Source organism: Amycolatopsis anabasis, assembly GCF_009765355.1.
GTDB lineage: Bacteria > Actinomycetota > Actinomycetes > Mycobacteriales > Pseudonocardiaceae > Amycolatopsis > Amycolatopsis anabasis.
Genome location: NZ_VTHK01000020.1, coordinates 1 through 111,930, shown reverse-complemented (window position 1 = coordinate 111,930; position 111,930 = coordinate 1). Strand labels below are relative to the sequence as shown.

General features: G+C 69.0%; 113 protein-coding genes and 1 pseudogene. 71 read left to right on the top strand and 43 right to left on the bottom strand.

Going from position 1 to position 111,930, the window contains the following annotated elements:
- Positions 1 to 129 precede the first annotated feature (129 nt).
- From FXO23_RS25685 to FXO23_RS25645, 9 genes are read left to right on the top strand one after another with little or no spacing between them, the layout of a single operon-like run.
- On the top strand, positions 130 to 1,989 hold the full coding sequence (locus tag FXO23_RS25685; RefSeq protein ID WP_158887986.1) for a hypothetical protein: 1,860 nt from the start codon (positions 130 to 132) through the stop codon (positions 1,987 to 1,989).
- A gap of 12 nt (positions 1,990 to 2,001) precedes the next feature.
- Positions 2,002 to 2,427: a phage tail protein gene (locus FXO23_RS25680; RefSeq protein WP_158887985.1), complete on the top strand. Its 426-nt coding sequence runs from the start codon at positions 2,002 to 2,004 to the stop codon at positions 2,425 to 2,427.
- Positions 2,428 to 2,459: 32 nt separating this feature from the next.
- Positions 2,460 to 3,167, top strand: coding sequence for a CIS tube protein (locus tag FXO23_RS25675; protein WP_158887984.1), 708 nt, complete (start codon positions 2,460 to 2,462; stop codon positions 3,165 to 3,167).
- A gap of 3 nt (positions 3,168 to 3,170) precedes the next feature.
- Positions 3,171 to 4,928 carry a VgrG-related protein gene (locus FXO23_RS25670; protein WP_158887983.1) on the top strand — a complete coding sequence of 586 codons (1,758 nt, stop codon included), beginning with the start codon at positions 3,171 to 3,173 and terminating at the stop codon, positions 4,926 to 4,928.
- Between the two features lie 12 nt (positions 4,929 to 4,940).
- Entirely contained in the window at positions 4,941 to 5,291 is a 351-nt protein-coding gene (locus FXO23_RS25665; RefSeq protein ID WP_158887982.1) for a PAAR domain-containing protein, read from the top strand.
- Positions 5,291 to 5,707, top strand: coding sequence for a GPW/gp25 family protein (locus tag FXO23_RS25660; protein ID WP_158887981.1), 417 nt, complete (start codon positions 5,291 to 5,293; stop codon positions 5,705 to 5,707). Before FXO23_RS25665 ends, FXO23_RS25660 begins: the two co-directional genes overlap by 1 nt.
- A complete protein-coding gene (locus FXO23_RS25655) occupies positions 5,704 to 7,653 on the top strand; it encodes a putative baseplate assembly protein (protein ID WP_158887980.1) in 1,950 nt (649 codons plus the stop codon). Before FXO23_RS25660 ends, FXO23_RS25655 begins: the two co-directional genes overlap by 4 nt.
- Positions 7,653 to 8,174 (top strand): phage tail protein, encoded by a 522-nt coding sequence (locus FXO23_RS25650; RefSeq protein WP_218952148.1) that lies wholly within the window; start codon positions 7,653 to 7,655, stop codon positions 8,172 to 8,174. Before FXO23_RS25655 ends, FXO23_RS25650 begins: the two co-directional genes overlap by 1 nt.
- Positions 8,175 to 8,176: 2 nt before the next feature.
- A complete protein-coding gene (locus FXO23_RS25645) occupies positions 8,177 to 9,130 on the top strand; it encodes an NADase-type glycan-binding domain-containing protein (protein ID WP_158887979.1) in 954 nt (317 codons plus the stop codon).
- Between the two features lie 8 nt (positions 9,131 to 9,138).
- Here the strand turns inward: FXO23_RS25645 and FXO23_RS25640 are convergent, their stop codons facing one another.
- The 3 genes from FXO23_RS25640 to FXO23_RS25630 form a co-directional block, all read right to left on the bottom strand.
- Complete coding sequence (locus FXO23_RS25640; RefSeq protein ID WP_158887978.1) at positions 9,139 to 9,936, bottom strand: DUF2306 domain-containing protein; 798 nt, start codon at positions 9,934 to 9,936, stop codon at positions 9,139 to 9,141.
- An 85-nt stretch (positions 9,937 to 10,021) separates the two neighbouring features.
- On the bottom strand, positions 10,022 to 10,687 hold the full coding sequence (locus tag FXO23_RS25635; protein WP_158887977.1) for a hypothetical protein: 666 nt from the start codon (positions 10,685 to 10,687) through the stop codon (positions 10,022 to 10,024).
- A 464-nt stretch (positions 10,688 to 11,151) separates the two neighbouring features.
- Complete coding sequence (locus FXO23_RS25630; protein WP_158887976.1) at positions 11,152 to 11,535, bottom strand: hypothetical protein; 384 nt, start codon at positions 11,533 to 11,535, stop codon at positions 11,152 to 11,154.
- A gap of 255 nt (positions 11,536 to 11,790) precedes the next feature.
- Between FXO23_RS25630 and FXO23_RS51710 the strand changes: the two genes are divergently transcribed.
- Positions 11,791 to 11,916 (top strand): TetR-like C-terminal domain-containing protein, encoded by a 126-nt coding sequence (locus tag FXO23_RS51710; protein ID WP_425484906.1) that lies wholly within the window; start codon positions 11,791 to 11,793, stop codon positions 11,914 to 11,916.
- 41 nt (positions 11,917 to 11,957) lie between these two features.
- Here the strand turns inward: FXO23_RS51710 and FXO23_RS25620 are convergent, their stop codons facing one another.
- Together FXO23_RS25620 and FXO23_RS25615 are read right to left on the bottom strand one after the other, a co-directional pair.
- Positions 11,958 to 12,701: a response regulator transcription factor gene (locus FXO23_RS25620; RefSeq protein ID WP_246257793.1), complete on the bottom strand. Its 744-nt coding sequence runs from the start codon at positions 12,699 to 12,701 to the stop codon at positions 11,958 to 11,960.
- 153 nt (positions 12,702 to 12,854) lie between these two features.
- Entirely contained in the window at positions 12,855 to 14,225 is a 1,371-nt protein-coding gene (locus FXO23_RS25615) for a DUF1254 domain-containing protein (RefSeq protein WP_218952147.1), read from the bottom strand.
- Between the two features lie 47 nt (positions 14,226 to 14,272).
- Between FXO23_RS25615 and FXO23_RS25610 the strand changes: the two genes are divergently transcribed.
- Positions 14,273 to 15,226 (top strand): alcohol dehydrogenase catalytic domain-containing protein, encoded by a 954-nt coding sequence (locus FXO23_RS25610; RefSeq protein ID WP_158887973.1) that lies wholly within the window; start codon positions 14,273 to 14,275, stop codon positions 15,224 to 15,226.
- Positions 15,227 to 15,349: 123 nt separating this feature from the next.
- Positions 15,350 to 16,879 (top strand): MFS transporter, encoded by a 1,530-nt coding sequence (locus FXO23_RS25605; RefSeq protein ID WP_158887972.1) that lies wholly within the window; start codon positions 15,350 to 15,352, stop codon positions 16,877 to 16,879.
- An 81-nt stretch (positions 16,880 to 16,960) separates the two neighbouring features.
- Here the strand turns inward: FXO23_RS25605 and rph are convergent, their stop codons facing one another.
- The 6 genes from rph to FXO23_RS25575 all read right to left on the bottom strand — a co-directional run bounded on the left by rph (position 16,961) and on the right by FXO23_RS25575 (position 26,145).
- On the bottom strand, positions 16,961 to 19,561 hold the full coding sequence (gene rph / locus FXO23_RS25600; RefSeq protein ID WP_158887971.1) for a rifamycin-inactivating phosphotransferase: 2,601 nt from the start codon (positions 19,559 to 19,561) through the stop codon (positions 16,961 to 16,963).
- A 177-nt stretch (positions 19,562 to 19,738) separates the two neighbouring features.
- Positions 19,739 to 20,221, bottom strand: a complete 483-nt coding sequence (locus tag FXO23_RS25595; protein ID WP_158887970.1) for an ankyrin repeat domain-containing protein — start codon at positions 20,219 to 20,221, stop codon at positions 19,739 to 19,741.
- The gene (locus FXO23_RS25590; protein WP_158887969.1) at positions 20,221 to 23,289 is read right to left on the bottom strand and encodes an eCIS core domain-containing protein; all 3,069 of its coding nucleotides are present in this window, start codon (positions 23,287 to 23,289) and stop codon (positions 20,221 to 20,223) included. Before FXO23_RS25590 ends, FXO23_RS25595 begins: the two co-directional genes overlap by 1 nt.
- A gap of 91 nt (positions 23,290 to 23,380) precedes the next feature.
- Positions 23,381 to 24,571: an acyl-CoA dehydrogenase family protein gene (locus tag FXO23_RS25585; protein ID WP_158887968.1), complete on the bottom strand. Its 1,191-nt coding sequence runs from the start codon at positions 24,569 to 24,571 to the stop codon at positions 23,381 to 23,383.
- 84 nt (positions 24,572 to 24,655) lie between these two features.
- The gene (locus FXO23_RS25580; RefSeq protein WP_158887967.1) at positions 24,656 to 25,420 is read right to left on the bottom strand and encodes an SDR family NAD(P)-dependent oxidoreductase; all 765 of its coding nucleotides are present in this window, start codon (positions 25,418 to 25,420) and stop codon (positions 24,656 to 24,658) included.
- Between the two features lie 35 nt (positions 25,421 to 25,455).
- Positions 25,456 to 26,145, bottom strand: coding sequence for an O-methyltransferase (locus FXO23_RS25575; protein WP_158887966.1), 690 nt, complete (start codon positions 26,143 to 26,145; stop codon positions 25,456 to 25,458).
- A gap of 149 nt (positions 26,146 to 26,294) precedes the next feature.
- On the opposite strand from FXO23_RS25575, the gene FXO23_RS25570 reads away from it, so the two are divergent.
- The gene (locus FXO23_RS25570) at positions 26,295 to 27,140 is read left to right on the top strand and encodes a helix-turn-helix domain-containing protein (protein ID WP_158887965.1); all 846 of its coding nucleotides are present in this window, start codon (positions 26,295 to 26,297) and stop codon (positions 27,138 to 27,140) included.
- Here FXO23_RS25570 and FXO23_RS25565 read toward each other — a convergent pair.
- A complete protein-coding gene (locus FXO23_RS25565; protein WP_158887964.1) occupies positions 27,093 to 27,944 on the bottom strand; it encodes a LysR family transcriptional regulator in 852 nt (283 codons plus the stop codon). The two genes, FXO23_RS25570 and FXO23_RS25565, sit on opposite strands and share 48 nt — an antisense overlap.
- A 70-nt stretch (positions 27,945 to 28,014) precedes the next feature.
- Between FXO23_RS25565 and FXO23_RS25560 the strand changes: the two genes are divergently transcribed.
- From FXO23_RS25560 to FXO23_RS25535, 6 genes are all read left to right on the top strand, one after another.
- Positions 28,015 to 28,332: a hypothetical protein gene (locus FXO23_RS25560; RefSeq protein ID WP_158887963.1), complete on the top strand. Its 318-nt coding sequence runs from the start codon at positions 28,015 to 28,017 to the stop codon at positions 28,330 to 28,332.
- Positions 28,329 to 29,075 (top strand): SDR family NAD(P)-dependent oxidoreductase, encoded by a 747-nt coding sequence (locus tag FXO23_RS25555; RefSeq protein WP_158887962.1) that lies wholly within the window; start codon positions 28,329 to 28,331, stop codon positions 29,073 to 29,075. The genes FXO23_RS25560 and FXO23_RS25555 overlap by 4 nt, the downstream gene beginning before the upstream one ends.
- Positions 29,072 to 30,067, top strand: coding sequence for an amidohydrolase family protein (locus tag FXO23_RS25550; RefSeq protein WP_158887961.1), 996 nt, complete (start codon positions 29,072 to 29,074; stop codon positions 30,065 to 30,067). Before FXO23_RS25555 ends, FXO23_RS25550 begins: the two co-directional genes overlap by 4 nt.
- 62 nt (positions 30,068 to 30,129) lie before the next feature.
- Positions 30,130 to 31,050: an aminoglycoside phosphotransferase/kinase family protein gene (locus FXO23_RS25545; protein WP_158887960.1), complete on the top strand. Its 921-nt coding sequence runs from the start codon at positions 30,130 to 30,132 to the stop codon at positions 31,048 to 31,050.
- Between the two features lie 135 nt (positions 31,051 to 31,185).
- Positions 31,186 to 31,917, top strand: a complete 732-nt coding sequence (locus tag FXO23_RS25540) for an alpha/beta hydrolase (protein ID WP_158887959.1) — start codon at positions 31,186 to 31,188, stop codon at positions 31,915 to 31,917.
- Positions 31,918 to 31,921: 4 nt separating this feature from the next.
- Positions 31,922 to 32,608 carry a class I SAM-dependent methyltransferase gene (locus FXO23_RS25535; protein ID WP_218952146.1) on the top strand — a complete coding sequence of 229 codons (687 nt, stop codon included), beginning with the start codon at positions 31,922 to 31,924 and terminating at the stop codon, positions 32,606 to 32,608.
- Positions 32,609 to 32,648: 40 nt separating this feature from the next.
- Here the strand turns inward: FXO23_RS25535 and FXO23_RS25530 are convergent, their stop codons facing one another.
- The gene (locus FXO23_RS25530) at positions 32,649 to 33,569 is read right to left on the bottom strand and encodes a class I SAM-dependent methyltransferase (protein WP_158887958.1); all 921 of its coding nucleotides are present in this window, start codon (positions 33,567 to 33,569) and stop codon (positions 32,649 to 32,651) included.
- A 628-nt stretch (positions 33,570 to 34,197) separates the two neighbouring features.
- On the opposite strand from FXO23_RS25530, the gene FXO23_RS25525 reads away from it, so the two are divergent.
- Both FXO23_RS25525 and FXO23_RS25520 read left to right on the top strand, forming a co-directional pair.
- The gene (locus tag FXO23_RS25525) at positions 34,198 to 35,316 is read left to right on the top strand and encodes a serine hydrolase domain-containing protein (protein ID WP_246257791.1); all 1,119 of its coding nucleotides are present in this window, start codon (positions 34,198 to 34,200) and stop codon (positions 35,314 to 35,316) included.
- Positions 35,317 to 35,507: 191 nt separating this feature from the next.
- A complete protein-coding gene (locus tag FXO23_RS25520; RefSeq protein ID WP_158887956.1) occupies positions 35,508 to 36,692 on the top strand; it encodes a lipase family protein in 1,185 nt (394 codons plus the stop codon).
- Positions 36,693 to 36,874: 182 nt separating this feature from the next.
- On the opposite strand, the gene FXO23_RS25515 is transcribed toward FXO23_RS25520, so the two are convergent.
- The 5 genes from FXO23_RS25515 to FXO23_RS25495 form a co-directional block, all read right to left on the bottom strand.
- Entirely contained in the window at positions 36,875 to 38,191 is a 1,317-nt protein-coding gene (locus tag FXO23_RS25515) for a UDP-glucose dehydrogenase family protein (protein WP_158887955.1), read from the bottom strand.
- Positions 38,192 to 38,217: 26 nt separating this feature from the next.
- Positions 38,218 to 39,417 carry a hypothetical protein gene (locus FXO23_RS25510; protein WP_246257789.1) on the bottom strand — a complete coding sequence of 400 codons (1,200 nt, stop codon included), beginning with the start codon at positions 39,415 to 39,417 and terminating at the stop codon, positions 38,218 to 38,220.
- Complete coding sequence (locus FXO23_RS25505; RefSeq protein ID WP_158887954.1) at positions 39,414 to 40,475, bottom strand: Gfo/Idh/MocA family oxidoreductase; 1,062 nt, start codon at positions 40,473 to 40,475, stop codon at positions 39,414 to 39,416. The genes FXO23_RS25510 and FXO23_RS25505 overlap by 4 nt, the downstream gene beginning before the upstream one ends.
- Positions 40,472 to 41,860 (bottom strand): FAD-dependent oxidoreductase, encoded by a 1,389-nt coding sequence (locus FXO23_RS25500; protein WP_158888026.1) that lies wholly within the window; start codon positions 41,858 to 41,860, stop codon positions 40,472 to 40,474. Before FXO23_RS25500 ends, FXO23_RS25505 begins: the two co-directional genes overlap by 4 nt.
- A gap of 284 nt (positions 41,861 to 42,144) precedes the next feature.
- Entirely contained in the window at positions 42,145 to 42,774 is a 630-nt protein-coding gene (locus tag FXO23_RS25495) for a winged helix-turn-helix transcriptional regulator (RefSeq protein ID WP_246257787.1), read from the bottom strand.
- Positions 42,775 to 42,844: 70 nt separating this feature from the next.
- Here FXO23_RS25495 and FXO23_RS25490 point away from each other — a divergent pair, with 70 nt between their 5' ends.
- Positions 42,845 to 43,765, top strand: coding sequence for an alpha/beta fold hydrolase (locus FXO23_RS25490; protein ID WP_158887953.1), 921 nt, complete (start codon positions 42,845 to 42,847; stop codon positions 43,763 to 43,765).
- Positions 43,766 to 43,840: 75 nt separating this feature from the next.
- Here the strand turns inward: FXO23_RS25490 and FXO23_RS25485 are convergent, their stop codons facing one another.
- The 3 genes from FXO23_RS25485 to FXO23_RS25475 are packed head-to-tail and all read right to left on the bottom strand — an operon-like array spanning position 43,841 to position 46,362.
- Positions 43,841 to 44,737, bottom strand: a complete 897-nt coding sequence (locus tag FXO23_RS25485) for an alpha/beta hydrolase fold domain-containing protein (protein WP_218952144.1) — start codon at positions 44,735 to 44,737, stop codon at positions 43,841 to 43,843.
- Positions 44,738 to 44,748: 11 nt separating this feature from the next.
- Positions 44,749 to 45,858 (bottom strand): aldo/keto reductase, encoded by a 1,110-nt coding sequence (locus FXO23_RS25480; protein WP_158887952.1) that lies wholly within the window; start codon positions 45,856 to 45,858, stop codon positions 44,749 to 44,751.
- A 27-nt stretch (positions 45,859 to 45,885) separates the two neighbouring features.
- On the bottom strand, positions 45,886 to 46,362 hold the full coding sequence (locus FXO23_RS25475; RefSeq protein ID WP_246257785.1) for a DUF6130 family protein: 477 nt from the start codon (positions 46,360 to 46,362) through the stop codon (positions 45,886 to 45,888).
- Positions 46,363 to 46,456: 94 nt separating this feature from the next.
- On the opposite strand from FXO23_RS25475, the gene FXO23_RS25470 reads away from it, so the two are divergent.
- From FXO23_RS25470 to FXO23_RS25395, 16 genes are all read left to right on the top strand, one after another.
- Positions 46,457 to 49,174, top strand: coding sequence for an ATP-binding protein (locus tag FXO23_RS25470; RefSeq protein ID WP_158887951.1), 2,718 nt, complete (start codon positions 46,457 to 46,459; stop codon positions 49,172 to 49,174).
- Positions 49,175 to 49,237: 63 nt separating this feature from the next.
- The gene (locus FXO23_RS25465) at positions 49,238 to 50,254 is read left to right on the top strand and encodes an alpha/beta fold hydrolase (protein ID WP_158887950.1); all 1,017 of its coding nucleotides are present in this window, start codon (positions 49,238 to 49,240) and stop codon (positions 50,252 to 50,254) included.
- A 161-nt stretch (positions 50,255 to 50,415) separates the two neighbouring features.
- The gene (locus tag FXO23_RS25460) at positions 50,416 to 50,718 is read left to right on the top strand and encodes a DUF1905 domain-containing protein (RefSeq protein ID WP_158887949.1); all 303 of its coding nucleotides are present in this window, start codon (positions 50,416 to 50,418) and stop codon (positions 50,716 to 50,718) included.
- 721 nt (positions 50,719 to 51,439) lie between these two features.
- The gene (locus FXO23_RS25455) at positions 51,440 to 52,528 is read left to right on the top strand and encodes a KamA family radical SAM protein (protein WP_343034507.1); all 1,089 of its coding nucleotides are present in this window, start codon (positions 51,440 to 51,442) and stop codon (positions 52,526 to 52,528) included.
- Between the two features lie 44 nt (positions 52,529 to 52,572).
- Entirely contained in the window at positions 52,573 to 53,775 is a 1,203-nt protein-coding gene (locus FXO23_RS25450; RefSeq protein WP_218952143.1) for a hypothetical protein, read from the top strand.
- On the top strand, positions 53,772 to 53,954 hold the full coding sequence (locus FXO23_RS25445; RefSeq protein WP_158887947.1) for a lysine biosynthesis protein LysW: 183 nt from the start codon (positions 53,772 to 53,774) through the stop codon (positions 53,952 to 53,954). Before FXO23_RS25450 ends, FXO23_RS25445 begins: the two co-directional genes overlap by 4 nt.
- The gene (lysA, locus tag FXO23_RS25440) at positions 53,951 to 55,273 is read left to right on the top strand and encodes a diaminopimelate decarboxylase (protein ID WP_158887946.1); all 1,323 of its coding nucleotides are present in this window, start codon (positions 53,951 to 53,953) and stop codon (positions 55,271 to 55,273) included. The genes FXO23_RS25445 and lysA overlap by 4 nt, the downstream gene beginning before the upstream one ends.
- Entirely contained in the window at positions 55,270 to 56,142 is an 873-nt protein-coding gene (locus FXO23_RS25435; RefSeq protein WP_158887945.1) for an ATP-grasp domain-containing protein, read from the top strand. The genes lysA and FXO23_RS25435 overlap by 4 nt, the downstream gene beginning before the upstream one ends.
- 1 nt (position 56,143) lies before the next feature.
- Entirely contained in the window at positions 56,144 to 57,235 is a 1,092-nt protein-coding gene (gene argC / locus FXO23_RS25430; RefSeq protein WP_158887944.1) for an N-acetyl-gamma-glutamyl-phosphate reductase, read from the top strand.
- A 22-nt stretch (positions 57,236 to 57,257) separates the two neighbouring features.
- Complete coding sequence (locus tag FXO23_RS25425; RefSeq protein WP_158887943.1) at positions 57,258 to 58,052, top strand: amino acid kinase family protein; 795 nt, start codon at positions 57,258 to 57,260, stop codon at positions 58,050 to 58,052.
- Positions 58,049 to 59,206 carry a pyridoxal phosphate-dependent aminotransferase gene (locus FXO23_RS25420; RefSeq protein WP_158887942.1) on the top strand — a complete coding sequence of 386 codons (1,158 nt, stop codon included), beginning with the start codon at positions 58,049 to 58,051 and terminating at the stop codon, positions 59,204 to 59,206. The genes FXO23_RS25425 and FXO23_RS25420 overlap by 4 nt, the downstream gene beginning before the upstream one ends.
- A 3-nt stretch (positions 59,207 to 59,209) precedes the next feature.
- Positions 59,210 to 60,475: an ATP-grasp domain-containing protein gene (locus tag FXO23_RS25415; protein WP_158887941.1), complete on the top strand. Its 1,266-nt coding sequence runs from the start codon at positions 59,210 to 59,212 to the stop codon at positions 60,473 to 60,475.
- Complete coding sequence (locus FXO23_RS25410) at positions 60,472 to 61,563, top strand: aminotransferase class I/II-fold pyridoxal phosphate-dependent enzyme (RefSeq protein ID WP_158887940.1); 1,092 nt, start codon at positions 60,472 to 60,474, stop codon at positions 61,561 to 61,563. The genes FXO23_RS25415 and FXO23_RS25410 overlap by 4 nt, the downstream gene beginning before the upstream one ends.
- Positions 61,560 to 62,330, top strand: coding sequence for a diaminopimelate epimerase (dapF, locus tag FXO23_RS25405; RefSeq protein ID WP_158887939.1), 771 nt, complete (start codon positions 61,560 to 61,562; stop codon positions 62,328 to 62,330). Before FXO23_RS25410 ends, dapF begins: the two co-directional genes overlap by 4 nt.
- Positions 62,327 to 62,926, top strand: coding sequence for a type 1 glutamine amidotransferase (locus FXO23_RS25400; protein ID WP_158887938.1), 600 nt, complete (start codon positions 62,327 to 62,329; stop codon positions 62,924 to 62,926). Before dapF ends, FXO23_RS25400 begins: the two co-directional genes overlap by 4 nt.
- Positions 62,923 to 63,774: an EamA family transporter gene (locus FXO23_RS25395; RefSeq protein ID WP_158887937.1), complete on the top strand. Its 852-nt coding sequence runs from the start codon at positions 62,923 to 62,925 to the stop codon at positions 63,772 to 63,774. The genes FXO23_RS25400 and FXO23_RS25395 overlap by 4 nt, the downstream gene beginning before the upstream one ends.
- Here the strand turns inward: FXO23_RS25395 and FXO23_RS25390 are convergent.
- Complete coding sequence (locus FXO23_RS25390) at positions 63,742 to 64,746, bottom strand: ArsR/SmtB family transcription factor (RefSeq protein WP_158887936.1); 1,005 nt, start codon at positions 64,744 to 64,746, stop codon at positions 63,742 to 63,744. The two genes, FXO23_RS25395 and FXO23_RS25390, sit on opposite strands and share 33 nt — an antisense overlap.
- Positions 64,747 to 65,070: 324 nt before the next feature.
- Here FXO23_RS25390 and FXO23_RS25385 point away from each other — a divergent pair, with 324 nt between their 5' ends.
- From FXO23_RS25385 to FXO23_RS25370, 4 genes are read left to right on the top strand one after another with little or no spacing between them, the layout of a single operon-like run.
- A complete protein-coding gene (locus FXO23_RS25385; RefSeq protein WP_158887935.1) occupies positions 65,071 to 66,315 on the top strand; it encodes an aminotransferase class I/II-fold pyridoxal phosphate-dependent enzyme in 1,245 nt (414 codons plus the stop codon).
- Positions 66,316 to 66,323: 8 nt separating this feature from the next.
- Entirely contained in the window at positions 66,324 to 67,568 is a 1,245-nt protein-coding gene (locus tag FXO23_RS25380; protein ID WP_158887934.1) for an MFS transporter, read from the top strand.
- The gene (locus tag FXO23_RS25375) at positions 67,565 to 68,866 is read left to right on the top strand and encodes a phenylacetate--CoA ligase family protein (protein WP_158887933.1); all 1,302 of its coding nucleotides are present in this window, start codon (positions 67,565 to 67,567) and stop codon (positions 68,864 to 68,866) included. Before FXO23_RS25380 ends, FXO23_RS25375 begins: the two co-directional genes overlap by 4 nt.
- Positions 68,867 to 68,882: 16 nt before the next feature.
- Entirely contained in the window at positions 68,883 to 71,993 is a 3,111-nt protein-coding gene (locus FXO23_RS25370; protein ID WP_158887932.1) for an amidohydrolase family protein, read from the top strand.
- Between the two features lie 171 nt (positions 71,994 to 72,164).
- Here FXO23_RS25370 and FXO23_RS25365 read toward each other — a convergent pair whose 3' ends face one another.
- A complete protein-coding gene (locus FXO23_RS25365; protein WP_158887931.1) occupies positions 72,165 to 73,136 on the bottom strand; it encodes a zinc-binding dehydrogenase in 972 nt (323 codons plus the stop codon).
- Positions 73,137 to 73,186: 50 nt separating this feature from the next.
- On the opposite strand from FXO23_RS25365, the gene FXO23_RS25360 reads away from it, so the two are divergent.
- Positions 73,187 to 73,822, top strand: a complete 636-nt coding sequence (locus FXO23_RS25360; RefSeq protein WP_158887930.1) for a TetR/AcrR family transcriptional regulator — start codon at positions 73,187 to 73,189, stop codon at positions 73,820 to 73,822.
- Here FXO23_RS25360 and FXO23_RS25355 read toward each other — a convergent pair.
- A complete protein-coding gene (locus FXO23_RS25355; RefSeq protein WP_158887929.1) occupies positions 73,810 to 74,118 on the bottom strand; it encodes a hypothetical protein in 309 nt (102 codons plus the stop codon). The two genes, FXO23_RS25360 and FXO23_RS25355, sit on opposite strands and share 13 nt — an antisense overlap.
- Before the next feature lie 143 nt (positions 74,119 to 74,261).
- Here FXO23_RS25355 and FXO23_RS25350 point away from each other — a divergent pair, with 143 nt between their 5' ends.
- The 3 genes and pseudogenes from FXO23_RS25350 (at position 74,262) to FXO23_RS25340 (ending at position 75,871) form a co-directional block, all read left to right on the top strand.
- Positions 74,262 to 75,065 (top strand): SDR family oxidoreductase, encoded by an 804-nt coding sequence (locus FXO23_RS25350; RefSeq protein WP_158887928.1) that lies wholly within the window; start codon positions 74,262 to 74,264, stop codon positions 75,063 to 75,065.
- A gap of 115 nt (positions 75,066 to 75,180) precedes the next feature.
- Positions 75,181 to 75,477, top strand: a pseudogene (locus tag FXO23_RS25345) (helix-turn-helix domain-containing protein); the annotation flags it as partial.
- 151 nt (positions 75,478 to 75,628) lie between these two features.
- Positions 75,629 to 75,871: an SDR family NAD(P)-dependent oxidoreductase gene (locus FXO23_RS25340; protein WP_218952156.1), complete on the top strand. Its 243-nt coding sequence runs from the start codon at positions 75,629 to 75,631 to the stop codon at positions 75,869 to 75,871.
- Positions 75,872 to 76,060: 189 nt separating this feature from the next.
- On the opposite strand, the gene FXO23_RS25335 is transcribed toward FXO23_RS25340, so the two are convergent.
- Together FXO23_RS25335 and FXO23_RS25330 are read right to left on the bottom strand one after the other, a co-directional pair.
- Positions 76,061 to 77,035, bottom strand: a complete 975-nt coding sequence (locus FXO23_RS25335; protein ID WP_179956872.1) for a helix-turn-helix transcriptional regulator — start codon at positions 77,033 to 77,035, stop codon at positions 76,061 to 76,063.
- Between the two features lie 28 nt (positions 77,036 to 77,063).
- The gene (locus FXO23_RS25330; RefSeq protein WP_158887927.1) at positions 77,064 to 77,579 is read right to left on the bottom strand and encodes a hypothetical protein; all 516 of its coding nucleotides are present in this window, start codon (positions 77,577 to 77,579) and stop codon (positions 77,064 to 77,066) included.
- A 325-nt stretch (positions 77,580 to 77,904) separates the two neighbouring features.
- On the opposite strand from FXO23_RS25330, the gene FXO23_RS25325 reads away from it, so the two are divergent.
- From FXO23_RS25325 to FXO23_RS51705, 4 genes are read left to right on the top strand one after another with little or no spacing between them, the layout of a single operon-like run.
- Positions 77,905 to 79,029: an FAD-dependent monooxygenase gene (locus tag FXO23_RS25325; RefSeq protein ID WP_158887926.1), complete on the top strand. Its 1,125-nt coding sequence runs from the start codon at positions 77,905 to 77,907 to the stop codon at positions 79,027 to 79,029.
- A 14-nt stretch (positions 79,030 to 79,043) separates the two neighbouring features.
- Positions 79,044 to 79,844 (top strand): alpha/beta hydrolase family protein, encoded by an 801-nt coding sequence (locus FXO23_RS25320; RefSeq protein WP_158887925.1) that lies wholly within the window; start codon positions 79,044 to 79,046, stop codon positions 79,842 to 79,844.
- 33 nt (positions 79,845 to 79,877) lie between these two features.
- Positions 79,878 to 80,186 (top strand): hypothetical protein, encoded by a 309-nt coding sequence (locus FXO23_RS25315; protein WP_158887924.1) that lies wholly within the window; start codon positions 79,878 to 79,880, stop codon positions 80,184 to 80,186.
- A gap of 1 nt (position 80,187) precedes the next feature.
- Positions 80,188 to 80,922: a VOC family protein gene (locus FXO23_RS51705; RefSeq protein ID WP_246257783.1), complete on the top strand. Its 735-nt coding sequence runs from the start codon at positions 80,188 to 80,190 to the stop codon at positions 80,920 to 80,922.
- On the opposite strand, the gene FXO23_RS25300 is transcribed toward FXO23_RS51705, so the two are convergent.
- On the bottom strand, positions 80,874 to 81,293 hold the full coding sequence (locus FXO23_RS25300; protein ID WP_158888019.1) for a MarR family winged helix-turn-helix transcriptional regulator: 420 nt from the start codon (positions 81,291 to 81,293) through the stop codon (positions 80,874 to 80,876). The two genes, FXO23_RS51705 and FXO23_RS25300, sit on opposite strands and share 49 nt — an antisense overlap.
- 122 nt (positions 81,294 to 81,415) lie before the next feature.
- Between FXO23_RS25300 and FXO23_RS25295 the strand changes: the two genes are divergently transcribed.
- Positions 81,416 to 81,808, top strand: coding sequence for a tautomerase family protein (locus FXO23_RS25295; RefSeq protein ID WP_158887923.1), 393 nt, complete (start codon positions 81,416 to 81,418; stop codon positions 81,806 to 81,808).
- Between the two features lie 232 nt (positions 81,809 to 82,040).
- On the opposite strand, the gene FXO23_RS25290 is transcribed toward FXO23_RS25295, so the two are convergent.
- Positions 82,041 to 82,634 carry a TetR/AcrR family transcriptional regulator gene (locus FXO23_RS25290; RefSeq protein ID WP_158887922.1) on the bottom strand — a complete coding sequence of 198 codons (594 nt, stop codon included), beginning with the start codon at positions 82,632 to 82,634 and terminating at the stop codon, positions 82,041 to 82,043.
- Between the two features lie 88 nt (positions 82,635 to 82,722).
- On the opposite strand from FXO23_RS25290, the gene FXO23_RS25285 reads away from it, so the two are divergent.
- From FXO23_RS25285 to FXO23_RS25255, 7 genes are all read left to right on the top strand, one after another.
- Positions 82,723 to 83,919, top strand: a complete 1,197-nt coding sequence (locus FXO23_RS25285) for a cytochrome P450 (protein WP_246257782.1) — start codon at positions 82,723 to 82,725, stop codon at positions 83,917 to 83,919.
- Positions 83,920 to 84,376: 457 nt separating this feature from the next.
- Positions 84,377 to 85,558, top strand: a complete 1,182-nt coding sequence (locus tag FXO23_RS25280; protein WP_158887920.1) for a helix-turn-helix domain-containing protein — start codon at positions 84,377 to 84,379, stop codon at positions 85,556 to 85,558.
- Positions 85,559 to 85,621: 63 nt separating this feature from the next.
- Positions 85,622 to 85,933, top strand: a complete 312-nt coding sequence (locus FXO23_RS25275; RefSeq protein ID WP_158887919.1) for a hypothetical protein — start codon at positions 85,622 to 85,624, stop codon at positions 85,931 to 85,933.
- Positions 85,930 to 86,271, top strand: coding sequence for a hypothetical protein (locus FXO23_RS25270; RefSeq protein ID WP_179956871.1), 342 nt, complete (start codon positions 85,930 to 85,932; stop codon positions 86,269 to 86,271). Before FXO23_RS25275 ends, FXO23_RS25270 begins: the two co-directional genes overlap by 4 nt.
- On the top strand, positions 86,259 to 86,672 hold the full coding sequence (locus FXO23_RS25265) for a hypothetical protein (RefSeq protein ID WP_158887918.1): 414 nt from the start codon (positions 86,259 to 86,261) through the stop codon (positions 86,670 to 86,672). Before FXO23_RS25270 ends, FXO23_RS25265 begins: the two co-directional genes overlap by 13 nt.
- A gap of 306 nt (positions 86,673 to 86,978) precedes the next feature.
- A complete protein-coding gene (locus FXO23_RS25260) occupies positions 86,979 to 88,136 on the top strand; it encodes a methyltransferase domain-containing protein (protein WP_246257780.1) in 1,158 nt (385 codons plus the stop codon).
- 2 nt (positions 88,137 to 88,138) lie between these two features.
- The gene (locus FXO23_RS25255; RefSeq protein ID WP_158887917.1) at positions 88,139 to 88,438 is read left to right on the top strand and encodes a hypothetical protein; all 300 of its coding nucleotides are present in this window, start codon (positions 88,139 to 88,141) and stop codon (positions 88,436 to 88,438) included.
- Positions 88,439 to 88,875: 437 nt separating this feature from the next.
- Here FXO23_RS25255 and FXO23_RS25245 read toward each other — a convergent pair whose 3' ends face one another.
- The 5 genes from FXO23_RS25245 to FXO23_RS51700 form a co-directional block, all read right to left on the bottom strand.
- On the bottom strand, positions 88,876 to 89,235 hold the full coding sequence (locus FXO23_RS25245; RefSeq protein ID WP_158887915.1) for a terminase: 360 nt from the start codon (positions 89,233 to 89,235) through the stop codon (positions 88,876 to 88,878).
- 210 nt (positions 89,236 to 89,445) lie between these two features.
- On the bottom strand, positions 89,446 to 90,255 hold the full coding sequence (locus FXO23_RS25240) for a hypothetical protein (protein ID WP_158887914.1): 810 nt from the start codon (positions 90,253 to 90,255) through the stop codon (positions 89,446 to 89,448).
- A gap of 27 nt (positions 90,256 to 90,282) precedes the next feature.
- Positions 90,283 to 90,540: a hypothetical protein gene (locus FXO23_RS25235; RefSeq protein ID WP_158887913.1), complete on the bottom strand. Its 258-nt coding sequence runs from the start codon at positions 90,538 to 90,540 to the stop codon at positions 90,283 to 90,285.
- Positions 90,537 to 91,328, bottom strand: coding sequence for a hypothetical protein (locus tag FXO23_RS25230; protein ID WP_158887912.1), 792 nt, complete (start codon positions 91,326 to 91,328; stop codon positions 90,537 to 90,539). The genes FXO23_RS25235 and FXO23_RS25230 overlap by 4 nt, the downstream gene beginning before the upstream one ends.
- A 112-nt stretch (positions 91,329 to 91,440) precedes the next feature.
- Positions 91,441 to 91,689 carry a helix-turn-helix domain-containing protein gene (locus tag FXO23_RS51700; protein WP_158887911.1) on the bottom strand — a complete coding sequence of 83 codons (249 nt, stop codon included), beginning with the start codon at positions 91,687 to 91,689 and terminating at the stop codon, positions 91,441 to 91,443.
- A gap of 85 nt (positions 91,690 to 91,774) precedes the next feature.
- On the opposite strand from FXO23_RS51700, the gene FXO23_RS25220 reads away from it, so the two are divergent.
- The 4 genes from FXO23_RS25220 (at position 91,775) to FXO23_RS25205 (ending at position 95,182) form a co-directional block, all read left to right on the top strand.
- Positions 91,775 to 92,314: a helix-turn-helix domain-containing protein gene (locus FXO23_RS25220; RefSeq protein WP_281356593.1), complete on the top strand. Its 540-nt coding sequence runs from the start codon at positions 91,775 to 91,777 to the stop codon at positions 92,312 to 92,314.
- Complete coding sequence (locus FXO23_RS25215; RefSeq protein WP_158887909.1) at positions 92,304 to 93,518, top strand: tyrosine-type recombinase/integrase; 1,215 nt, start codon at positions 92,304 to 92,306, stop codon at positions 93,516 to 93,518. Before FXO23_RS25220 ends, FXO23_RS25215 begins: the two co-directional genes overlap by 11 nt.
- A 34-nt stretch (positions 93,519 to 93,552) precedes the next feature.
- Positions 93,553 to 94,395, top strand: a complete 843-nt coding sequence (locus tag FXO23_RS25210; RefSeq protein WP_158887908.1) for an alpha/beta fold hydrolase — start codon at positions 93,553 to 93,555, stop codon at positions 94,393 to 94,395.
- Between the two features lie 223 nt (positions 94,396 to 94,618).
- Positions 94,619 to 95,182 carry a DUF1772 domain-containing protein gene (locus tag FXO23_RS25205; protein WP_218952142.1) on the top strand — a complete coding sequence of 188 codons (564 nt, stop codon included), beginning with the start codon at positions 94,619 to 94,621 and terminating at the stop codon, positions 95,180 to 95,182.
- A 323-nt stretch (positions 95,183 to 95,505) separates the two neighbouring features.
- Here the strand turns inward: FXO23_RS25205 and FXO23_RS25200 are convergent, their stop codons facing one another.
- On the bottom strand, positions 95,506 to 97,122 hold the full coding sequence (locus FXO23_RS25200; RefSeq protein ID WP_158887907.1) for an MFS transporter: 1,617 nt from the start codon (positions 97,120 to 97,122) through the stop codon (positions 95,506 to 95,508).
- A 688-nt stretch (positions 97,123 to 97,810) separates the two neighbouring features.
- Entirely contained in the window at positions 97,811 to 97,987 is a 177-nt protein-coding gene (locus FXO23_RS25195; RefSeq protein WP_158887906.1) for a CopG family transcriptional regulator, read from the bottom strand.
- Between the two features lie 48 nt (positions 97,988 to 98,035).
- Here FXO23_RS25195 and FXO23_RS25190 point away from each other — a divergent pair, with 48 nt between their 5' ends.
- The 4 genes from FXO23_RS25190 to FXO23_RS25175 all read left to right on the top strand — a co-directional run bounded on the left by FXO23_RS25190 (position 98,036) and on the right by FXO23_RS25175 (position 101,306).
- The gene (locus FXO23_RS25190) at positions 98,036 to 98,200 is read left to right on the top strand and encodes a hypothetical protein (protein ID WP_158887905.1); all 165 of its coding nucleotides are present in this window, start codon (positions 98,036 to 98,038) and stop codon (positions 98,198 to 98,200) included.
- A gap of 681 nt (positions 98,201 to 98,881) precedes the next feature.
- Positions 98,882 to 99,460 (top strand): hypothetical protein, encoded by a 579-nt coding sequence (locus tag FXO23_RS25185; protein ID WP_158887904.1) that lies wholly within the window; start codon positions 98,882 to 98,884, stop codon positions 99,458 to 99,460.
- Positions 99,461 to 99,686: 226 nt separating this feature from the next.
- Positions 99,687 to 100,520, top strand: a complete 834-nt coding sequence (locus tag FXO23_RS25180) for a transposase family protein (RefSeq protein ID WP_218952141.1) — start codon at positions 99,687 to 99,689, stop codon at positions 100,518 to 100,520.
- A gap of 237 nt (positions 100,521 to 100,757) precedes the next feature.
- Positions 100,758 to 101,306: a GNAT family N-acetyltransferase gene (locus FXO23_RS25175; protein ID WP_158887903.1), complete on the top strand. Its 549-nt coding sequence runs from the start codon at positions 100,758 to 100,760 to the stop codon at positions 101,304 to 101,306.
- A gap of 467 nt (positions 101,307 to 101,773) precedes the next feature.
- Here FXO23_RS25175 and FXO23_RS25170 read toward each other — a convergent pair whose 3' ends face one another.
- From FXO23_RS25170 to FXO23_RS25155, 4 genes are all read right to left on the bottom strand, one after another.
- Positions 101,774 to 102,010 carry a hypothetical protein gene (locus FXO23_RS25170; RefSeq protein ID WP_158887902.1) on the bottom strand — a complete coding sequence of 79 codons (237 nt, stop codon included), beginning with the start codon at positions 102,008 to 102,010 and terminating at the stop codon, positions 101,774 to 101,776.
- A gap of 23 nt (positions 102,011 to 102,033) precedes the next feature.
- Positions 102,034 to 102,804 carry an SDR family oxidoreductase gene (locus FXO23_RS25165; RefSeq protein WP_158887901.1) on the bottom strand — a complete coding sequence of 257 codons (771 nt, stop codon included), beginning with the start codon at positions 102,802 to 102,804 and terminating at the stop codon, positions 102,034 to 102,036.
- On the bottom strand, positions 102,801 to 103,415 hold the full coding sequence (locus tag FXO23_RS25160; protein ID WP_158887900.1) for a VC0807 family protein: 615 nt from the start codon (positions 103,413 to 103,415) through the stop codon (positions 102,801 to 102,803). The genes FXO23_RS25165 and FXO23_RS25160 overlap by 4 nt, the downstream gene beginning before the upstream one ends.
- Positions 103,416 to 103,567: 152 nt before the next feature.
- On the bottom strand, positions 103,568 to 104,122 hold the full coding sequence (locus tag FXO23_RS25155; RefSeq protein ID WP_158887899.1) for a TetR/AcrR family transcriptional regulator: 555 nt from the start codon (positions 104,120 to 104,122) through the stop codon (positions 103,568 to 103,570).
- Positions 104,123 to 104,671: 549 nt separating this feature from the next.
- On the opposite strand from FXO23_RS25155, the gene FXO23_RS25150 reads away from it, so the two are divergent.
- The gene (locus tag FXO23_RS25150; protein WP_158887898.1) at positions 104,672 to 105,178 is read left to right on the top strand and encodes a hypothetical protein; all 507 of its coding nucleotides are present in this window, start codon (positions 104,672 to 104,674) and stop codon (positions 105,176 to 105,178) included.
- On the opposite strand, the gene FXO23_RS25145 is transcribed toward FXO23_RS25150, so the two are convergent.
- The gene (locus FXO23_RS25145; protein ID WP_158888014.1) at positions 105,100 to 106,164 is read right to left on the bottom strand and encodes an aldo/keto reductase; all 1,065 of its coding nucleotides are present in this window, start codon (positions 106,162 to 106,164) and stop codon (positions 105,100 to 105,102) included. The two genes, FXO23_RS25150 and FXO23_RS25145, sit on opposite strands and share 79 nt — an antisense overlap.
- Positions 106,165 to 106,281: 117 nt before the next feature.
- On the opposite strand from FXO23_RS25145, the gene FXO23_RS25140 reads away from it, so the two are divergent.
- Positions 106,282 to 107,115: a helix-turn-helix transcriptional regulator gene (locus FXO23_RS25140; protein ID WP_158887897.1), complete on the top strand. Its 834-nt coding sequence runs from the start codon at positions 106,282 to 106,284 to the stop codon at positions 107,113 to 107,115.
- An 11-nt stretch (positions 107,116 to 107,126) separates the two neighbouring features.
- Here FXO23_RS25140 and FXO23_RS25135 read toward each other — a convergent pair whose 3' ends face one another.
- On the bottom strand, positions 107,127 to 107,336 hold the full coding sequence (locus FXO23_RS25135) for a hypothetical protein (RefSeq protein WP_158887896.1): 210 nt from the start codon (positions 107,334 to 107,336) through the stop codon (positions 107,127 to 107,129).
- A gap of 814 nt (positions 107,337 to 108,150) precedes the next feature.
- Entirely contained in the window at positions 108,151 to 108,663 is a 513-nt protein-coding gene (locus FXO23_RS25125; RefSeq protein ID WP_179956870.1) for a hypothetical protein, read from the bottom strand.
- A gap of 187 nt (positions 108,664 to 108,850) precedes the next feature.
- Here FXO23_RS25125 and FXO23_RS25120 point away from each other — a divergent pair, with 187 nt between their 5' ends.
- From FXO23_RS25120 to FXO23_RS25110, 3 genes are all read left to right on the top strand, one after another.
- Positions 108,851 to 109,210: a hypothetical protein gene (locus tag FXO23_RS25120; protein WP_158887894.1), complete on the top strand. Its 360-nt coding sequence runs from the start codon at positions 108,851 to 108,853 to the stop codon at positions 109,208 to 109,210.
- A 236-nt stretch (positions 109,211 to 109,446) separates the two neighbouring features.
- Positions 109,447 to 109,818, top strand: coding sequence for a nuclear transport factor 2 family protein (locus FXO23_RS25115; protein WP_158887893.1), 372 nt, complete (start codon positions 109,447 to 109,449; stop codon positions 109,816 to 109,818).
- Positions 109,819 to 109,876: 58 nt separating this feature from the next.
- Positions 109,877 to 110,764: a proline iminopeptidase-family hydrolase gene (locus FXO23_RS25110; RefSeq protein WP_158887892.1), complete on the top strand. Its 888-nt coding sequence runs from the start codon at positions 109,877 to 109,879 to the stop codon at positions 110,762 to 110,764.
- Positions 110,765 to 111,171: 407 nt separating this feature from the next.
- On the opposite strand, the gene FXO23_RS25105 is transcribed toward FXO23_RS25110, so the two are convergent.
- The coding region (locus tag FXO23_RS25105) for a PrpF domain-containing protein (protein ID WP_158887891.1) at positions 111,172 to 111,930 on the bottom strand (759 nt) is incomplete at its 5' end.

Sequence of the window (111,930 nt, the reverse complement as noted above, 5' to 3'; positions counted from 1 at the left end):
TCAGGCACGCGAACTGCACACTCAGGCACGCGAACTGCACACTCAGGCACGCGAACTGCACACTCAGGCACGCGAGTTGCACGTTCGGGTGCCGCGAAGCCCACCTTCGCGGCACCGGATGGCGCGCCGGTGACCGGCGAGAGCGCCGCGGAACCCGGCGGCGCCGCGGTCCGGCCCGCTCCGCCCGCGCGCCTGCTCACCGTGGCGAGGATCGCGATGCCGGTCCGCCGGGTCGCCGCGGTTCCGGTGCTCGGGGAAAAGCCCCGGGTTCCCGCGGAACCGAAGGTCGCCGTCCAGCGGAGCCACGCGGAAACCCTCCCGCTCCCGGCTCCGGAGCCTCGCAAGTCCGGACTGGGCGAGCCGATGGCGGAACTGCCGGTGACCGCACACCGGATCACCACGGACCAGCCGGACCGCGAGCAGTCCACTTCGGACGCCAAGCCGCCCGTGCGCGCTCGCCCGGCGCGGCGGACAACCGGACTGGGCGAGCCGCTGCCCACGCTGCCGCCGACCGCGAAAACCCTGGACGCGAGATCGGTTTTCCCGGTGCCTGGCACTCAGCCCATTCAGCGAATCTCCCAGCCCGGCAGCGCCGGAGCGGAACTACCGGTGGTTTCCCCACGAGGCGAGGAGGAATCGGCTTCCACCGAACCGGTTGGTGCGGGCTCGGCCACTTCCGATGCCGTGGACACGGAGCTTCCGGCACCTGCCGCGCGAGGGGAGAGTCACCGACCGCCTTCGACCGCACCGGATGCTGCACTGGTGCGCGGTTCCACCGAAGGTTCCGGTACGGCCCCGCTGGTTTCCGAAGGCCAGCCGATCCAGCGGATCGCGAAGAGCGAGGTCACGCACCAGGCGGTTTCCGATGTCGCGAAACCCGAGCTTCCGGTGGCGTCGCCGCGAGTGGGGGTTCCTTCCTGGTCGGCGGCCGCTTCGGAACCGGCGCCGGTAGGCGGTTCCGAAGCGGCGCCTCTGGTTTCCGAATCCGGGGTGATCCAGCGGATCGCCGAGCCGAGTAGCACGGGCACGCCGGTTTCCGATGTCGCGAAACCCGAGCTGCCGGTGGCACCAGTGCGGGATCGCCCCTCGTCGACGGCCACTTCGGAGCCAACGCCGGTAGACACTTCCGCACCGCTGGTTTCCGCGGCCGAGCCGATCCAGCGGATCGCGGAGTCCGAGGTCACGCGCCAGGCGGTTTCCGATGTCGCGAAGCCGGAGTTGCCGGTGGCGTCGCCGCGGGTGGAGATGGCGAACGCGACGAAGGAGTTCCCGCCGGAACCAGCGGACTCGAACCCGATACGGCGGCTGGCCCGGCCGGGCAACGCGCGTGACCTGCCGGTGACAGCCGCCCAGACGCCGCAAGCCGGACCCGCGGTCGTCCGGGGCCTGCTCGCCGACCGGCCGCTGGTCCGCTCGGTCGCCGAAATCCCGGACGCTCCGGCCGTACCCGAGGACAAGGTGGTCCCCGTCCGGTGGGCGCGCACCGTCACCCCGCAGACCCCGGCGGCGATCCAGCGCGCCGCCGGGGCGCGACCCCGACCAGCCGTGCGACCGGCACCCGGTCCGGCAAGCGCGCCGAACTGGCCGTCCCGGCACGGCTCGGTGCTGTCCGAAGCCCCGGTGCAACGGGTACCGGCGGGCCCGGCACCGGCCGTGGTCGCGCCCGTCCGTCCACCCGCGGGCCCCGGTGCCGCGCCCGTGGTTCCGGCGCGCTGGGTGCCCGAACTGCCCATCGCGGCACCGGCACCGCCCGCGGTCACCCCGGTCCAGCGCGACGCCGAGCCGCAAACCAGTGTCACACCGGGAACCCCGGTCACGATCAGCCGTCGCTCCGTACCCGACCCGCCACCGGAACCGGACGAGGAGCCCGAGCACACCAGCATCGACGAACTGGCCCGGCGGCTCGCCGAACCGGTGAGCAGATTGCTCCGCGCGGAACTGAGATTCGGCCGGGAACGCGCGGGCAGGCTGCACAACCGGCGGCGATGAGGAGGACGAGAAATGGCCGGTGAGGTTTTCGCCAGCACGGTTTTCTTCCGGCTGACCATCGGCGGGGACGATCTTGGTTCGTTCAACAGCTGTTCCGGGCTCGGCGCCGAGGTGGAAATGGAACAGTTCCAAGAGGGCGGCAACAACGGTTTCGTCTGGCAGCTGCCGAGCCGGATCCGGTGGTCCAACATCACGCTGACCCGGCCGGTGACCGCGGATACCGCGAAGGTGACCCGCTGGATCAACTCGATCGTGCGGCGGGTGGAGCGCAAGGACGGCGAGATCGTCGCGCTGCGCCCGGACCTCACCCCGATCGCGCGCTGGCAGGTGCTCGGGATCGTGCCGGTCCGCTGGCAGGGGCCGGACTTCGACCCGAGCCGTTCGGAGGCCGCGGTGGAGCGCCTGGAAATCGCGCACCACGGCCTGCAGCCCGGCTGACCCACCCAAGACGCCACAAGAGGAGGACGACCATGCCCGCACCGGCCGGCGCGAACCTGGTCCGCGCGGCGTTGCTGATCATGCAACCGCCGGCGAAGGTCGGCGCGGGACCGGGAGGCACCATCGCGCGCGTCCCGTTCCAGTTCAACCCGAACCAGCTCACCCTGACCAAACGCACCGAATGGCGCCGGAAACCGTCCCGGATGGCCGATCAGTCCTCGGTTCCCGAATTCGTCGGCAGCGCACCCCGCAGCCTGTCGGTGGAAATCTTCCTCGACGCCACCGGCAAGCACGACAACTCGGTGGAGAAAGGTGTGCAGACGATCCTGCTCGCGTGCGTGCCCACCACGCAGAGCCTCGGCAAGAAGCGACCGGCCAGCCCCTGGGTGCGCTTCGAATGGGGGAAGTCCAGGACGGTGTCCTTCAACGGGATCGTCAAGAGCGTCTCGGTGACCTACTCGCTGTTCGATGTGGACGGTACGCCGCTGCGCGCCCGCTGCTCGCTCACCCTGGACGAGGCGGGCGGCGCCACTCCCGGGCAGAACCCCACCTCGGGCGCGCTCGAGGCCCGCCGCGGTCACCGGGTGGTGGCCGGGGACACGCTCGCGCAACTGGCCTGGCGGGAGTACGGCGACGCGACCGCGTGGCGGCGCATCGCGGAAGCCAACGACCTGGACGACCCGATGCGGTTGCGGCCGGGGACCGAGTTGCTGATCCCGGCCGCGGACACGGCGGGCTGAGCCGTGTCCCAGCGCGCATTCGCCCTCGACCCCATCATCAAGGCGCCCGGCCAGCTGCCGCCCGCCTGGGCGGAACAGCTCGTCCAGTGCACTGTGGACGATTCGGTGAATCTCCCCGCGGTCGCCGTGCTGGCTTTCCGGGACCCCGATCACGACCTGCTCACCGACACCGGGATCACGATCGGCACCCCGCTGGAGGTTTCGGTCACCACCGTCAAGGACAACTCGCAGCTCCCGCTGTTCTCCGGCGAGATCATCGGGCTGGAGACCGAATACGACGAGACCGGCACGTTCACCGTGTTGCGTGCGGCCGATCGGGCGCACCGGCTGATGCGGCGCCGCCGGGTGCTCGCGTTCCGGAACATGACCGCGGCCGACATCGTGCGCCGGGTCGCGGCGAAGGCCGGGCTCACCGTCGGCAAGGTGCGCGCACCGGGCGCCACCTACCAGCAGATCAGCCAGGCCAATGTGACCGACTGGGAGTTCCTCCAGGCGCTCGCCGCCGAACACGGTGCCGTGGTCCGGGTCGACGACCAGGGCAGGCTGGACTTCACCGAACCGGACCCGGCCTCGAAGGCGCCGTCACCGCGGTCCTCGGCCAGGCTGAATCCCCTGGTGCTGCAATACGGCGAGAACCTGCTTTCATTGCGGGCGGTGCTCAGTACCGCCGAGCAGGTCGACTCCGTGACGGTCCGCGGCTGGGATGTCACCACCAAGCGGCCGGTGGTGGCGCGGGCCAGGGCGGCCACCTCGAAGACCGTGCTGGCCGGTATGTCCTCGGGGCAGTCCAGCCACCGGTTCGGCGGCGCCGGGGAGTTGCTGGTCACCGATGGCGCGTACCGCACGCAGGCCGAAGTGGACACCGCGGCCAAGGCGCAGGCCACCGCCGCGTCCGCCGGATTCGGTGAGGTGGAGGCGGTCTGCGAGGGCAACCCGCACCTGCGCGCCGGGGTGCCGGTCGCGCTGGCCAATGTCGGCCCGAGTTTTTCCGGGCGCTACACGGCCAGCGCCAGCCACCACGTCTTCGAGCCGGGCAACGGTTACCGCACCACGGTCACGGTCAGCGGCGGCGAGGACCGTTCGGTGGCCGGGCTCGCCGCTCCGGCCGCGCCGGAACCGCCCCGGATTCCCGGCCTGGCGATCGGCGTGGTCACCGATGTCAAGGAGACCCCGGCGCGCGGGCGGGGCTGGGTGAAGCTGCGTTTTCCCTGGCTTTCCGACGACTACGTCACCGACTGGGTGCGCACCGTGCAACTCGGCGGGGCCCGTGGCGGGGGAGTGTTCAGCCCGGACGTCAACGACGAGGTCCTGGTCGGTTTCGAACAGGGCCTGCTGGACAAACCGTACGTGCTCGGCGGGCTCTACAACGGCGTGGACCTCCCGTCGCCGCACGACGTCCCGCTGGTGGATCCGACCAGCGGCCGGGTCAACCGCCGGTCGTTCGCCACCCGCAGCGGCGACCGGGTGGAGCTGCTCGATGCCAGGGGCGGCCCGCGCGGCGTCCGGTTGCGCAGCGGCGACGGCAAGCTGGAGGTCAACCTGGACCGGCAGGGCACCAGCGTGATCGTGCACAGCGACGGCACGGTCCAGATCGAGGCGGCCAGGAACGTCCAGATCACCGGCCGGGGCGTGGTCGTCGACGCGGGCGCGGGTGACCTCGCGTTGCGCGGCCGCACGGTCTCGGTCTCGGGCCGGGCGGGCGTGAGCATCGACGGCGGCACGAGCGCGTCCGTGCGGGCCGCGATCGTGCGGATCAACTAGGGAGGGTGAGACATGCCAGCCGCGGCCAGGATCGGGGACCGCACCACGCACCTGCCGACCGTGCCCGCCGGGGTGCCCGGCGCGTCGGTCGCCGGCAACGCGATCCCGCCGACCGGTGCCCTCACCGCACCCGGTATGCCCACCGTCCTCATCGAGGGGCAGCCCGCCGCGGTGATCGGCACCGTCAACGCGTGCGGCATGCATCCGCAGCTGGGACCTGGGAACGTCACGATCCCCCGGCCGGGACCGGCGTCCGGGCTGGTCCTCATCGGCGGCAGACCCGCCGCGAAACAGGGCGATCAGACCACCTGCGGGGCCGTCATCAGCACCGGCGCCAGGGCCGTGTTCATCGGGGGATTGTGATGAGTGACCGGTTCATCGGGCGCGGCTGGGCGTTCCCGTTGCGAGTGGACACCACCGGCGGCATCGCGACCGTGGCGGGCGACCAGGAGATCGAGGAGTCGATCCGGCTGATCCTCGGCACCGCACCCGGCGAGCGGCCGATGCGCCCGGAGTTCGGCTGCGGGGTGCACGAGCACGTGTTCGCGCCGAGCGACGGGGCGACCGCGGGGCGGATCGCCTACGAGGTGCGGATCGCGCTGGAACGCTGGGAGCCGCGGATCGAGGTCGACGAGGTCGCGGTCGCCTACGACGCGGTGGACAGCGGAATTCTGTACATCGACATCCGTTACCGGATACGGGAAACGAACAACCCACGCAACCTCGTCTTCCCGTTCTACGTCATTCCCGCCCACGACGAGCCGAGCGAGATTTCATGACCCTGCCTGCCCCCAATCTGGACGACCGGCGTTTCCAGCAGCTGGTCGACGAGGCGAAACGCTATGTGCAACAGCGTTGTCCGGAGTGGACGGACCACAACGTGTCCGATCCCGGGGTCACCCTGATCGAAACCTTCGCGCACATGGTCGACCAGCTGATCTACCGGCTCAACCGGGTACCCGAACGCAACTACCTGGCGTTCCTCGACCTGCTCGGGGTGCGGTTGTTCCCGCCGACCGCCGCGCGCGCCGAGGTCACGTTCTGGCTGTCCGCGCCCCAGCCGGAGCCGGTGGTGCTGCGGGCCGGCACGGAGGTGACCACGATGCGCAGCGAGACCGAGGACGCGGTTTCCTTCGCCACCGCGGACGAGCTGGTCGTGGTGCCGTGTTCGCTGGACAAGCTGGTGACCAGCGCGGCCTCCGGCGTCCCCGTCGACCGCACCGACGAGCTGCTGTCCGGTCAGGACGTGGGCTGTTTCGCGACGCCGCCCGCGGTGGGGGACACCATGCTGCTCGGGTTGTCCGCCGCGGTGCCGCGCTGCGCGGTGGTGATCCGGCTGGACAGCGAGGTCGAGGGCGTCGGCGTGGATCCCCGCCAGCCGCCGCTGGTCTGGGAAGCCTGGGACGGCGGCGGCTGGGCACCGTGCGAGGTGGATTCGGACAGCACAGGCGGGTTGAACCGGCCGGGGGATGTCGTGCTGCACGTACCCGCCGGGCACACCGCCTCGGTGATCGCGGGGGTGCGGGCGGGGTGGCTGCGCTGCCGGGTCCTGGAGCCGGTCGCCGGGCAGCCCTTCTACTCGGAGTCGCCGACGGTCAGCGCGGCCGAGGTGTTCACCATCGGTGGCACGATCACCGCCGAACACGCGGAAACCGTGCTCGACGAGGTCATCGGTGAATCGGAAGGCGTTGCCGGGCAACGCTTCTCGGTGAGCCGGCGGCCGGTGCTCACCGATGGCGCGCCGGTGGTGGTGGAGGTTTCCGACGGGACCGGCTGGCAGGAGTGGTGCACTGTGGAGCACTTCGGCGAGTCTTCCGGCGCCGACCGGCACGTGGTGCTGAACGCGACCGGCGGCGAGTTCGCCTTCGGGCCCGCGGTCCGCGAGCCGGACGGCGGCATCCGCCATTACGGCGCGGTACCGCCGAAGGGCGCGGTGATCAGGGTGCGCCGCTATCGGACCGGCGGCGGCCGGGCGGGCAACGTCGCGCGCCGGGCGATCTCGGTGCTGCGCAGTTCGGTGCCCTATGTCGCTCGGGTGGAGAACCGGGAGGCGGCGAGCGGCGGGGTGGACGGTGAGACGGTCGAAGCGGCCAAGTTGCGTGGCCCGCTGGCGTTGCGCACCCAGGAACGCGCGGTCACCGTGGACGATTTCGAGTTGATCGCGCGCGGCGCCGCACCGGCGGCGGCCCGGATCCGGTGTGTGCCCGCGGCCGAGGCCGATTCCGGTGAGTCGGCGGTGCGGGTGCTCGTCGTGCCGGGTGCGACCGCCGACACCGGCGACCAACTGCGGCTGGAGCAACTGATCCCGCCGCGGGACATGCTTGCCGCGATCGCGGGAACCCTCGATGAGCGCAGGCTGGTCGGCACCAGGGTGGTCGTCGAGCCGCCGTACTACCAGGGCGTGACCGTGGTGGCGCGGCTGCGCGCGTCCGGCTCGCCCGAACGGGCCCGGCGCGCGGCCCTGGACGCGTTGTACCGGTATCTCAATCCGTTGCGGGGCGGGCCGGACGGCCGGGGCTGGCCGTTCGGGCGGCCGGTGCAGTTCGGCGAGGTGCACGCCGTGCTCGCCGGCGCGGCCGGGGTGTCGATGGTGGAGGAGCTGCGGATGTTCCCCGCCGACCCGATCACCGGCCGGCGCGGCGAACCGGTGAACGTGCTGGAAATCTCCCGCACTTCGCTGATCTTCTCCTACCAGCACCAGGTCACCGTCGCGGAGAGCGCCTGATGCGCGCGGCGGTGACCGGCCTGCCGAGCCGGTATCCGATCGGGGACCAACTGCCCGGGATGTACGCGGACGATGCGGTCGCCCAGCGCTTCACCGCCGGGCTGGACGAGGTCCTGTCGCCGGTGCTTTCCGTGCTGGACAACCTGCCCGCGTATTTCGACCCGGCGCTGGCCCCGGCGGATTTCCTGCCGCTGCTCGGGTTCTGGGTGGCGGCCGACCGGCCGTCCGGGCGGGAATCGGTGGCCCGTGCGGTGGAGCGGCACCGGCGGCGGGGGACCAGGCGCGGGCTGGCCGAGCGGCTGCGCGCGGAGTTCGGCGGCGAGGTCGAAATCGCCGATCCGGGCGGGGTGACCTGGTCGGGCACCCCCGGCTCGGCGCTGCCCGCGCCCGGCGCGCCGGTGCTGACCGTGCGGCTGCGGGTGCCCGAACCGGCGGCCGTCCGGCGGGGCGAAGTGGAGCGCGTGGTGGCCGATTCCTGCCCGGCGCATCTCGCGTTCACGGTGGAGATCGGGGTGCTGTGACCATGGCTGGAAACGTCGGCGAGCAGGTGCGGCGGTGCGAGGTGTGCGGCGCGCCGGTCACCGAGGGTGAATCGTTCTGCGGGAACTGCGGGGCCTACCTGGACTGGGGCAAACCGGAAACACCGGCCGAACCCGCTCCGGCTCCCGTCGAGCCCGCGCCGGTCAGCGGTGGCGAACAGCCGGGTGCCGTGCAGCCGAGCAAACCGGTCAGCAAGCGCCCCACCGTCCGCTCGGCGATCGATGCCCAGGCGCCGGCCGGTCCGGACGACCGCCCGTGCCCGAACTGCGGTACGCCGAACGCACCCGGCCGCCGGTTCTGCCGGCGCTGCGGCGCGGTCCTGAACGAGACCAAGGTCGAGGCCCCACGGGTGCCGTGGTGGCGACGGCTCCGCCTGCCCCGGTTCCGGCGGCGGATCCGGTTCCCGGTTTTCCTGCTGGTGCTGGCGATCCTGGCGCTGGTGGTGGGCGCGCTGGTCCGCTATGGACCGGACATCGTCACCGCGGTGAAGGACAAGACCAGCAAGCCCGCCGCGCTCACCCCGGCGATCACCGCCTCCAGCGCGGCCGACGGGCACCCGGCGGGGCTGGCCGTGGACGGGTTCACCAACCGGTTCTGGGCGCCCGCGGCGCCCGCGCCCGCGCAAGGGGAACACCTGGACGCGAAGTTCGACCGCCCATGCCGGTTGCTCGATATCGTGGTGAACAGCGGAGCCTCCACCGAACGCGAAGTCTTCAACGCGCAGGCCCGGCCCGCGGAGCTGGAACTCACCGCGATCACCGAGGGCGGGGGACAGCAGACCAGCGCGGTGCGGCTGGCCGACCAGCCGGGGCCGCAGCACACCGCGCTGGCGATCTCCGACGTGACCGAGCTACGGCTCACCGTGCGAGCGGTCTACGGCACCGGTCCGGGAAGACTGGTCGCCCTCGGCGAGGTCGAATTCTTCGGACGCTGCTAGGCTGTGTTTCATAATGCGCGCGTCCGGATTTGCGTAGCCAGGCCGTGACTCGCGCAGGTCTGCGGCCTGCCTCCGCAAATCCGGGGCCTTCGGCCGAGGCGCGCGCCGGGTCGTCTTGAGCGGGAACACGCGGCTTTTGAAACACGTCCTAGTCCTGAGTGCCGCGGGCTGGTTGTGCGGTGGATGATGAAGTATTCCGCGACGAGCACGTTGCCCAGCAGGGACGCCCAGGCGCTCGCGGTGTAGACGTCCTTGTACGGCAGCGATGGGATGACATTCATCAGCTGCACACCGAGCAGCAGGTAGAGCCGCAGGGTCACCGCGGCGAAGGTGAGCGCGTAGTTGCGGATCATCCAGATCCGGTGCAGCCGCACCGCACCGCGCCGGATGGTCCGGTATGCCTGAGCGGCCGAATACAACCAGGCCACCACCAGCATGGCGAACGCGACCTGCAGCGCGAAACCGCTCGGGGTGACCACGGTGGAGTATGTCGCCGCCGCGGCGGCGACCACGACCGAGACCAGGTACACCCGGCCCAGCATCCGGTGCGCCCGGGGGAACCGCGCCCGCAACCGCGGCACGAACTGCCACGGCCCGATGAGCAACGCCAGCCCGGCGGGCACCGCGTGCACCGCCAGGCTGACGTAGTAGCCCGGGATGCTCATGTCGATCGGCACCGTCGAACTTCCGCTCACGTACGGGGTCACGAAGTACGCCGTGATGCCGATCGCCGGCACGACCAGGAGGCTCCACAGGAACCACCACCAACGGCGGCGGACAGCCCGTGACCTGACTGCGGTGGACATGCGAAGAAACTCCAATACGTGAACGAGAACGCAGGTGTTCGGGATCGGCCACGACGAAACTTCGTGCTGTGCTCGGAAAGTCGGGTCAGTTGATGGTCACCTTGGTGTCGTCGAGGTAGTAGTGCTTGAAGTCTTCACCGGTGGTCGACGACAGCTTCATGGCTTGGGAGACACAGATGTGACCGCTGGGGTTCGGGGTGACCGTGGCCCGGTAGCGGTAGTTGTACCAGCCCGGGCCTTCCGCGTGCCCGGTCGATCCGAGCTCGGTGAAGCCTTCCCAGCCGCCGCCTCCGCGGTTCCATCGTGGATCGCTGACGCAGTCGGCTCCGCCGCGTGCCAGTACCGCGAACAGGCCGCCGGTACCGCCTTCGTAGTCCTCGCTCCACAGCCAGAGCGACAGGTCGAGCCGCACCGGATTGGTGGTGCCGACATCGAACTGGCGGTCGACATAAGCCAGCCCGCAGTCGTGCGGGCTTCTCACCTTGAAGTCGAGGCTGTGCGTGCCGGTGCGGGCCTTGGCGGCGGAACGCACAATAGCCGAGTCGTGCGGACCGTCGCAGTCCGGCGCCCCGGAGGTCTCGTCGGTTTTGGGGACCCACCCCTCGAAACCGCTTTCGTAGCTGAAATCGTATGTTTTGGTTGTTGTTCCAGCGGTCGCGGGTGTCGGCGTCAGCGCGACGGTCATGGCGCCGAGGGCGATCAGTGAGCAGGTGCGTCCGAGCACCTTTCTGACAGTGGTTTTCCGGTTCACGTGCGGTTCTCCTTTAATCAATGCCGGCGTTCCGTAGCGTGCCACCGGCATGTGCAGAATCAATCAGCACGACCGATGTTTGCCCTGAAGACCTTCGTTTGCGGTCCCATCGAACATCCTTGCCGCGTAATTCGAAGGATGCGATGCGGTATGGGCGGATCTGACCCAGTGCCCGAAAAGCTCCCGGTGCGACGAATAGGAAACAGCGGCCCGCTCAATCGATCTGGGGGGTATCGGAAACGGGCCGCTGCCTGTGCATGACATCCAGCGTGTTGCGCTGCCGGGCATCGCGCACAAGCGGAACCTATCCGCGGCCGCGATCAACCCGCCAGTCTCGACTGGTCACCATCACCCAGTTGGAAGATCCACTGTGCCCTTAAGGATAATTTCGGCGGGCCGATCGTGCATTTCTCCGGATTTGGCGCCTGCTTGTCGGGTCAGAAGATGGCGCTTCGGGCCACCGATCAGCGGTGTCGGCTTGATCGTTCGCGGGTCGCTGCTCGGGAGCTTCTGCGCAGGACGTGATGTGCGATGGCGACGGCGACACCTGTGGCGGCGAACAGCGCGGTGACCAGCGGGCTCAGGTACTTCGACAGGCTTGGCGCACTGCTCGGCCCGAGCAGCCACAGCGCCAGCGGGACGGCGTAGACCGCGGTGAGAGCGCCGGCCCACCAGCGCAGTGCGCCCAACCGAGGGGTGCGCAGGCTGCCGATCAGCACCACGGCGATCGGGATACCGGAAATCAGGGCGAACTGGCCGACAACGAGGACCGGAACAGCCCAGGCCGCGATGAGAACGGGCAGCGAAGGGCGGGTGGCGGTGCGGTCGGATTGCAGGATGGTGGTCATCGTCTTCTCCTCATTCCTGGATCGACTTGGCGATTATTGTTAGTACTTGTCGTTAGAGTTATAGCTTATAACGTATGACTCTAAGGGGCAATGGTAAAAGTGATGTGTGATGGCGGGCCGAGGCGGGCAGAGTCCGCGGGAGCGTTACCGGGTCCAGGTGCGTGCGGAGATCAAGCAGCACGCGTGGGAGCAGATCATCGCGGCGGGCTGCCCGCGTCATCCGCGAATGGGTGAGCGAGCACCCGGCGGTCGTTCATCAGGCTCTTCTGGACCCGGCTGCACGGCACTCTGTCGCTCGAACTCGCCGGACACTTCACCGGAATGGAATTCGACCGCACCCTGCGGCTCGGCGACGAACTCCACACCCTGCTCTCGCGGTGACCAGGCCGCCCCGGCTGGCGGGGTAACCGTCGGAATTCCCTTCAGATCGCTCCGGTGCGGAGCGCGAATGCGACCGCGTGGGTGCGGTTGTTGAGTTCGTAGCGGGTCATCACGCGGTGCAGGACCTGTTTCACCGTGCTCTCCGAATACGCCAGCATGGCCGCGATCTCTTCGGTGCCGTGGCCGTCGGCCAGTAGTCGCAGGATTTCACGTTCGCGTGTGGACAGACCGGACAGGGCAAGGCCCTGGGGTTCCAGCACGTCCCGCTGCACCCGTTCGAGCTGGGTAAGCAGGCTGCCCTGCAGCCTGGGTGGCAGGGCAGCCGCGCCTTGGCTGACCGCGAGAATCGTCCGGACCAGTTTCTCGCCCTCGAGCGTGCGTCGCGGCAGTAACGCGGCCATTCCGCACTCGATCGCCGTCATCAGAACCTCGGTCCGGAAATGATCAGTGACGACCACGCACCGCGGCGGGGACTCCAGACGTGACCCGTCACGCGCCTCGCGCAGGAACTTGAAAACCCGCTCGCCGATGGAATCCGCCACCACCACGATGATCTCGGCGGCCGCGAAGCCGGCCTCGTCGAGCACGTTCAGCCGCGGGTCCGCGCCGAGGATGCTGGTCGCGCCGAGCCTGGCCACCAGATCCGGCGCGTACACGGCGACCGCCACGGCCGCCGCTCCCACGGTGCTTTCCCGCCGGTGGCCGCGAGCCGTGATCGAAGTCCCGGCGAGAAGCCCTTCGGGAAACCCGGGATGCGAGCCGAGGTGCCCGGACGCGGCGGCCAAGTCGGCACCTTGTCGCTGACAGGTGCTGGACATGGCGTTCCTCCCGGCGTCACGACCGCTTGGTGACTACTCCTTGCTTTGGCTAGAAGCTATAACCTCCGCGCGGCGAGTGTCAAACTGCACCCTCGTCCTGATGATCGACGGCCTCGCGCACTAGGTCGTCGTGTCGAGTGTGGGCGGGCGCCAGGTTCCGTTGGCGGCCTCGGGTTTGGGTGCGTAGAGCCGCAGGGTGAGGGAGAACTTGCCGGTCGCGGGTATGGGTAGCCAGTTGCCGCGGGGGACCGCGGGGCCGGGGTCGGCGTGCTGGACGACGATGTCGGTGGATCCGTCGGGGTTGGTGCGGATCGGGGGCTGGTGGCCGACGGCGTAGATGTCGGCGGGATTGGCGATGAGGAAGCTGTCGGCGTCATAGGCGGTGAGGGACCAGAACGCGTCCACCGGAGGGAGTCCCCCGGCGGGGAAGTGCAGCCGGAACCGGCGGGGCGTGCCGTTGGTGTCGGCGACCGCGTCGAGGCGGGGGTAGAGCGCGTCCTCGGCGAGGTTGGCGCCGAGCCCGACGGCCGCGGTGGCGGCGCGCAGCGGGTAGTTGGTGCCGTAGGAGCCGAGGCCGGTGTGGCAGCTCCAGCCGTTGACGTTCCGCGCGGTCGGGTCGTGGTAGTCGGTGATCCGCTGTTTGGCCGCCTGTGCCGCCGCGTTGAGAATCGCCGGGTCGGCGGTGGGCGTCGCGCCAGGGGCGATTCCGATGCTCGCGAAGCGGCGCATCGCGGGCTGATCGGCGGTGGCGGGCTGGTTGGCGGGCAGCAGCGCGCACATCTTGGCGAAGAACGCGGGACCGGTCATGGCGGCGACATCGCGGGCCGGGGAGGACTTCTTCGTCGCGGCGCCGAGGGTGAGGCCAGGCGTCGCGGCGTCGGGGTTGGCCTGCCAGGCGCTGAGCGGCGCGAGTTTCAGCTTGTCCTGGATCGCGCGCACCGCGGCGAGATCGTCGTGCCCGTTGACCTGTACCCGTCCGATCAACCAGACCGTGTTGGTCGGCAGCGGCAGATGGGTGACCCCGGCAGGCACGGTGCCCGACCAGCCCGGCCCGGTCAGCAGGTAGGTGAACGGCGGCTGCGTCCGCGGGCGGACGCTGCTGGGGTTGTGCGCGGTGTTGCTCCAGGCGTCCAGCAGCTGCATCAGCCAGTAGCGGCCGCCGTCCATCGCGGGGACCTGCAGCACCAGCGGTTCGGACGCCAAATCCAGCCATGCCTGCGAGTACAGGGTGTCCAGGTTCATCCGCACCACCATCCGGTCCGCCGGAGTCGGCAGCGAGTCGGCATGCACGAACCGGTTGACCGGCCCGCCGCTGGCGCGGGTGGCGTCCATCAGCACCAGCGGATACCCGAAAACGTACGCATCGGTCGCCACCGCGAGCGGGTCGTTGTCCGTCGAAGCGTTGTTGCCGTTCGAACCGCAGGCGGCCACCGCCCACGCCACACCGATACCGAGCGCAGCACGTCGGCTGACCTCACCGGAACCGTTCACCGGACCACTCCCGAAGGTCGAAAGGATTGCGGGCATACATTGCGATCATGCGAAGCGTAGTGATCGATTCCCGCGGGAGGTTCCAGCTGGAGCGGCGTCCGGAGCCGGTGGCGGGGCCGGGGGCCGTGGTGGTCCGGGTGCGGGCCGCCGGGCTCAACGCCGCCGACTTGCAGCAGGCGCGGGGAGATTACCCGGCGCCGCCGGGCTGGCCGGACGACGTGCCCGGCCTGGAAATCGCGGGCGAGGTCGAGCAGGTCGGATCCGGTGTCGCGGGGGTCGTGCCCGGGGACCGGGTGATGGCACTGGTCGGCGGTGGCGGCCACGCCGAGCGGATCGCGGTCCCCGCCGATCTTCTCCTGCCGGTGCCCGACGGCCTGCCGTGGGAGGAGGCCGCCGGATTCCCGGAGGCGTTCAGCACCGCCTGGGACGCCCTGGTCACCCAGGCCGGGGTCCGCGCCGGCGACCGGGTGCTGGTCAGCGGCGCGGCGGGCGGGGTGGGCACGGCCATGGTGCAGGTCGCCGCGGTCTCCGGGGCGCACACCGTGGCCAGCGTGCGCCGGCCCGAACTCCATGACCGGGTGCGGGCACTCGCCCCGGATGGCGAGGTGGACGTGGTGACCCCCGACCAGGAAGCCGCGCACGCGCCGTTCGACGTGATCGTGGAACTGGTCGGCGGCGAGGACTGCCTGCGGCGGATCGCCCTGCTCCGCAGCCGGGGCAAGGTCCTCGTCGTCGGAGTCCAGGCGGGCACCACGGCGCCGCTGCGGATGTTCGATCTCATGCTCGCGCGCGCCCACTTGATCGGCACCACCATCCGCGGACGGTCACCCGCGGAGAAGGCGCTCCTCGCCGCCGGCGTGCGGACGTCCGTGGTGCCGCTGCTGGCGCGGGGGCGGTTGCGGGTGCCCGTCGACGCGGCCTTCCCGCTCGACCGGTTCGCCGACGCCTACGCCCGCCTGGCCGGGCCGGGCAAGTTCGGCAAGGTCATCCTGCTGCCCTGACGGTCGCGCGGCCGGATCGAGGCGGAAAGTTTCTTCGACTATTTCGGCTCGCGATGTCGATCTGGGCCGGTGCGGTTCGACGGAAGGGTGAGACGAGACGATCGAGACCTCCGGGAGACGATGATGAGGGCAGGACGACGCGAGTGGCTGGGGTTGGCGGTGCTGGCGCTGCCGACACTGCTGTTGTCGCTGGACATGAGCGTGCTGCATATGGCAGTCCCGCACCTGGCCGCCGATCTGCGGCCGAGCAGCACCCAACTGTTGTGGATCATCGACATCTACGGCTTCATGATCGCCGGTTTCCTGGTCACGATGGGCACCCTGGGCGACCGGATCGGCCGGCGGAAGCTGTTGATGGCCGGCGGCGCCGCTTTCGGCGTGGCGTCGATCGTGGCGGCTTTCGCCACCAGTCCGGAGATGCTGATCGGGGCGCGGGCGGTGCTCGGGGTCGCCGGGGCGACGCTGATGCCGTCCACGCTGGCGCTGATCAGCAACATGTTCCAGGACGCCAAGCAGCGCGGGACGGCGATCGCGGTGTGGATGAGCTGCTTCATGGGCGGCATGGTGATCGGGCCGGTGGTCGGTGGCGTGCTGCTGGAGCACTTCTGGTGGGGCTCGGTGTTCCTGATGTCCGTGCCGGTCATGGTCCTGCTGCTGGCCACCGCGCCGAAGCTGTTGCCGGAGTACCGCGACACCGCCGCCGGGCGGCTCGATCTGGCGAGCGTGGCGCTGTCGCTGGGCGCGATCCTGCCGATCATCTACGCCCTCAAGGAGACCGCCAAGGACGGCGTGTCGCTGGTCAAGGTGATCGTGCTCGCCGTGGGCCTGGCGATCGGCGTGGTGTTCGTCCGCCGCCAGCGCGGCCTGGCCGATCCGATGCTGGACCTGCGGCTGTTCCGGGTGCGGGCGTTCAGCGCGGCGGTGAGCATCATGCTGGTCGGCGCGGTCACCATGGGCGGTGTCTTCCTGCTGGTCAGCCAGTACCTGCAGATGGTCGCCGGGCTTACCGCGGTGGAAGCCGGGCTCTGGCTGGTGCCGCAGGCCGGTGCGGTGGTGGTCGGGTCGCTGATCGCGCCGCGGCTGGCGCGGCGGTTCCGGCCGGAGTTCGTGCTCGGTTTCGGGATGCTGATCGCGGCAGCCGGGATCGTGCTGTTCACCCAGGCCGCCGGTGCCGGTGGGGTGGCGTTCGTCGTGGTGGGCATGTCGATCGCCAGCTTCGGGATGGGGCCGCAGGGCGTGCTGTGCACCGAGATGGTGGTGAGCTCGGTTCCCCCGCAGAAGGCCGGTGCTGCTTCGGCGATGTCGGAGACCAGCGCCGAATTCGGTATCGCCATGGGAATCGCGGTGTTCGGCAGCATCGGCACGGCCGTCTACCGCGACCAGGTCGCCGTTCCCGCGCAGGTTCCCGCCGAGGCCGCCGCCCAAGCGACGGACAGCATGGCCGGCGCCCTGCAGGCGGCGAGCGCTCTTCCCGGTTCGCTGGCGGACGGATTGCTCGCCACCGCACGGGATGCCTTCTCGTCCGGCCTGCACACCGTTGCCGGTATCGGTGCCGCGATCGTCGTGGTGTTCGCGGTGGTCGGCATGATCGCGTTGCGCAGGTCTCGCCCGGCGGCCGCCGAAACGCCGGTCCCCGTCCTGGAGAACCACTGATCGTGCCGCGGATGGGGGAGGAGGGTGTCCAGTCAAGGTGTGAGCGGAGAGCTGGACACCCTCCTGACCGCGCTCAGTTCCTCACGTCGCGGGGAGGATCTCGAGGTACCCGTCGGTTCCGTTCAACCGGATCCGCTGCCGGTCCTGGATCAAGCGCGTCGCGTGTTCCACCCCGACGACGGCCGGCAGGCCGTATTCCCGTGCGATCACCGCGCCATGGGTCATCAGGCCCCCGACCTCCGTCACCAGGCCCGCGATCGCGACGAACAGGGGCGACCAGCTGGGGTCGGTATGGGCCGTGACCAGGATGTCGCCCGGTTCGACATCGGCCGTCGCCATGTCCAGGATGACTCGCGCCCGCCCCTCGACGGTCCCGGCGGAAACCGGCAGGCCGACCAGCGCACCGGCCGGCAGATCGTCGCGCCGGTACGTTCCGGTGAGCGCCTCGCCGTCCGAGGTGAGCACCCGGGGCGGCGTGAGCGCTTGATATGACCGGAACGCGTCCTTGCGCCGGCGGATGAGCTCGTCGTCGACCTGGTTCGTACGCACGACTTCCTGAAGTTCCTGGAACCGCAGGAAGAAGATGTCTTCCTGCTCGCGAAGCACACCGGCCCGCACGAGGCGTCCGGCCTCCTCCAGCAAGGCCTGTTTGTACACGAAGTAACGACTGATCATGCTGTACTTCGGATACTCGCGGTAGCCGATGAACGTCCGGACGAGATCGATGTTCCGTTTGGTTTCTTCGGCCTTCCGCTCCCCGTCCGGCAAGGCCCGCAAGCGCTCCAGCAGCTCCTGTTCCTTCTGCCACGCCTCTTGCCGCCCTTGCTCGAAGCGGCGCTCACCGGCGCCCGGCTCGTGGTTCTTGATGTTGGAGAGGAGCATGGGCAGCAGCGTGGTGGGCCGTTCGCTCCACCGCGGCCTGGTGATGTCGATTTCGCCGACGCAGCGCATGCCGTACTTGTCGAGGTAGGCCGCGATGGCGTCGCGCGCTTCCGGTCCGCCGTCGAGTTCGGCCAGTTTGTCGAGGAAGTCCTCGTCCTCCGCGTCCCGCAGGAAGGCGACGACTTCCGGATGCGGGCGGATCACGTCCGCGACGTCGAGGAGCGCCAGCCCCATCTCCGAGGTGACGTTGTGGGGGACGGACTGGGAGAGCGTGTCGGCCGCGTTCTTCTCGCCCAGCCACTCCCGCAGCCGCTCGTTGAGCCACCCCGTCGCCTCCATCGCCGCCATGATCACCGGCAGGCTGCGCGGATCGAACACGATGCGCTTCAGCTCCTGGAGGTCCTCCAGGATGAAATCGAGCAACGCACTCCCGGACTTCGTCCGGATGTCGTGCTTCAACGCGGCGAGAGACGCCTGGTTGCGCTCGATCAGCTCGGTGACGATCGCCGGATCGTTCTCGGTCGCGGCCTGCCTGCCGCCGAGGAACGGCTCGCCGGGACCTTCGTCGGGGAGCGACGGGATGAAGTCGCCGCGGTCGAGGACGATCTGCAGCGCGTCCTGGATCAACGGGTCGGACTTCCCCAGGGCCTCCAGGTAGGCGGCGCGGCTCGTCGGCGACGCCAGCTGCCGGGTGATGTCGACGAACAGCCTTCCACCGGCCTCGGACATCGGCCGGGGGGTCGTCAGCTGCCACACGGAGAGACCCAGGGGCTTCATGGGGTCGGTCATCATCTGCTGATGACCGACGGAGACGTAGACGTGGTTGTCCCGGTCATCGACCTCCGGGACGGGGAACAGCGTGGTGATCGGCCGGCTCTGCACGATCTGGAAGCCGTCGTCGGCCAGGCACCATTCGATGTCCTGGGGGTGGCCGAAGTGAGCTTCGATCCGTCGGCCCAGCTGCGCGAGCCGCACGACCTGCGCGTCCGTCAGCGCCGGCTGTTCCTGCTGCGCCGGCTCGATCGGCTGTTCCCGCGTTCCTCCGCCCGGCGTGGCGTGGATGGCACGCTGCTTGGCGGCGACCGCCTTGGCGACGATGCCGCCGTCGCGCACCCGGTAGACGTCGGCGTTCACCAGGCCGGAGACCAGGGCCTCGCCGAGGCCGAAGCTGGCCTCCACGCAGGCGACCTTCCGGTTGGACGTGGCGGGATCGGCGGTGAAGAGGACGCCGGCCGCCTGTGGGAAGACCATCCGCTGCACGACCACGGCCATGTGGACCTTGCGGTGGTCGAAGCCGTTCCGCAGCCGGTAGGTCACGGCCCGCTCGGTGAACAGCGAGGCCCAGCACCGGCTGATGTGCTGGAGGATCGCCGCCGGCCCCACGACGTTCAGGTACGTGTCCTGCTGGCCCGCGAAGGAGGCCCCGGGCAAGTCCTCCGCCGTCGCGCTCGATCGGACGGCGTAGGCGGCTTCCTCGCCGAGCCGGGCGAGTGCGCTGGTGATCGCCGCCGCCACCTCGTCGGGGACGACGATCGCTTCGAGGATCTGGCGCATCTCCGCGCTACGCGTGCGAATCGCCTCCCGGTCGTCCGGGTTCAGCCGCGACAGCCGATCCAGCTGCTCGTCAATCGACGGCGCGTCTTCCATGACTCGCCGGAAGGCGTCCGTCGTCACGCAAAAACCGGCCGGCACGCGGATGCCTTCGATCCGCGAAAGCTCTCCCAGGTGCGCGCCCTTGCCACCGCCCACAGCGACCTGCGTCCGGTCGATCTCCTGGAGATCGAGCACGTAGCTGCCCATCCGTTCATCCTCCCCGTTTCCCCAGGTTCTGGCGTCGGCTGGAGATTGTGCGGCACGACCCGGGCCTTGCCGCAAGGCCCCCGGTGCGCTATAAGTTGAGAGTGGCAGGGAGTGGGCAACCTCCTTGCCATTATTTCTGCCGGTCGGTGAGTTCGAGGCGTGGTGGGGGATCGGCGCTCAACGACCTTCGAGGAGCGCCACGACATCCCTCTGGCCGCTTTCGCGCGCCATATCGAGCGGCGAAGCTCCGTACTGGTTCTTCCGCCGAGGATCCGCGCCGTATTCGAGGAGCGCCCGCAACGCCGCCAGATCGGAACCGGCGTTCAGCACGCCGCGCCAGAGCGGCGTATTGCCGAAAACATCCACGGCGTCGACTTCGGCTCCGGCCTCGAGCAACAACCGAACCAACGCCTCGTTCTGATCACGTGCCGCGAAATGCACGGCGGTCCAGTTCTGCCCGTTGTCGGTGACGTTCACATCCGCACCGCGGTCGATCAGTGAAACCACGACGGCGGGATCCGCGTCCTCGGCCAGCACAGCGTGCATCAGCGGGGTGCGCCCGTCGGCATCGGTGAGGTTCACTTCGCCGGGAGTCAGCTCGCCGAGCGTGGCCATCTCCTTGCGGTACACCGCTCGCGTGACTTCATCGAAGGTCTTCATCAGTCGATTCCGGGCTTTTCGAATCGGTGGCTTTCATTGTTCGCCTTCGTCTCGGTCTGGAACCATTCCGGGTGGTCGTTGACCCAATCGTTGAACTGTTCCTGGGTCATGCCCTTCTCCGAGGCTTCCAGCGCGAGTCTGCGATGTTCCCGGCCGTACTTGTGACCGTACACCGGTTCACCCTGGATCGCTTCGCCGGTGTTCGCATCCAGGTACTCGCCCTTCGCGTTGGTCTTGGCCGCTTTCTTGACGGCGTCCTTGAGAGACTTTCGCAAGGCGGGTCGCTTGAGTTCCAGCGACTCCAGGATGGCTTCCTCTTTCTTCTTCTGCTTGGAGCGTTCCTCCTGGTAGCCACCCAGCTCGTCTTCCTCGACCAGTTTGTTCAGCTTCTCCTTGGCCGCTTTCCACTCCCGCAACGCCTCGGCGCGTGCCTCGCTGCCGGCCGAGCGGTCGGTGGCCTTCTTGCTGAGCTCGTTGACCTTGCGGGTGAGCTCGTGGTGCTCCCGCTCGAGCCGGTCGATGGTGGCCTCGGTCCGCGCCTGCTCTTCTTGCAGCGCGCCCAGTTTCTTCCTGACCTGCTCCCGGATGGCGGTCCACCGCGAGCCCCGCACCCGTTTGGTGACGTACGCCTGTTCGTCGGCGACCGCCTGGCGGGCCTGTTCCTCGGCGCCCAGCTTCGCGCTCGCGTCGTCCACGGCGGATCGCAACTGCTCGGCGCTCTTGGCTTGCTCCACCTCGGCAATCGAGTCGTCGACGTTCTTCAGGAACTGGTCGACCTTCTTCGCGGCCTCCACCGGGGCATCCCGCAGCGCCTGGAGGGAGTCGCGGCGAAGCTGCTCCGGAATGTTCTTGCCTTCCGGTGTCTTCGCGAGTTGCTGGGTGGCCTTCGCCTGCTCCGGTGGAATGCCGAGATCGGCGAGTTTGGGGTCGCCGTCGGCCAGGTGCTGCACGAACTCGTCGCCCGACATGCCCTCGACGGCCTTGGCGGTGGCCGAGACCCCCTTCGCCTGGTCGGCGAGCGCCTCGGGCAACCCCTGTTTGGCGCCGCGGAGCCTGGCGAGCAGATCGGTCTTGATGCCTTGCCACGCCGGGCCGACACCGCTCTTGTCCAGCAGCGCGGTCTTCGCCATCTTCAGGGCCGAACCGACGTTCTGGAGCCTGCCGGGCAAGGGAATCCGCGCGACGATCTTGGTGACCAGCGCCAGCGCCAGCATCGCCGCGGCCACCACCGCCTGGGTTTGCGCCGCGGCGGATTTGGCCGTCTGGGTCTTGAAGTCCTCGGCGGTCTGGGCTTCGCCGGCGGCCTTGATGCGGAGTTCGGATTCCGCGGCCGACAGCGCGATGGCGCTCGCGGCGACCGCCAGGCCGGCCACCGCCAGTTCGAGCAGGTTCACCCCGGGCACGAACAGCAGTGCGACGAAGAGGATCGAAGCGGCTGCCGCGACGTACTTGTTGTAGGCGCCCACGGCACCGGCGAGCCTGGAGTAGGCGCCCTTGCTCCCGTCCGCCGCTTCCCGGACGTCCTCGGCGATGGCCTTGGCCGTCTTGTCCAGCCGCACCATGCTTTCGGCCATGCCGAGCGCGGTTTCGCCGGGATGGGTCGCCATGTGTTCCAGTTGGATATTGCGTTGTTCGGCGGCGATGTCCCGGGCGAGGTCTTCCTTCTGGGCGGTGTTCATGCCGCTGAACTTCGCGTCGTCGAACCGGCTCCAGGTCTTGGCCAGCTTCGCTTCCAGGGTCGGCTCTTCGGCGCCGGCGTCCTTCTTCCGTTCGGCGTCCGCCTGCGCCCTGATCTGTTCCTTGAACTTGATGAACGCGTCCACCGAGCGTTCGAACGAATCCAGGTCGGTGGCGAGTTTCTTCGCCACCAGTTTGTAGAGCTCGAGGTCCTCCGGTTGCAACCGCTTGAGCTTCGCGGCGATGCGCAGCAGGTGTGCCAGGTCCAGCGGTTTGGGCTGTTGCCCGGCCACCAGCAAGTTCTTGATCGGTTCCGGCAGCGCTTCGAACTCGGCCCGCATCTCGTCGACGGTCCTCGGCGTTTCCGGCGCGGTCTTCCCCGGCGGCGCGGCCGTGCGCTTCGCCGGGGCCGCCGGTTTCTTCTTCGAATCGGCGGGTTCGCGGGGAGCCGAAGGATCGCGCGTACCGACGACGCGAGTGAAGTAGGGAATGATCCGGTAACCGGTCACGTCGCCCTTGGCGTTTCTGATGTACTGCGCGATGAGCACCACGTGTTCGGTGAACGTGTCGCCCTTGCCGCTGGAATGAAGGAAGAAATAGCCATCGGATGCCCAGCCCCAAGAGGTGTACTCGCCAGGTCGCAGGATGCCGCGGCGCAGCAGTTCCGCCTCCAGCTCAAAACCGCCGCCGGTCATCTCGATGACGAAACCCACTTCGGCGTCCGGTTTCGCGGCGCCGGGAGCCTTCTGCCGTTGAAGCGACGGTGTCGCGGTGGTTTCGGTCTGCTGGACCACATGGGCCAGCTCGTGCGCCAGCAGGCGCCGCCCCTCGCGGGTGGCCGGTGCGAACCTGCCCGCGCCGAAAACGATGTGGTTCCCCACGGTGTAGGCGAGGGCCTGCACCCCGTTCGCCGAAGCCGCGGCCTCGGCGTCGGCGTGCACCCGCACCCCGGAGAAGTCCCATCCGAAGCGCGGTTCCATGAACGCCCGGGTGTCCGCGTCCAGGGGGCGCCCGGGGGATCGCACTACGCCGGCCGGCACGGTCCGCGACTCGGTGGCGGAGGCCGTCGCCCGCTGAACGGCGGGGCGCTCGCCGCCCGGCCGGACGGCCGGCTGCTGGCCGGTCCCGCCGAGCACCCGGTCCGCGACGTGATCGGCTTCTCGTTCGAAAGCGTCGTCCGGTGCGCTCACGGCGAGTTCGGCGCGTGGCCGTTCCGGCGGCGCCCGGCGCACCGGGAGCCTGCTGAAGTCCCGCGAGACGGCCGGTTGTGACACTTCCTCCGGCTCCGCCGCCTCCCACGCGCACGGCCCCTCCGGCCGGGTCGTCGCCCCCTCGGCGGCGCGCTTGCCCGCGCGGTTCGGGCGGCCTTCGACGGCGTGTGTTCCGGACACAGCGGCCTCCAAGCGAGAGCTTGCGGCATTATTCCCGGCGCGCCGTCACCGGTGCGTCACCGCGGTGTCACTGGAAGAGGTCGATGGCGGGTTACTGACCTGGCAAGTGCGGCACCAAGTCGAGGAACTCCCAGTGCGCTCGGGGTTGTGCGCCGCTGAGCCATTTGCCGCAGTTCTGCAGGACCACCGGGCCCGAGGTGATGTGCTGGGTACCGGTGCCGAGGTCGCGCAGGAACCGGTCGATCGGCCCGCGGCGGATCGCCGCCGTCCCCGCCCATCGGTGCACCGTCTGGCCGATGTCTTGCGCGGTCCACGTCGCGTGGTTGAGCGCCAGCCTGATCAGGGTGTCCTGCTCGGTGCTCAGCGGCTCGCCGGCGGCGAGGGTTTCTTCGTTGTCTCGCCATACGTCCATCGCCCAGGCCCGCGCCGAGCGGAGCTTGGCTTCGGCGGTCGCGTACTCGGCGTGGAACTGCGCGGTGTCGACGGCGGCGTTATACGTGCCGGATTTGGCCGCGGCGACCAGTTTCAGCTCATCGAGCAGGCGGCGTCCGACACCGAGCGCCCAGCCGGTGTGCCCGATCGCGGACATGTTCACCAGGCCGGCGCGGTAGATCGCGCCACCGTTGGCCGGATCCTTCGTCGCCGCGCGGTAGGTGTGCGTCGCCGGGACGTACACCTCGGCGCAGTGGTAGTCGATGCTGTTGGTCGCACGCAGCCCGAGCACGTCCCAGTTGTCGACGAGCGTTACCTGCGACTTCGGCATCGCCAGCACCCGCAGCTCCCCGGTTCCCTCGACCTGGATCGCGCTGTGGATGTGGGTGGCCAGCGACATCCCGGACGCGAACTGCCAGCTCCCGCTCACCAGGTAGCCACCGTCGACCGGGACGGCCCGGCCGGGCCGGGTGCCATGCCCGGCCAGCAGCGCGTGGTCGCCACCGGCGACGTCGGGGAACAGGTCGGCCGCCGCGACGGCGCCGAGATAGGCCGCGGTGGTGCCGGTGACCATCTGCAGCGCCATCATCGTCCAGCCGGCAGTGGCGTCGTGGTAGCTGATCCGCTCGTTCGTCTCGATCAGCTGGCGCGGGGAGAACTCGTGGCCGCCGAGGTTCTCCGGCAGCCCGGCCCGGACGACCCCCGCGCCCAGCAGCGCCCGCGCGGTGTCGTCGGTGAGCCTGCCGAGTTCCTCGGCCGCGTCCGCGTTCGACTCGAGGGTCTCGCCGAGCGCGTCGATTCGGTCGAGTATCGCGGGGAATTCCTCGCTGGCATGTAACCGGGCCGTCATGGCGCCGATGGTAACGGCGACGGATCCCGATCTTGGCTCTTTTGTCCGTCGGCGCTGGCCAGGGTGTCCCTCGCTTGAGCGTCGCTACAGGTTGACGCCGCCGGTGACGTCGATCTTGGTGCCGGTGATCCAGCGGGCGTCGTCGGAGGCCAGGAAGGCGACCGCGTCGGCGATGTCCGCGACCTGGCCGATCCGGCCGAGGGCGGTCAGGCTGATGTTGCGCTCCTGGTTCGCCGGGTCGGCCAGCACCCCGGCGGTCATGTCGGTGTGGGTGAAGCCGACTCCGACGGAGTTGACGGTGATCCCGCGGGGGCCGAGGTGTTTGGCCAGCGTGTGGCTGAACACGTCGAGCGCGCCCTTGGTGAGCGGATAACCGATGCCATGGGCGGAGGCCACCCGGGTGGAGACGGATGAGATGTTGATGATCCGGCCGCCGTCGCGCAACCGTGGTAGCAGGCGCTGGGTGAGGAAGAACGGTGCCTTGACGTTGACCGCGACCATCTGGTCGAACTCCTCAGGGGTGAGAACCTCGATCGGTCGCCCCATGAAGTTGAGCCCCGCATTGTGAACCAGGATGTCGATCGCCGATTCCCGGTGTTCGCGTAGTCCGGCCTCCAGCCCGGCCACCAGCGTGTCCACGTCGTCGGGAACGCCCAGTTCGGCGCCCACGATGAACGCCCGGCCACCGGCCTCGGCGATGGTCGCGGCGGTCTCCTCGGCCGCCGCCTCGTTGCTGCCGTAGTGCACGGCGACCAGGGCGCCATCGCGGGCCAGGCGTTCGGCGATGCCTCGCCCGATGCCCCGGCTGCTGCCGGTGACCAGTGCGACCTTTCCGCTGAGTTTTGCCATATTCACTCCTTGCTGGTTGCCACCTGGATCAGGTCTTATCGGATAAACACCGACATTTCGTTTCCGTGACCTTTTTCGAAGGGCAGGGGCAGGCTGCGGTATCCGTTGTTCGGATCGCGGACGTAGTTGAGGTACTCGGTCGATTCCCCGATGGCGTTTTCGGCGATCACCAGTGCGCCGCGCCGCAAATGGGGTTCGAGCAGTCGGAGGACGGGCAGGTCGAGACCAATCGCGCCATCGAGCAGCACCAGGTCCACCACCCCGCCGACACCGTCGCGGAGGGTTTCCAGGGCGTCGCCGACTCGGATGTCGACGAGGTCGGCCAGGTCGGCGGCCGCGAGGTTTTCCTGTGCGCGCTGCGCTTTCGCGGGCTCCAGTTCGGTCCCGATCAACTGGCCGCCACCGCCGTCTTTGAGCGCGGTGGCCAAGTAGATGGTGGAGATGCCGAACGAGGTGCCGAACTCCACGACGCGCCGCGCCTGGCAGGTCCGCGCGCAAATGTAGAGGAACTGACCGAATTCTGCCGAAATGTTCAGGAAGTTGCCCGCGAGAGCTTTGTATCGCTTCTTGTAGTCCTTCGACTCCTCAAGTAATCGCGTGACGCTCTCGTCATCGAAGGAAGAGCCGCCGGCGTACTGTTCGTACAGCTTCTGATCCGCGGCTTTCGCTTCGTTGAACAAGCGGGTGAGTACGTCGGCGACCGGTGCGGTGGTCAGCGAATCCATGTCTGCTCCTTCGGCAACCATCCTGTTGCGTGATCAACGTAGGGTGGCTTTCAGGCACGTAACGGCCAACCGATGCCCCGCGACGGCCAACCCGCGGCCCTCCGGCCCGGCGAAGGAAGCGATCGACACCATGACCACATCGGACGGCAATGACTAATTCGGACGGCGCGGCGATCTCGCCGATCCTGAGCATCGACCGGAAAGGTGTCGATCCCCAGCTGCACATCGAGCCGCACGCCCACCCCGGGCCCATGCTGCTGTGGACGGCGACCGCGACCGTGACCGTGACCACCGCGTCCCGTGACTGGCTGGTGCCGCCCGCCTACGGAATATGGGTTCCCGGCGGAATCGAGCACGCCGTGGCCACCCGGCAGGCCGGGGAACTGTGCGTCGTGCGATTCACCCCCGGCCGCTGCCCGATCACCTGGTCCGAGCCCGTCGGCGTGGTGGTGACACCGCTGTTGCGCGAACTCGTGCTGCACCTGCACCGGACCGGGCCCGAGGATCCAGGTCGGCGGCACGCCGAAGCGCTCGTCTTCGACCTGCTCACCCCGCTGCCCACCAACACCCTCCACGTGTCCATGCCAGCCGACGCCCGAGTGCGCACCATCGCCGAACGACTTCTCGCCAACCCCGCCGACCCACGCGAACTGGCCTTCTGGGCGCAGGAGGTGCACGCCGGAGTCCGTACCCTGTCACGCCTGTTCCTCAGCGAAACCGGCCTCACCTTCGCCCAGTGGCGCACCCACATCCGCATCCGCGCCGCCGCCCACCACCTGGCCAACGGAGCGTCGGTCAACGCCACCGCCCGAGCCATCGGCTACCGCAAACCCAGCGCCTTCATCAACGCCTTCCGTCGCGCCACCGGCCAGACCCCAGGCGCCTACAGCCATGTCGACCCCGCACCGCTGCCCGCCCCGACACCTGAGCAGGCTGCCGCTGCCCGGTCACACCGCACCTTGCCGTCTGGCGTCCAGCGCGGCGGCCACGAATGACGCGACCAGTGGCCGGTGGTCCCGTTCGTTCCAGGCGAGCACGAGGCGGCTGGGTGGTGCGTCGGTGACCGGGATGCGGGTCAGTCCGGCCGGGACTGGTTCGACCAGGGAGCGGGGGAGCACTCCGATCATCCGGCTCACCGTGATCATGTGGAACAACTGGACCACGTCGGCGACTTCGGGGCCGGTGCCTTCGCCTCCGGGGACCCCCTTCCAGCGCGGGAATGTCTCACCCTCCAGATCGGACATTCGCACCGAGGCGTGCCCGGCCAGCCGGTGCCCGGACGGGACGATGACCACGCGGTCTTCGGTGTGCAGCGTCTCGTGGGCCAGGCCGCCGAGCGGGTCGAACGGCGCGTAGAGCAGGCCGAGGTCGGCCCGGCCGTCGCGCAGGAAGTCGGTGCGGTCGCGCGCGCCGCTGAACAGGATGTCCACCTGGCGGGCGTCGGGTTGGCGGGCGTATTCGGCCAGGATCGGTGACAGCAGGCCGGCGTCGCCGCCGGGCTTGAGCACGAGCCGCAGGTGCGCCTGGGTGTCGCCGGCGCGCCGGGCGTTCTGGACGGCGGCGCTGACCGCGTTGAGCGCGTGCCGCCCGTGTTCCCGCAACGATTCCCCGGCAGGCGTGAGCTCGACATGGCGGCTGGAGCGAACGAACAGCGGGACGCCGAGCCGGGTCTCGATCCGCCGGATCGCCTTCGACAGCGCCGGCTGGGCGATCGAGAGCCGGACCGCGGCCCGGCCGAAGTGCAGCTCGTCGGCGACCGCCAGGAAGTACTCGAGTTCGCGGGTCTCCAGTTCAACCATGCCTCCAGGTTATCGCTGAAGATCGAACCGATCTTGGACTCCAGCGGGGTACGCCATCAAGAATCGAGGCATGATCACTCATACGATGATCGTTTCCTTCGATCAACCCCTGCTGGACGCCGAGCTCGACCAGTACCTCGCGGATATCGAACGGGTCATGCTCGACACCGGCTTCACGCAGTCGGTCGTGACCCGGCGCCACCTTCCGATTCCCGGCGAGGAGGCCATTCCGGCGCTGATCGCGACCGCGATCGTGCAAGTCACCGTGGCCGACACCGACACGCTGGCGAAGGCGTTCGCCGCGCCCGGCCTGCACGAGGTCATCGAGCGCTGGCAGTCGCGGCACCCGTACCAGGTCGCCTGGGCGAACCACGAACCGCTGGCATGAGCGACGGCACCCGGAAGGCAGGACTGGTCACCGGCGCGGGCAGCGGGATCGGCCGCGCGGCGGCGCTGGAGTTCGCCCGGCAAGGCGCCGCGGTCGCCGTGCTCGACATCGACGAGACCACAGCGGCTGAGACCGCCGAGATGATCAAGAAGCATGGTGGCGAAGCACTGGCCGGCGCCGTCGACATCGCCGACGAACGTTCCGTGCGGTCGGCTGTCGAGCGCACGGTCGAAGCGCTTGGCGGCCTCGATTTCGCCGTGAACAACGCCGGTTTGGCCGCACACCACCGGCGGCTCGATCAGCTGACGCTGGACGAGTTCGAGCGCGTGGTCCACGTCAACCTGGCCGGGACCTTCCTGTGCATGAAGTACGAGCTGCCCCTGCTCAACGGCGGCGGCGCGATCGTCAACATCGCCTCCAACGGCGGCCTGTACGCGATCCCGCACGCCCCCGCCTACGTGGCCGCCAAGCACGGCATCGTCGGGCTCACCAAAGCCGCCGCGGTCGACTACGCGACCGACGGCATCCGGGTCAACGCCGTCTGCCCCGGCCCGACCCGCACGCCCGGGTTCGAGAAGGTGGCGGCCGGAACCGAGATGATCGCGATGCAGGAGGCGATCACGCCGCTCGCCCGGCTCGGCACGCCGGAGGAAGCCGCGGCGGCCGCGGTCTGGCTCTGCTCGGACGCCGCGTCCTATGTCACCGGGATCGCGATGTCGGTCGACGGCGGACGGCGGGCATGAAGGTCATCGCGGTCGAGGAGCACCTGGCCACCGAGGCGTTCCTGCGCGTCGCGCACGGGCTGGACGTCGTGCCGGGCGAGGAGACCGAAATCGAGTTGATGCGCACGGTGGAAGGCGCACTCGGTTTCCGCGCCAGGCTCGTCGATCTCGACGCCCGGCTGCGGGAGATGGACGCGCTCGGACAGGACATGGCGGTGCTCAGCCTCAACCCGCCGGGGGTCCAGCCGTATCCGGCCGCCGACGCGGTGCCACTGGCCCGGGAGTTCAACGACGCGCTGGCCGCGATCGTGCGGCGGCACCCGGGCCGGTTCGGCGGGCTGGCCACGGTGGCACCGCAGGATCCGCTCGCCGCGGCCGCCGAGATCGAGCGGGCCATGGGGCCGCTCGATCTCAACGGCATCATGATCAACTCGCACACCGGCGGGCGGTACCTGGACGAGCCGGAATTCGCACCACTGCTGGCGGCGGCCGAGGCGAGCCGGGCGCCGATCTACCTGCACCCGCGGGCGCCGAGCATGCTCACCGCCTACCGCGACCACGGGTTGCCCGGGGCGATCTGGGGATACCAGGCCGAGGCCGGGCTGCACGCCATGCGGCTCGTCCTCAGCGGCACGCTGGATCGCCACCCGGGGCTGACCGTCGTGCTCGGGCACCTGGGCGAGGGCATCCCGTACTGGCTGCGGCGGATCGACAACCGGCACGCCTTCGCGGCGCGGACGGCCGGGGCGGCGACCCCGATGCCGCGCCTGTCGCTGACCCCGAGCGAGTACTTCCGGCGCAACTTCGTACTCACCACAAGCGGTATCGACGATCCGGACGTGCTCGCGCTGGCCCTGCGCGCGGTCGGCGAGGACAACATCATGTTCGCGATCGACTACCCGTACGAGGACCCAGCGGCTGCCGTAGCCTTCCTGCGGGACGTGCCGCTGACCGACGATCAACGGACCGCGATCGGCCACCGCACGGCCGAACGCGTTTTCGGCATCGCTTAGCACGACTCGGTCGTGCGGCGCGACAACCGGCGCACTCGAGTGCCTGTGGCACAGTCTGCATTGTGTCGTTGGACGATCTGCCGGACTGGTTACCGGCGTGGTGCCTGGACCGTCTCGGGAGCCAACCCGCCGAAGCGCTGTTCCAACAGCAATCGATGTCGACGGTGTTCGGTCTCCGGTTGGCCGACGGTACGGACGTCGTGGTCAAGGCCCGTGCCGACGACGGTCGAGCGGTGTCGTGTGTCGCGGCGCAGGCACGGCTGGCCGAGAACGGGTTCCCCTGCGCCCGCCCACTCACGCCGGTCGTCGATGTCGGTCCACTGGCCGTGCACGCCGAGGAATTCCGCCCCGGAGGCGAGGTGTTGCCCGGGGATTCGCCGGAGGTGGCTGTGCGCTACGCCGAGGTCTTCGCCCGGTTGATGACCGGACTGGCGGACCTCGCCGTCGCGCCGCCACTGCCGAACCCGCGCTGGGTGCGGTGGGATCACCCGGATCCCGGGCTGTGGCCGTCGATCGAGCCACTCGATGAGAAGGACCAGAATCTCGTGCCCACCTACGTCACGGACACCGCCGACAGGGCCCGTCGGCGCATGCTGGCCGCCGGCCTGCCGTGCGTGCTGGGCCACGCCGACTTCGAGGCGCACAACCTCCGGTGGCATGACCACCAGGTGCGGACGGTGCACGACTGGGACAGCCTGGCATGGCAACCGGAAGCCGCCCTGGTGGGAGCCGCGAGTGCGGTATTCCCGAAGATGGGACCGGCCACGCTGCCTCCGATCGAAAGTACCGAGGCGTTCCTGGCCGCCTACCAAGATGCGCGGGGCCGCTCGTTCACCGCGGAAGAGCAGCAGATGGCGTGGGCGGCGAGCCTGTGGCCGGCAGCCCACGACGTCCGATGGGAAGCACTCCACGGCTACACCGCGGTGTCCGGAAAAGCGCTCTGGGCACAAGCACCCGAACGCCTCCGTCGAGCGAACGCCTGATACCCCGCCGAGCCGGGATGCGGCTCGACGAGGTTATATCGGCAGACCCGATCATAGTCATCGAAATCCATTGCTTTTCGCGATGGCCGAGCCAATCTAGCGTAGGAGATCACGACGCGAGGAGGCCGCATTCCGATGACCACATTCGTATTGATCCATGGCGGGGGAGACGTCGGTTGGCACTTCCACCTGGTGGATGCCGAGCTGCGAGCGCGCGGGCACGACGTCGTGGCTCCCGACCTTCCGGCCGATGACGAGTCGAAGACCCTGGCGGACTACGCCGACGCCGTGGTCGAGGCTGTCGGCTCGAAGCAGGACCTCGTCGTCGTGGGCCATTCCTTCGGCGCGTTCACCGCACCGCTCGTCGCCGATCGCCTGCCAGTCGATGTGCTGGTCCTGCTGGCCGGGATGATCCCGACGCCGGGCGAGCCGCCGGACGAATGGTGGGCCAACACCGGCTACGAGAGAGCGGTAGCGGAGCAAGCCGAGCGTGACGGCGGCCTGACCGGCAGCGCGGACCCCTACGTGAGCTTCTACCACGATGTGCCGCGGGAACTGGCCGAGGAGGCGATGGGCAAGGAACGCGCGCATCCGTCGAGTGCCGCGATGGCCGCTCCGTGGCCGTTGGATGCGTGGCCCGACGTGCCGACGAGGTTCCTGCTCTGCGGCGAGGACCGCTTCTTCCCGCCCGACTTCTTCCGCCGGTTGGTTCCCGACCGCCTCGGCATCGTGCCCGACGAGATCCCCGGCAGCCATTGCGTCGCGCTCAGCCGCCCCAAAGAGCTCGCGGACATGCTGGAGGACTACGCGGCGACCGCGCCACCTCGGTGCCCGCTTCCGCGCCGCGACCGAAGTCGGCCGGTATGACCGGGTGCTCGACATCGGTTGCGGCACGGGCGAATCCGCGCGAGAGGTCGGCCGGATCGCCGTGGCCGGAAGCGTTCTCGGCGTCGACGTCTCGGCATCGGTGGTCGAACGGGCCCGGCACCTCACCGAGCAGGCCGGACTCCGCAACATCTCGTACCTGCGGGCCGACGCGCAGGTCCATCCGTTTCCGGCACAGCGCTTCGACCTGTGCATCAGCCGGTTCGGCACGATGTTCTTCACCGACCCGGCAGCCGCGTTCACCAACATCGGGCGAGCGCTGCGGCCCGGAGCGCGTCTGGTGCTGATGGTCTGGCAGAGCCGCCACCGCAACGAGTGGTACACCATGGTTCACGAGGCCGTCGACGCACCGGTGGGCAATTCCGATGACAGCGGAAACGACCCGTTCGCGCTCGCCGATCCCGCCGCCGTGGCAGCCATCCTGACGGCGGCTGACTTCGCCGATGTCGGCTTCGTCGACGTACGCGAGCCGGTCTACTACGGCCCGGACGTCGCGGCCGCCCATCACTTCGTCACCAGCATGCGCCATACCAAGGAACTCCTCGCCCAGATGGATGCGGAGTCCGCCGAACACGCCCGCCGACGGCTTCGCGTCGCCCTCGCCGAGCACGCCACCGGAAGCGGTGTGCACGTCGACTCCCGAGCCTGGATCATCACTGCCCGTCGCGGCTGACTCGGTGTTTCGCACGGCCGAGCCGAATGCGGAGCAGCTGCTACTTCGTGGTCTTGTCGAGGGCGCCGCTGACGTAGAGCACGTCGCCCATGCGCAGGTCGTCGTCCTTGAGGGGCGGAAGGTCGTTGGCGGCGAGCAGGTCTCGGGTGCTGGTTCCGTTCAGCACCCAGCCGCGGTCGGTCAGGTAGGGAGCCGCTTCGTTGCGCTCGCCGAAATATCGCAGCTTCGCCATGTCGGGATCGAAATCGTGCGCGCGCCATTGTTCCGAGATGTGGTGCAGGCGTTCCTTCGTCTTGTCGTCGTCGCCCGGTCGCGGGTTGGGCCTGCTCTCGGTGGCCACCCGGCTTCCCGGCGCGCTGAGTTCGGTGATGGTGTCCAGCAGGCGGTCCTGCGCTTCGGGCGGCAGGTAGCCCAGCAGGCCTTCGGCGCTCCACGCGGTCGGCCGGGCCGGGTCGAATCCGGCGGTGCGCAGTGCGGTGGGCCAATCGTCGCGCAGATCGACCGCGGCCACTCTCCGTTCGGTGGTGGGCGCGGCGCCCAGTTCGGCCAGTGTGCGGGTCTTGAATTCGATGACCTGCGGCTGGTCGATCTCGTACACCACGGTCCCGGCCGGCCAGGGCAGTCGGTACGCGCGGGAATCCAGGCCCGAGGCCAGGATCACTACCTGCGTGATGCCCGCGTTCGTCGCATCGAGGAAGAACTCGTCGTAGAACTTGGTACGTATCTTGGCTACGTCGATCGCTACCTGCTCGACCAAGTCGTCGGGTGGCAGTTCGCCGGTCGCCAGCCGGGTGAGGAAGTCGATGCCGACCGCCCGGACGAGCGGCTCGGCGAACGGGTCGTCGATGAGCGAACGATCCGCGCGGGTCGCGATCGCCCGGACCGCCGCGGCCATGGTGGCGGTCGCGCCGACGCTGGATGCCAGGTCCCAGGTGTCTCCGTCGTACCTGGTGGAAGTCATGTTCTGCGCTGTCCTCCTTCGGACTGAGCCCTATCGCTCGTCGGCGGGGTCGAGCTTCTCACCGAAGAGCACCATGATGGGCCTGCTCGGAAGGCGCCGATGACGCCGATCGTGAACCGCCGCACCTCTTCACGCGTGAGCCGGTGCCGACTCGGCAAGCCTTGCCCGATGGAGGCGAAGGCCTCCACACCGGACAGCATCGGATGTTCACTCACCGGCGCATTCTATCGACTGTGCCAGGGAAGTCGCCGCGACGCGATCGGTCCGCCAAGGCGGGGAGCACGGAAACTATGTATCCGGTACCCGGTCCCGCCGGTCGGTGGCCCAGGCGGCGATCTGGCCTCGTCGGCCGTGAAGTGCTTCTCGAATTCGTGGTCGCCAAATACTCCCGAGTGTTCCGTGAACGCTACAGTTCTTCAACCCGGTTGACAAGCAAAACGTGCCGCGCTCACCCTTCCCCGAAATCCGGGCGGCAAAGCGCTCACAAACGTGACAACTGATTCCGGATATGGGCGAGTTCTGCCTGGTGGTGTTGACACGGCTTCCCGGCCGCGTCCACTCTTTCTCCTGCGTCCGAGGGTTTTACCGATTCGGAGGGACAGTTATGCCTTTTTTGACTCGCCGCAGGGTGGTTTCCGCCGTGGCCGCCGCGGTGATGACAGCCAGTGCGGGCGTCGCGGTGAGCGGTTCGGCTGTCGCCGGCCAGGCGGGTGATGGGCCGTATCCGGGCGCGGAATGGGAACGCGGCGATCCGGCCGCGGCCGGGTTCGATCCGGCCAAGCTGGCGCAGATCGCCGAGGAATTGAAGGCGGACAAGTCGAACTGCCTCGCGGTCATCCGGCACGGGCGGCTGGTCGCCGACTGGTACTGGAACGGCACGGGGCCCGCGTCCGCCCAGGAGGTCTGGTCGGCGACCAAGTCGGTGTCGAGCACTCTGGCCGGTATCGCACAGGCCGAGCAGAGGCTCAACATCGAGGACAAGGCGTCGAAGTACATCCCCTCCTGGGCCGGAACCCCGTCCGCCGACGTCACGGTCAAGGACCTGCTCAGCAACGACTCCGGCCGGCACTGGACCAGCTTCATCGACGACGCCGTGAAGGTCTTCGCCGCGCGGGACCGGACCGCGTTCGCCGTCTCCCAGCCCCAGGACGTCCCTCCCGGCCAGGTCTGGGCCTACAACAACACCGCCATCCAGACCCTCGACGCCGTGCTCCACGCCGCCACCGGCGACCAGCCCGCCGACTACGCCACGAAGAAGCTCCTCGACCCCCTGGGCATGAAGCACTCGAAGATGACCCAGGACCAGGCGGGCAACACCAACACGTTCATGGGCCTGCAGTCGACCTGCCAGGACATGGCCCGCTTCGGCTACCTCTTCCTGCGCAACGGGCACTGGAACGACACCCAGCCCGTGCCCGAGAACTGGGTCAGCGAAGCCACCGGGAAGCCGTCCCAGGACATCACCACCGCCTACGGATACCTCTGGTGGCTCAACCGGCTCGGCCCCGTCGCCAAGGTGCAGGCGCCCATGACTCGCGAAGACAGCGCCCACGCCCCGCACACCCAACTCGTCCCATCGGCCCCGCAGGACATGTACTGGGCCCTCGGCCTCGGCGGCCAGATCGTCCAGGTCGACCCCGGTTCGGACACCGTCGTCGTCCGGCTCGGCCCAGCAAGCCTGACCAGCCCGGTCCCCACACCGACGAAAACCGCCAGGATCGTCACCGAAGCCCTGATCCGACCATGAGGCGAAACTCCATGTTCTTGTCTTGCGGACATTGTTCGCGGCGCCTTGTGCGCAAATCGGGTAGCAGAAATGCCCGGAAACGAAATCAGCAACGTTGAAAACCGCCGTCCGCGGGTAACGGGCTGCGGCTGATCGGCGTCACGAAGTTGTCCGGTACCACTTGGGCCGCGCCGACGTGAGAAGGGGAAACGATGTCCAGATCTTTCCGGCAGGTCGCCCTGCTGGCGGCCGTCGCGGTGAGTGTGGTGACGGGGAGCGCGGCCGCCCCGGCGTCGGCTTTGCCGCTTCCGCCCGGGAACTCCGGCCTGCCCGCGACCGCGCCGTGGCAGGTGCCGGCGGACGGGCCGGGGACGGTGATCGGTACCGCTCCGCTGCCGGTGGATCGGTGGGTTCCGGGCTCGGGTGACGCGTTCAACGTCTCCTACCGTTCGACCGGTGTGGGTGGTGCGCTCGTGACGGTGAGCGGGTCGGTGTTCCTCCCGAAGGGTGCGGCCCCGGCGGGTGGCTGGCCGGTGGTGTCCTGGGCGCACGGCACGACCGGGCTGGGCGACGGGTGCGCACCGTCGACCGCGGGCCGAAGCCAACGCACGCAGGACTACCTGGCCGCGTGGCTGGGGGAGGGCTACGCGATCGTGGCCACCGACTACCTCGGGCTGGGCACCCCGGGCGTGCATCCGTACCTGGACGGCCGCACCGCGGCGTACGGGGTCATCGACATGGTGCGCGCGGCGCGTTCGATCGTTCCGGCGCTGTCGAACCGCTGGGTCGTGGTGGGGCAGTCGCAAGGCGGGCACGCCACGATGTTCACCGCGAACCTGGCCACCAAGTACGCGCCCGAACTCGACTACCGCGGCGCGGTGGCCACCGGCGTCCCCGCCAACCTCCAAGGGCTGGTGCCCGTGGTCGGCCCCGCGTTTCCGCCCTCGCTGCTCGGCGCGGAGATGAAGAGCTACATCGCCTACATCCTGGCCGGGCTGCGGGCCGCACGGCCCGATTTCGACTTGCGGCCTTACCTCACCCCGCTGGGCGAGTCCGTCCTCACCGACGCGGAAGCGCTCTGCGGCGCGGACATGGGCAAGCGAATGGCCGAGGTCAACCTCGGGGAGATGTTCACCAAGCAGCTCGGCGAACCGTTCGGCCAAGCCTGGGGCGCGATCTACACCATCCCGACCACCGGCTACGACCGGCCGTTCTTCATCGCCCAAGGTGACAAGGACACCGTCGCGTTCCCGTTTCTGACGAAAAAGCTGATTGATGACCTGGCCGCCAGCGGGCAGCCCTGCACCTACCGGACCTACCCGGCCGATCACGGTGGCACGATGGCCGCTTCGCTGCCGGACACCACCGCGTTCGTCCGCCCCCTGCTCGCCGGGTGACTTGGCACGGCGAGGACGGCTGTTCCTCCAATGCGGTGGCGACCGGACAACCGCGTGTTTCGATGAGGGGGCCAGCGGCGGGACCGACCGCATACCGGCCACCTCTTTGCGACAGAATCGGCTGGTCGAACTCGGCGACGAAGTGCAAACGGTAGTAGAAGCGCTGGGCCGCTCTGGAGGCGCTATCCCGCCAGGCCGAGGTCTTCCGGGGCGGGATGCCCGACCTGTCGGCAGGACAAGCCCGCGTGCCGCAACACGAGCGGGTCCAGGTGGTTCCGGGTGTCGATGACCGAGCGGCCGCTGAGCAAGCCTGCGATCCGTTCCCAGTCCAGGTCGCGGAACTCCGGCCATTCGGTGAGCACGGTCAGCGCCGCGGCGCCGTCCGCTGCCTGATAGGGGGTGTCCACGACCCGCATCTGCCCCGTCGTGCCCGGTGCCGGACCGGGCAAGCTCGGGTCGAATCCCAGCAGTTCCGCGCCCTCGGCGGCCATTCGCTTCGCGATCACCAGGGCAGGGGAGTCGCGCAGGTCGTCTGTGTTCGCCTTGAACGTCAGTCCGAGCAGGCCGATCCGGACCCCGGTCAGTCGGCCTCCCACGGCCTGGCGGACCTTCTCCACCACCAGTTCGTGCTGTCGATGGTTGGTGTCGATCGTGGCGCGCAGCAGGGGGAAGTCACAGCCGAGCGCCTCGGCGGTCCGCAGCAGCGCGTGGGTGTCCTTGGGCAGGCACGATCCGCCCCAGCCGGGCCCCGGCTTCAGGAACGACGGGCCGATCCGTTGGTCGAGACCCATTCCCCTGGTCACGTCGTCGATGTCGGCGCCGAGGTGCTCGCACAACTCGGCGATCGCGTTCACGTAGGACAGTCGGGTCGCCAGGTAGCAGTTGGCCGCGTACTTGATCATTTCGGCGCTCGCCGAGTCGGTCTGCACGACGGGCGCGCCGAGTTCCTTGTACAGAACGGCGACGCGCTCGGCGGCGGGTGGAACCTCCGAGCCGATGACGATTCGTTCCGGGTTCAGGAAGTCGTGCACCGCGGATCCCTCACGCAGGAACTCCGGATTGGACACCACCGCCACGTCGGTCCGGCCGAGCAGGCCATCGATGTGGACGGCTGTGCCCACCGGGACGGTGGACTTGGTCACCACGACACAACCGGGCGCCAGCACGTCGCGTAACTCCGTCACGACGGACTCCAGCGTCGTCAGGTCGGCGGCCCCGTCCCGGCCCATCGGCGTGGGCACGCACAGGAAGACGATCTCCGCCTCGGACGCCGCCGCGGCCGCGCCGAGCACGAACTCCAGCCGGTCGGCGGCCAGCCCCTGCACGAGCAGCTCGCGCACGCCCGGTTCCCGGATGGTCGCCTGACCGGCCCGTAATGTGTCCACTTTGGCCTGATCGGTGTCCGCGCACGTGACCCGGTGGCCCAGTGAAGCCAGGCATGCCGCCGTCGTGAGCCCGACGTAGCCGGCGCCCACCACGGCGACATTGGATTCGAACACGAGATATTCCTCTCCTTCATGCACAGTCAGTGGTCGAGCGGAAGCGCCCGTATTCCCGGGTACGGCGCTTTCTTCCCGAGGTAGTCGACGGTCTCGAACAAGCCGACCGCGTCCATCGGGAACCGGGCGCCCGCTTCGGCGACGAACAGGCACGGGAGGATCTTCTTGCGTTCCGAGGCCCCCGAGGCGCCTGCCTGGCGGATGTGCTTGTGGGTGTGGATCAGGATGGGCATGAACCCTCCGCCGAGGAACGTGCCCCGCTGCAGGATCGCGCCCCCCACGCAGTCGATCACGCATCCCTTGCCGAGAATCGCGTCGCGGCCCTGGTAGTAGTACGACGGCGTGGCGAGGGTGCCGTGTTCCACGTGGAAGACACCGGCCGCGATTCCGATGATCGAACGGCCGCTGATCCGCAGCACCGACCGGTAGAAGTCGACCAGAACGGGTCGCACGGTGGCGTCCGGCAGCTTGAACTCCGGGCACAGCAGGACGATGCGCATCAACTCCGCCAGGGTGAGCCTGGCGCCGTTCGCGTCGTCGAACTCCTGGTCCCAGTGCACCAGGTAGTCCGACGGCGAGATCATGCTCGTCCCGACGTCCTCGGCGATCAGCCGTTCCGGTGTGGACGGTGCCGTGGGCCGCTCGGCGCTCTGCCCGAGGATTCGCGTGGCGAGCAGGTAACGGCTTTCCAGGGTCTTGGCCCTGCTGGCGGCGGCCAGCAGGGCCACCCGGCCCGCGGCCGTGCCCGGGATGTCGAAGAGGTGGTCGATGCCGTCGGTGGGGACGTTGATCTTCGCTGCGAGAGCGCGAGACGGGAGTGGTTCGAACGACGTCACCACCTGCTGGAGGACCGCGGTGAACTCACCCGGACCGATGCGGACGAGTTCGGCCGCGGCGAGCCCGCGAAAGTCGTACGGGATGGCCGGCGAGGTGGACAGCACGATCTCGGCCAGCGTCGTGCGGTACTCCTCGTCGTCCAGCGAATCGGCGGCCATTTCCAGCGACAGGTACGCGGACTTTTCGCCCGGTCCGTGGAGCCAGCTTCCGGCGAAGGGCGCCTCGAACCGGCACGCCTGCCCGAACAGCGCGGAAGCGGCTTCGTCGGTCTTGATCCGGTCCGCGATCGTCGACCGGGCCGATTCCCGGTCGGTGACCTCGGGGAGCATGTCCGGGGCCAGCCGGAGCAGCTGGGAAAAGTCCTGGACATCCACGATATTCTCCATCATTCCTCACTCCCTTGTCGTGCGAAATTGTCATGGCTCGCACCGCCGGTGGAAACGGCCATGCTGAGGTCCGCCATGAACCGGTGCTCCGCCAGGCGGATGAGGGCGGTGCCGTCATCCGCTTGACGCAAGAGATCCAACTGCCTCAGGACCGCGTCGTCGAAATGGTTACCGGAGATCGGGTAATGATCCGACGAAACGGCGTCACGGACGTAGACGACGTGATTATTCTTGTAGTCGACCGGGGTGCCGTAGCACGGCTCGAACACCAGGGTCACGTGCTTTCCCGAGCTGAACTCCACGTCCGCGAACCGGTACCGCATGTCCGCTCCGTACGGAATTCTCGAGCTTTCCAGGTAGCGTTTCGCCACACTCGCGGGGAAGGCGAAACCGGCCAGGCCGGGAAAGGCGATCGTGCCCGCGGATGACGCGTACAGCTCGATCTCCGGCAGATCCGCCCCGACGGTTCGCACCCGCATCTCGGACGTGATCAGCGCCGGATGTGTCCGGAGGTAGCTCCGATACTGCCGGCCCGGAAGGAGCGACCGAAGAATGCTCAGCATGTGGAAGTACTCGTAGCCCGCCTCGCCGTACCGCGTGTCGACGAACCTGCCGTGGACGACGTCCAGCTCCCGGTTCTTGGTGAACTCGACGGTGATCTTCCTGATCGGGTCGGATCGCCCGAACCGTCGTACCGTCGCAGCGAAGCGCCGCACGGCCTCGCTGTAGGCGTAGACGTCGTTGACCACGACCCGGCAACGAGGATGCCGCCGGAGCGTTCGCGCGAGATCGGCGAGTTCCGCGGGGTAGCAGGCCGGTTTCTCGAGCAGGACACGGGCGTCCGGCCGGCGCCGCAGGATGTCGGTGACCACGGCGAGGTGGGTCGCCGTTGGCGTGGCAACCACCCAGTAGTCCACATCAGATAGTCCGGATATTCCGGCGACACGTTCGAAATCGGCGTTCCCGTTGCGGTCCACGGTGACGACCTCGTGTCCGGCCCGGCCGAGACAGGCCGCGTGGCGCGACCCGATCGCCCCGATGCCGACGATCACGATTCTCATGCCGCACCCCTGACCCCGAGGGAGTGCCGGGCCGCGGATGTGCCCGCCCTGCGGCCCAGGACGGAGCCTGCCATCAACGCCGTGCCGGCCGGATAGCCTTCGTCGTACAAACCGCCGACGATCACGCCGGCCGCGTAGAGCCCGTCGATGGGCTCGCCGCCGCCGAGTACCTCGGCGTTCACGTTGACCGCCAGACCTCCGTAGGTGAAGGTCAAGCCCGCGACCGCCGGAACGAACAGGAACGGCGGATCGTCGAGGCGTTTCTCGCCGGCCAGCAGCCGCACTTCGTTGACCAGGTTCGCGGCATCGAGGGACAGCCGCCGGGCGCCGTCCTCGAGGGAAGGCGCGACCACGGACGCGGGGTCGGTGAGGTACCCCTTCGGCAGCACACCGGCCTCGATGACCCTGTTGTCGAAGATCTGGTAGACGATCTTCCCCGGCTGGTCCATGATCCGCTGGCCGAGGGTGACGTAGGCGAGGCTGCTGTACTCGGAGGATTCGTCGAAGAACCGACGCCCGTCCCGGTTGACCACGATGCCCCTCGGAAAGGCGTAGCGCGCCAGGCCGTGGGACAGGTGCATCTGCCCGGGCAGCAGGTGGTCGGGCAGATGCACCCCCTGTGGGGTGACATGACACCGCTCCCAGTTGCCCGCGGTGTCGGCACCGAGCGCGGTGGCCGCCGCCAACGGGGCCCCTTTGTTGAACGGCACTCCCCGCAGCTTCACCTCGCGCCACTGTTCGCCGAGGTGACGTGCGCGCATCCGCGCATCCGCCTCGAACCCTCCGGACGCCAGAACCAGGGCATCGCAGATGATGGGGAAGGCCGGTCCGGCACCCCGGAGGACGTACCGGCCGGGATCGGCCACCTCGATATCCGTCACCGCGCTCTGGTAGAGCACGGTTCCCCCCAGACGTTCGAAGCAGGCGAAGTTCCGGCCTTGCAATCCCTGGCCACCGCCGTCGAGAACCACGGGAAAATCACCGGGAAGGGGGTCGCTCCGCGGTACCCACCGCTGCCCGGACTCCGACATCCACCGGACGGTTTCGCTGGATCGGCGAACAATCGACTCGACGAGCGCGGTGTCCACCCGGCTGCCGGAGACGCGCAGCCAGTCGTCGAAGTACTCCTGCTCGGTATATCGGGACCGCCCGGCCAGCAACTCATCGACCCGGTGGTCGTGCGGTCCCCGCAGCAGGGCGGAAATGTACCTGCTGTCCGGCCACGGAAAGCGCATGCTCTTGGTCAGTGAACTGTTCCCGCCCCGAGTCTCTTTCGGCGCGGCTTCCAGGACCGCGACTGATCTCGCTCCGGCCTGGAGTGCCGCCATGCCGGCGCAGAGACCTGCGTTACCCGCTCCGACAACAACGACTTGCCATTCGTTCATCCCCTTGATTTGTCCCGCGTTCACTACGCTCCTACCGTTGGTTGTCACTGGTTGCTCAGAACCGATTTCCGGACGGTAGGGACCACTGCTGAGCCGCCACTTAGTTCCCGCTGAGTTGGGCGCAGCATCGGTGTGCTGGCGAACCCGTCGATATCCGGTCGCGGTCGACAGCGCGAGCCACAAATCGCTGGCAAATCATTGCTGCGCAATAGTTCCTGAGGGCGCACTGGTTACCGGGCAGATCCGGGTTGGGCGGGGGAAAGCCCCCGCCCGTCCGGGGCCCGTCAGGCGGCGAAGATTGTGCGGACGATGGATTCGTCGCCGTCGATCTTGACCAGTCCGAGGGTGTGGGCGTCGGTGAGGGTGAGGGCGCCGGCGGCGAGGCCGAGGATGGTGGCGGGGTCGGCGCGGAGGGTTGCGTCGAGGTCGCGGCCGTCCTGCGGGCCGACCTCGAAGCCGGAGCGTGTCGCGCACAGCTGGTAGGGCGGGTCGCCGATGTCGAGTCCGACCGTCGCCGAAGTGCGGACCTTGACCCGGGTGTCGAGCAGGGCGGGGACGGCGAGGGCGAGCCATTCGGGGCGGAAGGAGTCGCCCTCGGGGCCGCGGACCATCAGCGGGGTGGACCAGCGGATCAGGCTCCCGATGGGCTGGCGCAGCTGGGCGCCCCACGGTGTGAGGGCGTACTCGATCACGCTACCCTTGTCGGCCGGTCGCCGCTCGACCACGCCCGCGGCCTCGAGGTCGCGGAGCCGGTCGGCGAGCAGGTTGGTCGCGATGCCGGGGAGGCCGTCGATCAGGTCCCGGTAGCGGGCGGGGGCGATGAGGAGCTGGCGGACGATGAGCAGGTTCCACCGGTCGCCGACGATTTCGAGGGACCGGGCGAGCCCACAGTACTGGCCGTAGCTACGCATCATACCCCTCTACTTGACCGTCTCAAGTGTGCTTGACAGACTCAAGTCTACCGTGAGCCGAGAGGAGGCCGTCATGGCCGATACCACCGAGAGCGTCCGGCCCGCCTGGGTCGACGACGGCCTGTTCCCGTTCGAGAGCCGCTTCGTCGATATCGACGGGCACACCGTGCATTACGTCGACGAGGGGTCGGGTCCCACACTGCTGCTCCTGCACGGCAACCCGACCTGGTCGTTCCTCTGGCGCGACGTGATCCGCGCGCTGCGCGAGGACTTCCGGTGCATCGCCCTCGACTACCCGGGCTTCGGGCTGTCCACGCCGAAGCCCGGCTACCGTTGCCTGCCCGAGGAGCACGCAGACGTGGTCACCGGGTTTGTCGACGCGCTCGGCCTCACCGGGGTCACTCTGGTCGGGCAGGACTGGGGCGGCCCGATCGGCCTGGCCGCCGCCCAGCGGCGGCCAGGCGTCTTCGATCGGCTGGTACTCGCCAACGCCTGGGCGTGGCCGGTCAACGGCGACCTCTACTTCGAGGCCTTCGCTCGCATCGCCGGCGGACCCCCGATCCGCTTCCTGGCCCGGCGGCTCAACCTCATCGTCAACGCGTTCGTCCCGATGGGCCACCGAAGGCGGAAGCCGACCGCGGCCGAGATGACCCACTACCGCCGCGCACTGGACACACCCGAACGGCGACAGGCCTCCGCCGTGCTCCCCGGCCGGCTCATCGCCAGCCGGGCCTTCTTCACCGAGGTCGAGGCCGGCCTGGCCGACCTCGCCCACCTGCCGACACTGATCGTGTGGGGTGACGCCCAGATCGGTTTCCGCCCCCAGGAGCGCGAACGCCAGGAAGCGACCTTCCCCGACCACAAAACCGTGATCATCGAAGGCGCCGGACTCTACGTCGAGTCCGACGCGCCCGTAGAGTTCATCGCCGCGATCCGCGACTGGGCGACAACCCAACACGGAGACACGAACCGTGCGGGAGACAGGGACGGATAGACCACTCCGCGGATGGCCAGCCGCCGTCCCGGATGGACTTGCCGATGTCGGCGACAGGCCCGGTCGGGCCGGTTCTCAACTGGTGGCGCGACGTACGTGATCGGCGATCCGCTGGTACATGTGCTCGGTCTGGGCGCGGGTTCCGAATCCGAGGATGTTGTACCCGTGGTCGGTTGCGGGGACGTCGTGGTGTTCGACCAAGGCGCCCGCGGTGTCCAGTGCTTCGGCGTAGCGGATGCCTTCACCGCGGAGCCGATCGAATTCGCAGGTGATGATGACGGCCGGGGCGATTCCGGCGAGGCCTTCCGCATTGGCCTGCCACGCGGGTGAGACGAGCCGGTGTCGCCGGGTGGTGGGATCGGGCGCGTAGGCGCGATCGAACACCTCGGACATCCAGGGCCGCATCACCGGATTGTCCACCGTGGACGGTTTGTGCCGGAGATGTGTGACCAGGTCGAGCGGTGCGTATTGGAGGACTTGCAAGGCGATGCGGGGACCGTTGTTCTCCCAGGCCAGGCGTGCTGCCGCGGCGGCCAGCCCGCCTCCCGCGCTCTGGCCGCCGATGCACAGGCGTTTCCCGTCCCAGTCGTGGTCTGCCCCCGCGGCCCACGTGACGATGTCGAAGATTTGTTCCACCGCAACGGGAAAGCGGTGTCGCGGCGCGACCGCGTAGTCCACGTTGAGGACGACGACGCCCGCTTTGTGCGCCAGGTACCGGCACCACGGGTCGTCCTGCTCGGGGTGCTCCACGACGTATCCGCCGCCGTGGAGGTTCACGTACACCCCGGCGCTCGTCGTGCCGTGCGCCGGGTGGTAGGCGGTGCAGGAGACCGTCCCGTGCCGGGTCGGCACCGCGATGCCGCTCGTCCGTCCTGGGATTTCGTCGAAGCGCAGCTTGGCCTTCAAGCGCGGTTTCATGACCAGCTTGAGTGTGCGCGCGACGAGATCGGCGAAGAGCTGACCAGACGGCATGGACCTCACCATCATCCCTGGTTCTCCGGCACCCAGTTCCGCACGACCGGGTGGTACTCGGGCGGCTTGTCCCCGAGTTTGACCCCGGCGTTGATCATCCACGACTGGTACCGCGGCGTGAACATCGTGTAGGGCTTACCCGGTGGTACGGCACTGGCAGCGTCGAGATCGGCGCGGAGTGCCGCGGGCAGTTCGAAATCCAGCGCCGCCAGCGAGGAGCCGAGCTGTTCGGCGCTGCTCGCTCCCACGATGGCCGAGGCGATACCGGGTTGGGTGGCGACCCAGTTGAGCGCCACCTGAGCCATCGTCGCGCCCAGCGCGTCCGCCACGGTCTCCAGGGTTTTCAGCAGTTCCCACTGCCGGCTGGTCCAGTCGTATCCGGCGCCGCCTTCGCCGCTGAGCCGCCCTTCGCCGGTCAGGCCCTTGCCGGAGTCGCGGTACTTGCCGGTGAGGAAACCACTGCCGAGCGGGCTCCAGGCCGTGATGCCGAGTCCCAGGGCCTGGCCGGCCGGGACGTGTTCGGTCTCGATCGTCCGCTCGATGAGGGAGTAGGGCAGCTGCAGGTTGATCATCGGCACCAGGGAGTGGGCCTCGGCGAGGGTCTGTGCCCGGGCGGCGTACCAGGCCGGCACGTCGGACAGGCCGGCGTAGCGGATCTTGCCCGCCTTGGTGAGGTCGTCGAACGTGCGCGACACCTCCTCGACCGGCGTGATCCGGTCCCAGGTGTGCAGCAGGTACAAATCGAGGTAGTCGGTCCGCAGGCGGCGCAGGGACGCTTCGACCGCTCGGATCATGTGCTTGCGGCCGTTGCCGCCCGCGTTCGGGTCACCCGGGTCGATGCTGTTGGTGAACTTGGAGGTGAGCACCAGCCGGTCCCGCGCCCCGGTCTCGGCGATGAGCTTGCCCAGGAGCGTCTCGCTCTCACCGGCGGTGTAGAAGTCCGCGGTGTCGATGAAGTTGCCGCCCGCGTCCAGGTAACGCCGGAAGATGGGCCGGGCTTCGTCCTCGGTCCTGCCGTAGGGCGCGTGGAAGCCGCCGGTGCCGAAGTTCATCGTGCCCAGGGCCAGGCGGCTGACCCGGAGTCCGGAACGGCCCAGCAGGTAGTACTGGTCGAGCGACATGGATTCGTCTCTCCCTCGGTTCGGACGTCAGTGATGGCCGCCTTGCGCGGAGATGACGAAGTCCACGGCCTTGCTGTCGATGATCTTGTGCGTCGGATCGGCCAGTCCGATCCAGACCTTGTGCGGTCCCGGCGGCAGGCCTTGGATGATGAGCGGCTCACCGCTGCCGTCCGCCCAGTGCCACGCCGCGTTGTCGACGGTCACGTGGATGTGGCCGATCCGGGGCGAGACGTCCAGTGCGGCTTGCCCGTACACCGGCACGATCCGCAGGTTCTCCGCGCGGTAGCGGATGACGACCAGTCCGGCCGCCAGTTGGTCGGGCAGGGGCGCGTCGACGACGAGCGAGGCAGGCGGTTGCGCGGGCAGGGCGACAACCGGAGCCGGCTCCCAGCCCGGGGACACGGGCGCTGGGGATGTCGGCACCGACGCGGGAATGCTTGCCGCGCAGGCGGTCACGAGCGCGGCGAAGGCGGCGGCTACGGCACTGTTCACGATGCGACGCATGAGGTCAAGCTAGGTGGGCGGCCGAGGCCGCGGCGACTGTCGGACGACGCCATTGCCGTACGTCGTCGCCTGGCCCTTCGGTAGGGTCCGCGCCATGCCGCTTTTCGGACGGGAAGCCGAGCTGAAGCTCCTGGCCGAGCTCGTCGACGGACCGGAGAACACCAATGGCGTTCTCCTGTGCGGCGAGGCCGGCATCGGAAAGTCCGCGCTGGTGGCGGAGGCCGTTTCCACGGCGTCGATCGCCGGTCTCAAAATACTGGCCACCTCCGGTGTGGAGGCCGAGCAGAACCTCGCCTACGCCGGGTTGCACCAGCTGCTGTACCCGATCCGGGCGGGTGTGGACGAGCTCCCGGCTCCGCAGCGGGACGCGCTCGGGACCGCGCTGGGGCTTGTCGACGGCCGCGAACCCAGCACGTACCTCGTCGGCCTCGCCACGCTGAGCTTGCTGGCCGACGAGGCCGCCGACCGGCCCGTGCTGCTGGTCGCCGAGGACGTGCACTGGCTCGACCGCGCGAGCGTGGACGTCCTCGCGTTCGTGGCGCGCCGGATCGAGTCCGATCCCGTCGTGCTGATCGCGACCCTTCGCGACGGCGAGCGTTCGCCCCTGCGGGACGCCGGGTTGTCCCCGATGTTCGTCGACCGGCTCCCCGACCAGGTCGCTACCCGGGTTCTGGATTCGATCGCGCCCGATCTTCCCCCGGCGTCCCGGGCACGGCTGTTGGCGGAGGCGGCCGGGAATCCGCTGGCGCTGCGCGAGTTGCCGACGGCCGCGTCGAACGCCGGCGGCCTCGACCCGGTGCTGCCGCTGAGCGACCGCCTCGCGCGCGCTTTCGCCGCCCGGGTCGTCCCCCTCGCGACGTCCACTCGGACCGCCCTGCTGGTCGCGGCGCTGAACCAGAGCGACTCGGTCGCCGAAGCGCTCGCGGCCACCGGTCTGCTCCGGGGAACGGCGGCTGATCTGGAGATTCTGGAACCGGCGGCCGATGTCCGGTTGATCGAGCTGTCCCTCGGCACCGTGACGTTCCGGCATCCGCTGATGCGGTCGGCGATCGCGGCGGCCGCGACGCCGGCCGAGCGCCGGCAGGCCCACCTCGCGCTGGCCGAGACCCTGCTCGAACGGCCGGACCGGCGGGCATGGCATCGGGCCGCCGCGTCGGCCGGAGCCGACGAGGACGCGGCCGCCGAACTGGAGCGGACAGCCGACCGGGCCCAGCACCGGGGCGGGCTCGCCGCCGCGATCGCGGCGCTGGAGCAAGCGGCCAGGTTGAGCGAGCGGCCGGGCAAGCGAGCGGTCCGCCTGCTGCGCGCTGCCGAGCTGGCGGTCGAATCCGGCCGCCGCGACACGGCCGAACGCCTGGTGCGCGACGCACGGGAACATGAGCTTTCATCGCGCCAGCGCGCCACCGCCAGCTGGCTGCTGAGCGGCTTTGAAGACGGGGTGCGCGAGGACGTCTCCCGAGTGTCGGAGCTGGGCGAACTGGTCGAATCGGTGGCCGCGGACGGGCAGGTGGAAACGGCCGTCCGGATCTTGCTGGGCGCCGCCATGCGTTGCTTCTGGTCCGAACCCGGCCCGGACGCGCGGCGCTTGCTGCTCGAGGTGGCCGACCGTCTGCCCCTCGGCGCCGACGACCCGCGGCTGGTCGCGGTCGTCGCGTACGTCGCGCCGTTCGAGCGGGGCGACCGGGTGCTCGACGGGCTGCGCGGGCTGGCCGGTGCCGCCGATTCCGACCCGGAGGTGAACCGTTACCTGGGCAGCGCGGCGATGCAGGTCGGCGCTTTCGACCTGGCGGCCCGCTTCGCTGCCTCGGCCGTGCCCGGGCTGCGTGCCGAGGGGCGGCTCGGTGCGCTGCCCCGGGCGCTGACGGTCCAGGCATGGAGCTGTGTCCGGCTCGGCGACCTGACCACAGCCGTGCCGGTCGCGGCGGAGGCCGCCCGGCTCGCCCAGGAGACCAGCCAGCCGTTCATGTACGGGCTGGCCAGGGCCGTCCAGGCGGAGATCGCCGCGTTGCGCGGCGAGCACGAACAGTCCGGCGTGCTGGCCGACGAGGCCGAACGGGTCGGCCTTGCCGCGGGTGCCCGGCCCGTCCTGGCCACCGTCCAGCTCGCCCGCGGGCTCGCGGCGTTGAGCGAGGGCCGCTTCGACGATGCGTTCGCCGGCCTGTGCCGGGTACTCGACCCCGCGGACCCCGCCTACCAACTGGGCCTGCGCGCGTACTTCGTAGCGGAACTCACCGACGCCGCGGTGCGGGCCGGGCAGACCGACGCCCTGCGGGACATCCTGCGAGAGCTGGAACCGCTGGCCGCGTCGACGCCGTCGCCGGCGCTGCACATCGGGTTGCGCTACGCGCGCGCCGTGGTCGCGGCGAACGACGAGGCCGAGGAGTTGTTCGCGGCCGCACTGCGGGCGGACCTGACCCGGTGGCCGGCCGAACGCGCACGCATCCACCTGGCGTTCGGCGAATGGCTGCGCCGTCAGCGGCAGGTCGTGCGATCCAGGACGCACCTGCGTACGGCCAGGGAGGCTTTCGACGCGCTCGGGATGGCAGCGTGGGGCGAGCGGGCCCGCCGGGAACTGCGCAGCGCCGGAGAGTCGAGCCCGAACCGCGGCCCGGACGCGCGGGAACGGTTGACCCCGCACGAGCTGAGCATCGCGCAACTGGCCGCCGAGGGCCTGACGAACCGGGAGATCGGGCAGCGGCTCTACCTGTCCCACCGGACCGTCGGAACCCACCTGTACCGGATCTTCCCCAAACTGGGCGTGCGTTCCCGGGCTGAACTCGCGGAAATGCTCAAAAAGGACGACCACCGGTGACTTACCCCGGCGGCGTCATCCGACAGTCGCGGATGTCCCCGTCGTCTCCCTAACGTCCTGGTCATGATCGACAGAAGACGGTTCACGCGGATGCTCGCGGCGGGTGTGGCGGCGACGTCGCTGGCCGCGTGCTCGTCGAACACTCCCACCGATGCTTCGGATCTGCGGGCCGGTTCGGGCGAGCACACCTCGCTCGGCCCCCTCAAGCAGATCCACGCGGGCGTGCTGAGCATGGCCTACGCCGAATTCGGCCCGGGCACCGGTCAGCCGGTGGTGCTGCTGCACGGCTGGCCCTACGACCCGCACAGTTACGTCGACGTCGGGCCGTTGCTCGCCGCCGCGGGGTACCGGGTGATCGTCCCGTTCCTGCGCGGCTGGGGCCCGACCACGTTCCTTTCCCCGCAGACGGTCCGCAACGGGCAGCAGTCGGCGGTGGCGCTCGACGTCATCGCCCTCATGGACGCCCTCCGCATCGACGAGGCGATCGTGGGCGGATACGACTGGGGTGCGCGGACCGCCGCCATCATGGCCGCGCTGTGGCCCGAACGCTGCACGGCGATCGTCCCGGTGAGCGGTTACATCATCACCAATCTCGCGGCGAACCAGCAACCCCTGGCCCCGGCCGCCGAACTGGGCTGGTGGTACCAGTACTACTTCGCGACCGAGCGCGGCGTCCTCGGCTACCGCCAGCACCGGCACGACTTCAACAAGCTGATCTGGAAGTTCGCGTCGCCGCGGTGGGCCTTCGACGACGCCACCTACGACCGCAGCGCGGCGTCGTTCGACAACCCCGACCACGTCGACATCGTCATCCACAACTACCGCTGGCGCCTGAGCCTGGCTCCCGGCGAGCCGCGGTATGACGAATACGAGCAGAAACTCGCCACCGGGCCGGCCATCGCCGTGCCGACGATCACCATCGGCAGCGACTTCGACGGCACGGCCAAGGACGGAATGACCTACCGCGCCAAGTTCACCGGCAAGCACCAGCACCGGGTCTTCGACGGGATCGGCCACAACGTCCCGCAGGAGGCCCCGCATCCCTTCGCCCAGGCGATCATCGACGCGGACCGCCTCTGAAACCGCGGCCCCCGCCCGGCGACGCGCCGGGTGATCGCGATGGCGGGCAGCGAGCCGCAGAGCAGGGCCGCCACCGCGACGAGGTTGACGTAGCCGACCCCGAACACCTGGGTAGACAGTCGCACGGCCACCTTGTCGGGTCGGCGTGTGATGATGAATCCGTGGTCGTCGTTTTCGATGCCGAGCTGTGGATATGGGATGCCCGCCGCTCTGACAGTTGGTTCTTCGTCAGCCTGCCCACCGAGGCGTCCGAAGAGATTCGTGACCTGACTGGCCGAGCGCGCCGTGGCTTCGGCTCGCTGCGGGTGCGGGTCACCCTCGGCGGGAGCACGTGGACGACCTCGATCTTTCCCGACAGCGCGCGCGGCAGCTATGTGTTGCCCATCAAACGGGCCGTCCGCGAGGCAGAAGCCCTCGATGCGGGTGACCTGGCGACCGTGACCGTCGAACTCATCGATCTTTGACCACGTTAACCAGGTGCTCGACGATGACTGGTCCCCGAGCCGCCGGTCCTTGCGGCGGAACTGCGGTGCGGGTGTGCCCGACGCGTTGGCCGTCCGGCTCGTCACGCATTTTCCGCTGTGCACGGCGACCAGTTCGGTGCTTCCGATCTCGGCGGCAGCCGGTTCGGGTGCCGGTGCCGGGTTTCTCTTGGCGGAAGGCGGTTTATACGCGTAGTCCGGCAGGTGTTCGGTCCACCGTATCCCGGCGCGCTTGACATTCCCGGCGGCTCTGGGACCGCGGTCCCTGTTGTCTGGGAGCGCCTCGGTGACAAGGTGGGCCCGGCAAATGGACTAATTGATCTTCCTTTATTGATCACGAACAATTCGGGGTGGACAAGGAATTACCCGGCCGGTACCGTCCGATGCAGGGAAAGGCGCGCTGCCAGTCAGCGGATCTTGGGGGATGAACGTGCGCCAAACTGACATGGGGGCTTTGCTTGCGCAGCCCTACGATTACCCGCCGGATCGGGATTTTTCCGAACCGGATTGGCGGCGAATACCGGGGTTTCGCGAGGTTGCGGAGCGGGACTGGCTCGATGCCCGATGGCAGCGGCGAAACGCGGTGAAGAGCGTGGCCGCGTTGCGGCGGACGCTTGGCGACTGGTTGCCCGATGAGCTGGCTGATTCGATTTTCCGGGACCAGCGGGAACGGGCCACCATGGCGATGCTTATTCCGCCGCAAATGATCAACACGATGAATGTCGAGGATCTCTGGAACGATCCGATTCGGCGGTACATGGCCCCGGCATTCGCCGATCGGGATCGGGAATGGCCCAGCCATCCGATGGCCCGCCGGGACAGCCTGCACGAGGCCGATATGTGGACGGTGCCCGGGCTGACGCACAAGTACCCGACCAAGGTGCTGGTGGAACTGACCACCACCTGCCCGCAGTACTGCGGGCACTGCACGCGGATGGACCTGGTCGGCCTGGACGTGCCGCAGGTGACCAAGCGGCGGATCGAAGTGCGCACCAAGGACCGGTACGAGCTGATCCTGGACTACCTGCGGGAGAACCGCGCGGTCCGGGACGTGGTCGTGTCCGGCGGCGACGTGGCGAACGTGCCGATCGCGCAACTCGAGGACTTCTGCCTCCGGATGTTCGAGATCCCGAACATCCGCGACGTGCGGCTGGCCACCAAGGCGCTGGCCGCGCTGCCGCAGCACTTCCGGCAGTCCGAGGTGCTGAGCGGGCTGGAGCGGATCGCCCGCCGTGCGCGCGAGCGCGAGGTCAACGTCGCGGTGCACACCCACATCAACCACGCCAACTCGGTGACCCCACTGGTGGCCAGGGCGGTGCGGGCCCTGCTCGATCTCGGCTTCCGGGACGTGCGCAACCAGGCCGTGCTGTTGCGCGGGGTCAACGACTCGCTGGCCAGCCTGCTCGACCTCTCCTTCACCATCCTGGACCGCGCGCACGTGATTCCGTACTACGTCTACATGTGCGACATGGTGCCGAATTCCGAGCATTGGCGCACCAGTCTCGATCAGGCGCAGCGGCTGCAACACGACATCATGGGATATCTGCCGGGCTTCGCCACCCCGCGCTTGATCTGCGACCCGCCGTATCTCGGGAAGCGCTGGGTCCACCAGGCGCACTCCTACGACCGGACGCGCGGAATTTCGTACTGGACGAAGAACTACCGGACGAGCCTGGAGTTGGACGATCCGGCCGCGCTGGATCTCCGGTACGAGTTTTACGACCCGATCGACACACTGGGCGAAGAAGGACAGGAGTACTGGCGCCGGTACGTCCTCGAGCACGGTGACTGAACCGATATTCCTGATTGTTTTCCACTTGAGTAAAGGGGTCCGTCATGGACCGATCCGCCGAAATGAATTCGGCACCCCGTCCGTCGCCGAGAATCTCCGACACCACGCTCCGGGACAGCGCGCATATGCCGGGGGTGGATTTCACCCCGGCCGACGGGGTGGCGATCGCCGGGCTGCTGCGCGCGGTGGGCGTCGACCTGGTCGAGGCCGGGATCGTGTCCACGGGTGACCGCGCTGACCTGCCCTTGCTCGGCGCGGTGCTGGACCACGTGGGCCCGGACCACGTCCTCACCCTCGTCCTCGCGCGCAACCGGAAACAGGTCCGCGAAGACCTCGAACTGGCCCGTTCGCTCGGTTGCCGCGCGGTGATGGTGTCGTTGCCGAGTTCCCCGGTGCACGCCCGCCTGAAACTGGGCACCGATCGCCCGGAACGGATTCTGGCTCTGGCCCGGGGCGTCATCGGGATCAGCAAGGAAATGGGCCTGCACACCACGTTCAGCGCGGAGGACGGCGCGCGCACCGATCCGGGATTCCTCGCCGAGTACGTCGCCAACGGCGCCGCCGCCGGGGCCGATCGGTTCCGGCTCGCCGAGACGGTGTCCACGCTCCGGCCGGACGACACCCGGCGACTGGCCGAGGTCGCGGTCCGGGCGGGCGCCGGGATCGAGGTGGAGATCCACTCGCACAACATGCTGGGGCTGGCGGTCGCGAACGCGCTGGCCGCCGTGGACGGGGGCGCGTCGTGGATTTCGACCACCGTCGGCGGGCTCGGCGAGCGAGGCGGGAACACCCCGCTCGCCGAGGTGCTGACCTGCCTGTGGCGGTTCCACGGCGTCGACCGGTTCGACCTCACCAAGCTCACCACGCTGACCCAGGAGGTGGAGCGCCGTTCCGCCGTCCCGCTCGGCGCGACCTGCGGGCCGACGGCCCGGTTCAGCTACAACTACGAGATCGCCGGGCAGTGGACCCATCCCGAGGCCTTCGAGGCGGTCCCGGCGGATCTGGTCGGCAACCAGCGGCGGGTCCGCGTGCGCGGGCGGCTCCGGCCGGCGCTGCTGCGCGCCTGCCTGCCCCCGGACCTGACCGGCGGGCTCGATCTGGACGAGTTCGTCGAGGACGTGCTGAACCACCTCCCGGCGGGCAAGGCGACGCTCGACGAAACCGCGCTGCGTTCGCTCGCGCTCGACTTCCTGGCCCGATCCACCCGACCAACCGTCACCACGGCCAACGAAAGGGGCGCGCAGTGAGCACCACGGTCACCGGGGAATGCCCGGAGTGTGAATTCACCTTCACCGCGGCGGAACTCGGGGTCGGCGAGACTCTCGCCTGCCCCGAATGCGCGCTGACCCTGCAGGTGCGGGCGGTCGACGGTGGTGCGCTCGCGCTGGAGGCGGTCGAGACCGAGTTGCCGGACTGGGGCGAGTGACCCCGCTCGCCGTCCGGCCGGAGCCGTTGGAGCTCGGCGGATGCCGCGTGACCGAACTCGCCCGCGCGGCCGGCACCCCGGCGTACGCGTTCGACGAGACCGGCCTGCGCGAGATCTGCCGCCGGTTCCGGGATTCCTTCCGCCGCGCCTGGCCGCGTTCCCGGGTGGCCTACGCCTGCAAGGCCTTCGCGGTCGGGGAGATGCTGCGGCTGGTCACCGAGGAGGACCTGGACCTGGACGTGGTGTCCAGCGGGGAACTCGCGCTCGCGCTGCGGGCGGGCGTGCCGCCGGAGCGGATCACCGTGCACGGCAGCTACAAGACGCCCGCCGAACTGGAGTTCGCGGTGCGGTCCGCGGTGGGCCGGATCGTGGTCGACTCGGTCGAGGAACTCGCCGATCTGGCCGAGGTGGCCCGCCGGTGCGGGCTGCGGCAGCACATCCTGCTCCGGCTCAACCCCGGGGTCGAGGTGAGCACCGACGCGCGCTACCGGGCCAGCGGCGCCGAGGGCAAGTTCGGGCTGCGCATCGCCGGGGGAGAAGCCGCCGCCGCGCTGGCCACCGCCCGCGCGCTCGAGGTGCTGGAGGTCGACGGCCTGCACTTCCACCTCGGCTCCCAGTTGACCACGGCCGAGCCGTACCTGCTCGCCCTGCGCCGGGTCGCCGAGTTCCTGACCCGGGAGACGCCGGGCTGGCGGCCCCGGTGGCTGGTGATCGGCGGCGGGATGGGCGTGCACTACGTCGACGAACCGATGCCCCCGGCCCCGGAACGCTGGGCGGACGAACTGGTCCCCGGGTTTCGCCGGTGGCTGGCCCCGCTGTGCGCGGACGATGTGGTGCTGGGCATCGAACCGGGCCGGGCGATCGCGGCGCCGTACGGGATGTTGCTGTACACCGTCGGCCTGGTGCGCCCCGCCGTGCGGCCGGGCGGATCCGATCTGGTCGTCGTGGACGGTGGCCTTTCGGACAACCCGCGGCCGCTGATGTACTCGGCCCGCCACCAGGTCGTCGCGGCCGCCGCGCCGCACGTCCCGGCGAGCACGACGGTCAACATCTACGGGCGGCACTGCGAAACGGACCTGCTGTTCGCCGACGTGCCGCTGCCGCCGGTGCGCCGGGGCGACGTGCTGGCGGTGCTCACCGCCGGGGCGTACACGCACTGCATGGCGAGCAACTACAACCGGTTCTGCCGCGCGCCGGTGGTGTTCGCGGCGAACGGGACCGGGCGGGTCGTGGTGCGCCGGGAAACCCCGGCGGACCTGCTGGCCACCGATCTGGTCGAGACCGGGCCGCTGGTCGCGGACGGCGGTGGGCGGCGGTGACCACGCTCGCGGTGCTCGCCGACCGGGTGGGCTGGGAGGAACGGCTGCTGCTGGCCGAGGGGCGGCGCCGGGGCGTGGAAACCCGGTGGCTGGACGACGGGGAGCTGTGCGCCGGTCCGGACGGGACCCGGTTCGCGGACGTCTGCCTGCTGCGCAGCAGGAGCCTGTCCCGCGCGGCGGCGCTGTCCGGTGTGCTGGCCGGGCACGGGGTCCGGCTGGTCAACGCGCCGCACGCGATCCGGGTGTGCCAGAGCAAGCTGGAGACCGCGCGGGTGCTGCGCACCGCCGGGTTGCCGGTCCTGGACTTCCGGGTGGTGCTGTCCCGGCGCGACCTCACCCGCGCCATCGGCGAGTTCGGCGTGCCGTGCGTGGTGAAGCCGGTGTTCGGCGGGCTGGGTCGCCGGGTCCTGCTGGTCCGGGACCCGGAACTGGCGCAGGCCGCGTACGACTACGTGGACCATTTCGGACAGGGCTTCGACCGGGTGCTGCTCGCCCAGCCGTTCCATCCGGGGGCCGACGAACGGGCCGTCGTGGTCGGCGGCCGGGTGGTCGCGCACTACCGGCGCGAACCGGCGCCGGACGACTGGCGGGCGAACGTGTCCGCGGGCGGGACCGCCGACGCCACTGTCCGGTGTGGACAGATCGACGCGGTGGCGCGGCGGGTGGCGCACGCGGTCGGCGCCGAGGTGTTCGGGCTGGACCTGTTCGTGCTCCCGGACGGTTCGTGCGTGGTCAACGAGGTCAACCACGTGCCGATGTTCCGCGGCGCGGTGCGGGCCACCGGGGCGGACGTGGCGGGGGCGATCGTCGCCCACGCGCTCGGGGTCGCCGCCGGGAACGGCGTGCTGGCGAAGGGAATGGCGAACTAGCATGGGCATTCCGGTCGGGGTGGTCGGCGTCAGCGGGCTCGTCGGAGGCGAACTGCTCCGGCTGCTGGCGGGGCATCCGGAGTTCACCGTCGAGCACGTCAGCGCTTCCGGCGAACGCGCCCGGGAGCCCGGCGTGCCGCTCGGCCGGCTGCATCCGCACCTGTCGGTCGCGCACACCCTCGGCCGGTTGCCGCTGCGCGACGCCGACCTCGGCGAGATCGCGAACCGGTGCGCCACGGTGTTCCTGGCGACCCCGCCCGAGGTGTCCGTGCGCCTCGCCCCGGAGTTGCTGGCCCGCGGCGTCGAACTCGTGGTGGACGCCAGCCCCGCGTTCCGGCTGCGCGGCCGGGAAGCGCACGATCGCTGGTATCCCGGGGTGGAGCGGCCCGCCGGGGAACTCGCGGAATCGGTGTACGGCTTGCCCGAACTCAACCGCGACCGCATCCCCGGCGCACGCCTGATCGCGGTGCCGGGCTGTTTCGCGACCGCCGCGCTGCTCGCCCTGGCGCCGCTGGCCGGGATCGGCGATACCTTCGAATCGATCGTGATCGACGCGAAGTCGGGGTCCAGCGGGTCGGGAAACCGGTTGCGGGTCTCCGGAACGCATGCGATGCGGGCCAACGCGGTCACCCCGTACGCGCCGGTCCGGCACCGGCACGTCGCGGAGATCCGCGAGGTCCTGCTCGGCCGGGGACTGTCCACCGCGGACGGTGGGCTGCGGCTGGGCATGTCCACCTTCGGCGTCGATCTGGTCCGCGGGCTGTCGGTGGCCGCGCACGTCGCGGTGCGGCCGCCGATGGCCGAGGTCAACCTGTCCGCGGTGGTCCGGCGTTTCTACCGCGGCGAGCCGTTCGTGCGGATCCGGGACTGGAAGCGCGAGGCCCATCCGGTGCCCGATCCCAAGGTGGTCGCCGGTTCCAACTTCTGCGATCTGGCCGCGTTCACCGACCAGGAGTCCGGCCGGTTCGTGCTGCTGGCGGCGCTGGACAACCTGGTCAAGGGCGCGGCGGGGCAAGCCGTGCAGTGCGCCAACCTCCGGCACGGCGTCACCGAGGACGCCGGGCTGACCGCCCTTCCCCTGTTCCCGGCCTGATCGGCGTGAGAGGAGTGCGACCATGCGTGGCGAATCGCCCCCGATCGTGGTGAAGATCGGCGGCAGCGTGCTCGGGCGGCTGGGCGCGGGCTGGTGGGACGTGGCCGCGTCCGTGCTCCGCGGGCGCCGGGCAGTCCTGGTGCACGGCTGGTCCGGACCGCTGACGGCCTACCAGCGGCAACGGCACCGGACCCCGGTTTTCGTGACCAGCCAGCACGGTTTCCGCAGCCGGTTGACCGACGAGGTGGTGCTGTCCGACATCACCGCGGTGTCCGAACGCCTGCGGGCCGGGATCGCCGCCGAACTGGCCGGCCGCGGCGTCCCCGTGCGGGAACTGGCCACCGCGCCCGCGGTGCTCGGCGCGGAGGTCCGGTCGCAGTTGTGGTGGACCGACGGGGAGTTGCGGCCGCTGCGGAACCTGGTCGGCCCGATCACCTCGGTCGACGCAGACGCGATCGGGCGGGCCCTGGAACCGGCCGGGGTCGCGGTGCTGACCCCGCTCGCCCGGTCCGCGGAGCATCCGGCGGTGAACGTCGACGCCGACCGGGCCGCGGCGGCGGTGGCCGCCCGGCTGGGCGCGCACGATCTCGTCTTCGTGACCGATGTTCCCGGCGTGCTGCGGGACGGCGCCCGGGTGGACCGCCTGACCCGGCACCAGCTGGACACCGTGCGGAGATACACCAGCGGCGGGATGCGCAAGAAGATCAAGGCCGTCGCCGAGGCCCTGGACGGCGGGGTGCACCGGGCCGTGATCGGCGGGGCCGACCTCGCCGAACTGCTCGCCGGGCGCGCGGGCACCGAGCTGGTGCCGGGATGACCGCGGTGTCGAGCGCGCGCCGCTCCTGGACCGACGAGTTCACCCGGCTCCGGAACTCGTTGCGGCGGACCAAGGCCGAGGCCGCCCGCACCTGGGGCGCCCGGTTCGTGGATCTCGGCCGGTCCGAGCCGTTGCGCGCCTGGCCCGCCGACACCGAGGACGCCGGTGCGAGCTGGGAACACACCCGGCGTTACCCGCCGATCGAAGGCCTGGCCCCGGTGCGGGCCGCCATCGCCGAGCACTACGCGACCGGGCTCGGCGTCCCGCTGGCTCCCGGGAACGTGTTCGTCGCCGGGGGCGCGCAGGCCGGGGTCACCCTCGCGCTCGCCTCGGTGCTCCAACCCGGCGACGAGGTGCTGGTCGCCGCCCCCTACTTCCACAGCTACCCCACGCAGATCGAACTGCTGGGCGGGGTGCCGCGCCTGGTGGACACCGCGGCCGACGGCTGGCGGCTGACCGCCGAGCGGATCGGGCGTCAGGTCACCGACCGGACGCGGGCGTTGCTGCTGGCGAATCCGGCGAACCCGACCACCGCGGTGCACGACGAGGCGACCCTGCGGCGGATCCGCTCGGTGCTGCCGCCGCACGTCGCCGTGATCGCGGACGAGGTGTACGCCGAATACCGGTATCCGGGCGTGGAATTCACCAGCTTCGCCGCGATCGGCGGGGCGAGCGAATGGATCGTGGTGCGCAGCGCGTCGAAAACGCTGGGCCGCCCGGGCTTGCGGGCGGCGATGTTGTTCGGGATGCCGGAGGTGATCGACCGGATCGCCGCCCGTGCCGCCGTGCTGACCGGCGCCGCGAGCGCGCCCGCGCAACTGCTGCTCGCCCGCGCCCTGCCGTCGCTGCACGGGGTCGACCACATGCGGCCCTACCGGAAGCGCTGCGCGGAGGCCGTCGCGGTCGCGCGCGAGCACGGACTGTCCGTGGTGCCACCGCGGGGCACCTACTTCCTGTGGCTGTCCACACAGGACGGTCCTGATCTCGCGGACCACGCCGTCGGCGAACGGCTGGCCCGTGAGGCCGGGGTGTTCGTGTGGCCGGGGGAGCGCTTCGGATCCGCGACGCACTGCCGGATCTCGTTGAGCTGTTCGCTGAAGGACCTGACGGACGGGATCACCAGGGTGGCCCGGTTCGTCGTGGAGGGGAGGTGACCGATGGCCGACTACGTGTTCCTCGATCCCGGCGCCGACGTGACCCGGCGCGATGTCTACCGGCGGGGCCGGGAACTGGGCATGCGGGTGGTGCTGGTGAGCCGCCGGGTGTCCTGGGAGACCGACCAGATCGACGACTGGATCGAAGCCGATCCCACCGATCCGGCGCAGGTGCTGTCCCGGACCGCCGGGCTGCGCGTCGCCGGGGTGGTCAACTGCAGCGAATCCTGCCTGGAGGCGGCGGCCCTGCTGGCCCGCGAGCACGGCGTGCCCGGGGTGAGTCCCGAGGTCGCCGCGCTGTGCCGGGACAAGATCGCGATGGGGAACCGGTTGCGCGCCGCGGAAGTGCCGATGGCGCGCCGGTACGTGCTCGGCGACGCGCGGGAGGCGGGCGCGGCGGTGCACCAGGTCGGCGTGCCCGGGGTGCTCAAACCGAGCACCGGGGTGGCGAGCCTGTACACGGTCCGCTTCGACTCGGAAGCCGACCTCCGCGCGCGGCTGGACCGCTTCGGGGAAATGATCACCGCCCGGGTTCCCGCGCCACTGCGGGGAATGCGCGGGCGGTGGGTGGTCGAGGAGTACCTCGACGGGCCCGCGTTCAGCGTCGAGTCCGTGGTTTCCGGGAGCACGCCCGCCCATGTCGCGGTCTGCGCGAAGGGGGACACCGAGGGGCCGTTCTTCCGTGAGGTCGGCCACTCCACACCACCCGGGCTCGCCCCGGACGTCCTCGCGGAGTTGTTCGACCTGACCGGCCGCGCGATCGGCGCGCTGGGCATCGAGGATTGCGTGACCCACACCGAGTTCAAGGTCACCGCGGCCGGGCCGCGCATGCTGGAGATCGCGGCCCGGATGGGCGGGGGTTCCATCCGGCAGGTCGTCCTCGCGGCCACCGGGACCGATCTGCTCGAGGCGACCCTGCGCTTCGCGATGGGACAGCGGCCCGAGGCGACACCGAGCCAGCGGGGCGCCGCGGCGAGCCGGAGCTGGTATCCCGACCGGGCCGGGCGGCTGCGGCGGATGGACGCCGAAGCGCTCGCGCGCCTGCCCGGGATCGTCGCGGTGAACCGCTGGATGGCGGAGGGGGAGCTGTACGAACTGCCGCCCGACGGGTATCGGGAGGTGTGCGGGGTCGTGGCCACCGGGACGAGTGCCGGTGCGGCGGTGCGGCTCGCCGAGAGCGCGCTGGAAATCGCCCGCGACCACGAACTGGTCGTGCTGGATCCGGTCGGTTCGCCCGCCCGGACCGGCGGAAATGGCAGGCTGCGATGAGGATGAACGTCTTCCGGCAGGAGGAGTTCTTCGAAAACTACGAATTCCACTGCGAGTACATGCTCGCGCTGAGCGGCGTCGAACCGCTGACCTACCGCGAGCTGACCGAGCTCGCCGGGCCGGGGCCGGAGCCCGGGCACGAGGTCGGGTACACGCCCTCGGCCGGGTACCGCGAGCTGCGCGAGGTCATCGCCGCCCAGTACCCGTCGGCGCGCGCGGAGAACGTGCTCGTGACGGTCGGCGCGATCGAGGCCCTGCTGATCCTGGTCAACCTGCTCGTGGAACCGGGCGACGAGGCGGTGTGCCTGTGGCCGGGTTACCAGCCGCTGCACGAGTACGTCACCGCGGCCGGTGGGCGGCTCCGGCTGGTGCCGCTGGCGGCGGCCGACGGTTTCCGCATCGACTCCGGCCGCATCCTGGACGCGGTGACCGAGCGGACCCGCCTGGTACTGATCAACAGCCCGCACAATCCCACGGGACAACGGGTTCCGGCGGGCGAACTCGCGGAACTGGCCGCGACGCTGGGCGATCGGGGAGTCCACCTGCTGGTGGACGAGGTGTTCCGGGAGATGCGCGAGGACGCCGAACCGACCGCGTGGCAACCGAATCCGGCGCTGTCCGTGGTCGGCGGGCTGAGCAAGGCCTACGGGTTGCCGGGCCTGCGCATCGGCTGGCTGGTCGCCGACGAGGACCTGGTGGTGCGGGCCCGGCAGTACCGCAAGTACACCTCGCTGAACCCGGGATCGCTCGACCAGGCCTGGGCGGTGGCGGTCCTGCGGGCCCGGGACCGCGTCCTCGCGCGCACGCACGAACTGGTGCGCCGCGGCCTGCGCACCACGCTCGACTGGTTCGAACGGTGGCAGGACCGGTTCGAGCTCGTCCCGCCGGCCGGTGGCGGGCTGGTGTTCCCGCGCCTGCTCGGCGGCACGCCGACGCGGGAGTTCTGCGTGGAGCTCGTCGAACGGACCGGGGTGCTGCTCGCGCCGGGCAGCGACTGCTACGACACCGAAGGCCACCTCCGGATGGGGTTCGCGACCTCCCAGCTGGAGGCCGGGCTCGCCCGGATCGACGGGTTCCTGGACCGATGAACGCCGCGTTCTGGAAGGTGTACGCCGAGGGGAATTCCTACGTCGTGGTGGAGGACGCGTCGGTGGTGCCGGGTCTGCTGCCCCGGGTGGTGGATCCAGCGCGCGGCCTCGGCGGCGACGGGGTGCTGGTGGCCGACTGGCGGGACGAGGGCTCGGTCGGGATGCGGGTGTTCAACCCCGACGGCACCGAGGCGCCGATGTGCGGCAACGGCGCCCGGTGCCTCGCCGCGCTGGCGGTCCGCACCGGCCGCGCCGACCCGGGGCGGCCGGTGGTCGTGCACAGCGCGGGCGGCGACCTCGTCCACCGCCTCGACGATCCCGACCGGCTGGTGTTCACCGGAACCCTGCGGCTGCCCGGCGAACCGATCGTGGCCCGGCCCGCGGCGGGAGTGCTGCAGCTCGAGCTCGGCACCCAGCACCGGGTCGAGTTCCGCCCGCTCGATCCGGAGTTCCAGGCGGATCCGGACGGCCGCTCGGCGCAGGAAAGCTGGCCCGGCGGCACCAACGTGATGTTCGCCGCGCCCGTACGGCGCGGGGTGCTCGAGGTCGTCCCGTGGGAGCGTGGCGTCGGCACCACGGCGGGCTGCTGCACCGGCGCGGCGGCGGCGTGCATCGCCGCGGTCGCGAGCCTGCCGGGCTGGCCCGAACAGACAGTCGTCCGGCAGCCTGGCGGGCGGATCGTGGTGGGCTGGTCCGCGGCGACCCGGACGGTGTCGATGTGCGGCGCGGTGCGGATCATCGCGAGTGGCACGGTGTGCGCGGAATGAGCCGCCCAGGAGCGACCACGAGTCCGCGGGCGTTGGTCGTGGACAACGGCAGCCTGTCCACCCGGCGGATCGCCGAGCTGGTGCACGAGTCCGGCTGGTGGCCGGAGGTCGTGCCGCACCGGGAGATTCCCCGGAACGGCCGCGAGTTCGCGGCGATCGTGCTCACCGGCACCGACGTCCCCGCGTGGGAACCCGGCTACGAAGCGGAACTCGAGCTGATCCGCGCGGCCACCGTGCCGGTGCTCGGGATCTGCGGCGGGCTGCACCTGATCGGCCGGGCGTATGGCGTCGGCCTCGGCCGGGGACCGGCGGTCGTCGGCGGGAGCCCGGTGACGCTGCTGCCCGGGGTCGAGCTGTTCTCCGGGCTGCCCGGCGAGGTGCGCCTCTTCCAGCGCCACGTGTACGGTCTCGTCGCGGTGCCGCCGGGGTTCGCCCTCACCGCCACGTCCGGGACGTGCCGGGTCGAGGGCATCCGGCACCGTCGCCGCGCGCTCTACGGCATGCAGGCGCACCTGGAGTTCCGCCGGGATGGCAAGCGAATCTTCCGGAACTTCCTGGACCGCGCCCGCCGCGGCGACGAGGGCGCGGGCCGATGATCAGCGTCCTGTTCGCCGCGGCGGGCGCGCTCACCTACGGCGCTTCCGATTTCTTCGGCGGGTTCGCCACGCGCCGCGCGCACGTGTTGCCGGTCCTGTTCGCCTCGCAGCTCGCCAGCCTCTGCCCGCTGGTGATCGCGTTGTGGGCGCTGCCGGGGCAGCACGCTGCCGGGGCCGACTACCTGTGGGGCGCCGCGGCCGGCGCGGTCGCGACCTTCAGCATGATGGCGCTGTACCGGGCGCTGGCGCTCGGCCCGATGACCGTGATCGCGCCGTTCACCGCGGTCTGCGTGGCGGTCGTGCCGGTGGTGGCGGGCGTGGCCGGGGGCGAGCGGCCGTCCGCGCTGGCCGTGGCCGGGCTCGCGACCGGGCTGCTGGCGATCGTGCTGATCAGCCGGGAACGGCCGGAGCCCGGTGCGGGCGGGGCGGTGACCCGGCAGGCGATCGGCATCGCGCTGGCCGCGGGGGTCGGGCTGGGCGCGTTCTTCGTGCTGCTGCACCGAACATCGCCGGGATCGGGGATGGCGCCGCTGCTCGCCACCCGGATCACCTCGCTGGTCGCGTTCGGCGGGCTGCTCGCACTCCGCCGGGTGCCGGTCCGCCTGCCGCGTCCGGCCGTCGGGACCGCGGTCGCCGCCGGGGTGCTCGATATGACCGGCAACGCGTTGTTCCTGCTCGCCGCGCGCAGCGGCCTGCTTTCGGTGTCGGCGGTGATCACCGCGATGTACCCGGCCGCCACGGTGGTGCTCGCGCGCACGGTGTTGCGGGAGCGGATGAACGGCTGGCAGGTCTCCGGCGCGCTGCTGGCAATGGTCTCACTCGGCACGCTGTCCCTGGCTTCGGTGTGAACTACCGTTGAGCAGCGCGAGCCCCAGCGCGGTGACCTGGTGGACCACGGTGCCGCCGTCGCGCTGGGTGGTGATCAGCCCCGCGTCCCGGAGCACGGACGCGTGCCGGCTCGCGCTGGACAGCGAAAGCCCGGCCCGGCCGGCGAGCTGCGTGGTGCTGCAGGCCGACGCGCTGGCCTCCAGCGTGGCCGCGCGAGCGGCGCCGAGCAACGCGGTCAGCCGGGTCCGGCCGTCGGCGTGTTCCACCGGCGCCAGCCAGCCGATCCCGGGGGAGACCGGGTAGGCGAGCAGGGGATCGAGTGTTTCGTCGGCGAGCGCGATCGGGTGGTGGCGGCAGAACACCGACGGCAGCAGCACCAGCCCGCGCCCGTTCAGGTACAGGTCGCGATCCTCGGCGTAGTCGAGGACCCGCAGCACCGGCGGACACCACCGGGTGCGTGGGTGCAGACCGCTCAGCAGGCGATCGACCCCGCCGGTGAGCAGGGCTTCGCCGCGCCGGTTCCGATCGGCCCGGACCTGCTCGCGCAGGCGATCGTGGTGTGGCGCCAGGCAAGTGCGGTAGTAACTCGCCACCGCGTCCCCGAGCAGGCGCAGTGCCGCCGGATCGCCCTCGCCGAGCTGCCGCGTCCACACGGTCGCGGGCTGCTGCCGGGCCAGGCGGGCCAGATCGTGGCGCAGCCGCCGGACCGGCGTGCACACCAGCCGCTCGACCAGTTCGTCCAGCTCCGCTCCGCCACCGCGGCCAGGAGTGAGGAAATCCGCGGAATAACCGCGCGGCGGCGCGAGTTCCCGCAGCAGGCGCAGCCGCTCCGCAGCGCCGGCGCGCGCCCGCCGGCGCCATTCACCGAACACCAGCGTGTCGTCGCGTTCCGCGAGCAGATGGACGCTGAACAGCGTTTCCCACAGCGGATCGAATCCGGATGCCAGCGTGGTACCGGACAAATCCTTGGTCGTGAAGTGAATCCGAAGCATCGCCGCCCCTGGTCCGGAAATCCCGTCGGCGTCAACACCGTCCATCTGTTCCGACTTTGCTCGCTATCATCCCGCACCGCCGTGACCTTTCGGGCGAATTTCGGGGCACCCGTGCAATGCACGCGGTCGTACCATTGCGGGTACGCCGGTTGGCGGACAACCGCCGCGGGGACGCATAGCGGATCCGGCCCGGAGCCGCCGGGAGAAGCGCGGTGCGGGAATCGGCGATCATCGGCGGAACCAGACGGTTTGCGTCGTCGCGCAAACGGTGGCCAGGACCTGCCCGATGCGTAATGATGGAAAAGAAGCACTACTGGGGGAGGAATGCTGGTGCTTACGCAAAAGGAAGAGCCCGGGACCAACTGGGTCCGGTCGCGGGTCGATCGGACCACGGATGCGCTGACCAGGGCGTTCGAGCACGGTCTGACCGGCCACGTTTTCGTGAAACGGAACGGTAAGACCGTCGTCCTGGCCGACGGAACCGAGGCGGTCGAGTTCACCTCGTGCTCATATCTGGGCCTGGAGACGCATTCGGAGATCATCGCCGCGGCGGAACGCACCCTGCGCCGGACCGGTGTGCATTTCGCCTCGGCGCGTACCCGCATGCGGCCCGCCGAACTCGACGAGCTCGAATCAATCCTGGGGGAGATCTACCGGGGGAATTCGGTCACCTGTTTCACCTCGGTCTCGAATGTGCACCTGAGTGTCCTGCCGCTGCTCGGCTCCGGCACGCTGCCGAGTTATCCGGTCTCCGGCGCCGGGGTCACCTTCTTCGTCGAACGCACGGCCCACGCGTCGATCCAGGTGCTCCGGGGGATTCTGCAGCAGATCGGCGAGGTCGACCGGTTCAGCGTGGACGAGATCGAAGTGTTCGTGGACCGGTTGGAGCGCGCGCGGTCGGCGGGCCGGACCCCGATCATCCTGGTCGACGGGGTCGGTTCGATGGGCGGGCTGATCGACATCAAGGTGCTGCTCGACCTGGCGGAGGTGCACGGCGGGTACCTCTACGTCGACGACGCGCACGGCATTTCCATCACCGGGCCGCAGGGCGGGGGCTACGCCTTCGAGGAATTCGGCAGAACGCTGCCGCGCCAGGTCATCCTGGCCGGTTCGCTGTCCAAGGCGTTCGGCTGCGCCGGGGGATTCGGCGCGCTCGCCGACGAGGCCGACTCCCGGGTGGTCCGGCGGTTCGGCAATCCGCTGATCTTCGGCGGGCCGATCGCGCTGCCGATGGTCGGCGCGTGCCTGGCGTCGGCCCGGCTGCACGTGCGCGGTGGCCTGGCGGGTCTGCAGGACCGCTTGTGGCGCAACGTGTCCCGGTTCGACGCGCGTACCGGCGGGGCCCTGGTCAACGCCGGGCTGCGGTCACCGATCCGGGGTGCGCTCTTCGCCACCGAGGAGGAGGCGCTGGAAACCGCGGCGCGGCTCCGGCGGGCCGGGATCCTGGTCACCCCGGCGTTCTACCCGACCGTCGCGCGGGGCACCGGGCTCATCCGGTTCGCGCTGTCGGCGCTGCACACCGAGGAACACATCGACGCGGCCGCCCGCGACCTGCGGCCCACGGCGTGATCGGGGAGGTGGCGATCCCGAACACCCGCGAGCAGGAAAAGAGCAACCTCCGGTCGGTCGTGGCGGGGATCTACCTGACCTTCGTCACGAACGTCGACTACCTCATCATCGCGACGCTGCTGCCGGTCGCGGTGATCGGCGGCCGGACCGTGGCCGCGGCGGAGTTCTCGCTCGCCCTGTCGATCCGGCTGACGGTCGCCATGGTCGTCACCAGTGCGACCCCGGCGCTGCTCGCCCGGCTGGGCAACGCCGGGCGGTTGCTCCTCGCCGCGATCTTCAACCTCGCCGGGTTCCTGGCCCTGTTCGTGACGACCGCGGCGCCGGGGCTGTACGTGTTCGCGGTCCTCGGCGGGATGGGCGCGGGGGTCGTGCGGCCGACGCTGCGCACTCTGCTGGCCGACGCGGCCGCGCCCGCCCACCGGTCGAAGGTCTTCCAGGTCTTCTTCGTGGCCATGAACGCCGCGTTCGTGCTGGGGCCGGTGATCAGCCGCGGCGTGGTGTCGTTCGGCTGGGCCCGCGCGTTCCTGGTGATCGTCGCGGTGGCCGAGCTGACCGCCGGGCTCGCGGTGGTGCTGACCTCGAAGGCGGCGCCCCCGGTCCGCGCGGAACGCGTCCGCACCCGGCTGCGCGACGGCCTGCTGGTCTGCGTGCGGCCCCCGGTCCTGCCGGTCCTGGTCTACGCCTTCGGGATCTATTTCGGCATGGACTTCATGATGACCAGCTTCCTGCTGTACGACCACGTGGTTCCCGGGCTCGCCGGGTACCGCGAGTTCTTCCTCAGCCTGGAGCCGCTGGCCGCGCTGGTGCTGGAGCTGTGCCTGCTCCCGGTGTTCGCGAGGCTCGGACGGCCCGGGGTCTACGCGATGGTCGCCACCGCCTGCGGTGCCGGGGTGTTCCTCGCCTTTTCCGCGTCGTTCTGGCTGGTGTTCTCCGGAATCGTCCTGTTCGCCTTCGCGGAAAGCCTTGCCCTGCCGCAGAACCAGCTCGACGCGACGGCCGCGGCACCGGCCGGGCGGCAGGCTTCGGTGTTCTCCGCGCTGGTCATCGCGGGCTGCTTCGGCGAGATCTTCGGCACCATGACCGCGGGTTACCTGGTGCGGGCCGGGGGCACATCGCTGCCCGCGGCGGCCACCTCGGCCCAGTTCCTCGCGGTCGGCATGGCGGTGTGCTTCGGCGCCGCCGGATTCGTCCTGCTCCGCCACGGCAGGCGGAACGCCTTGTCCCCGGTCAGTGAAGGAGCTGGTGCGCCATGAGCGAGATCGAACTCGTCGACGATCTGGATCTGCTGACGCGCGAACAGATCGACGCGTTGCGGGACGCCAACCTCGCCCGGACCGTGGCCGCGGTCACCGGGAGTCCGCGCACCGCCGGCCGCTGGCCCGGGCTGAGCCACGTGCGGCGACCCCGCGATCTGCCCGCGCTCGAGCTGATGACCTCGGACGACGTCCGCGAGACCTGCCCGCCGCACACCGACGATCTGGTACTGGACAGTGTGGACAGTGGCGTGGTGGTGCGGTCCAGCGGCAGCGCGGGACGGCGCAAGGTGCATTACCATTCCTGGGAATTCGACGACCGCGTCGCGTTCCTCGGGGCCCGGGGCCTGCGGAACACGTTCACCGTTCCGCCGCGTCGCTGGGCGAACTGCTTCGGCGCGGCCGAACTCAACGGCGCGTTCCTGTTCGCCCACGACGTGATCCGGCGGCTGTCCGGCCAGGCGTTCCCCTTGGGCTCCACGCTGCCCGTGGACGAACTCGCGAAGCTCGTGGCGGACCACGAGATCGACACCATCCTCGCGTACCCCCCGTTCGGCCTGGAACTGCTCGCGGCGGTGGCCGACCGGCCCGGGGGCGCCCGGCCGCGGTACTTCCTGTACCTGGGCGAGCGGCTCACCGAATCCCGCGAGCGGTTCCTCGCCGACCGCCTGCCCAGGCTCGAGGTCCGTTCCCTCGCCTACAGCACCAGCGAGATCGGTCCGATCGGATACCAGTGCCGGCACCAGGATCCGCACACCCACCACGTCCACGAGGACGCGGTCATCGTGGAGATCGTCGACCAGGAGACCGGTGAGCCCCTCGGCGAGGGCGAGGTCGGGGACATCGTCGTCTCGGCGCTCACCGACACCGGGATGCCGCTGTTCCGCTACCACGTCGGCGATGTCGGCTCGCTGAGCGGCGGCGGCTGCCGGTGTGGCAGCCGGACCCGGCAGCTCACCCTGGCCGGGCGCACCAGCAACTCGGTCATGATCGACACCATCGACATCTCCCGGGACTCGGTGCTGGCCCGCCTCGAAGAGGTCACCGATCCCGCGGAGTGCCAGTTCCAGATTCTCCGTTCCCCGCAAGGGTTTTCGATAACGCTGCTGGTGTCGTCCCGGGTCTCCCCGGCGCTCACCACCGATGGGGTGCTGCACCGGTTCCAGCAGGACTGGCAGTTGCGGCGGCTCTTCGCGCTGCCGACCTTCCGGGGGTTCTCGGTCGAACGCGCGGATCCCGTCCGGTTCGCCCGCACCGGTTCCGGCAAGACACCGTTCTTCGCCGAGAAGTCGTTGTGAAGCGAGGAGGAGTGCGATGTCTCAAGAGGACGGGGACGAGCTTGCTCGCCGCGAGGTGTTCCGCCGCGGCGGGCGGATCGCCGCGGGCGTCGGTTCCCTCTGGCTCGGCGCCGGGCTGACCGGGATGGCCTCGGGCGCCCACGCCGAGGACGAGCGGATCGTCGAGGTGCACGAGGGTTCGAACCTGTGCGCCGCGGTGTCCCCGGACGGGCGGACCGTCGCGATGGACGCCCTGAACGCGATCTGGCTGGTGCCGCTCGGTGGCGGTGTGGCGCTTCGGCTCACCGGCGACGATCAGGACGCCACCCAGCCGCACTGGGCGCCGGACGGGAGGAGCCTGGTGTTCCAGGCGTTCCGCGAGGGGACCTACGACCTCTGGACGATCGGGGCGGACGGCACCGGTCTCCGCCGGTGGACGGACGGTCCCGGATACGACCTGGAGCCCAAGTTCTCCCCGGACGGCAGCCGGATCGCCTTCTCCTCCGACCGCGACGGCGAGAGCCGGATCCGGCTGCTCGATCCGGCCACCGGCGAAATCCGCCCGCTCACCGACGGCGACCGCAAACATGCCATGCCCGCCTGGTCGCCCGACGGCCGCAAGGTGGTGTACGTCGTCGGTGACACGGTCATCGAGTCGGTCGAACCGGAGTCCGGGCGGCGCGAACAACTCGTCGTCGCGCCCAGCGGCACGACGTTGTACGGTCCCGCGTTCTCCCCGGACGGCCGGACCCTCAGCTATGTCCGGGTCACCGGCCCCCGCACCGAACTCGTCGCCGGCGACCGGGTGCTGACCACCGGAGAGGACGTCTACCCGTTCGCGGCGAGCTGGCTGTCCACCCGGGAACTGCTCTACACCGCGGACGGCCGCATCCGGCGCCGCGCACTGGACGGTGGCGCCGCGGCGGTCGCGTTCACCGCGGCGGTGCCGATCACCGCGCGGCGCTACCGCCGACGCGATCCCTTCGACCGGTCGGACCGGGCCCGCCCGGTCCGGGGAATCGCGAGTCCGGTGCTGTCCCCGGACGGGACCACGATCGCCTTCCGCGCGCTGAACGCGTTGTGGCTCCTGCCGATCGGCGGGCGGCCGCGGGCCATCGTGCGGGACGGGTACTTCTGCTCCGACCCCGACTGGGCGCCGGACGGCCGATCGCTCGTCTACGCCAGCGACCGTGCCGGTACCGCGAACCTGTGGCGGTACGACCTCGGCGCCGGCGAATCGACGCGGCTCACCGACCTGCCGAACGCCCAGCTCACCCCGCGGTGGTCACCGGACGGCACGCGGATCGCCTACCAGGACGAGTCGGGCGCGACCTGGGTGCTCGAACTGGCCGGTGGCGCGGTGACCCAGGTGCTGCCCGCGCTTTACCAGCCGGGACGGCCGACGTGGTCACCGGACGGGAACGTGCTCGCGCTGGCCGCCGTGCGGCCGTATTCACCGCGCAGCAGCGCGGGCCACAACCAGATCCTCACCGTGGACCTGCGCAGCGGTGAGCTGCGGTACCAGCCGGTCGCCCCCGAACGGTCCATCGCCACCCGGGGGGACGACGGTCCGGTGTGGACATCTGACGGCCGGTACCTGGTGTTCGGCATGGAAAGCCTCGCCTGGCGGGTGCCGGTGGACGCGGCCGGGCGGGTGACCGGTCCGCCGGTCCAGCTGACCGGTGAGGTCACCGATTCGCTCTCGGTCGGGGCGGATTCGCGGACGGTGCTCTACCTGTCGAACGGCGTCCTGCGCATGGTCGGGATCGACGGGGGCGCCCCACGCACGATCCAGGTCGGCCTGCCCTGGCGGCCGCGCCGGAATCCGGACCGGATGCTGATCCGGGCCGGGGCCGTCTGGGACGGCCGAAGCGATTCGCTGCGCCGGGACGTTGACGTCCTCCTCGACGGCGACCGGATCGAAGCACTGGTGCCCCGCGGCACCGAACGGGCGTCCCGGGTGCTCGACGCGTCCGGGCTCACCGTCCTGCCCGGACTGATCGACACGCACAACCACTGGCATCTGCGCGGCCGCCAGTGGGGTGACCGGCAGGGGCGGCTGTGGCTGGCGTACGGGGTCACCACCAGCCGGTCGCCGGGCGATCCCGCGTACCAGATGGTGGAGACGCGGGAGGCGCTGGCGGCGGGCGACCGGATCGGCCCGCGGTACCTCGGCACCGGCGAGACGCTCGACGGCACCCGCGCCTACTACAACTTCATGCGCCCGACCTTCACCCGCGCGCAACTGGAGCGGGAACTCGACCGTGCGGCCGGGCTGGGCTACGACCTGGTGAAGTCGTACATGCGCCTGCCGGTGGCCTTCGAGCACCGGGTCGTGGCCTGGGCGCACGCGCACGGCATCCCGGTGACCTCGCACTACCTGTATCCCGCCGCGCACACCGGGCTCGACGGGATGGAGCACACCGGCGGCGGCAACCGCCTCGGCTATTCGCGCACGCGGAGCCTGAGCGGCCGGACCGCCGCCGATTCGGTCGCCCTGCTGGCCGCGAGCGGAATGTGGATCTCCACCACGACCTTGTTCGCCGCCGAGTTGTTCGTGGACGACCGCTCGCTGATCGAGGACGAGCGAACCCGGGTGCTGTTCCCGAGCTGGGAGTACCAGCGGTTGCTGCGCAAGGCCGAGGACGCCGCGAAACCCGGTTCGGAACTGAACCGGGCGTGGACCAAGGGCGACGTCGACATGCTGCTGCGGGTGCACCGCGCGGGCGGGCTCGTCGTGCTCGGCACGGACGCGGCGCTGGACGACATCGGGATCAGCCAGCACCAGAACCTGCGCGCTCTGGTGAAGTACGGTTTCACCCCACGCGAGGCCCTGCTCACCGCGACCGGCAACGCCGCACGCGCGCTCGGGCTCGGTGACCGGCTGGGCGCGGTCGCCCCCGGCCTGCTCGCGGATCTGGTTCTGGTGGCAGGCGATCCGCTGAGCGACATCCGGGCCGCCGCGGCGGTGCGGACCGTCCTGGTCGGCGGGGTCCCGTACGCGGTGCCGGATCTGCTCGCCCCCTTCCGCGCCGCGGCGGCGACCGGACCCGCGAACCCGGTGCGCCCCGCGGCTCCTTCGGCCGCGCCGAACCCGGAACATCCCTGGCATCGTCCGGAATGGGACTACGACGCCTGCCAAGCCTGAGCGCCTGTGGTTCCCCATTTCGGTAGGCGAGCCCGACATCCGGGCACCCCACGAACACGGCACCACACGACACACCGAGAAAACCTCATTGTGACGTCGAGATCGCCGGAACGTCGATCGCCGCCGGAGACTACGTCGTGGTGTCCGTCCAGTTCCCTGCCCCCGACCCGGCTAGTTCCCGGACGGTGTGAGCACGATTCTGCCGAACACTTCGCCGGCTTCCATTTTCTGGTGGGCCAGTACGGCTTTCCGCAGCGGGAGCACCTCGTGCACGATCGCGTGCAGCTCGCCGCGGCTCGTGGCGGTGAACAGGTCGGTGGTCACCGCGCGCCGGTCGGGTTCGGGCACGGTGTCCGCGCTGAAGGTCGCGAACGACATCGACTTCCGGAACGCCGAGATCATCGCCGTGCCGAAGTCCGCGGGCGGGTATCCCGCGACCGCGCCGACGGCCACCAGGCGACCGTTCGGATTGAGTTTGGTGAACAACGATGGCATGTTCGCGCCGGCGACGATGTCGATGATGACGTCGTAGCTCGCGGGGGCGTCCTCCGCTGTCTCGCCCGCGCGGTCCAGCACGTGGGTCGCGCCGAGCTTGCGCAGGCGATCGCCGCGCTCGGCCGACGAGGTCGTGACCGCCACCGCACCGGCACCGCCACGAGCCGCGAGCTGGACCGCCATGACGCCGATGCCGCCTGCCGCGCCGCGCACGAGCACCGACTCGCCGGGAGCGAAGTGGGCATGGCGAAGGCCGAAGTGGGCCACCATTCCGGAGCTCCCGACCGTCACCGCGTCGACGGCCGACAGGTTCGCTGGAAGGGGGACGAGCGTCGCGGCCGCGGCGGTCACCTGGTCGGCGTAGCCGCCGCCCATGCCCGTGAACGCCCACACGCGCCGACCGAGCCACGACGTGTCGACGCCCTCGCCGATCGCGGCCACCGTGCCCGCTACCTCACCGCCAAGGATGTGGCCTTCCTGGAAACCCGGGACGCCGAGCAGGTCGCTTCGGATCACGGCGTCGACACCGCCGACGCCGATCGCCTCGGTGGCGATCAGCACCTGCCCGGCACCGGGACTCGGGTCGGGGAGGTCGATGACCGCGAGCCCTTCTGGACCACCGAACGCCTGGATCGCAACTGCTTTCATGCCTGCGGACGCTAACGGACGCTGCCGTCCGGTTAGCTAAAGTGAGAGCGGTGACCGACCGTTTGCCTCACCCCCTGCGCTCCGACGCCCGGGACAACCGAGAACGCATCCTCGACGCGGCCCGCGCGGTGTTCGCCGACCAAGGTGTGGACGCACCCATGCGGGAGATCGCCCGCGGCGCCGGGGTCGGCCCCGCCACCCTGTACCGCCACTTCCCGACCAAGGAACTGCTGGTCACCGAGGCCTTCACGGACCAGATGCGCGCGTGCTACGTCGTCGCCGAGGAGGGATTCGCCGACCCGGATCCGTGGCGCGGCTTCTGCTTCGTAATCGAGAAAGTCTGTGAACTGCAGGCACGCGACCAAGGCTTCACCGCGGCCTTCATGTCGACCTACCCCAACGCGGTCGATTTCACCGCGGACCGCGAACGCACGTTGAAATCGATCGCCGAACTGGCCCGCCGCGCCAAGGACGCAGGCCACCTACGCCCCGACTTCGTCCTGGACGACCTGATCCTCATCCTCATGGCCAACAGCGGCATCCATGCCCCCTCATCGGTCGCCCGGGTCGCGGCCTCCCGCCGCTTCGCCGCGCTGGCGATCCAGGCGTTCCAGGCCTCACCCGTGATCTCGCCGCTACCACCGGTACCGCTGCTCCGGGGCGGCGCGATCGATCACATGCGGTAGCCGGTGACGAGGTCCGTTGCGGTGGCTTGTTCGCTGTCCGGCGCGCCCGGCACCAGGCCGAAGAGTATGTCGTTTCCGCCCGAGAAGTCGGCGGCCGGTGCCAGCTGCTGTGCCGTGCCCAGGTAGCGATCCAGTGATTTCCATGTTGGTTTGGCCATGACCGTGTGAATCCCACGAACAAGACCAATCTGGATGGTGGTGCTGGCTGTAGCAGCGTGAGCCGACGCACCAGGCAAGGGTGGCTCGCACAGTACCTGTATCACCAGGGTCTCCCAGACGTCCAGGACGCCTGTCAACCTTTTGAGTCGGCTCCCAGCCGCACAGAGAGAAGTAATGGACCACGGGAGGCGCGCAGCTTTACCCCCTTCAGTTCAATTCAGCTGCACTGGACGCGCGACCGTGTCAGCACATGCTTCCACGACAGAAGGAACGAAGACCAATGGCGGACAACCAGTTCACCACTCACGCAGACCTTTTCGATCTGAGTGGGAAGTGCGCACTTGTCACTGGCGGCACCAGGGGAATTGGGATGATGATAGCGCGCGGCCTTCTGCAGGCGGGCGCCCGCGTCATTATCAGCTCACGCAAGGCAGACACGTGCGCGGAGGCACAGCGTCTACTGTCCGAATTCGGCGACGTTCAAGCATTTCCCGCCGACCTGTCCAGGTACGACGAGTGTCAGCGCCTCGCTGATTTTGTCAAGGTCGGCTCGGAAGGCCTGGACATCCTCGTCAACAACGCGGGAGCGATGTGGCGCGAGCCGCTGGAGGCGTTCCCGGACGAGGCCTGGGACGCAGTGATCGACCTCAACCTCAAGTCGCCGTTCTGGCTGGTGCAGGCGCTGCTCCCCGCACTTCGCAGGGCGGGCACCGCCGACGATCCCGCGCGGATCATCAACATCGGCAGTATCGCCGCCATCCACGTCGCCGAGTCGCCCAACTACTCGTACGCCAGCAGCAAAGCGGCACTCCATCAACTCACCAGAGTGCTTGCCAGAGAACTGGGCCCACAGCACGTCACGGTGAACGCGGTAGCTCCAGGACCGTTCCCGTCGCAGATGATGGCGTCCACGCTCGATGCCATCGGCGACAAGGTCGCGGCGAAGGCTCCTCTGCGCCGGCTCGGCCGCGACGACGACATGGCGGGCATCGCCGTGTTCCTCGCTGGCCGGGCCGGAGCCTACCTCACGGGCGCCATCATCCCGATCGACGGCGGCATCGCCACGACCGCATCAGGTACCTAGGCGTAGGCGCGGGCCCTGCTACGACGCTGGGCGCATGCCGTGTGTGAGGGGTGCGTGGCCGTCGGGGTACCGGCAGAACCTCCCTTCGCCTGCGGACAGGGCCTACGGTGAAGGCGTGGCCACGATCGATCTGCGCACTGAGATCAAGGAATTCCTGAGCTCGCGTCGCGCGCGGATCACGCCCGAGCGGGCCGGACTGCCCGCCTACGGCGGCAACCGCCGGGTCAAAGGTCTGCGTCGCGAAGAGGTAGCTCTACTAGCAGGGGTATCGGTCGACTACTACGTGCGCATGGAGCGCGGCCGCCTCGCCGGCGCCTCCGACGGGGTGCTCGACGCGTTGGCCTCTGCCTTGCAACTTGACGAGGCCGAGCGCGATCACCTATTCCACCTTGCGCGGCAGTCCAGGGCGCCCAGCGTCGGCCGCCCTATCCCGGGTCAGCAACCATCATCAACCTGCGCCGCGCCACCCCACCACCGTAAAACGACACACTCCATCCTCACGGCCCTCGACCAGAACAAACCACCCCGGAGTCCCTTGGAACGTTGGTGCGCAGCTGGAGGCGGTGGCTGGCCGTGCCGCGCAGAGCGACGACGACGGCGCTCTGCCGACGCTGTACGCGGCGGTGGCGGACATCCCGGGGAACAGCCACGCAGGCCCGAGCGGCTTCCTGGAAGGACGCGGCGCGCCGGAACTGGTCGACCGCTCGGCGAGGGCGCAGGACGCCGAGGTGGCGCACCGTCTCTGGGAGATCTCCGAAGAACTGACGGGAGTCGCCTTCCCACGGCGTTCTCTCCGAGCCGACTGAAACATCCTTCCCCGCTTCGCGACGGCGGGCGTCGGCGTGGTGGAGGCGGGTCGCGCCGACCATGTCTACACTGGACGAGATCTAGGCTCTGGGCTCGTGGTGTTGGACGTGCCGCACGTCAATCCGGTCGGCCGCTGTCCCGGGATGCCGCCGCCCCGGATTGCGACTTCGAGTGACTCGAACCGGCCGCTACCGTCGGGCGGCGGTGGTCGAGGGCAGCTCGCCGAATCGTGAACGGTAGTCACTCGCGAACCGGCCAAGATGGGTTATGCCCCAGCGATAGGCTATGTCGCCGATCCCGTCGTCGGTGGACAGGATGTCGTGGCGGATCCGGTCCAGCCGGAGGTTGCGCACGTAACGCATCGGCGATGTCCCGAGCTTTCCCCGGAACGCGCTGCTGACGGTCCGTGCGCTGCACCCGGCGGCTTCCGCGATCTGGCCGAGGGAGATCGGTTCGGACAGGTTGTCCTCGACGAAGGCGACCGCCGCGCGCAGTGCCTTGGGATGCGGCGTCTCCGCGAAGCCGCGCAGCGTTGCGGTGTGATTGTGGGGCTGGGCCAGCAGCAGCGCGGTCACGATGCAGCGAAGCTGGTTCTGTTGCAGTTCTTTGCGCTGGAACAGCGGATCGTCCGAGTCCAGTTGCTCGATCAACGAACCGATCAGCAGCCGCACCGCGCTGCCTCGCGGTTCGGCCAGGTTGAGCGGAAGGTCGAAGCGCACCGCGGAACCGGTCGGGTGCCCGGTGAGCGCCGCGAGTTCGCGCTGGACGAGGCCGGCGTCGATGCGCAGGCCCAGGAACCTCGTTCCCGGCCGGTTCGGGCGAAGGTCCTGCGCGTCGCCCGGATTGAACACGCCGGCCCGCGCGCGGCTGAGCACGGCCTGCCGGTCGCCCCGGCTCGCGGTGATCTCACCGGCCACGCCCAGGTTGATGAAGTAGGAATCCCGGCCGGGCGCCGCGCGTACCCGCACCGCGAGCGACGATGCGAAGTAGCCGACGGCGAAATCCGTGGCCGCGACGCCGCGTACCTCGTGTCCGCCGTCGGCGAACGGGCCAAGGGGGCTGGCGTTGACCGCGCCGCCGAACAGCCGGCCCGCCGACTGCAGCAGGTTCACCGGGTTCTCGGACTTCGTGATGACGAAATCACGCAGGGGACTCGACAACATGGTTCACGCTCCCTGGTAGGCAAGACGATCATGCCATCGATGAAGGTGGCGGAACACCGGTCGAGGCGTGGAGACGGTCGGTGAACCAGTCCGCGCCAAGCACGTGCTTGGCGTGCGAATGGTTGTAGACGCGGTGGTCGCTATCCGGCCGCTCGGCCCAGTGCTTGTCGGGCGATCCGGCGCCGTCGAACAGCGCGCGGGCGTTCTCGATCAGGAACACCCGGTCCGATGTGCCGGGCAGGACCAGCAACGGGACCCGCAAGAGGGCAAGGCGCGCCGGGGTAAGCCGGTAGTCCTCCATCGCGGAACGGGCCTGCTCCGGGTCGTCGATCCCGAGCAGTGGCCGCACCTTCGCGGTGAACCGGGAAAGCGGTCCAGGATCTCGGCGGGGCGCACGGTGCCGCGGTTGACGCAGCAGGCCGCGAAACCCTCGCCCGCGCTCGCCGAGAGTGCGGGGGAGGAACGCGGCGATCCCGCGGTCAAGCAGGTAGGTGGGGCCGATGTGGTACTCCTCCCGCCACCCGTCGAAGCCGCGGACGATCACGACGGTGAGCGGGGGCCTCGACTCCGGCCGGGCGCAGCGGCCAGCCGGACTCGATCCCGGCCGGGGTGTCGATGTCCCAGTGCTCGGCGATCGGCTCGGTCAACGCGCCCGCGGCGCCGAAGGCTGTGATCAGCTTGTGGTAGAGCTCCCGCTTGCGCGGCTCGGCGTCGGTGGCGGCGGGATCGTTGTCCGGTTCCGGAGATGCTTATCCGTTTTTCGGCGGCATGGGGAAACACTGCCGAAACTGGACAGCGGTCGCCGGAAACGGACTGGAAACCCGGGCCCGCGGACCTAGTTTGGTCGAGCACATCGGCTTGGAGGTCCTATGGATAACAGTGACGGCACCCGTTCGGCGTTGATCGTCGGTGCCGGCATCGCGGGGTTGACCACGGCGAGCGCATTGGCGCGGTGGGGGTGGAGTGTCGAGGTCATCGAAACCGGCTCGGAGGGCACCACCGCCGGGTGGGGGTTGAGCCTGACCGGCCCGTCGTTGCGGGCGCTCCACAGTCTTGGCCTCGCCGATCAATGCCTTGCCGCCGGATATGGCATGAGCGTGATCACCAACGTGGACGCGAACGGGGTGGCGAGCCCGATCGAGCTCCCGCACCTGATCGGCGACGATCGCCCGGCCATGGCCGGCATCGCGCGCCCGGAGCTGCACCGGATCCTGCGTGCCGAGGCGCTGCGGCTCGGCACGCGAATCCACTACGGACTCGGCGTTTTCCGCCTGGCCCAGCAGGGCGGGCAGGCATGTGCCGAGCTGACCGACGGAACGGTCCGCACCGTCGACCTGCTCGTGGGCGCCGACGGCATTCGCTCTACCGTTCGGGGGCTCATCGGCCGCCCCACCCCGATCCGTTATCACGGCCAGATGGTGTGGCGGGCTCGCGTGCCGCGGCCCGACTGGGCCACCGGCGTTCACACGTTCGCCGGGGACGGCCACCAGACCGGAGTCGTGCCGATCTCCCCGAGCCAGGCCTACGTCTTCGTCACCGAGAACGGCATGCGGCCGGGTGTGCTGCCGGATGCCGGACTCGCCGCGCGGATGGGCGATCTGCTCGCGCCGTTCACCGGCCGGGTCGCGGAGATCCGGCCCGAGGTCGTGCGGTCCGAGTCGGTGATTCGGCGGCCGGTGCGGACCGCGCTCGTCGACGCCCCGTGGTCCGACGGAACCAGGGTCGTCCTCGGCGACGCCGCGCACGCGCCCTCACCGCAAATGGCCAGCGGGGCCGCGCTCGCCATCGAGGACGGCCTGGTGCTGGCCCAGGAGCTGGACCGGTATGAGGACATCCGGAAGGCCCTCGAGGCGTTCACCGACCGCCGCCGGGAACGGTGCTCGGTCCTGGTGAAGACCTCGGTCGCGATCGCCCGCCTCGAGCAGGAGCAACGGCATCGCGATGCGTATCCGCTCATCGAGGCCTGCCATCACCGGATGGCGCAGCCGGCGTGACACAGGAGGTTCGGTTGTCCGACAACACCGCCCGGTCCCTGCCCGAGGCGAAGTCGTGGTTGCGCACGCACCTCGCACAGCGGCGCAACCCGTTCAACGCCATCGGCGAGGACGCGGCGGCGCGGTACATCGAAACGCTGCCCGGCGTCGACCCGGTCCCGTGGGCGCAGCACTGGCTCGGCGGTGCGGCGGAGTTCGCGGCGGCGGCCGAGCGGGCCGAGGCCGACGGCGATCGCGGCGACGCGCTGGAGAACTGGTGGCAGGCCTACCAGTTCGCGTTCCTCGGGCGGTATCCGTCGTCCGTCCACCCCGCCAAGCTGGCCGCGTACGAGCTGGCCCGGAAATATTTCGCCCGGGTGTGCGAACTGGAGAACACGCCGGTCGAGCGGGTCAACGTGCCATTCGACGGCCGCGCGGGCGAAGGCGATTCCGTCTCGTTCCTGGTGGCCCGGCCGCCCGGTTCCGCCGTGACCAGGCCACCGGTTGTGCTGATGTGGGGCGGAATCGACGTGTGGAAAGAGGAGAGCTACGCGCGTGGCCTGCTGCTGCGCAAGCGCGGATTCGCCACGGTGCACATCGACAAGCCGGGGGTCGGGCAGTCCCCGGTGCTGGCCGGTCCGGACTCCGAACGCCAGTGGGATCCGGTGTTCGACTGGCTGCGGAGCAGGAACGACCTCGACGCGGATCGGGTCGCGGCACTGGCGTTGTCGTTCGGCGGGTACTGGGCGATGAAGCTCGCGCATACGCATCGCGAACAGCTCACCGCCGCGGTCGACTGGGGTGGCGGAGTGCATCTGACGTTCCAGCCCGAATGACAGGAGAAGTCCCGGAACGCCTCGTCCTATCTGATGGATCTCATGCCTGCCCGCGCTGGCATCTTCGGTGGCACCGACTTCGCTGACTACGTCGCGCGCTGCCCGGAACTTTCCCTGTTGGATCAGGGAATTCTGGACCAGAAGTCGTGCCCGCTGTTGCTGGTCAACGGAAAGGAGGACCAGCAGAACTGCTCCGCCGACATCCATCTCGCCCTCGAGCACGGTGCCCCGAAGACCGCGCGGCTCTTTCCCGGCGGACACATGGGGGAGGGACCGGTACTGCCAACGATCATCGACTGGCTGACCGACCGGCTCGACCGGCCGGCGACAGAAGGGAACTGACATGAACGCCACCGGTTTGATCACGCACCTGCGGCACGTCGACATCGCGATGCCGAATTTCGCCGAGCAGCGCACGTTCTACCGGGACACGTGGGGGCTGACCGAGACCGCCGACGACTCGGGAGTGTCGTTCCTCGCCGCCGAGGGCTCACCGGAGCTTCCGCAACAGCGTGTCCCATCCACCGACCATGCCGAGAGTGCTGCCACCAACCGTGCTCAGGCTTGCCCAGCCAGCGCGAGCCCGATGCTTGTTAACTGCTCGGTCAGCGGCCGGGTGCGGCGGGAAACGGTGTGGTTAACCGGGGAGTTGTTGGACGAACGTCACCGCCGCGCAGTCGTTGTGCCCGCAGCGGAACCTGCGCACGGTGACGTCGAAACGGGCCTGGCACCCACCGACGGGGACGTCCGCGAGCCGGCGGCGATACCTGCCATGCGTGCGGGCCGACACGGCGCCACAGTTCGGGCACGCCGCCGTCGGCTCCGTCGAGCTCACCGCGAACACCACGACATCACCGTCGAGGTCGACCGACGCCACGCGAACCGGCGCCAGATGCGGGAACGGCACTTCAAACCACTGATCAGTGCACGAGCATCAGAATTACCAAGCTCCACAGCGAAAACCCCGACCGACACACCGACCACACGCAACAAGATCAGGGACAGGGCCGATGATCTGACGCACCCTTCTCAGTCTGCCGAGGCATCGTCGGGCGCGGCGGCGAATGCGGCCTCGTAGGCGAGCAGGGTGTCGACGACCATCTGTCGTTGTTGGGACGTCAGCGGTGTGAGTGCGTGTCGCCAGGCGCGGGTGCCAGGCGAGAGCCACTGGGAGATGGCCGGTCGGTTTTGAGGACTGATGTCGATGATTCGCCGGCGTCGGTCGGCGTTGTCTTCGTGTCGTACCAGCACCTTTTTGCGGCTCAGATCGCTCACGATCAGGCTTACCGTGGTGGGGGCGATGCTCAGTTTCTCGGCCAGTTGGGAGACCGTCAGCGGGCCGTCGAGCAGCAGCACGGACAACAGGGACAGATGTCTCGGGGCCAGGTCGAACGATCGGAGCTGTTCGGGCGGTGGCAGACGTTTGATCTTACCGATCAGGCGCGACATCACCAGGAGAAGCTCTCGGACGGCGTCGTCCGTTGGGTCAGGTGTTGACACGCGCAAACCTCCACCAGTACCTTTGTTAACAAAAGTTCTTTGTTTTCAAACTCAGTGTAAAGGGAGCTGGCATGCCTCACCTCACCGTCTGCGTCCTCGAAGATGATCTTGTTGGGAGGGAGACCCAGTTGATCGAGGGCCTGACCGACGCGATTGTCGCCGTGTATGGCGACTGGGCGCGAGACATTGCGGTCGTGCACCTGATCGGCCTGCCTGCCGGCCGCTGGGGTGTCGGTGGCAAGCCGGCGCAGGCGCCGGCGCCGAGTGTGGTGTTCGGTATCAGGGAAGAGGCGTTCAGTCGGCCGGATGCGCAGGAGATCGTGGCTCGGCTGATCTCCGGAGTTACCGACGCGGTCGTTGCCGTGTTCGGCGAGCGGGTCCGCTCTGGTGTCACCGTCGAGCTCGTCGGCACCCCGGCCAGTCGCACCGCCATCGGTGGCGTTGCGGCCGCGCAATTGACGTAGACGTTTCAACGCCTCGCCGAGCGTGCCGTGCGAGGGAGATTCCTGTCTGCGGTCAGCAAGGATGCGGTCACGGCCATGAGCTGGGAGATCCGGTCGTGGCACCTTGCTGAGCGCCGCGGTGCGCCTGGTCAATACCGGTGCTGCCTGAACGACCCCACTGTCTCCGCTTTGGACACGACGCACCTCGTCCCGACCTGTCACGACCGGCCCATCAAGTCCTCATTCGGGACCGTTAACTGGAGGAGACTTGGTGGAGCAGGGGTAGCAGGATCTCGTCAACGATCTCGGTGATGGTGTCCTCGGTGGGGGGACAGCCGTGTAGCACGACCTCGTTGCGGATCAGGTCGAAGGGCAGCCGGGTCACGCGTGGGGGAAGTTCGATCGGGTTTATCTCCTCGCGGTCGGCCGCTCGTGCGACGACGGTCGTCACCTTTTCTTGGGGGGCGGTGGTTGCGATCCGGGCGCGAAGGGCCGCGGAGGTGTCCGGGTCGCGTGCGGTTTCGGTGATCAGCCCGGCGAGTGTTTCGCCGTGTACGGCGCCGAACCGCTGAACCACTTGATTCAGAAGTGCGAGTAAGTCCGAACGCAGGGTGCCGGTGTCGGGTGGCTCGGCATCCACCGGAGCGCGGTGGTCCATGGCGGCTAGGACCAGTTCGGCACGGGTGGGCCATCTGCGGTGGATCACCGGCCGGCTGGTCCCCGCCTGGGCCGCGACGGCCTCCATCGTCAGCTTCGAGTAGCCGATCTTGGTCAGTATCTCCCAGGCCGCGTCGAGGATGGCGCGTTCGAGCGCTTCACCGCGACGGCGGGACACGGCGTCCGACATTACCGATCACCTCGTTAGATACGTTGCGTATCTTACTCTGACGCTCTACGGTGACTTTAGACACGCCCTGCATCTTATTGGAGTCGTCGTGACCGAGACCTCGGCATCGCTGCCCGACCTTCCGACCGCCCGGACCTGCCCGTATCAGCCTCCTGAGGGTCAGCGGCGACTGCGCGAGTCGGGGCCGGTGGTCCGGGTGCGCCTGCCCGATGGACGCCCCGCGTGGCTGGTGACCGGATACGAGCAGGCTCGGTCCCTGCTGGCCGACCAGCGGTTGACCGCTGACCGCACGCACCCGAACAGCCCGATGCCGATCCCTGTCCCGGTGACGCGGCACGCGCAGGTGTCCGGGCTGCGTCCCATGCTGCTGGGGTTCGAAGGCCAGGAACACAACCGGCAACGCAAAATGCTTACTTCCGCTTTTACGGTCAAACGCGTCGCTGCCTTGCGACCGCGGCTGCAACGGATCGTGGACGAGCACCTGGACAGGATGATCGCCGCCGGGCCGCCGGCTGACCTGGTGTCTTCCTTCGCCCTGCCGGTGCCCTCGCTGGCGATCTGCGAGCTCCTCGGTGTTCCGTATGCCGACCATGCGTTTTTCGAGCGACAGGCCCGTTTGCGACACGATCCCGGACGGGCCCCGGAGGCTCTGACCGAGCTGGGCGATTATCTCCAGCGGCTGGTCCAGGCCAAACGGTCAGACCTCGGTGACGGTCTACTGGACGAACTGCTCGCCCGGCAAGTCCGGCACGGAACGCTGGACCAGGCCGAACTGGTCGGTTTCGCGCTGGTCTTGCTGATCGCAGGCCATGCCACTACCGCCGGCATGATTTCGTACGGCACCCTCGCGTTGCTCGAGCATCCCGACCAACTCGCCATCTTGCGCGGGGATGGCCGGCGTTTGCCGGACATGGTGGAGGAACTCCTGCGGTTCGTCTCGCTCGACTTCGGCACCTTGCCGCGGGTCGCCACGACTGACATCGAGATCGCGGGCCTGCGCATCGATGCCGGGGATGGGGTCCTCATCGCGATCGGAGCCGCCAACCGGGACGAGACACTCGTGGAACGACCGGACGAGCTGGATCTGCGCCGGGTCGGCACGACACACCTCGCCTTCAGCCACGGTATTCACCAATGCCTGGGACAGCACCTCGCTCGTGCCGAACTCCAGATCGCCCTGTCAGCTCTTTTCGGCCGCCTGCCGAACCTGCGCTTGAACGGCCCCGCTGACCGGCTGACCACCACCCCGGGGGCGGGCCTGGACGTGCTACCGGTGGCTTGGTGAGCGACCACCATCCCGCGTGGCTACCACGCCCGCACCCCGAAACAGCCGGCGTCGCAACGAAAGGGTCCTTCATAGCAGCCGGTTCCCTGGCCTGCGCAGACTTGATCCATATGCCGTCTGAGCTGCAAGAAGACCTTTCAGTGACTTGCACTGACTTGCACTGTTAATCGTTGTCGAACGTACCCAGCGCGTACCGGTCGCCGTGTGGCCGGTACGCGCTGGACGCTCGCCGGACGGCCCGCCGCTAGCCACTCACAACGCCAGAGACCCCCGCACCCGGCCATCCGGAGCACGGGGGTCTCTGGCGTTCGTTCGGGTGTTCTCCTGCACGTTGTGAGTCCGCCGGGACGCGACGATGGCCGGGTCAGGCCACGTTTCGGTACGGGTAAAACGCGGGTAGACGGCGTGTACCGTTGGACTCGGAGGACACCTACCGCAGTACGGAGAGTGAGCGGTTATGGCTACGTCCAGTATCGGCCGGACGCTCAAGCAGATCAGGAACGCGCGGGGTAAGTCGCTCGCCGCGATTGCCGGACTGGCGGGTATCTCGCCTAGTTACCTCTCGATGCTCGAATCGGGGCAACGTGCGCTTGACCGGCGGTCGCTGATCATCGCGTTGGCGAACGCGCTGGAAGTCGCACCGACCGAGCTTGCCGCCGAAATGGTGGCACCGGAGGGTGCGCTACCGCAGGACAAGGCGTTGACCGAGGTCCGGCGTGCTCTGATGGCGGTGAGCCTGAACGATCCCGGCGGCGCGGTGGTCCCCGCCGATGTGCTGGCCGATCGGGTCAACGAGGTGATCAAGGCTACCCACGCGTGCCGCCATGACGTGATCGGCGCGACCCTGCCTGACCTGATCCGGGACCTGCACACCACGGAGAACGCGCACCGTGACGAGCGTGAGGTACTGCGGCTGATCGCGTGCTTGCACCTGCAAGGGACACAGGCGTGGCTACCGGTCGCTGGCGCCTCTCCTGATCTGTCGTGGCTGGCGGCCACGTTCAGTCGACAGGCGGCGGAGCGGCTAGAGGAACCGGTCTCGCTCGCGTTGAGCGCGTTCGGGACCGTGCACGGGTTGATCGCTTCGGGGTCGTTCGATCTGGCGGAGCGGACCCTTGCGGCGGCCGACGCGGGGACCGACACCCGAGACGGACTAGTCGTGACGGGGATGCTCACGCTTACGTCCTCGTTGCTCGCGGCGGCGCGCGGTGACGACGGCGCGCGGCTGGCGCCGCTGGACGAAGCGGCGGCGCTTGCCGAACGGGTGGAGGGTCCCGAACCGTGGTTCGGGTTCGGTCCGTCCAACGTCGGCTTGTGGCGGCTGTCTGTGGCGCTGGAATCGGGGGATCACTCCGGCGCGGCGCGAATCGCTGAACGGGACGTGAACCCGGATGAGTTGCCGTCTGACTTCCGGCGCGCGGCGTACTGGGTGAACTACGGCCGTGCGCTGGCGAAGCTTCCGAAGCGTCGGGACAAGGCCGTGGTCGCGCTGCGTAAGGCTGAGCAGATTTCGCCTGCGCGGGTGCACCGGAACCCGCTGGCGCGTGAGACGCTGGCCGACTTGCTGGCGCGTGCGAAGCGGGATGCGGTCGGCCGGGAGCTGCGCGGGATGGCGCATCGGTCCGGCCTGCCGGTTTAGCCTGTTCGGGGGACCTTCACACCGTGTGAAACTCGGAGGCTGATTGCGGCTGATCGTGGGTGAATGCTGGATTCCCCGTACGCCGTGGTCGCTGTCCTGTTCGTCGCGTTCGTGGCGGTCCCGGCCGCGCCGTTCGCGGTGTGGCTGTGGGAACGGTGGCGGGGGTCCATCACGCGTGACGTGGCGCGCTTGCGGGTGTCCGCATGGTTCGGGTATCTCCGGCGGATCACGCGCGGCAGGGCGCCTGTCAGGCGGCAACGCGAGCCGGTGAGCGCGCGCCATGCGGCCGACCGTGCCGCCGTGGCCGGTCGGCAGTGTCCGGCCGCGCCGCGCCGCACGGGTCGGCACGCTCGGTCGGCCGGGGATGTCCGGTGAGCGCGCCGGGTGACCCGTTCACGGTGTTTCCGGAGTTGCGGGGGTTGGTGGAGCTGGTGAACGCGGGGTGGTCGTTCGCGGCCACCGAGGATGCCAGCGGTGACGTGGTGAGGGTGACGGGTCTGCGGGTGTGGCCGGAAGGTGTGGCGGACGCGCTGTACATCGGTTCGCAGTCCGACGCGGGAGCGCTGCGGATGGATCACACGGGGGGACGGCTGTGGCAGTGTGACGGCACGTTGCCGGAAGTGGTGGACGGCCTGTTGGCGTTGCCTGCGCCGAGTCACCCGCTCGCGCCCCGGTTGGTTGTTGGTGTGGCTCCGACGCTGTGGACGCCGTGATGTGGTTCCTACAGCGCCGCCGCGCGCGACGATGGGTAGCGGTTGAGAGAGCGCGCCGCGCGCTGGCGCATCCGCCGTCCGTGGTTCCGCATTCCGAGGACGGCAACGAAGCGGCCATACGTGCCGTGGAAGAGATGCGCGCGACCGTGGATCGTGCGTGCCGGTTCGCGCGGGGTGGTTCGCTGGCCGGGTTTCTGTTGCGGGATGCGGAATTGTGGATCACGTCGTGGCAGGCCGAGTGGGAATGGCGAGAAGAGTCCAAGGTGGACACTCCGCACATCTTCGTTCGCTACCGGTGCCTCGTTGACCGGTTGGCCGATATCGAATCCCGGCTATCCGACGTGATGCAGCGAGAGTTCCGCGAGTCCGGCGGCATGGGAGCCGGGACGGATGATGCGTGACTTTGTGTCGTGTGTGGCGCGAACCGTGGCGCGGCCATCACGCGGCACCTCATGGGACCCAGCCGCGCGTTTCCCCGGCGGCGCGCGGCCGGGAGTCCCCCATAGGTTCACCCGGCGGCATGGCGAGTCGGACCGGCGCGCTACGGCGCGCGGGTGATAAGGGTTCCACGCATACGCGCGGATACATAGGGTGATAGCGATCGGAGGTACAGCAGTGGGTGACGACAAGCATTCGGTTGAGGACGACAAGAGCACCGGCAAGACTGGCAAGGACATTGACCCGGACAAGTTCGAGGACGAGAACAAGTGACCGTCGCCGCGAGCGATGACGGCGTGCGTGCGCTGATCGAAGAATTGCGCTCGGCCGGGGACTTCCCGGCCGAGCGCCTTTCGTTGCTAAACGCAGTTCCACGAGAATCGTTCATTCCTTCCCGCATGTGGGTTCAGGAAGTCGAGGACGGTCCGTACGAACCCGTAGACCGCGCAACCGAAAACGAACGTTGGATGCGCGCTGTGTACTCGAACCGCGTGATCGTGACCCAGTTCGATGATGGCGCTACCACGTGGCCAGAGGTCGGTTACCGGCCGACGTGCTCCGCGTCGATGCCGTCCGCAGTGCTCGGAATGCTGACCGAACTTGATGTACAGCCGGGAGAGTCCGTGCTTGAGATTGGCACGGGTACCGGATGGAACGCGGCCTTGCTTGCTGAAATCGTTGGCACGCAAGGAACTGTGGTCACCGCGGAAATCGACCCCGCCATGGCTGCCGACGCACGTAAGCGACTCGAAGACGCCGGATTGGTCAACGTGTACCCGCGCTTGGCCGATGGTTCAACCGAGCCGTCCGGCGAGTTCGATCGGATCATCGCAACAGCAAGCGTCCACATCGGACATCTGCCGTACTCGTGGGTGGCGCACACGCGGCCGGGTGGCGTGATCCTCGCTCCGATGCGCGCCGATCTTGCATCCGGTCCGCTCGTGCGGTTCGTGGTGCACGAGGACGGCACGGCGACCGGCCGTGCGGCTGACATGCAAGTCGGGTTCATGGAAATGCGGTCCCAGCGAGTTCCGTCCTCGGTCAACACCGATCAACAGTGGGACGACCCCGACGCGGAACTGTCCACAACGGACATCGCGCCATGGGTACCGCTACTCGCTGATGATCATCGGTGGCCGATCGCTGTCGCTGTCCCCTCGTGCCGGTACGACGTGTGGGAACGCACCGACGACCGGCCGGGGGTCGCGTGGCTCCGGGACCCGCTCACCGGTTCGTGGGCCAGCGTGGTCCCGGACGGCAGCAAACGGTACGCCGTCCGCCAGTCAGGTCCCCGGCGACTGTGGGACGAAGCGGAAGCGGCCTACCGGTGGTGGCAGGCACGCGGCGAACCCCCGTTGTCGGCATGGCGCTGGACCATCACCCCGAACCGGCAGTCCGTCACCCTCGACGGCGCGGACAAGGAATGACCATGACGAACGAGCACGTGCGCGACTTGTCGCCGGACATGGTTCACCTGGTCGGCGTGTGCGCCGCCGCGCGACACTTCGCCGAGTCCGGCCGGTACGTGGAGATCATGAGCGAGGGTCGCCGGTACCGGCTCAAGCTGGACGGCGGTAACGAGGTCTGGCAGGTGGCCGCGCGCACCACGCGGGACCGGGACGCGGCCGGAGCGCGGGACTCCCTCGTGGACGGCTCCACGGGGGTGGTGCTCGTGATGTTCGACGGCGCGGACACGTCGTTTGAGCTGCTGCGCATAGACGAGCAGTGACCACAAGGGACCCCGCACGGCCAACTGACTGCGCGGGGTCCCTCGCTTCCACTTCACGGCCTGCGCAGCCACCGTACTCCGGCGAGCGGCTGAGAGCTCCCAGGATGGCCGCGCGCCGGTCCGCTCGACAAATGGAGCGGCCGACTCGTCCGGGATGCTCTACGGCCGTCTCAGCGCCGAACCCGGCCGTCCGCGTCCGGGGGAGCACACCGAGCACGGACACCCCGCGCGGCCGGGAACCGGACCCCACCACCCGCCGCACTCCGGCAGGTCGTAGAGCGGCACCCTCAGCGCTTCCGAGCACGCGTCCAGCCAGCGGCCGTACGCGTGCGCATGTACCGCGATCGGGTCACGCTCGTCCTCGTCCGGCTCAAGCCAGCGTGTCGGCACGAACACCGACAAGCCGTCCGGCAGACTGCCGAACCGTGCGCGCCGTCTCACGACACACTCCCAAGTCGGTGCGGCCCCCGCACACCGACGCGGCGCTGTGGCCGACCGTCGGCCTCGTCGCCGGACGGCAGCCGCAGCGCCGCCAGAAGACGCGCAAGCGCGATCCGCTGTTGCCTCGCCTCCACCAAAGCCGGGTTCGCCTTCCGGCCTTGCGGTGACTCCACCAGCACCCCCATTCGCTGCACGTCGGCATCCAGCGCCGAGAGCGCGTCCACCGTGCGGACCGCTTCGACCAGTAGCGCTAGCTCGTGCTCGTCCAGCTCGTACTCATCCACAACGGACTTCCACAGGCGGCGACCGGTCGCGCCGCCGGTCCCATTCGGCAGAGTCGGCTTACGATTCGGCATGATGCCTCCCTACAGGTCGATTCGTTTCGGACCACACGGAATCTGAGCCGCTATGACGGACCGATAACGAGGGGCCGGGGAGAGGGGTCCCCTGCCGGGGTGGGTGCGACCGGCCGCGCAGCGGAGCGGCGGACCCGATGGCCGGGAGGGTGTCCGCTGTGGTGCTCGCGCTTGCCGTCCTCACGCGGGTTGACGCGGCCGGTCGCGGTCTCATGCGGCGACGATGAAGGCGCCTTCGCCGCCGGTTCGGCGTGCGAGCTGGCCGCGTTCGTCGCGCTTGTATCGGTTGCGGTCTTCGGTGAGTTCGGCAACGTGCGTGGCGTGGTCGTCGCGGTCTGGCATCCATGGTTGCGCGTCGCTGTCCGCAATGGCCGACCACTGGCCGAGCCACGCGGGAGCAGTCTTGTTGGACTCGCGGTAGGCGTCGGCGTGGGGGAAGTCCCGGAACCGCGCGTACGTGGTTGCCTGCACGAGGTCCGCCGCGCCGCCGACCGTAGCGCCGAGTCCACTTAGGCCGGTGCGGATGTTGCCGATGATGTCCAGTTCTGCGATGGCATCGCGTGCGCGGAGGTAGGCGGCCGTCACGTCGGAACCCGCGTTGAGCATCTTCTCCGCGTTGTCCCGGATGCCTGCCGGGATGGTGGCGAGTGCTTCGGCGAGCACGGCCATGGCTTCGGTGTACGGCTTGCGGAGCGCCGCTACGGCTTTCCACAGATGCGGCCGGAACGCGGCCAGCGCGCGAGCGGCCGGGACGGTGGCGAGTTCGTGTTGCCGCGCGGTCCATCGGGGAGGGTCTGCGACTGTTACGGCAGTCGCGTAGTCCACGATGGCGCGTGGCGCGTCGTCGGGGTTGGCGTTATCGGCGTAGGTGGCCGGGTCGGTGGCGGGGGGTTCGGCGTTGAGCACGGCGTAGCCGAGCTTGATGTACGCGGCTACGTCCTTGGGAGTCCGGTAGTTGTAGGCCGCTAGTCCGTCCACAACGGACGTTAGTCCGTCGAGCTTTCCTCGGGGATCGTTCATGGCTCGTTCTCCTTTTGCTGCTTGGCGTTAGCGGGTGGCTTTGGCGAGGTCCCGTGTCAGCGGGTCCCCGTGGCCGTGGCGCGGTGGGAGTCCGGAGTGTCCTTGCGACGGGTCCGGCTGCATGCCGACCACTGTGGATTGATCTTGTTCTGCGGGGTGCTGGCCGGCCGGGGTGTCGCCGAGTTCGGCGAGCAGTTGTGTCCGAAGTGGATCGCGAACGTTGAGCCGCGCGGTGAGTTGGTCCGCGAGAGCGGAACTGTTGAGCGCGTTGGGGTTGCTGGTCACGCTGTCACCTCTTCTTGTTGCATGTCGGCAGATTGCTCGGTGAGTTCGCGGCGGCAGTCGGGACAGACACACCAGTCATAGCCGGGTTTTCGGCGGTTCCCTCCGGGGATGTGGTGCCGACAGTCCGGATGGTCGGGTGCTTCGTCAACGAGCGTTCGCCGTATCGCCTTGTGTTCCGCTTCCTTCACGACGTCCACTTTGGGCAGTAGGTCGCCATTGGCATGGAGCTTCTCTAGCCATGGGACCAGCGCTACGACGCGGGTGGGGTGTTGCTTAGCGACTTGTCGGAGTTGTTCCGGGGTGGCGTTGACCTTCTTCGCGAACGTGGCTAGGTCGTCGTCCTCGTCCCGGTCGGGATGAGTGATAAGTGGATTGTCTTGTGATTGTTGGGTCCGGTGGGTCGGACGGGTCCCGTCCGGTGGGTCGGACCCCCTGGTCCGGTGGGTCGGACGGGTTGATCCCGTAGACCTGTCCGGTGGGTCGGACGGGTCCTGTTCATTGGACGGGTCCGACTGGTTGGACGGGTCCGGGATTGCAGCGTGCCGCAAGGTGACCTTTCCCCGGGTCCTGACCGGCCGCAGCCAGCCGGATTCCTCTGCTATCCCAAGGAGTTCGATCACCCGTGACCGGGATAGCCCGGTGGCACTGCTGAGCGCAGCCAGGGACGGCCGTGCGTTCGACCCGTCCGCGCTCATCCACGTACCGACCATGAGAAGCAGCGACTTCACGTGCCACGGCACGTTTTCGGCGGCGCGGAGCGCGCGCTCCCACTCGAACCGGCCGACCATCACACGGCCATCCGTTCGGCCGTACACTGTGGACGCGAAGTGGTGCCGCTTGGCTGGCTGCTCTCCTGGAACGGCTCCCCGTTATCCGGCGGGGAGCCGTTTCGCGTTGTGATCACGCCGCATGGCCTCCCCCGTCCACCTGCTTCTCTAGCCAGGCGTCCACGTCCGCCAGCCGGTAGCGGACGTGGCGGCCGACGCGGTACCGGCGGGGGCCTTGGCCGCGCGTGTTCCACACGTAGAGGGTGTTGAGGGTGATTCCCAGATAGTCGGCTAGCTCTCGCGGGGAGAGTAGCCGGACCGGCTGGCGGCGGTCTGCCGCCGCGTTCCTGGCCGGGGTGCTGTTGGCCTTTCGGGCCGTCACTTGATCATCGGCAACCAATCCTCCTGGTGTTGATCTAGCTGTGACGTGCTTCTTTAATACCCACCCTTCCAAGACTTGTCAAACCATGCTACAACTTGTCATTGTGACAAAACGCCAGGTAGAACAGGGGCCGACCGCCAGCCGCGCGGCGGCCGGTATCCGCCACCTTCGACGAAAGCGCGGATGGACGTTGGACGAGTTGGCCACCCGACTAGCGGATGCAGGCCACCCGCTGGACCCTCCCGGAATCTCCCGGCTCGAACGCCAGGAACGACGGCTGACCGTGGACGACCTGGTTGCGCTCGCGGTCGCGTTCGACACCACCCCGGCCGCGCTCCTGCTCCCGGACACCGACAACGGCGAACCCGTACCGCTCACGGAAACCACGTCCGGGAGCTTCGCCGCGTCCTGGCAATGGATGCGCGCGGAATCACCGCTCGGCGAGCCCGAGGCGGCCGAAGAGGCCGTACCGAGTGTGCGCGCCGTCCAGTTCGCGGAAGAGAACCACCCCGATCGGCCGCCGGGGTCGCGGCACAGTCCGGCCGTTAACGACATGTTGCAGCGGGCGGTACAGCAGGTGATCAAGGAGTTGGAACGAAAGGAAAGTGACGACGATGGCCGTTGAGGACAGATGGTATTTCAAGGGGAAACCGAAGAACGCGGAGAACCGCACTAAGGACTACGGACGCGGAAAACGCTGGCGCGTAAGGAATCCCGGCACCCGGGTCCGCTCGTTCGAGCTGAAAGGGGACGCGGAGGACTACGACACGTCCGTCAAGGCTGACCTGATCAAGGGAATGATGCCGTTCGACGCGACCAAGGGACGGATCACCTTCCGGGACTACGTCGAAAAGCACTGGTTGCCGAACCACCCCGGTACCCCCGGTTCCATCCGGACGATCAAGTCCCGGCTCAAGAACCACCTGTACCCGCACTTCGGCGGCAAAGCCATGAACGAGTGCCGACAGTCCTCGGTGAACGCGTGGAAAACGACCATGCGCACCAAGACGGCCAAGCGCGGTGACGGGAAGCTCTCGGACGCAACAGTCCTGGCGTGTTGGACGCACCTTGGCGGCATCTTTCGCGCGGCGAAGATCGATGGCGTGATCGCGGTGCACCCGTTCGACGGGGTGGAACGCGTCGCCGAACCCCGGCGGCCACCCGTCCGGCCATGGGAAGACCCCGTGGTGGATGCGATCGTGGAAGCCTTCCCGGACCGGTACCACGGGGTCCCGCTGGCGTCGGCCACGTGCGGCCATCGGCAGGGAGAGAGTTTCGCCGTGGCGGTGGAAGACCTGGACTTTCTCCGGCGCAAGATCACTATCCGCCACCAGGTCCAGCGCATCGACGGGAAACTAGTGCTCGTCCCGCCCAAGCGCGGGTCCGTCCGGACCGTGCCGCTCCCGCAGACCACGGCGGACGCGCTGGCCGCGCACATCAAGCGCTACGGCACCACCCCGGCTCCGTGCACGTGCTGTAAGCGGACCAACAACCTGTTGTTCGTCACCGAGGACGGCGAGTTGATCAGCGCTCGGGAGTTCAACCGCGAGTACTGGCACCCGGCCATCCGCGCGGCCGGACTGGACCCGGCCACCGAGGACGAGACCGGCCAGCACATGTTGCGGCACTACTACGTGTCCGTGCTCATTGAGGCGAACACCAACCCGAAGGCCGTACAGGAGTACGTCGGTCACAAGCACATGAGCACGACCATGGACGTGTACGGCCACCTGTTCGACCGAGCCCACGAACACGCGGAAGCCGCCGTCAACCGCGCGTTCGCGGGCCGTGGCCGCGTGTACCCTGCGCGTACCGAAGAGACGGCTTGACCCATGTTTGCGCAGGTCAGGGCTGGTGCACGCTATGAAGGCCACCTTCATGACCAGCACGAAGAGCGTCCGTACCGAAGGCGCCGACATCGTCTACGACCACCAGGGCGACGGCCCGCTGCTCCTGATGATCTCCGGTGGTGGCGGCGACAGCAGGCGCTACGACGCCATCAGGCCCATGCTCGCCGGTGAATACACGGTCGTCAGTTACGACCGGCGATGCAACTCCCGCAGCACCGGGGACGCCACACTCGATCTGGACATGGCCCAGCAGGCCCGCGACGCCGTGGCCGTCATCCATGCCACGGGCCACGAACGGGCTTACATCTTCGGTAACAGCGGGGGCGCTTCCATCGGGCTCGAACTAGCCGCACGCCACTCCGACGTGATCAAGAAGCTGGTCGTGCACGAGCCGCCGGTCATGTCGATCCTGCCTGACGCCGAAACCTGGCAAGGCTTCATGACCAACGTACAGCGCACCTACCGCCAGGAGGGAGACGTCGTCGCGGCCATGAAGGCGTTCCATTCGACATTGACCGGATTCGACGACTCCCTTACCGCACGTATCTCCGCGGAGAACATCACGCCCAACAGCGAATTCTTCCTGACCCGGGAATTCCTGCCGATCACCTACTACGTGCCCGACCTAGATCGGATCCGGCGAAACCGCGTCCCGATGGTCAGCGCCGCCGGACACGCCAGCGCTGACGCTTACTACGCCCGCACCGCACGGATCATCGCCGAACGAGCCGGTTGCCCCTTCGCCGAGTTCCCCGGCAATCACATAGCCTTCATCACCGAACCGGAAGCCTTTGCGACACGGCTCCGCGACACCCTGGACGAGCGGGCACGCACGCGAAGAGCGCACCCGGTTTGACGCCGTGGTCGAGTTCTGCCGCCCCGTCGATACCTCCGCACGTAGCAGGAGATCTGCGGGGGCCAGGCGTTCCCCGAGCCAGACCCGGGGTTGCCTACCGCAGGCGCGGTAGTGCCGGGACTCCGTGTAGGCGGTGGCAGCCGGCACAGGATTTCCTAACGTTGCGGCCAAAGTTCTGACCGCGGGTTGCGGGAACACGAATCAACGTGGCAGGAGTGGATCGGTGGATCACGAAAAGGCCACCGGACTGTCGGCGGTCGACCGTCCGGTGGACAGTGCCGTGCATCGGGCACGGCCTTGGCGGAATTCCGTCCTGTGGCTTTTTCCGTTGGCTCTTCTTGTCGGTGTCCAGTTTGGAGCCGGACTGTACGAGAAGATCATCTTGGTCCCGCGGTGGTCGTCGCTGCCCGGTGACCGGGTTGTCGCCGCGATCGAGGACGTGGGGATGAAGGCGGCCGGCCGGGAGTTCTGGCCGTTTGTCTCACCCGCCGTCGGAGTGCTCGCGATCCTCAACCTCGTCCTCGCATGGCGGTCGACGAACGCGAACCGGTCATGGTGGCTGGCAGGAGCCGCACTCATGGCCGGATACGCGATTTTCAGCTACGGCTTCTTCGTCCCGCAGATGCTCATGCTGCAGGCCGACGGCGGTACCTGGCCGGCGGACCGGATCGAAACCGTGGTCGACTGGTGGACAGGGCTGAACTATCTGCGGATGGTGATCGGCGGGGCAGGATGGCTATGCGTGCTGCGTGCGCTGTCGATGTCCAGTGCGGCTCGTGCACGGTAGAACCGGTCTAGGCTTGCGGTGGGCCGGGATCACCTGCCCGTCCGAGGCCAGTTCCGGGCGAGCACGACGAACTGGGCGCGATCACGTGCGCCCAGTTTCGTCATGGATCAGTTCACGCGGGCCTTCACCGTCGCCGGGGCTGAGAAACAACAGCCCGCCGATGTCGGCGTTGGAGAGCCAGTGGGCGGCGCGCCTGGCCGGCTACCGACCCGCTGCGGCAGCCGTATGCTGAGCCTGATCGAGTTGCAACCTCACCGGACAGGCACGTTAAAGCAGGGGGCATGACGACGGCCCCGGCGTCGCGCACGGGGCCGTCGCGGTTGCTAGGCGGAGGTGTCGACATCCACCGTGTTTGCAGCGTTGCGCGGGTTGTCGGCCGGTCTGCGTCGCACCAGGAAGCACGAGACGGCGCCGACCGCGATCACGGCGATGGGCAGTGCCAGTGTCGGCCGCATAGCGGAGACGAACCCGTGCTCGAACACCGATGCTGCCGTCTGCTGAATGTGGTGGGCGAGGTCTGTCGGCGTTCCCGGTGGCGGCTTCGGTCCCGCGCCGGTCTGCCCGGCGCCGACCTCCAGGCCGCCTTTGGCGGTGTTGTTGAAGCTGGCCACGAACTGATCGCGGACGTTCGCCGGAAGGTCGGCGGCCCGTTTAGCCGCCTCGTCTTGAAGTGAGTTGGCGAGGCGGTTCTGCAGCAGCGCGCCGACCGCGGCGCTGCCGATGATCGTGCCGATCTGCCGGATCGTGTTCAGCACGCCGGAGGCGGCCCCGGCCATCTTGGGCTCGACGTTGTACATCGCGACCGTGACCATTGGGCCGAACACGCAGCCGATGCCGAATCCGGCCACGATCAGGGCGGGCTGGAACTCCCACCACGCGCGGCCGACATCGGCGACCCAGGTGAGCCAGGCCAGGCCGGCCGCGAACAGGGTCAGGCCAGTCATCAGGATGTACTTGCCGCCGATCCGGTCCGAAATCCGGCCCGCGACCGGCGACAGGAACGCCGACACCACCATCGCCGGCGCCATCACCAGGCCAGCCTTGATCGCGCTGAAATTGAGCACCGACTGCAGGTAGATCATCACCGGCAGGAACAGGCCGATCATGCCGACCTGGACGGTCGCGGACGCGAAACTCATGACCGCGTAGTTGCGGTCGCGGAAGAGCACGAAGGGCAGCAGCGGTTCGCCGCGCTGACGGGTGCCCTGGTAGATCAGGAACACCACCAGCAGCAGCGCGCCCCCGCCCAGCAGTGCCCAGATCCCGGCGTTCCACTCGTACCGCTGGCCCTCGGTGAGCCCGAAGGTCAAACAGAACAGCGTCGCCGTGGCGAGCACGACGCCTAACAGGTCCAGCTTGTGGCGGACGCCGTGCCGGACGTCCGGCACGAGCGTGACGGCCATCGTGAGCACGACCACGCCGATCGGAATGTTCACGAAGAAGATCCAGCGCCAGCCGGTCGTGCTGACGAGCAACCCGCCGAGCGTGGGCCCGGCGATCGTGGCCACACCCGCGACCGCTCCCCAGACGCCGAGCGCCGTGCCCCGTCGTTCGGCCGGGAACGTGCCGATGATGATCGTCATCGTCTGCGGCATCAGCGCCACCGCGCCCAGGCCCTGCACAAACCGGGCGGCGATGAGTTGGGCCGGATCCTGCGCCAGACCGCACAGCGCGGACGCCACCGTGAACAGCGCAACGCCCCAGATGAACATGGTGCGCGGCCCGCGCAGATCGCCCATTCGACCGGAGGTGATCAGCAATGCGGCGAGGACGAGGATGTAGATATTGATCACCCACAACATCTCGTCCAGCGACGCGTGCAGAGCGTCGATCATGTTGGGGATGGCGACGTTGACGGCCGTGAGGTCCAACAGTGTCATGAAGAATCCCAGGCTGAGCGTCAACAGCACCACCCAGGGGTTGCCGCGCCATTTGCTCATTCGCATCCCTTCGTTTGCTTTTCGCATCCCCAAAGCCGGCGGCGGAAACTTCGCCATGAGGTGGGAACCAACACTTCCTCCTGCTCGTGATGCCCTCGACCGCGCCCGCCAGCAGTCCAACTCCGCGGCCTGCAGGCGTTTGACCTCACCCGTGCGCGGACTGGACCGCGCTTGATGAGGAAGGTGAGCGCGGTGGCGAATCACAGGCTCGCGCGAGCCGCCATCGGAAACCACGAAGCTGCTCGTCGGCCTTGCCGGTCCGGGCTCGCGCGGTCTCCGTCATGGCGTAGGCGGTGCATTCCGGGCGCCGGACGCGCTACTGGGTCACGTGCAGGTTCAGCGATCCATTGCTGAACAGGTAGAAACCCTCAGCCGGTATAGCCACAGCAGTCACCGGCGAGACCCAAACGCGGTTGGCCTGGTCCCGTAACGGGTGTCCTCGAACGGGGTGACAACCTCGACAACAGGATCGGGACGAAACACGTCCACAACGGACACCGTCAGCGCGACCTGCACCTTGGGCTCTCGATCCTCAGGGATCTCAGAGACGACAAGAGAAGGCCCCCTCGCTCTAGCGGAAGACGCCGCAACCATCGCCGGTGGATACCTCCAGGTCGAAACCCAGTGTCTGGAACAACTTCACGGCCTTCCCCAGTTGCGGGTCTACAAGAACACCGCCTCGATCCCCTCAGTCGCCATGTAATGCCTCCTCTTTGGAAGAGTGCTGTCGCTGCCCGTGGGCGTCGTCGAGGTAGGCGCGCAGCGCGTCGGCAGACAGACCCGTCTCGATGGCGCGATGCTTGACCTGCTTGATCAGCCTCACCGGCAGATGCACGTTGAACTGCTTGGCCTCCCCGTCACCCATGACAGGATGCTAGCATATTAGTAAGCTAATCGACTAGTTTAGTAGTACATGCAAAGGAGGGCAGACCTGTCGTTGCCGCAGCCGAGTCCCCACGATCCGGTGGTCGTCACCGCCGCTGGCGCGGAAGAACTCGCGCCCCTCGGGCACTACCTGCTCGCGGGCAGCACCGACATCGGAGGACGTGCCCCAGCGGTCAAGCGCGGGGATTCGTGATCTGGGTGTTCCGACCAACGCCGGGGTTCAACCGGCGACCCGGGAGTGCGATGGGTTTCGTGGTCAGGGTGCGGAGGCGTTGCTCGTCCGGATGGATTCCGTGGTGTGCGGGCGTGGCGGATTGGACCATAAGCCTTGCCGGGGCCGGAGCGAGCTTGCCCAGGAGTTCTCTCCGACCCGGCGCGACGAGCCGCCAAGGGCGGCGCGCACCGCGGGGAACGGGCGGGATGGGACGCCGCCGTGATCTGTGCGGTACGCACCGGGTCGCCCTGGCCCCTCCTTCGTTCGGGGCGGCCCTTGGCCCCTGCGCTCCCGGAGGCAGACCGGTTGAGCGCAGGGGCCTACTCGCACCCGGGTGAACGCACTGCGCCGCGATCGGCTTCGTGCCGATGATCAGAGGTCCGGGCGGGCACCGCAGAGGGGTGGCCGCCCGCACGAGCCCCGCGCTCCCACGTGCCCCCAACGGTCGAGCGCGGGGCTCCATTTCCCGGAGACGAGGAGTGCCCCGGCGCCGGTGCGGTGTGGAGCTGCTCGAGCGCCGGGGCGTGGGCGACCATACCGGCGGGCGCTGACAGCGCTCGGCGCTGCAGGCTGCATGCGGGGTAAAGCGTTGGGTGCACGTGTCAGTTGAGCCCGCATGGCGAATCTGAGAATACGTGACCGTGTTGGTAAAGGAGGAACATGCGTGCTCGCACTGCCTTGGCTGCGCTCGGCCTGGCTGGTGCTACCACCATCGGGCTCAATGTCCCAGCGGCTACTGCCGATCCGGCAGGTGACCCGCCAGCGGCGCTCGTAGCCAAGAGCACGGCACAATGCCTTGGTCTACCGGTCAAGGACCTCGGCCCAGGGCTGTCTGGACTGACGACGATCGGATTGCGGTCAGGGTGGCCGCGCCTCCGCGAAGAGGGAAGCATCCGCTGCTTCAAGAAAGCGGTCGAAAATCCACAAAACCCCGTCAAGATGCTTTGGGACAAACTGTCAGCGCTGCCCCCGAATCCACCGGCCATTCCCGGCAGCGCCGCCGGCAGCGGGCGCGTCGACGATGCCGACAGTGCCATGCTCATGGGGAACATAGGCAAGAATTGCAGGGATCTCCTGGAGGACACGGAGGTTCAGAACGCCATCGCCCTCAGCAACATTGGATTGGTGGATGTTCCCATCGTGTCGCAGAAAAAACAGCAGGCCTGCGCGGAGAACTCGGCGTTGGGCACGGAAGGCGCGGCGCCGCTGTCGCAACTCGTCGATGACATCCCCTCATGACCGGCAGCAATGGGGATTTTTCATCTTGTTGGTGCTGGTCAGCCGGGTTGACGGTGGGGGCTTTGGTTGCCTGGTAACGGGATTGGTGGGTTGCCAGGCCGGGGCCGGGAACGGGGTGGAGCCCCCGGAAGTTGATCAAGTCGTGACTCAAGAAACAACGTCCGGGGGCTCCGCGCCCACTGTCCCACACGACCCCATCGACGGCTCCTATCGCAGTGCGTTACCCGTGTCGAGGGCCACGATCACGTGGCTGGCGGGCCTGATCAGGGCGTATCGGGCGCGGATCGGGTCGCGCTGGCGCAAGGTCTCGCCGGGGCGGCAGGCGGTGCTGGTGCTGGCGATGCTGCGCAAGGACGAGCGGCTGTGGGATCTGGCCAGGCCTAACGCGGTCTCGGCCTCCACGCTGCGGCGCTGGCTGCTGGAGGTCATCGGACTGCTCGCCGCCCGCGCCCCGCGCCTGGACCGTGTCGTGCGGCGGCTGGCCGCCCGGGGTGTGACGGTGGTGCTGGTGGACGGCACCCTGATCCGCACCCGCCGCCGCACCGGGCGGCATAACCGGGCCAACTACAGCGGCAAGCACAAACACCACGGCCTGAACGTGCTGGCGCTGACCGACGAACAGGGCCGTTTGGAATGGCTCTCACCCGCACTCGCGGGCAGGATCGCCGATATCACCGCTGCCCGCCACCACCGGGTGCGCGAACGGCTGCACCGGGCCGGGCTGGACCCGGCCGGAGACAAGGGGTTTCAGGGCTGGCACAAGGACGTGCGCGAAACACGGGACTGCGACCACTGCCACGGGCGGTGCGCCCAGGTGGTGCTCACCCCCGACAAAGCCGAGGTGAACCACCCACGCACCGAAGCGCAGAAGACCGCGAACGGGGTGTTCAACGCGATGCGCTGCGCGGTCGAGGGCGGCTTCGCCGCCCTGAAAACCTGGCGCATCCTCGACAAACTCCGCCTCCACCCCCGGCATGCCACCACCCTCGTCCGCGCCCTGCTCGTACTTGTCCAACACGAACAAGCCACCCGCGACACCGCCAGCACAACCCCCGCCTGACCACTACCACACCCCGTCAACCCCACCCCACCAGCCAAAACCAAGATGAAAAACCCCCAATGGGGGGTGATTGACAGCTAAACGCTCTGGAGGTCTCTGTCGTAGGCCGAACGGCGGGTGGGGTTGGATCGCGTGGTCCAAGCTTGTGGTCACCGCCACGATGCTGTCGATCTGGTCGCTGTCGGTCGTGCGGGGCTTCTGCGCGGTGCTCGGTGGGCGTGGGATAGGTTGCGCGCCATGACTGAGCTCAGCTCCGTCGCCTGGCCACCTGTCCCGATCAGGACCGAGCGGCTCGTGCTCCGTGCGCCGGTGGCCCGGGACCGTGCGGCGTTCATCGAGTTGTTCGCCTCACCTGAGGTGGGCACCTACATCGGTGGTCCTCGACCGCGTGATGAGCTTGAGCGCGCAGTGCCTGAGGTGCCTGGGCGGCGCTTCGGCCTTTTCGTGGTCGATCTCGACGGGGCGATGATTGGCATGATCACGCTCGATCGGCGCGACGCTGAGCGTCCGGGTCACGTCCGGCCGGGTGCCGGGGAGAGGGAACTGGGCTACCTGTTCTTGCCGGAGGTGTGGGGGTGCGGGTACGCCGTCGAGGCGTGCGCGGCGGCACTCGACTGGTTCGCCGGCATGCGTCCTGGCGAGCCGGTGGTGCTCTGCACGCAGACCGCCAATAACCGTGCGATGCGTCTCGCGGCGAAGCTGGGGTTCGCCGAGGTGGAGCGGTTCGCGGAGTACGGCGCCCAGCAGTGGTTCGGCGTGTGGTCCTCGGTCACACTGTCTGGTTGAGGTCGTACTCGACGGTGCGGCGGATCGACAGGGCACGGCGGAGGCGGACGTAGCACTTGAGCATCTGCGCGGTTGCTGGTGCCGGATTCCCGGGATCTGATGCCGAATTAGGGTCGGTAGCAGCTCACCCAGGCCGTGGCGTGGTATTAGTTCGGACCCTGCGTGCCGGAGGTGGAGGTCACGTGGCAATCCGACCTGCTGAATCCGACGCTTTCGGCGGCGCGGAAGGCGTTGGCCTGTGCCTGCGATTCGGCATACCAGCGGGACGTGTCGCTGGCGGTGCCCGAGTAGCTTCCGCTGGTGGCCTCGAACTTCTCTGCACCGAGCGAGAGGACACGCCGGGTTAATCGGTTCAGATGCTCAGGTGCCGGGCGTCTCGATGTCACACATCGCGGCGTGTCGGTGCCGCCAGGCGATCACGCAATGTCATGGAGCCTTTCCGAGCAACGGTCGTTGACGTTCGGTGATCATGTTGGCCCGGTCGTGCTCGGTGTGAAGGATCGGGCCGCGACGGCGCCGACCGACGCATCGCCGCCGGATGCGCTGATGGTGGTGAGTCGCTCGGCGGACAGGGTAGCCAGGTAGGTGGCGAGCCGTTCGCCTTCAGCCGAATCGTTGTTCCTGGGGTCGATGAGCAGTTCACGGTCCGGAATGCTGGCATGCCTCCGACGCCAGGGCAGGTACGAGGGCAGCGGCGTGTCCATGATCGGCAATCACCCGTTGGGTGTCACGCTCGCCACTGACGGTCACCGACCAATGCCACTTCGGCGCCGCCGTCGGCGAAGATCACCTGACCAGTGACGAAGCGGTTCTCCGGGCTCGCCAGCCAACTGATGAGGTGGCCGACCCACTCCGGTCGGCCCGGGAAGCCGCCGAGAGGTTGCGGTGCGGCTGCCTCGACGGCGGTCCGCACCTCGTCGTCGGTGAGGATCCAGGCGGCGGCTGGGGTATCCACGACGCCGGGGGCGACCGCGTTGAGCGGGATGCCGACGCCGGCCCATTCGGGCGTTGGGGCGGTCCTTCGTACCCACCCATTCAGCGCGCGTTTCGCCATGCCGTAGGCGGAATCGCGCAGCGAGGGTTCGGCGTCCGCCAAGGCGATCGCGGTGGCTTCGTCACCGTCCGCGCAGGCCTGTAGGACCCGTTCGTCCGCAGGTGCCAGCGATGAGGTCGAGGACACGGCGACGGCCCGTGGGGCTTCGCTGCGGGCTAGCAGGGGGCGCAGCCCTTCGAGCGTTGCGACCGTGCCGAAGTAGTTCGTCTCGAGGAGCCCGGTCCGGCCGCCGCCAGCGACCGCCAGTACCGCATCGATGTACCCCCACCTCGCCACCTGATTGACCAGCGACTGGCGGCCGGCAGGCGTCGACAGATCGGCGATGACGTCGGCGTCGCTCAGGTCGCAGCCGATGACCCTGGCACCTTGGGCACGAAGGATCGACGCGGTGGCAGCGCCGATTCCGGAAGCCGAGCCGGTGACGACGTACCTGCGCCCGCTCATCGGCCGTCCTGGTCGGGGTTGTCGTCGGCAGGTTCGGCTGGTAGGAGCGGTATGCCCTTGCGCCTGAAGGTCACCTGACCGATCACCTCGGCGAGGATGATCAGCGCCACGAGCTTGAGCGCACCGATCAGCGGGACGCTGTCGACCGGCATCGTGTAGGCCAGTACCACCGTGCTCGCGGCGTCGAGCAGCAATGCGGAACCCCAGATCATCGTGCCCGCGTGCACCACCCGCCGGAAGGCCGGCGTGTCACGCCACGCGGCGTTGATCTGTTCGCGCAAGGTGCCACCGGTGAAGGTTCGCAAGGCGTACAGGTAGTACGGGGTCCGTGGGAGCGTCAGCAGGATCCAGATGCCCGCCACGGCGGTGATCCAGCCGTCGCGCGCCAGCAGGGTTCTCGGACTGCCGGTCAGGAACGACAACGCGACGCTGAGGAGCAGGACGGTCACGATGAGGCCGGCGAGCATGTCGATCCGCCGTTTCGTGATCACCGAGTGAACAGCTTTGACCGCCGGTGCGACCAGGCCCAGCATCAGGGCCGTCCACTGGTCGACCCCAGCCGCGCGCAAGCCGTAGAACACCGCGATCGGCGCCACCGCGTTGATCAGCATGCTCATGACCAGCTCGCGTTGCGGGCTGGCCTCGCCGCCGGCCGCTGGGTTCACCGTCGCCCGCCGAACTGCCGGGAATGTGCACTAATGACCATGCGGTCAATAGTAATGACCGCATGGTCATTAGTCCAGTGGCAGGGTCCGGCGCGGCGTCAGCTCCCGGCTCGCATGCCGCTGAGCAGGATCTCCGCGAGCTGCGAGGCGTAGTCGCGGGGATCGACCTCGGGATGGTCTTCGAGGTAGGCGAGCATGATGTCGATCGAGCCCTGGTAGGTGACCGCCATGACCCTGGTGTCGAAGTCACGCAGGCTGCCCTCGGCCTGGCCGCGGCGGAACAGCTCCTCCTGCCCGAGGTAGGTCTCCTCGTAGAAGTCGGTGACCACCCGTTCGGCGCCGTCGGGCCGGCGAAGGTTGTGCATGATGCGGTTCAGCGCGATCAGTTCGTCCCGATGGGTCAGGATCTGCGAGGCGGCCAGGGGCAGGGCGGCGCGGATGATGTCCGGCACCGACTGGTCCAGGTCGAGCGCGTCGACGATCTGCCGCCGCATGGTCTCCATCGTCACCTTCGCTGTGGACTCCATCAGGTCGTCCTTGCCGGTGAAGTAGCGCCAGACCAGTCCCTTGGCGACATCGGCGCGTGCGGCGATCCGGGTCAACGACGCGCCCTCGTAGCCGCGGTCGGCGACCTCCCGGATCGCCGCCGCCATGATCTGCTTCCGTCGTTGATCTTCACTGAGGCGTTGGCGCGGGCCGCGTGACGGGCGGGAGGTGGACGTCATGACAGTGACGACTCTGGCACAGGCTTCGCATCCACGACGGACACACTACTGCCCATAAATTGGGTCAAGGCCCAGCTGACCTCGGATCTGCACCGTTGTTGTTTACAGTCCCGGCATCGAGAGTTGGCCGACGTGCTACGTACCGCCGCCCAGGTGACCGGCGTCGACCAGTCCTACCGTGGGTGACCGTCAGTTACCAGACCCCGGCCGGGCCGCAGACGGCGAAGGCTGCCCTGCTCGTCGGGCGGAGAGGATTCGCAGTGCGGTTCGCCGTTCGGCGTGGCCGGACACTCCTGCCCGATCTTCCAGCGGATCCTGTGCTGGCGTGGCATGACCGACCCGGGTGCCTGGTCCTGCAATGCGGACAACCGTGCTGGCGGCTCGTGAACCTGACCACCGAGCACGTGCTTGTGTACCCCGACGAACCCGACGTGCTCGGGCTGCGACCCGCTGTGGCTGCGGCCCCGCCTGTCCGTGTTGCTGCGCAGCCTGGTCGACCAGCGCCAGCAGCTGGACGCAGCCTTGCGACACCGGAGCACGCCCTTCCTGTTTCCGTGGATGCGGGCCGGCCGACCGCTGACCTCGGCTGCGCTGCAAGGGCGACTGCGCAAGCTGGGCATCCCCAGCACCCGCACCGCCCGCAACGGCGCGTGGCTGGCGTTGGTCGGCTCCGTGCACTGGAAGATGCTTGCCGATCTGCTCGGCGTTGCCGACGGCACCGCCAGCACTTGGCACAAGGAAAACGGCTGCGACGCCAGCTACGTCGCCACCCGCCTGCGGCAGCAACACCAGCCGACCGGGCCCGACCTGACCGTCTGCCGACACTCGTCGCCAACGGCGCAGCCAGCTGTGCCGATGATCACCCCGGGGGCGGCGGTGGTGCTGCCTCGGCGCTCGGTCGGGTATCAGCGGCGGGTTTCGATCTTCAACTCGCCTGTGGTCACCGTGCGGATGTGGTCACTGGCGAGCAGGTCGTGCGGGTAGCCGAGGTCGATCGCACTGACCTTGTCGAGGCGGGCCAGCTGATCGGCGGTGAGGTCGACCTCCAGGGCACCCAGATTGCCCTCCAGCTGCTCGGGGGTGCGAGCGCCGATGACGGGTGCCGTCACGCCCGGGTTCTGCAGGGTCCAGGCCAGGGCGACCTGGGCGGGTGTGTGTTCCACCTCCGCGGCGACCTCCCGGACGGTGTCGGCGATGGCGAGGGTGTGTTCGGTGACCATGCCCAGATTGGCGTTGAAGCTCTTGCGGTTGCTTTCACCAGAGTCGGTGCTTGGCGCGGTCAGGTCGGCGCGGCTGTACTTGCCGGAAAGCACGCCACCCCCGAGCGGTGAGTACGGGGTCACACCCAGCCCCATCGCCCGTGCCATCGGGATCAGATCACGTTCCCCGCCCCGGTTGATGAGGCTGTATTCGATCTGCAGCGCAACCAGCGGCGACCAGCCGCGCAGGTCGGCGATCGCCTGCATGCGCGAGATCTCCCAGGCCGGGGCGTTGGACATCGCCACGTACAGGACCTTGCCATGGCGGACCAGATCGTCCAGGCCGCGCAGGATCTCCTCGACCGGTGTCGTGAAATCCCAGACGTGCAGGAAGAGCAGATCGAGGTAGTCCGTGTTCAGCTGCCGCAGGCTGGTCTCCACCGACGCGAACAGGCTCTTGCGGTGAGCGCCCCCGGAGTTCGGGTCGCCGGGCCGTCGCAGCGTCGTGTACTTCGTCGCCAGCACCAGGTTCTCGCGGTGGTCGCGGGTGAATTCGCCCAGCATGCGCTCGGAGCTGCCGTTGGTGTAGGTGCTGGCGGTGTCGATGAAGTTGCCGCCGCGCTCGACGTAGAGTTCGAACAGCTTGCGCGCCTCGTCCTGCTCGGCGCCCCAGCCCCACTCGGTGCCGAAGGTCGCCGTGCCCAGGGCCAGCGGTGAGACCCGCAGCCCGGAGCGGCCCAGCAGCCGGTAGGTGTCGAGGGTGAGCGACATCATGTCCTCCAGTACTTGTGGTCCGTTGTCGAAAACAAGTCTGTGACCGCCGCGAGCTGGGGGTAAGGGAAGGAAGTTCCTGGGAACACCAGTCCTACCCTGGCTGTTGGACCAGCCATGATCACCAGCACCGTGGACGTGACCCAGGAGCTGGCCGCGTTCCTGCGGACCCGGCGCGAGCGCCTGGACCCGCACGATTTCGGTCTGCCGTCGCGTCGGCAATCCCGGCGGACCCCGGGATTGCGTCGCGAAGAGGTCGCCGAACTGGCCGGTGTCAGCACCGACTACATCGTGCGGCTGGAACAGGCTCGCGGGCTGCGGCCCTCGGCGGAGGTGGTGGAGGCGCTGGCCCGGGCGCTGCGCCTGGCCCCCGACGAACGCGCCTACCTCTTCGACCTGGCCCAGCAGCGCCCCCGCGGCACCGAAAAGCTCGCCACCACTGCGGCGCCGTCGCTGGCTCGGCTGGTCGCCGACCTGTCACCGCTGCCGGCCATGCTGATGAACCACCGCTACGACATCCTGGCCTGGAATGGCGAAATGGCGAGACTGCTCCTGGATTTCGACACCCTGCCGCCGTCGCAGCGCAATGCGATGTGGCTGTGCCTGATGCATCCGGAGACGCGTGAGTTCTACGTCGACCGCGAACGCGTCGTGCGGGAGGGGATCGCCCACCTGCGCGCTGCGTGGGCCGCGCACCCGGAGGATCAGGCGTTGACCGACCTCATCGCCGAATTCACCGCAGGCGACGAGGAATTCGCGCGATTGTGGGCCGAGCGCGACGTCAAGGTCAACGGCCGCGGGCGCAAGGTGATACGGCATCCTGACGTCGGTGTGATCGCAGTGCATTTCGAAACGCTTACGCCACTTCAAGATCCGGACCAGCTGTTGGTGATCTACCGCGCCGCGGACGATGAGAGCCAGTCGGCATTGCACCGGTTGTGCGCACGGTGATGTCGAACCGTTCATTCGTGTACTGAGCTCAGATCGTGCGTGGTCATCAGCGGGTCGTCGCACTCCGCCGGGCGGGCGGCGATCCGCGCGGCGAGCACCCGCAGCACCAGCGCGTCACTGGCCGGAATACTCTGCTGGAGCCGGTCGACCAGGTCAGCGTGGTGCCACGCGTCGACCAGGTCCGACTCGTCCTCGACGACTTGATCAGAATCGGTCACCATCAGCCCCTCTTCCCCCTCGGCGGGTCCTGCCGCCGCTACTTGGCTCGGGATGCGCCACCACCACTTAGCGCAGGTGGTCAACGATCCCGTCCACGCCGCTGAGATCCACATTCGTGCTGCTCATATCGGCAGACACCCTGCCACCCGGGACCGACACTTCCAGCCCGGAGCAGGATCACCCGATCCGGTGCTACCCAGCCAGCACCATCAGCGCCCCCATCGTCCACTCAGGACTCAGCTCAGTCGGGGTTCCGAAAACAAGCTCTCACCGAGCAGGACGACGAACACGAGGCGGCCTGGCGTGAGCGGCCCTCACGGCCGCCAATGCTGAGATACTCGCCCACCGCGACCGTATCGGCGAACTCCTCGGCCATATCCGCGACCTGCAAGCCGAGCGGGCCGAGGCAGCCGCCCAGAGGATCACCACCGAGAACACCACACTCAAGCAACGCGTTCGCCAGGTAACCACGGACAACCGCACTCTCGACGAGCGGCTGAAGGCCGCGCGGTCGAACCTGCGCTTCCAAGACCGACGCAGGTTCGACCTGGAAGCCCAGAACCGAACCCCGTTAGGAGTCTGATCGCCGACCGCCGCAGAGGGCTTCGCACACCGAGCAGCGGCTCCGTCTCGACACCGAACGCACCCAGCTACGCGAAGCCAGCCTGCGGCTTCTCGCCGGTATCCCGGCCCGCAGCAACGGCGCCCTCACCGTCTCCGGGCTCGCCGCCGAAGCCGGGCTGCCGCGCCACCGGCTCTACGAACACCACACCGACCTCGTCTCCGAGTTCGAGACCGCCGCAGACGGCGGCCCGCTCACACCGAACATCCAAGCCCTGCAACAACAACTCGCGGACGCCCACGACCGGATCCGTGCGCTCGAAGAAAGACGAGTTCCCACAGGATCGCCTCGTGCCGGGCCTTAGTGCGCTCGTGCACGACGAGCCGCCGGTAGAGGACCACCCCGGCGCGCTCGGCGGCCTCCCTGGCCAGTTCCCGGTGCCGCTCACCCGAGGTCGAGCCGGAGTCGATGAGCCACAGGTAACCCAGCAGCAGCCCCGCGCAGCGCACCGGCACGCACAGCCGCGGCTGCGCCCCGGCCACCCGCACCTGGCCGGGGCTCGTCCACTGCGCGATGCCGTGGGCGAGGACCTCCTCCTGGAGGTCCGTGTCGATCGAGCGGTTGAGTACCGACGACACCCGGACGCTGTCCTCGTCACCGAAGTGGCGGCTCGCCGCGAGCAGCCGGATCGACGGATCGTCGATCGCCACCGACCGCCGCAGCCGCTCGGCCAGGTCGTCGACGATCTCCTGCAGGTCGTCGGCCATGGCGCTCACCTTCCCCGTCGTTCGGGCGTCCCCCGACTCTGCCTCGGCGACGTCCGGAAGGCGAGCGACACATGACGCCAGAGATACCCGACCCGTACGACAGATGTCGCAGAGTCGAGGTCCTGCCAGGGCGACGTCCGTCGCAAGTCCTTCCGCGAACTGCTTGACTTCTGTGTGAGGCGTGAGGGTGTCCGGCCGCTCGATACTCGACATCGGCGGCAGGCCTGCGCGGGCCGCGCATCGCGACATCGAACGACGAGGAGGAATTCCCCTGAACACCTCGGGTTTCATGTCCCCGGCCCACGTCGACCAGATGAACCGCCTTCTCGCGGAGTCGGTCGAAGTGCGCGACGCGGCCGCCGCCCTGGGCGGGACCTACGCCATGACCTACCAGCTCGACGGAGCTCCGACAGGCACCGAGTACTGGACGACGGTATTCGGCCCCGCCGGTGTGCACTTCGAGCTGAAGGCTCCGCGCACGCCACCGGACGTCCTGGCGATCGGCCGGCGCGTGGCGACGATCGACACTCGCCTGCCCCCGGTATGACCGAGGCGGCGTCCTTGTCCCGGTGGTGCGCGCATGGGCATCGCTCGGAGAAAGACAGGCGGAAAGGGTTGATTTCCCGAGAAACGAGCGAAGGGCGGTTTCTTGGCCGAATCTCGCTGCCTGATGTGAAAGGGTAAGTCAAGCCTTACGTTCCGGGGTTTTGTCGTTATGCTGGGATCGCCGATCCGGCCTTACCTTCACCCAGCGTGCCAACAACGATGAAACGAGAACGAGGTATGGGGCAGAACATTGCCGAGAAAGCGCTTCAGTGGCTGCGGCACCTGGAGTCCTATGACTTCGCCGGTATGCGAGCGATGTGTACCGACAAAGCCACCGTGTGGCACAACGACGGCGCGCCGCAGCAGACGATCGACGAGAAACTGGACCAGTTCAGCCCGCTTGTCGCCACCGTCGATTCGTTACGGTACGACGTCATCCGCCAGTTCCGGAATGCGAACGAGGTGCTCCACCAGCAGGTACTTCACCTGGCCATGTCCGACGGGTCCCGCAGCGAGATCCACGCCGCGATGTACTTCCGCTTCGAGGACGGCCTCATCGACCGGGTCGAAGAATACGCCTACCCCATGCCGGTGGGCGAGACGGCATGATTCCGCATTTGCTCTCGAAGAATGGTTCCGGCAAAGCCGTGGGACGGGCGGTCGGCGGATGACCGGTTCCCGGGTGGACATGGTCGAGGGCGAGATCGCCGTGCCAGGAGGCAAGGTCTGGTACCGCAGGTCGGGCAGCGGTGGCGTGCCGCTTCTCCTCGTGCACGGCGGGCCGGGCTATCCGAGCGATCTGTTGTTCGAGGCGTTCGAGCCGCTTGCCCAGGAGCGTGAAGTCGTCTGGTACGACCAGCTCGGGGTGGGGCGTTCGGACCCGATCGACGATACGTCGTTGCTCACGGTGGATCGCTTCCTCGACGAACTCGGCGTGGTCATCGAAGGTCTGGGCCTGCGACGCCCGCACGTCTATGGCCACTCCTGGGGTGCCATGCTCGGCCTGCAGTATGCCGCGCAGCGGGCACCCGACTGGACGAGTTTGATCTGTGCCAACGGGTTGGCCAGCGTACCCCGGTTCACCGAAGAGGTACGAGAATTGCTGGCACAGCTACCGGGTGAGGTTCTCGACCGCACCTATGGTCGTGAACTCAGGGGAGAGACGGACGATCCCGATTACCTGGTCGCCCAGGGCGAGTACATACGAGCAATGGTTGTGCGCACCTCCTCGGTAAGCCTCGACCCGGATCGCATGAGCATGCTGACGTTCAGGACGATGATCGGCCAGGCCGATTACCACGTTACGGGAACCCTCAAGGATTGGGACATCTTCGGCGAACTCGACCGTATCCGAGTCCCCACCCTTGTGCTCGGCGGAGAGTTCGACGAATGCGTTCCCTCGCACCTCGCGGACATCGCCAGCCGAATCCCGGACTCCGAGCACGTCACGCAGTCCGGCGCCGCCCACATGGGATATCTCGAAAAGGAGCCGCTTCGCCGCGAATACGTCTCCATCATTCAGGACTACATGACACAGATTGAAGAACGTTCGTAGTGTCGCCGGGGCTTGAACCGCCGCCGGTGACCGGCGATCCGGGAAGGACGATGCTGGTGACGTCTTCGGCGGCCGGTATCAGGGTATTGCCGACCAGCTCGCCGACGTCCGTCGTCCGGTTTCCGGACAGGCCCACGCCCCGAGGGCCGGGGGACGATCGTGAAATCCCGCGCCGGCTCGGGCATCAGCTCCCGCCACGCCTACCAGGGCGGCACATTCTTCGGAGGAGCCAACCCAAAAGAGAACGTGTCCCGGGAAGCGCTCTACTGCCACTGCCATGGCCACTGCGGGTTCGATTTGCATGGTCATGCTCGCGGCGTCCACCGTGTCGGCCGATGCCGTCCGACCAAATACGCTCAGCCCGGAAGCCATGACATACGCCGCAGTGAATAGGTTTCGTCGTCGGATCAGGACGCCGCGTCCAGGATCGAACGGGGGTAGTAGACGTTCCCGTCCATGAGACGGCGGGCGGTACGGCTGAAACCGAGCAGGGTGAAGCCGCTTTCCGGGGGTGCGCCGTTGCCGGTCGTGGTGACCTTGACCGGGGTGATCCCGGAGGGATGCCCGATCAGCAGCGTGCCGGCCCGGCGCTGTTCGCTGACGGCGGCGACGACCGAACCCGTCGTCCGCGAGGCGGCGGCGAGGCTGATGGACGCCGTGCCGGCGATGCTTTCGTGCAGGCGGTTCATGAACATCAGCCGTACCCGCAGGTCCATGTCCCGGCCCGCGATGGGCGTCCCGTTGAGCGTCGTGGTGTCCGCCGGCGGGGCGATCAGCCCGATGAGCGGAAACCCCGGCGAGCGCTCCTCGGCGCGGCGCCAGTCGTCGCAGAATCCACAGAGGACGGACGCTTTGCCGCGGATCTCGGTGAGGACCGCGAGGAGGGCGGCATCCTCGTCGATCTCGTTCGGACTTTCGTCACCGGCGAGGCCAACCGCCCGGGCGGGCACCCATACCACTGGATTTCCGGCGTCGGACAAGGTCAGTTCGATGTCGCGGCCGTCTTCGAGCGCGATCGTGTCGGTGGCGTTGCCGGTGGGCAGCAGGCGTCCGGTTGTCGCGCCGACGGTGCCCGACCAGTCCATGACGATCTCGGCGCCGGTTCCCGGAACTCCCGGGAGCGCGAAGTCGCCGGTCACCTTCGCCTTTCCGTTCTCCACCGGAAC

Coding starts and splice junctions, on each gene's coding strand:
- FXO23_RS25660 (WP_158887981.1), top strand. CDS start 5,291: ATGAGTGACCGGTTCATCGGGCGCGGCTGGGCGTTCCCGTTGCGAGTG.
- FXO23_RS25230 (WP_158887912.1), bottom strand. CDS start 91,328: ATGGTCGGCCGGTTCGAGTGGGAGCGCGCGCTCCGCGCCGCCGAAAAC.
- FXO23_RS25555 (WP_158887962.1), top strand. CDS start 28,329: ATGAGCGACGGCACCCGGAAGGCAGGACTGGTCACCGGCGCGGGCAGC.
- FXO23_RS25520 (WP_158887956.1), top strand. CDS start 35,508: ATGTCCAGATCTTTCCGGCAGGTCGCCCTGCTGGCGGCCGTCGCGGTG.
- FXO23_RS25335 (WP_179956872.1), bottom strand. CDS start 77,035: ATGTTGTCGAGTCCCCTGCGTGATTTCGTCATCACGAAGTCCGAGAAC.
- FXO23_RS25610 (WP_158887973.1), top strand. CDS start 14,273: ATGCGAAGCGTAGTGATCGATTCCCGCGGGAGGTTCCAGCTGGAGCGG.
- FXO23_RS25510 (WP_246257789.1), bottom strand. CDS start 39,417: ATGATGGAGAATATCGTGGATGTCCAGGACTTTTCCCAGCTGCTCCGG.
- FXO23_RS25450 (WP_218952143.1), top strand. CDS start 52,573: ATGGACCGATCCGCCGAAATGAATTCGGCACCCCGTCCGTCGCCGAGA.
- FXO23_RS25195 (WP_158887906.1), bottom strand. CDS start 97,987: ATGGGTGACGGGGAGGCCAAGCAGTTCAACGTGCATCTGCCGGTGAGG.
- FXO23_RS25420 (WP_158887942.1), top strand. CDS start 58,049: ATGACCGCGGTGTCGAGCGCGCGCCGCTCCTGGACCGACGAGTTCACC.
- FXO23_RS25155 (WP_158887899.1), bottom strand. CDS start 104,122: ATGGCGGCGGCGATCCGGGAGGTCGCCGACCGCGGCTACGAGGGCGCG.
- FXO23_RS25540 (WP_158887959.1), top strand. CDS start 31,186: ATGACCACATTCGTATTGATCCATGGCGGGGGAGACGTCGGTTGGCAC.
- FXO23_RS25530 (WP_158887958.1), bottom strand. CDS start 33,569: ATGACTTCCACCAGGTACGACGGAGACACCTGGGACCTGGCATCCAGC.
- FXO23_RS25135 (WP_158887896.1), bottom strand. CDS start 107,336: ATGGTGACCGATTCTGATCAAGTCGTCGAGGACGAGTCGGACCTGGTC.
- FXO23_RS25585 (WP_158887968.1), bottom strand. CDS start 24,571: ATGACGGCCCGGTTACATGCCAGCGAGGAATTCCCCGCGATACTCGAC.
- FXO23_RS25575 (WP_158887966.1), bottom strand. CDS start 26,145: ATGGATTCGCTGACCACCGCACCGGTCGCCGACGTACTCACCCGCTTG.
- FXO23_RS25485 (WP_218952144.1), bottom strand. CDS start 44,737: ATGCCGTCTGGTCAGCTCTTCGCCGATCTCGTCGCGCGCACACTCAAG.
- FXO23_RS25140 (WP_158887897.1), top strand. CDS start 106,282: ATGATCACCAGCACCGTGGACGTGACCCAGGAGCTGGCCGCGTTCCTG.
- FXO23_RS25300 (WP_158888019.1), bottom strand. CDS start 81,293: ATGTCGCGCCTGATCGGTAAGATCAAACGTCTGCCACCGCCCGAACAG.
- FXO23_RS25325 (WP_158887926.1), top strand. CDS start 77,905: ATGGATAACAGTGACGGCACCCGTTCGGCGTTGATCGTCGGTGCCGGC.
- FXO23_RS25125 (WP_179956870.1), bottom strand. CDS start 108,663: ATGGCCGACGACCTGCAGGAGATCGTCGACGACCTGGCCGAGCGGCTG.
- FXO23_RS25165 (WP_158887901.1), bottom strand. CDS start 102,804: ATGAGCGGGCGCAGGTACGTCGTCACCGGCTCGGCTTCCGGAATCGGC.
- FXO23_RS25110 (WP_158887892.1), top strand. CDS start 109,877: ATGACCGGTTCCCGGGTGGACATGGTCGAGGGCGAGATCGCCGTGCCA.
- FXO23_RS25280 (WP_158887920.1), top strand. CDS start 84,377: ATGGCTACGTCCAGTATCGGCCGGACGCTCAAGCAGATCAGGAACGCG.
- FXO23_RS25410 (WP_158887940.1), top strand. CDS start 60,472: ATGAGGATGAACGTCTTCCGGCAGGAGGAGTTCTTCGAAAACTACGAA.
- FXO23_RS25580 (WP_158887967.1), bottom strand. CDS start 25,420: ATGGCAAAACTCAGCGGAAAGGTCGCACTGGTCACCGGCAGCAGCCGG.
- FXO23_RS25680 (WP_158887985.1), top strand. CDS start 2,002: ATGGCCGGTGAGGTTTTCGCCAGCACGGTTTTCTTCCGGCTGACCATC.
- FXO23_RS25645 (WP_158887979.1), top strand. CDS start 8,177: ATGGCTGGAAACGTCGGCGAGCAGGTGCGGCGGTGCGAGGTGTGCGGC.
- FXO23_RS25365 (WP_158887931.1), bottom strand. CDS start 73,136: ATGAAAGCAGTTGCGATCCAGGCGTTCGGTGGTCCAGAAGGGCTCGCG.
- FXO23_RS25255 (WP_158887917.1), top strand. CDS start 88,139: ATGACGAACGAGCACGTGCGCGACTTGTCGCCGGACATGGTTCACCTG.
- FXO23_RS25425 (WP_158887943.1), top strand. CDS start 57,258: ATGCGTGGCGAATCGCCCCCGATCGTGGTGAAGATCGGCGGCAGCGTG.
- FXO23_RS25455 (WP_343034507.1), top strand. CDS start 51,440: ATGATCAACACGATGAATGTCGAGGATCTCTGGAACGATCCGATTCGG.
- FXO23_RS25570 (WP_158887965.1), top strand. CDS start 26,295: ATGACTAATTCGGACGGCGCGGCGATCTCGCCGATCCTGAGCATCGAC.
- FXO23_RS25115 (WP_158887893.1), top strand. CDS start 109,447: ATGGGGCAGAACATTGCCGAGAAAGCGCTTCAGTGGCTGCGGCACCTG.
- FXO23_RS25605 (WP_158887972.1), top strand. CDS start 15,350: ATGAGGGCAGGACGACGCGAGTGGCTGGGGTTGGCGGTGCTGGCGCTG.
- FXO23_RS25240 (WP_158887914.1), bottom strand. CDS start 90,255: ATGAACGATCCCCGAGGAAAGCTCGACGGACTAACGTCCGTTGTGGAC.
- FXO23_RS25190 (WP_158887905.1), top strand. CDS start 98,036: ATGCAAAGGAGGGCAGACCTGTCGTTGCCGCAGCCGAGTCCCCACGAT.
- FXO23_RS25275 (WP_158887919.1), top strand. CDS start 85,622: ATGCTGGATTCCCCGTACGCCGTGGTCGCTGTCCTGTTCGTCGCGTTC.
- FXO23_RS25650 (WP_218952148.1), top strand. CDS start 7,653: ATGCGCGCGGCGGTGACCGGCCTGCCGAGCCGGTATCCGATCGGGGAC.
- FXO23_RS25490 (WP_158887953.1), top strand. CDS start 42,845: ATGGCCGATACCACCGAGAGCGTCCGGCCCGCCTGGGTCGACGACGGC.
- FXO23_RS25470 (WP_158887951.1), top strand. CDS start 46,457: ATGCCGCTTTTCGGACGGGAAGCCGAGCTGAAGCTCCTGGCCGAGCTC.
- FXO23_RS25395 (WP_158887937.1), top strand. CDS start 62,923: ATGATCAGCGTCCTGTTCGCCGCGGCGGGCGCGCTCACCTACGGCGCT.
- FXO23_RS25160 (WP_158887900.1), bottom strand. CDS start 103,415: ATGCTGATCAACGCGGTGGCGCCGATCGCGGTGTTCTACGGCTTGCGC.
- FXO23_RS25315 (WP_158887924.1), top strand. CDS start 79,878: ATGGATCTCATGCCTGCCCGCGCTGGCATCTTCGGTGGCACCGACTTC.
- FXO23_RS25210 (WP_158887908.1), top strand. CDS start 93,553: ATGAAGGCCACCTTCATGACCAGCACGAAGAGCGTCCGTACCGAAGGC.
- FXO23_RS25350 (WP_158887928.1), top strand. CDS start 74,262: ATGGCGGACAACCAGTTCACCACTCACGCAGACCTTTTCGATCTGAGT.
- FXO23_RS25220 (WP_281356593.1), top strand. CDS start 91,775: ATGCTACAACTTGTCATTGTGACAAAACGCCAGGTAGAACAGGGGCCG.
- FXO23_RS25145 (WP_158888014.1), bottom strand. CDS start 106,164: ATGTCGCTCACCCTCGACACCTACCGGCTGCTGGGCCGCTCCGGGCTG.
- FXO23_RS25375 (WP_158887933.1), top strand. CDS start 67,565: ATGAGCGAGATCGAACTCGTCGACGATCTGGATCTGCTGACGCGCGAA.
- argC (WP_158887944.1), top strand. CDS start 56,144: ATGGGCATTCCGGTCGGGGTGGTCGGCGTCAGCGGGCTCGTCGGAGGC.
- rph (WP_158887971.1), bottom strand. CDS start 19,561: ATGGGCAGCTACGTGCTCGATCTCCAGGAGATCGACCGGACGCAGGTC.
- FXO23_RS25500 (WP_158888026.1), bottom strand. CDS start 41,860: ATGAACGAATGGCAAGTCGTTGTTGTCGGAGCGGGTAACGCAGGTCTC.
- FXO23_RS25185 (WP_158887904.1), top strand. CDS start 98,882: ATGCGTGCTCGCACTGCCTTGGCTGCGCTCGGCCTGGCTGGTGCTACC.
- FXO23_RS25595 (WP_158887970.1), bottom strand. CDS start 20,221: ATGAAGACCTTCGATGAAGTCACGCGAGCGGTGTACCGCAAGGAGATG.
- FXO23_RS25475 (WP_246257785.1), bottom strand. CDS start 46,362: ATGCGTCGCATCGTGAACAGTGCCGTAGCCGCCGCCTTCGCCGCGCTC.
- FXO23_RS25290 (WP_158887922.1), bottom strand. CDS start 82,634: ATGTCGGACGCCGTGTCCCGCCGTCGCGGTGAAGCGCTCGAACGCGCC.
- FXO23_RS25295 (WP_158887923.1), top strand. CDS start 81,416: ATGCCTCACCTCACCGTCTGCGTCCTCGAAGATGATCTTGTTGGGAGG.
- FXO23_RS51705 (WP_246257783.1), top strand. CDS start 80,188: ATGAACGCCACCGGTTTGATCACGCACCTGCGGCACGTCGACATCGCG.
- FXO23_RS25640 (WP_158887978.1), bottom strand. CDS start 9,936: ATGTCCACCGCAGTCAGGTCACGGGCTGTCCGCCGCCGTTGGTGGTGG.
- FXO23_RS25175 (WP_158887903.1), top strand. CDS start 100,758: ATGACTGAGCTCAGCTCCGTCGCCTGGCCACCTGTCCCGATCAGGACC.
- dapF (WP_158887939.1), top strand. CDS start 61,560: ATGAACGCCGCGTTCTGGAAGGTGTACGCCGAGGGGAATTCCTACGTC.
- FXO23_RS25665 (WP_158887982.1), top strand. CDS start 4,941: ATGCCAGCCGCGGCCAGGATCGGGGACCGCACCACGCACCTGCCGACC.
- FXO23_RS25385 (WP_158887935.1), top strand. CDS start 65,071: ATGCTGGTGCTTACGCAAAAGGAAGAGCCCGGGACCAACTGGGTCCGG.
- FXO23_RS25200 (WP_158887907.1), bottom strand. CDS start 97,122: ATGAGCAAATGGCGCGGCAACCCCTGGGTGGTGCTGTTGACGCTCAGC.
- FXO23_RS25400 (WP_158887938.1), top strand. CDS start 62,327: ATGAGCCGCCCAGGAGCGACCACGAGTCCGCGGGCGTTGGTCGTGGAC.
- FXO23_RS25505 (WP_158887954.1), bottom strand. CDS start 40,475: ATGAGAATCGTGATCGTCGGCATCGGGGCGATCGGGTCGCGCCACGCG.
- FXO23_RS25480 (WP_158887952.1), bottom strand. CDS start 45,858: ATGTCGCTCGACCAGTACTACCTGCTGGGCCGTTCCGGACTCCGGGTC.
- FXO23_RS25550 (WP_158887961.1), top strand. CDS start 29,072: ATGAAGGTCATCGCGGTCGAGGAGCACCTGGCCACCGAGGCGTTCCTG.
- FXO23_RS25675 (WP_158887984.1), top strand. CDS start 2,460: ATGCCCGCACCGGCCGGCGCGAACCTGGTCCGCGCGGCGTTGCTGATC.
- FXO23_RS25415 (WP_158887941.1), top strand. CDS start 59,210: ATGGCCGACTACGTGTTCCTCGATCCCGGCGCCGACGTGACCCGGCGC.
- FXO23_RS25245 (WP_158887915.1), bottom strand. CDS start 89,235: ATGCCGAATCGTAAGCCGACTCTGCCGAATGGGACCGGCGGCGCGACC.
- FXO23_RS25390 (WP_158887936.1), bottom strand. CDS start 64,746: ATGCTTCGGATTCACTTCACGACCAAGGATTTGTCCGGTACCACGCTG.
- FXO23_RS25655 (WP_158887980.1), top strand. CDS start 5,704: ATGACCCTGCCTGCCCCCAATCTGGACGACCGGCGTTTCCAGCAGCTG.
- FXO23_RS25215 (WP_158887909.1), top strand. CDS start 92,304: ATGGCCGTTGAGGACAGATGGTATTTCAAGGGGAAACCGAAGAACGCG.
- FXO23_RS25560 (WP_158887963.1), top strand. CDS start 28,015: ATGATCACTCATACGATGATCGTTTCCTTCGATCAACCCCTGCTGGAC.
- FXO23_RS25565 (WP_158887964.1), bottom strand. CDS start 27,944: ATGGTTGAACTGGAGACCCGCGAACTCGAGTACTTCCTGGCGGTCGCC.
- FXO23_RS25495 (WP_246257787.1), bottom strand. CDS start 42,774: ATGATGCGTAGCTACGGCCAGTACTGTGGGCTCGCCCGGTCCCTCGAA.
- FXO23_RS25370 (WP_158887932.1), top strand. CDS start 68,883: ATGTCTCAAGAGGACGGGGACGAGCTTGCTCGCCGCGAGGTGTTCCGC.
- FXO23_RS25170 (WP_158887902.1), bottom strand. CDS start 102,010: ATGGACACGCCGCTGCCCTCGTACCTGCCCTGGCGTCGGAGGCATGCC.
- FXO23_RS25465 (WP_158887950.1), top strand. CDS start 49,238: ATGATCGACAGAAGACGGTTCACGCGGATGCTCGCGGCGGGTGTGGCG.
- FXO23_RS25630 (WP_158887976.1), bottom strand. CDS start 11,535: ATGACCACCATCCTGCAATCCGACCGCACCGCCACCCGCCCTTCGCTG.